Source organism: Acinetobacter sp. ACNIH1, from assembly GCF_002934695.1.
Lineage (GTDB): Bacteria > Pseudomonadota > Gammaproteobacteria > Pseudomonadales > Moraxellaceae > Acinetobacter > Acinetobacter variabilis.
In genome coordinates this window covers 1,038,086-1,153,428 of record NZ_CP026420.1, presented here as the reverse complement: position 1 = coordinate 1,153,428, position 115,343 = coordinate 1,038,086, and the positions used below count along the sequence as shown (strand labels likewise).

Annotated in this window: 109 protein-coding genes and 1 pseudogene (2 of these 110 running past the window's edge); 54 read left to right on the top strand and 56 right to left on the bottom strand. The window is 42.5% G+C overall.

The features are described 5' to 3' along the window. The 8 genes from C3F22_RS05700 to C3F22_RS05665 all read left to right on the top strand — a co-directional run. Positions 1-222, top strand: partial view of a YARHG domain-containing protein gene (locus C3F22_RS05700; RefSeq protein ID WP_104426034.1) — the 3' portion only. It extends 45 nt beyond the left edge of the window; 222 of the gene's 267 nt are visible here — the last part of the coding sequence; its start codon lies beyond the left edge, outside the window; its stop codon occupies positions 220-222. A 31-nt stretch (positions 223-253) separates the two neighbouring features. Further along, positions 254-667 carry an HIT family protein gene (locus C3F22_RS05695; protein ID WP_034171073.1) on the top strand — a complete coding sequence of 138 codons (414 nt, stop codon included), beginning with the start codon at positions 254-256 and terminating at the stop codon, positions 665-667. Between the two features lie 344 nt (positions 668-1,011). Then, entirely contained in the window at positions 1,012-2,064 is a 1,053-nt protein-coding gene (locus C3F22_RS05690; protein ID WP_104426033.1) for a porin, read from the top strand. Positions 2,065-2,493: 429 nt separating this feature from the next. Further along, positions 2,494-2,685: a cytochrome oxidase putative small subunit CydP gene (gene cydP / locus C3F22_RS05685; protein WP_004783737.1), complete on the top strand. Its 192-nt coding sequence runs from the start codon at positions 2,494-2,496 to the stop codon at positions 2,683-2,685. Then, complete coding sequence (locus C3F22_RS05680) at positions 2,685-4,304, top strand: cytochrome ubiquinol oxidase subunit I (protein ID WP_104426032.1); 1,620 nt, start codon at positions 2,685-2,687, stop codon at positions 4,302-4,304. Before cydP ends, C3F22_RS05680 begins: the two co-directional genes overlap by 1 nt. Next, a complete protein-coding gene (cydB, locus tag C3F22_RS05675) occupies positions 4,301-5,446 on the top strand; it encodes a cytochrome d ubiquinol oxidase subunit II (protein ID WP_104426031.1) in 1,146 nt (381 codons plus the stop codon). The genes C3F22_RS05680 and cydB overlap by 4 nt, the downstream gene beginning before the upstream one ends. A gap of 24 nt (positions 5,447-5,470) precedes the next feature. Then, complete coding sequence (cydX, locus tag C3F22_RS05670) at positions 5,471-5,572, top strand: cytochrome bd-I oxidase subunit CydX (RefSeq protein WP_004783742.1); 102 nt, start codon at positions 5,471-5,473, stop codon at positions 5,570-5,572. A gap of 3 nt (positions 5,573-5,575) precedes the next feature. Beyond that, positions 5,576-5,878, top strand: coding sequence for a cyd operon YbgE family protein (locus C3F22_RS05665; RefSeq protein WP_104426030.1), 303 nt, complete (start codon positions 5,576-5,578; stop codon positions 5,876-5,878). A 42-nt stretch (positions 5,879-5,920) separates the two neighbouring features. On the opposite strand, the gene C3F22_RS05660 is transcribed toward C3F22_RS05665, so the two are convergent. The 7 genes from C3F22_RS05660 to C3F22_RS05630 all read right to left on the bottom strand — a co-directional run bounded on the left by C3F22_RS05660 (position 5,921) and on the right by C3F22_RS05630 (position 12,870). Further along, positions 5,921-6,586 carry a DUF6988 family protein gene (locus C3F22_RS05660; protein WP_104426029.1) on the bottom strand — a complete coding sequence of 222 codons (666 nt, stop codon included), beginning with the start codon at positions 6,584-6,586 and terminating at the stop codon, positions 5,921-5,923. Between the two features lie 81 nt (positions 6,587-6,667). Further along, complete coding sequence (gene rodA / locus C3F22_RS05655) at positions 6,668-7,807, bottom strand: rod shape-determining protein RodA (RefSeq protein WP_104426028.1); 1,140 nt, start codon at positions 7,805-7,807, stop codon at positions 6,668-6,670. Positions 7,808-7,907: 100 nt separating this feature from the next. After that, a complete protein-coding gene (gene ispD / locus C3F22_RS05650; RefSeq protein WP_104426027.1) occupies positions 7,908-8,621 on the bottom strand; it encodes a 2-C-methyl-D-erythritol 4-phosphate cytidylyltransferase in 714 nt (237 codons plus the stop codon). After that, the gene (locus C3F22_RS05645) at positions 8,590-8,979 is read right to left on the bottom strand and encodes a septum formation initiator family protein (protein ID WP_004783752.1); all 390 of its coding nucleotides are present in this window, start codon (positions 8,977-8,979) and stop codon (positions 8,590-8,592) included. Before C3F22_RS05645 ends, ispD begins: the two co-directional genes overlap by 32 nt. 7 nt (positions 8,980-8,986) lie before the next feature. Next, positions 8,987-10,276, bottom strand: a complete 1,290-nt coding sequence (eno, locus tag C3F22_RS05640; RefSeq protein WP_034171067.1) for a phosphopyruvate hydratase — start codon at positions 10,274-10,276, stop codon at positions 8,987-8,989. 64 nt (positions 10,277-10,340) lie between these two features. Next, complete coding sequence (kdsA, locus tag C3F22_RS05635; RefSeq protein WP_004783756.1) at positions 10,341-11,198, bottom strand: 3-deoxy-8-phosphooctulonate synthase; 858 nt, start codon at positions 11,196-11,198, stop codon at positions 10,341-10,343. A 31-nt stretch (positions 11,199-11,229) separates the two neighbouring features. Further along, a complete protein-coding gene (locus C3F22_RS05630; RefSeq protein ID WP_104426986.1) occupies positions 11,230-12,870 on the bottom strand; it encodes a CTP synthase in 1,641 nt (546 codons plus the stop codon). 228 nt (positions 12,871-13,098) lie between these two features. Here C3F22_RS05630 and C3F22_RS05625 point away from each other — a divergent pair, with 228 nt between their 5' ends. After that, positions 13,099-13,554 (top strand): hypothetical protein, encoded by a 456-nt coding sequence (locus C3F22_RS05625; protein ID WP_373684945.1) that lies wholly within the window; start codon positions 13,099-13,101, stop codon positions 13,552-13,554. Positions 13,555-13,615: 61 nt separating this feature from the next. Here C3F22_RS05625 and C3F22_RS05620 read toward each other — a convergent pair whose 3' ends face one another. From C3F22_RS05620 to C3F22_RS05605, 4 genes are all read right to left on the bottom strand, one after another. After that, positions 13,616-14,722, bottom strand: a complete 1,107-nt coding sequence (locus tag C3F22_RS05620) for a YheT family hydrolase (protein WP_004783762.1) — start codon at positions 14,720-14,722, stop codon at positions 13,616-13,618. Positions 14,723-14,791: 69 nt separating this feature from the next. Further along, entirely contained in the window at positions 14,792-15,202 is a 411-nt protein-coding gene (locus C3F22_RS05615) for a nuclear transport factor 2 family protein (protein ID WP_104426025.1), read from the bottom strand. 167 nt (positions 15,203-15,369) lie between these two features. Continuing rightward, positions 15,370-16,521 carry an IS4-like element ISAbe18 family transposase gene (locus C3F22_RS05610; RefSeq protein WP_104425765.1) on the bottom strand — a complete coding sequence of 384 codons (1,152 nt, stop codon included), beginning with the start codon at positions 16,519-16,521 and terminating at the stop codon, positions 15,370-15,372. Positions 16,522-16,653: 132 nt separating this feature from the next. Then, positions 16,654-18,678: an NADPH-dependent 2,4-dienoyl-CoA reductase gene (locus C3F22_RS05605; RefSeq protein WP_104426024.1), complete on the bottom strand. Its 2,025-nt coding sequence runs from the start codon at positions 18,676-18,678 to the stop codon at positions 16,654-16,656. 166 nt (positions 18,679-18,844) lie between these two features. Here C3F22_RS05605 and C3F22_RS05600 point away from each other — a divergent pair, with 166 nt between their 5' ends. The 4 genes from C3F22_RS05600 to C3F22_RS05585 all read left to right on the top strand — a co-directional run bounded on the left by C3F22_RS05600 (position 18,845) and on the right by C3F22_RS05585 (position 22,051). Continuing rightward, positions 18,845-19,393, top strand: coding sequence for a PadR family transcriptional regulator (locus C3F22_RS05600; RefSeq protein ID WP_004783769.1), 549 nt, complete (start codon positions 18,845-18,847; stop codon positions 19,391-19,393). Between the two features lie 14 nt (positions 19,394-19,407). Next, positions 19,408-20,340 (top strand): alpha/beta fold hydrolase, encoded by a 933-nt coding sequence (locus C3F22_RS05595; RefSeq protein ID WP_104426023.1) that lies wholly within the window; start codon positions 19,408-19,410, stop codon positions 20,338-20,340. Between the two features lie 19 nt (positions 20,341-20,359). Continuing rightward, complete coding sequence (locus C3F22_RS05590; RefSeq protein ID WP_104426022.1) at positions 20,360-21,064, top strand: SIR2 family NAD-dependent protein deacylase; 705 nt, start codon at positions 20,360-20,362, stop codon at positions 21,062-21,064. Between the two features lie 87 nt (positions 21,065-21,151). Then, positions 21,152-22,051 carry a LysR substrate-binding domain-containing protein gene (locus C3F22_RS05585; RefSeq protein WP_104426021.1) on the top strand — a complete coding sequence of 300 codons (900 nt, stop codon included), beginning with the start codon at positions 21,152-21,154 and terminating at the stop codon, positions 22,049-22,051. Between the two features lie 294 nt (positions 22,052-22,345). On the opposite strand, the gene map is transcribed toward C3F22_RS05585, so the two are convergent. Further along, entirely contained in the window at positions 22,346-23,140 is a 795-nt protein-coding gene (map, locus tag C3F22_RS05580; protein ID WP_104426020.1) for a type I methionyl aminopeptidase, read from the bottom strand. Positions 23,141-23,492: 352 nt separating this feature from the next. On the opposite strand from map, the gene brnQ reads away from it, so the two are divergent. Together brnQ and C3F22_RS05570 are read left to right on the top strand one after the other, a co-directional pair. Next, the gene (brnQ, locus tag C3F22_RS05575) at positions 23,493-24,779 is read left to right on the top strand and encodes a branched-chain amino acid transport system II carrier protein (RefSeq protein ID WP_004783780.1); all 1,287 of its coding nucleotides are present in this window, start codon (positions 23,493-23,495) and stop codon (positions 24,777-24,779) included. A 591-nt stretch (positions 24,780-25,370) separates the two neighbouring features. Then, positions 25,371-25,586, top strand: a complete 216-nt coding sequence (locus C3F22_RS05570) for a hypothetical protein (protein WP_004783783.1) — start codon at positions 25,371-25,373, stop codon at positions 25,584-25,586. 107 nt (positions 25,587-25,693) lie between these two features. On the opposite strand, the gene C3F22_RS05565 is transcribed toward C3F22_RS05570, so the two are convergent. Further along, positions 25,694-26,152, bottom strand: coding sequence for a hypothetical protein (locus tag C3F22_RS05565; RefSeq protein WP_104426019.1), 459 nt, complete (start codon positions 26,150-26,152; stop codon positions 25,694-25,696). Between the two features lie 116 nt (positions 26,153-26,268). Here C3F22_RS05565 and C3F22_RS05560 point away from each other — a divergent pair, with 116 nt between their 5' ends. Next, positions 26,269-27,135, top strand: a complete 867-nt coding sequence (locus C3F22_RS05560; RefSeq protein WP_104426018.1) for an alpha/beta fold hydrolase — start codon at positions 26,269-26,271, stop codon at positions 27,133-27,135. Positions 27,136-27,287: 152 nt separating this feature from the next. On the opposite strand, the gene gltS is transcribed toward C3F22_RS05560, so the two are convergent. The 3 genes from gltS to C3F22_RS05545 form a co-directional block, all read right to left on the bottom strand. Next, complete coding sequence (gene gltS / locus C3F22_RS05555; protein WP_104426017.1) at positions 27,288-28,511, bottom strand: sodium/glutamate symporter; 1,224 nt, start codon at positions 28,509-28,511, stop codon at positions 27,288-27,290. A gap of 124 nt (positions 28,512-28,635) precedes the next feature. Further along, on the bottom strand, positions 28,636-28,857 hold the full coding sequence (locus C3F22_RS05550; RefSeq protein WP_104426985.1) for a hypothetical protein: 222 nt from the start codon (positions 28,855-28,857) through the stop codon (positions 28,636-28,638). 84 nt (positions 28,858-28,941) lie between these two features. Further along, positions 28,942-29,874 (bottom strand): IS5 family transposase, encoded by a 933-nt coding sequence (locus C3F22_RS05545; protein ID WP_104426016.1) that lies wholly within the window; start codon positions 29,872-29,874, stop codon positions 28,942-28,944. Between the two features lie 113 nt (positions 29,875-29,987). Here C3F22_RS05545 and C3F22_RS05540 point away from each other — a divergent pair, with 113 nt between their 5' ends. Continuing rightward, positions 29,988-30,734 carry a hypothetical protein gene (locus C3F22_RS05540; RefSeq protein ID WP_104426015.1) on the top strand — a complete coding sequence of 249 codons (747 nt, stop codon included), beginning with the start codon at positions 29,988-29,990 and terminating at the stop codon, positions 30,732-30,734. Between the two features lie 88 nt (positions 30,735-30,822). Here the strand turns inward: C3F22_RS05540 and C3F22_RS05535 are convergent, their stop codons facing one another. The 4 genes from C3F22_RS05535 to C3F22_RS05520 form a co-directional block, all read right to left on the bottom strand. Continuing rightward, complete coding sequence (locus tag C3F22_RS05535) at positions 30,823-33,462, bottom strand: bifunctional aconitate hydratase 2/2-methylisocitrate dehydratase (RefSeq protein ID WP_034171052.1); 2,640 nt, start codon at positions 33,460-33,462, stop codon at positions 30,823-30,825. A gap of 297 nt (positions 33,463-33,759) precedes the next feature. Then, positions 33,760-34,029, bottom strand: coding sequence for a hypothetical protein (locus tag C3F22_RS05530; RefSeq protein ID WP_005235947.1), 270 nt, complete (start codon positions 34,027-34,029; stop codon positions 33,760-33,762). A gap of 214 nt (positions 34,030-34,243) precedes the next feature. Next, positions 34,244-34,603 carry a hypothetical protein gene (locus tag C3F22_RS05525; RefSeq protein WP_004783806.1) on the bottom strand — a complete coding sequence of 120 codons (360 nt, stop codon included), beginning with the start codon at positions 34,601-34,603 and terminating at the stop codon, positions 34,244-34,246. A gap of 112 nt (positions 34,604-34,715) precedes the next feature. Then, a complete protein-coding gene (locus C3F22_RS05520) occupies positions 34,716-35,162 on the bottom strand; it encodes an I78 family peptidase inhibitor (protein ID WP_104426014.1) in 447 nt (148 codons plus the stop codon). 454 nt (positions 35,163-35,616) lie between these two features. On the opposite strand from C3F22_RS05520, the gene xseA reads away from it, so the two are divergent. Then, complete coding sequence (gene xseA / locus C3F22_RS05515) at positions 35,617-36,888, top strand: exodeoxyribonuclease VII large subunit (protein ID WP_104426013.1); 1,272 nt, start codon at positions 35,617-35,619, stop codon at positions 36,886-36,888. Beyond that, on the top strand, positions 36,878-37,072 hold the full coding sequence (xseB, locus tag C3F22_RS05510) for an exodeoxyribonuclease VII small subunit (protein WP_005235956.1): 195 nt from the start codon (positions 36,878-36,880) through the stop codon (positions 37,070-37,072). The genes xseA and xseB overlap by 11 nt, the downstream gene beginning before the upstream one ends. 107 nt (positions 37,073-37,179) lie before the next feature. Here the strand turns inward: xseB and C3F22_RS05505 are convergent, their stop codons facing one another. Both C3F22_RS05505 and C3F22_RS05500 read right to left on the bottom strand, forming a co-directional pair. Further along, a complete protein-coding gene (locus C3F22_RS05505) occupies positions 37,180-41,703 on the bottom strand; it encodes a translocation/assembly module TamB domain-containing protein (protein WP_104426012.1) in 4,524 nt (1,507 codons plus the stop codon). A 38-nt stretch (positions 41,704-41,741) separates the two neighbouring features. Then, the gene (locus C3F22_RS05500; protein WP_104426011.1) at positions 41,742-44,498 is read right to left on the bottom strand and encodes an autotransporter assembly complex protein TamA; all 2,757 of its coding nucleotides are present in this window, start codon (positions 44,496-44,498) and stop codon (positions 41,742-41,744) included. A gap of 174 nt (positions 44,499-44,672) precedes the next feature. On the opposite strand from C3F22_RS05500, the gene C3F22_RS05495 reads away from it, so the two are divergent. The 3 genes from C3F22_RS05495 (at position 44,673) to C3F22_RS05485 (ending at position 48,124) form a co-directional block, all read left to right on the top strand. After that, complete coding sequence (locus C3F22_RS05495; RefSeq protein ID WP_104426010.1) at positions 44,673-45,992, top strand: MFS transporter; 1,320 nt, start codon at positions 44,673-44,675, stop codon at positions 45,990-45,992. Positions 45,993-45,995: 3 nt separating this feature from the next. Beyond that, the gene (gene coq7, locus C3F22_RS05490) at positions 45,996-46,631 is read left to right on the top strand and encodes a 2-polyprenyl-3-methyl-6-methoxy-1,4-benzoquinone monooxygenase (RefSeq protein WP_004783823.1); all 636 of its coding nucleotides are present in this window, start codon (positions 45,996-45,998) and stop codon (positions 46,629-46,631) included. A gap of 434 nt (positions 46,632-47,065) precedes the next feature. Next, positions 47,066-48,124: a KGG domain-containing protein gene (locus tag C3F22_RS05485; protein ID WP_104426009.1), complete on the top strand. Its 1,059-nt coding sequence runs from the start codon at positions 47,066-47,068 to the stop codon at positions 48,122-48,124. A 476-nt stretch (positions 48,125-48,600) separates the two neighbouring features. On the opposite strand, the gene C3F22_RS05480 is transcribed toward C3F22_RS05485, so the two are convergent. The 5 genes from C3F22_RS05480 to C3F22_RS05460 all read right to left on the bottom strand — a co-directional run bounded on the left by C3F22_RS05480 (position 48,601) and on the right by C3F22_RS05460 (position 51,860). Next, positions 48,601-49,035, bottom strand: coding sequence for a 2-amino-4-hydroxy-6-hydroxymethyldihydropteridine diphosphokinase (locus C3F22_RS05480; protein ID WP_034171634.1), 435 nt, complete (start codon positions 49,033-49,035; stop codon positions 48,601-48,603). After that, on the bottom strand, positions 48,992-49,372 hold the full coding sequence (gene folB, locus C3F22_RS05475; protein ID WP_034171633.1) for a dihydroneopterin aldolase: 381 nt from the start codon (positions 49,370-49,372) through the stop codon (positions 48,992-48,994). Before folB ends, C3F22_RS05480 begins: the two co-directional genes overlap by 44 nt. A gap of 132 nt (positions 49,373-49,504) precedes the next feature. Beyond that, positions 49,505-50,803 carry an ABC1 kinase family protein gene (locus C3F22_RS05470; RefSeq protein ID WP_104426008.1) on the bottom strand — a complete coding sequence of 433 codons (1,299 nt, stop codon included), beginning with the start codon at positions 50,801-50,803 and terminating at the stop codon, positions 49,505-49,507. Between the two features lie 58 nt (positions 50,804-50,861). Continuing rightward, complete coding sequence (locus C3F22_RS05465; protein WP_104426007.1) at positions 50,862-51,632, bottom strand: HesA/MoeB/ThiF family protein; 771 nt, start codon at positions 51,630-51,632, stop codon at positions 50,862-50,864. A 39-nt stretch (positions 51,633-51,671) separates the two neighbouring features. Further along, positions 51,672-51,860 carry a hypothetical protein gene (locus C3F22_RS05460; protein WP_104426006.1) on the bottom strand — a complete coding sequence of 63 codons (189 nt, stop codon included), beginning with the start codon at positions 51,858-51,860 and terminating at the stop codon, positions 51,672-51,674. A gap of 259 nt (positions 51,861-52,119) precedes the next feature. On the opposite strand from C3F22_RS05460, the gene C3F22_RS05455 reads away from it, so the two are divergent. Further along, positions 52,120-52,629, top strand: a complete 510-nt coding sequence (locus C3F22_RS05455; protein WP_034704527.1) for a pyridoxamine 5'-phosphate oxidase family protein — start codon at positions 52,120-52,122, stop codon at positions 52,627-52,629. Between the two features lie 189 nt (positions 52,630-52,818). Here C3F22_RS05455 and C3F22_RS05450 read toward each other — a convergent pair whose 3' ends face one another. The 3 genes and pseudogenes from C3F22_RS05450 to C3F22_RS05440 all read right to left on the bottom strand — a co-directional run bounded on the left by C3F22_RS05450 (position 52,819) and on the right by C3F22_RS05440 (position 56,723). Beyond that, a complete protein-coding gene (locus C3F22_RS05450) occupies positions 52,819-54,465 on the bottom strand; it encodes an AMP-binding protein (protein WP_104426005.1) in 1,647 nt (548 codons plus the stop codon). Positions 54,466-54,719: 254 nt separating this feature from the next. Next, a pseudogene (locus tag C3F22_RS05445) lies at positions 54,720-55,860 on the bottom strand (acyl-CoA dehydrogenase family protein). Positions 55,861-55,952: 92 nt separating this feature from the next. Further along, positions 55,953-56,723 carry a 3-hydroxyacyl-CoA dehydrogenase gene (locus tag C3F22_RS05440; RefSeq protein WP_104426004.1) on the bottom strand — a complete coding sequence of 257 codons (771 nt, stop codon included), beginning with the start codon at positions 56,721-56,723 and terminating at the stop codon, positions 55,953-55,955. A gap of 138 nt (positions 56,724-56,861) precedes the next feature. Here C3F22_RS05440 and C3F22_RS05435 point away from each other — a divergent pair, with 138 nt between their 5' ends. From C3F22_RS05435 to C3F22_RS05420, 4 genes are all read left to right on the top strand, one after another. Beyond that, positions 56,862-57,884, top strand: coding sequence for an AraC family transcriptional regulator (locus C3F22_RS05435; protein ID WP_104426003.1), 1,023 nt, complete (start codon positions 56,862-56,864; stop codon positions 57,882-57,884). A gap of 227 nt (positions 57,885-58,111) precedes the next feature. After that, entirely contained in the window at positions 58,112-58,465 is a 354-nt protein-coding gene (locus C3F22_RS05430) for a hypothetical protein (protein ID WP_104426002.1), read from the top strand. A gap of 351 nt (positions 58,466-58,816) precedes the next feature. Continuing rightward, positions 58,817-59,761 (top strand): aliphatic sulfonate ABC transporter substrate-binding protein, encoded by a 945-nt coding sequence (locus C3F22_RS05425; RefSeq protein ID WP_104426001.1) that lies wholly within the window; start codon positions 58,817-58,819, stop codon positions 59,759-59,761. Further along, positions 59,761-60,588, top strand: coding sequence for an ABC transporter permease (locus C3F22_RS05420; protein WP_104426000.1), 828 nt, complete (start codon positions 59,761-59,763; stop codon positions 60,586-60,588). Before C3F22_RS05425 ends, C3F22_RS05420 begins: the two co-directional genes overlap by 1 nt. 69 nt (positions 60,589-60,657) lie before the next feature. Here C3F22_RS05420 and prmC read toward each other — a convergent pair whose 3' ends face one another. Then, positions 60,658-61,476, bottom strand: coding sequence for a peptide chain release factor N(5)-glutamine methyltransferase (gene prmC, locus C3F22_RS05415; RefSeq protein ID WP_005236005.1), 819 nt, complete (start codon positions 61,474-61,476; stop codon positions 60,658-60,660). Then, a complete protein-coding gene (gene prfA / locus C3F22_RS05410; protein WP_034704545.1) occupies positions 61,476-62,564 on the bottom strand; it encodes a peptide chain release factor 1 in 1,089 nt (362 codons plus the stop codon). The genes prmC and prfA overlap by 1 nt, the downstream gene beginning before the upstream one ends. A gap of 354 nt (positions 62,565-62,918) precedes the next feature. Here prfA and C3F22_RS05405 point away from each other — a divergent pair, with 354 nt between their 5' ends. From C3F22_RS05405 to C3F22_RS05395, 3 genes are all read left to right on the top strand, one after another. Continuing rightward, a complete protein-coding gene (locus C3F22_RS05405; RefSeq protein WP_034171622.1) occupies positions 62,919-63,347 on the top strand; it encodes a glycine zipper domain-containing protein in 429 nt (142 codons plus the stop codon). A gap of 249 nt (positions 63,348-63,596) precedes the next feature. Then, positions 63,597-63,989: a hypothetical protein gene (locus C3F22_RS05400; RefSeq protein ID WP_104425999.1), complete on the top strand. Its 393-nt coding sequence runs from the start codon at positions 63,597-63,599 to the stop codon at positions 63,987-63,989. 155 nt (positions 63,990-64,144) lie between these two features. Further along, the gene (locus C3F22_RS05395) at positions 64,145-65,167 is read left to right on the top strand and encodes an LLM class flavin-dependent oxidoreductase (RefSeq protein ID WP_104425998.1); all 1,023 of its coding nucleotides are present in this window, start codon (positions 64,145-64,147) and stop codon (positions 65,165-65,167) included. Here the strand turns inward: C3F22_RS05395 and C3F22_RS05390 are convergent. The 4 genes from C3F22_RS05390 to C3F22_RS05375 form a co-directional block, all read right to left on the bottom strand. Continuing rightward, a complete protein-coding gene (locus C3F22_RS05390; protein ID WP_005080957.1) occupies positions 65,164-66,747 on the bottom strand; it encodes an IS66-like element ISAba25 family transposase in 1,584 nt (527 codons plus the stop codon). The two genes, C3F22_RS05395 and C3F22_RS05390, sit on opposite strands and share 4 nt — an antisense overlap. 74 nt (positions 66,748-66,821) lie before the next feature. Beyond that, a complete protein-coding gene (gene tnpB / locus C3F22_RS05385; protein ID WP_000618091.1) occupies positions 66,822-67,157 on the bottom strand; it encodes an IS66 family insertion sequence element accessory protein TnpB in 336 nt (111 codons plus the stop codon). After that, a complete protein-coding gene (locus C3F22_RS05380; protein ID WP_001055585.1) occupies positions 67,154-67,537 on the bottom strand; it encodes a transposase in 384 nt (127 codons plus the stop codon). Before C3F22_RS05380 ends, tnpB begins: the two co-directional genes overlap by 4 nt. Positions 67,538-67,831: 294 nt before the next feature. Next, positions 67,832-68,860, bottom strand: coding sequence for a transposase (locus C3F22_RS05375; RefSeq protein ID WP_104425909.1), 1,029 nt, complete (start codon positions 68,858-68,860; stop codon positions 67,832-67,834). Positions 68,861-69,034: 174 nt separating this feature from the next. On the opposite strand from C3F22_RS05375, the gene C3F22_RS05370 reads away from it, so the two are divergent. Continuing rightward, on the top strand, positions 69,035-69,586 hold the full coding sequence (locus tag C3F22_RS05370; protein WP_104425997.1) for a flavoprotein: 552 nt from the start codon (positions 69,035-69,037) through the stop codon (positions 69,584-69,586). A 256-nt stretch (positions 69,587-69,842) separates the two neighbouring features. Here the strand turns inward: C3F22_RS05370 and C3F22_RS05365 are convergent, their stop codons facing one another. After that, positions 69,843-70,679, bottom strand: coding sequence for a pyruvate, water dikinase regulatory protein (locus C3F22_RS05365; protein WP_004783863.1), 837 nt, complete (start codon positions 70,677-70,679; stop codon positions 69,843-69,845). Between the two features lie 154 nt (positions 70,680-70,833). Here C3F22_RS05365 and ppsA point away from each other — a divergent pair, with 154 nt between their 5' ends. From ppsA to alr, 12 genes are all read left to right on the top strand, one after another. Continuing rightward, on the top strand, positions 70,834-73,212 hold the full coding sequence (gene ppsA / locus C3F22_RS05360) for a phosphoenolpyruvate synthase (protein WP_034706293.1): 2,379 nt from the start codon (positions 70,834-70,836) through the stop codon (positions 73,210-73,212). Between the two features lie 441 nt (positions 73,213-73,653). Further along, positions 73,654-74,460: an RDD family protein gene (locus C3F22_RS05355; RefSeq protein WP_104425996.1), complete on the top strand. Its 807-nt coding sequence runs from the start codon at positions 73,654-73,656 to the stop codon at positions 74,458-74,460. 301 nt (positions 74,461-74,761) lie between these two features. Then, a complete protein-coding gene (gene cyoA / locus C3F22_RS05350; RefSeq protein ID WP_004783870.1) occupies positions 74,762-75,838 on the top strand; it encodes a ubiquinol oxidase subunit II in 1,077 nt (358 codons plus the stop codon). Between the two features lie 3 nt (positions 75,839-75,841). After that, a complete protein-coding gene (gene cyoB, locus C3F22_RS05345; protein WP_104425995.1) occupies positions 75,842-77,830 on the top strand; it encodes a cytochrome o ubiquinol oxidase subunit I in 1,989 nt (662 codons plus the stop codon). Between the two features lie 4 nt (positions 77,831-77,834). Continuing rightward, positions 77,835-78,455: a cytochrome o ubiquinol oxidase subunit III gene (gene cyoC / locus C3F22_RS05340; protein WP_004783873.1), complete on the top strand. Its 621-nt coding sequence runs from the start codon at positions 77,835-77,837 to the stop codon at positions 78,453-78,455. Further along, positions 78,452-78,781: a cytochrome o ubiquinol oxidase subunit IV gene (locus C3F22_RS05335; RefSeq protein ID WP_171064814.1), complete on the top strand. Its 330-nt coding sequence runs from the start codon at positions 78,452-78,454 to the stop codon at positions 78,779-78,781. The genes cyoC and C3F22_RS05335 overlap by 4 nt, the downstream gene beginning before the upstream one ends. Positions 78,782-78,791: 10 nt before the next feature. Continuing rightward, positions 78,792-79,670: a heme o synthase gene (cyoE, locus tag C3F22_RS05330; RefSeq protein ID WP_104425994.1), complete on the top strand. Its 879-nt coding sequence runs from the start codon at positions 78,792-78,794 to the stop codon at positions 79,668-79,670. A gap of 284 nt (positions 79,671-79,954) precedes the next feature. Continuing rightward, entirely contained in the window at positions 79,955-80,341 is a 387-nt protein-coding gene (gene rpsF, locus C3F22_RS05320) for a 30S ribosomal protein S6 (protein ID WP_004696436.1), read from the top strand. A gap of 12 nt (positions 80,342-80,353) precedes the next feature. Further along, positions 80,354-80,581 carry a 30S ribosomal protein S18 gene (rpsR, locus tag C3F22_RS05315; RefSeq protein ID WP_004278792.1) on the top strand — a complete coding sequence of 76 codons (228 nt, stop codon included), beginning with the start codon at positions 80,354-80,356 and terminating at the stop codon, positions 80,579-80,581. 9 nt (positions 80,582-80,590) lie between these two features. Continuing rightward, positions 80,591-81,037: a 50S ribosomal protein L9 gene (gene rplI, locus C3F22_RS05310; protein WP_004783880.1), complete on the top strand. Its 447-nt coding sequence runs from the start codon at positions 80,591-80,593 to the stop codon at positions 81,035-81,037. A gap of 216 nt (positions 81,038-81,253) precedes the next feature. Then, positions 81,254-82,693 (top strand): replicative DNA helicase, encoded by a 1,440-nt coding sequence (gene dnaB, locus C3F22_RS05305; RefSeq protein WP_004783882.1) that lies wholly within the window; start codon positions 81,254-81,256, stop codon positions 82,691-82,693. Between the two features lie 231 nt (positions 82,694-82,924). After that, complete coding sequence (alr, locus tag C3F22_RS05300) at positions 82,925-83,995, top strand: alanine racemase (RefSeq protein ID WP_104425992.1); 1,071 nt, start codon at positions 82,925-82,927, stop codon at positions 83,993-83,995. A gap of 62 nt (positions 83,996-84,057) precedes the next feature. Here the strand turns inward: alr and C3F22_RS05295 are convergent, their stop codons facing one another. From C3F22_RS05295 to C3F22_RS05275, 5 genes are all read right to left on the bottom strand, one after another. Next, positions 84,058-84,489: a BLUF domain-containing protein gene (locus C3F22_RS05295; RefSeq protein ID WP_104425991.1), complete on the bottom strand. Its 432-nt coding sequence runs from the start codon at positions 84,487-84,489 to the stop codon at positions 84,058-84,060. Between the two features lie 114 nt (positions 84,490-84,603). Next, positions 84,604-85,338, bottom strand: a complete 735-nt coding sequence (locus tag C3F22_RS05290) for a proteasome-type protease (protein WP_005236031.1) — start codon at positions 85,336-85,338, stop codon at positions 84,604-84,606. Positions 85,339-85,358: 20 nt separating this feature from the next. Then, positions 85,359-86,138 (bottom strand): transglutaminase family protein, encoded by a 780-nt coding sequence (locus tag C3F22_RS05285; RefSeq protein ID WP_104425990.1) that lies wholly within the window; start codon positions 86,136-86,138, stop codon positions 85,359-85,361. After that, on the bottom strand, positions 86,135-86,737 hold the full coding sequence (locus tag C3F22_RS05280) for an alpha-E domain-containing protein (protein ID WP_104425989.1): 603 nt from the start codon (positions 86,735-86,737) through the stop codon (positions 86,135-86,137). The genes C3F22_RS05285 and C3F22_RS05280 overlap by 4 nt, the downstream gene beginning before the upstream one ends. A 22-nt stretch (positions 86,738-86,759) precedes the next feature. Then, complete coding sequence (locus tag C3F22_RS05275; protein WP_104425988.1) at positions 86,760-88,319, bottom strand: circularly permuted type 2 ATP-grasp protein; 1,560 nt, start codon at positions 88,317-88,319, stop codon at positions 86,760-86,762. Positions 88,320-88,560: 241 nt separating this feature from the next. Between C3F22_RS05275 and C3F22_RS05270 the strand changes: the two genes are divergently transcribed. Together C3F22_RS05270 and C3F22_RS05265 are read left to right on the top strand one after the other, a co-directional pair. After that, positions 88,561-89,583, top strand: coding sequence for a helix-turn-helix transcriptional regulator (locus tag C3F22_RS05270; RefSeq protein ID WP_104425987.1), 1,023 nt, complete (start codon positions 88,561-88,563; stop codon positions 89,581-89,583). A gap of 460 nt (positions 89,584-90,043) precedes the next feature. Continuing rightward, positions 90,044-91,714, top strand: coding sequence for an FMN-binding glutamate synthase family protein (locus tag C3F22_RS05265; protein ID WP_004783900.1), 1,671 nt, complete (start codon positions 90,044-90,046; stop codon positions 91,712-91,714). An 84-nt stretch (positions 91,715-91,798) separates the two neighbouring features. On the opposite strand, the gene C3F22_RS05260 is transcribed toward C3F22_RS05265, so the two are convergent. From C3F22_RS05260 to C3F22_RS05245, 4 genes are read right to left on the bottom strand one after another with little or no spacing between them, the layout of a single operon-like run. Next, entirely contained in the window at positions 91,799-92,842 is a 1,044-nt protein-coding gene (locus tag C3F22_RS05260; protein ID WP_104425986.1) for an alpha/beta hydrolase, read from the bottom strand. Further along, the gene (locus tag C3F22_RS05255; protein ID WP_104425985.1) at positions 92,842-93,981 is read right to left on the bottom strand and encodes a YdcF family protein; all 1,140 of its coding nucleotides are present in this window, start codon (positions 93,979-93,981) and stop codon (positions 92,842-92,844) included. Before C3F22_RS05255 ends, C3F22_RS05260 begins: the two co-directional genes overlap by 1 nt. 5 nt (positions 93,982-93,986) lie before the next feature. Then, a complete protein-coding gene (gene murB / locus C3F22_RS05250; RefSeq protein WP_104425984.1) occupies positions 93,987-95,024 on the bottom strand; it encodes a UDP-N-acetylmuramate dehydrogenase in 1,038 nt (345 codons plus the stop codon). A gap of 3 nt (positions 95,025-95,027) precedes the next feature. Next, complete coding sequence (locus C3F22_RS05245; RefSeq protein WP_104425983.1) at positions 95,028-95,537, bottom strand: low molecular weight protein-tyrosine-phosphatase; 510 nt, start codon at positions 95,535-95,537, stop codon at positions 95,028-95,030. A gap of 118 nt (positions 95,538-95,655) precedes the next feature. Here C3F22_RS05245 and C3F22_RS05240 point away from each other — a divergent pair, with 118 nt between their 5' ends. Together C3F22_RS05240 and C3F22_RS05235 are read left to right on the top strand one after the other, a co-directional pair. Further along, the gene (locus C3F22_RS05240; RefSeq protein ID WP_104425982.1) at positions 95,656-96,813 is read left to right on the top strand and encodes an iron-containing alcohol dehydrogenase; all 1,158 of its coding nucleotides are present in this window, start codon (positions 95,656-95,658) and stop codon (positions 96,811-96,813) included. 54 nt (positions 96,814-96,867) lie between these two features. Continuing rightward, positions 96,868-97,302: an acyl-CoA thioesterase gene (locus C3F22_RS05235; protein WP_104425981.1), complete on the top strand. Its 435-nt coding sequence runs from the start codon at positions 96,868-96,870 to the stop codon at positions 97,300-97,302. 7 nt (positions 97,303-97,309) lie between these two features. Here the strand turns inward: C3F22_RS05235 and dnaX are convergent, their stop codons facing one another. The 5 genes from dnaX to C3F22_RS05210 all read right to left on the bottom strand — a co-directional run bounded on the left by dnaX (position 97,310) and on the right by C3F22_RS05210 (position 103,966). Next, complete coding sequence (dnaX, locus tag C3F22_RS05230) at positions 97,310-99,400, bottom strand: DNA polymerase III subunit gamma/tau (RefSeq protein WP_104425980.1); 2,091 nt, start codon at positions 99,398-99,400, stop codon at positions 97,310-97,312. A 275-nt stretch (positions 99,401-99,675) separates the two neighbouring features. Next, a complete protein-coding gene (locus tag C3F22_RS05225; protein ID WP_104425979.1) occupies positions 99,676-100,119 on the bottom strand; it encodes a copper resistance protein NlpE N-terminal domain-containing protein in 444 nt (147 codons plus the stop codon). A gap of 83 nt (positions 100,120-100,202) precedes the next feature. Next, positions 100,203-101,453 (bottom strand): serine hydrolase domain-containing protein, encoded by a 1,251-nt coding sequence (locus tag C3F22_RS05220; RefSeq protein WP_228203574.1) that lies wholly within the window; start codon positions 101,451-101,453, stop codon positions 100,203-100,205. A gap of 71 nt (positions 101,454-101,524) precedes the next feature. After that, complete coding sequence (locus tag C3F22_RS05215) at positions 101,525-102,379, bottom strand: MaoC family dehydratase (protein ID WP_005236063.1); 855 nt, start codon at positions 102,377-102,379, stop codon at positions 101,525-101,527. A 195-nt stretch (positions 102,380-102,574) separates the two neighbouring features. After that, positions 102,575-103,966, bottom strand: coding sequence for a 3-oxoacyl-ACP reductase (locus C3F22_RS05210; protein WP_104425977.1), 1,392 nt, complete (start codon positions 103,964-103,966; stop codon positions 102,575-102,577). 240 nt (positions 103,967-104,206) lie between these two features. Here C3F22_RS05210 and C3F22_RS05205 point away from each other — a divergent pair, with 240 nt between their 5' ends. After that, on the top strand, positions 104,207-105,724 hold the full coding sequence (locus tag C3F22_RS05205) for an acetyl-CoA C-acetyltransferase (RefSeq protein WP_104425976.1): 1,518 nt from the start codon (positions 104,207-104,209) through the stop codon (positions 105,722-105,724). 94 nt (positions 105,725-105,818) lie between these two features. Here C3F22_RS05205 and aceI read toward each other — a convergent pair whose 3' ends face one another. Next, positions 105,819-106,250, bottom strand: coding sequence for a chlorhexidine efflux PACE transporter AceI (gene aceI / locus C3F22_RS05200; RefSeq protein ID WP_005236068.1), 432 nt, complete (start codon positions 106,248-106,250; stop codon positions 105,819-105,821). A gap of 94 nt (positions 106,251-106,344) precedes the next feature. Between aceI and C3F22_RS05195 the strand changes: the two genes are divergently transcribed. The 4 genes from C3F22_RS05195 to C3F22_RS05180 all read left to right on the top strand — a co-directional run bounded on the left by C3F22_RS05195 (position 106,345) and on the right by C3F22_RS05180 (position 110,324). Then, positions 106,345-107,235 carry a LysR family transcriptional regulator gene (locus tag C3F22_RS05195; protein WP_104425975.1) on the top strand — a complete coding sequence of 297 codons (891 nt, stop codon included), beginning with the start codon at positions 106,345-106,347 and terminating at the stop codon, positions 107,233-107,235. 89 nt (positions 107,236-107,324) lie between these two features. Continuing rightward, a complete protein-coding gene (gene tal, locus C3F22_RS05190; protein WP_104425974.1) occupies positions 107,325-108,296 on the top strand; it encodes a transaldolase in 972 nt (323 codons plus the stop codon). A gap of 82 nt (positions 108,297-108,378) precedes the next feature. After that, a complete protein-coding gene (leuE, locus tag C3F22_RS05185) occupies positions 108,379-109,038 on the top strand; it encodes a leucine efflux protein LeuE (RefSeq protein ID WP_104425973.1) in 660 nt (219 codons plus the stop codon). 110 nt (positions 109,039-109,148) lie between these two features. Further along, a complete protein-coding gene (locus tag C3F22_RS05180; protein WP_104425972.1) occupies positions 109,149-110,324 on the top strand; it encodes a benzoate/H(+) symporter BenE family transporter in 1,176 nt (391 codons plus the stop codon). A 36-nt stretch (positions 110,325-110,360) separates the two neighbouring features. Here C3F22_RS05180 and C3F22_RS05175 read toward each other — a convergent pair whose 3' ends face one another. Both C3F22_RS05175 and C3F22_RS05170 read right to left on the bottom strand, forming a co-directional pair. Beyond that, positions 110,361-110,705: an SMR family transporter gene (locus C3F22_RS05175; RefSeq protein WP_034170601.1), complete on the bottom strand. Its 345-nt coding sequence runs from the start codon at positions 110,703-110,705 to the stop codon at positions 110,361-110,363. A 67-nt stretch (positions 110,706-110,772) separates the two neighbouring features. Then, positions 110,773-111,777, bottom strand: coding sequence for an alpha/beta hydrolase (locus tag C3F22_RS05170; protein ID WP_104425971.1), 1,005 nt, complete (start codon positions 111,775-111,777; stop codon positions 110,773-110,775). Positions 111,778-112,052: 275 nt separating this feature from the next. On the opposite strand from C3F22_RS05170, the gene C3F22_RS05165 reads away from it, so the two are divergent. After that, positions 112,053-112,496 carry a universal stress protein gene (locus C3F22_RS05165; RefSeq protein WP_005236076.1) on the top strand — a complete coding sequence of 148 codons (444 nt, stop codon included), beginning with the start codon at positions 112,053-112,055 and terminating at the stop codon, positions 112,494-112,496. Between the two features lie 125 nt (positions 112,497-112,621). Next, positions 112,622-113,068 carry a universal stress protein gene (locus C3F22_RS05160; RefSeq protein ID WP_104425970.1) on the top strand — a complete coding sequence of 149 codons (447 nt, stop codon included), beginning with the start codon at positions 112,622-112,624 and terminating at the stop codon, positions 113,066-113,068. 41 nt (positions 113,069-113,109) lie between these two features. Here C3F22_RS05160 and C3F22_RS05155 read toward each other — a convergent pair whose 3' ends face one another. Both C3F22_RS05155 and pepN read right to left on the bottom strand, forming a co-directional pair. Next, positions 113,110-113,319: a hypothetical protein gene (locus C3F22_RS05155; protein ID WP_004783945.1), complete on the bottom strand. Its 210-nt coding sequence runs from the start codon at positions 113,317-113,319 to the stop codon at positions 113,110-113,112. 209 nt (positions 113,320-113,528) lie between these two features. After that, positions 113,529-115,343 carry the 3' portion of an aminopeptidase N gene (pepN, locus tag C3F22_RS05150; protein ID WP_104425969.1) on the bottom strand. The gene runs 795 nt beyond the window's last position, so only the last 1,815 of its 2,610 coding nucleotides appear in the window; its start codon lies off the right edge, out of view — the gene reads right to left on this strand; it ends in the stop codon at positions 113,529-113,531.

Sequence of the window (115,343 nt, the reverse complement as noted above, 5' to 3'; positions counted from 1 at the left end):
TTTGGGGCTTCAACATCGGTTCTTGCATCTGAACAGGAATGCAAAAAATTGAAAAATGACCATGATGTCATTTATGCATCAAAAGGTTTCTGTTTCAAGGATCCTGAAGCAAAAGCAAAGTTTAATGACAATTGCTACACAACCAAGCCAAAATTTTCAGAAAAAGAGCAGCAACGTCTTGACGCGATCAAAGAACGTCAGAAAGAATTGAATTGTAAATAATACAATTCAATTCTGCTCAAGGAATGCACTTATGACTTACGATGACCAAAATATTTTTGCACGAATTCTGCGTGGTGAACTTCCAGCAATTAAAGTGTATGAAGATGACCAAGTTCTTGCATTTATGGACATCATGCCACAGGCCGATGGTCATACTCTGGTCATTCCTAAAACACCCGCAATTACCTTGCTTGACCTGGATCCTGAAATTGCAGCCTATACCATTCAGGTGGTGCAAAAAATTGCCAAAGCGATTGAAAAAGGTTTAGGTGTAGATGGCATTGTACTGATGCAGCTCTCTGGCGCTGCGGCGGGTCAGACTGTTCCGCATGTCCATTTCCATCTGGTACCTACTTCTTTGCACAACCTTGGCAAACATGCTGCACAAATGGGCGATCAGGAAAAAATCAAGCAACTGGCAGAGAAAATTAAAGCTGCCCTGTAAGCTATTCTTAATATTTAAAAATGGAGCTTCGGCTCCATTTTTTATGTCTGATGTATTTCACCTTGAATTAAGCCACTAAAATATCAATAAAAGTCACCTAGCCTATTTTTAGGTTTTACAGCAAACACCGAGCCTAGTTGTATTTGTATCAATCCTGCTTATCCCACTCACAATTCTATAAAAAATAAGACAATGATTGTCTTTAATATTTCTGAAATATTTCCTTAATCATATTGACTTATTTGTAATGAATACTTGGCACCAATAGAGCAGTAGATGTTTCAAAACAATACTGAAACTTGTTTTTAAGACGATGAATAAAAAAGTCTTTATTGGAGCAACACATGAAAAAAACGTTATCTGCATTAGCAATCGGGGCAACAATTTTAACACCAGTAATGGCAGCTGCTGCTGATGTTAAAGTGTATGGTCGTGCACACGTTTCTTTAGATTATCTGGATGATGGCCAGGATTATAACGAAGTAGGTCTTTCTTCAAACTCTTCACGCCTAGGCTTTAAAGCTGAACAAAAACTAGAAAATGGTATGACCGTATTTGGTCAAATCGAACAGGAAATTAACTTTGCAAGTGGTTCTGCAAACGATGATGTTGAATTTGCAACTCGTGATACTTTTGTTGGTTTAAAAGGTGATTTCGGTCAAGCGCGTATCGGCCGTTTTGACAGCCCATTCAAAGTAGCACGTGGCCCGGTCAACTTCTTTGGTGATATGGTTGGTGACGTTCGTAACGTCACGCGTGTAGGCAACCTGCGTTTTGATGAACGTAATGCCAATACAATTGAATATAAATCACCAAAATTCGGCAACGGATTTAATGTTCTGGGTGCACTTTCCCTACATGAAGCCAACAGCCCGGATGCATCTAAGGATGGTGAAAAAGATAAAGATAAGGCTTATGACCTCGCTTTAACCTATAAAGAAGGTAAAGTTGATTTCGCCGCTGCATATGAACACTATGAAGAAGAAGCTGCCCGTGGTGAGCGCGATGGTTTCCGTATCGCAGGTGCTTACAAAATCACACCTGAATTCAACTTGGGGGGTTTATACCAATTCCTTCAACACGATAATTCTGAAGCAAACCCAGATGCACAAGTATTTGGTATAGCCGGTGAGTATAAATTTGCACCAAAAACCTCATTCCGTGGTGAAGTATTCCACCGCGATGTCGATGCGGACGATGCGAATGCAACTTTACTGGCAATCGGACTTGAGCACCGTTTAGATCCAACAGTTCGCGTTTATGGCAACATAGCAACTGTATTAAATGATGAAAACTCAAACCTTACCCCTTGGGCACAAGCTCGTACCAATGCTGTAGGTGGCGTACGCGGTGAAGACAGCCTAGGTCTTTCTCTAGGTATGCGTTACGACTTCTAAAACCTCCCCAATTTCATATTAGAAGAGAGCCTGCCTGATGCGGGTTCTTTTTTATTTTTTAATTAATCCTGACTATTTTAATTAGAATAAAAACCGAATAAAAACCCCAGCAAAATAGTCAGATTTAATAAGATTAAAAAATAAATCCTAACCATTTTAATCAGATTAATTTTATCTATTTAATAATTAAACCAAGCAAATTAATCCACTTTAAAAATATAAATATAAGCATTTTAGTCAGATTTAAATAATCTGTTTTTTACACAAAATAATCACAAATATTTAGAATAATTATCAAACTTTTAATAGTATATTATTAATATTTTCAATAACTTATAAATATATGTTTATTTAAACTATTTAGTCTATTTATTTTTTAGTTACAATCGATTAATAATATATAACAAACCACATAATAGGCTTGTTCACATGAGCTTAGTTTCTAAAAACTTAAACCAAAAAACAGTAAGAGAGATTACTGCGATTTTAATTATCAAGATCATTCTACTTCTGGTAATTAAAAATATTTGGTTTGATGCGCCTACTATTCCAAAAGATTTTGACACTCAAGTCGCCGAGCGTATCGCCGGCAATCCTTCCCAAATCAAGGAGACACGTTGATGATTTCTGAAAGCGTGGTCGATCTTTCGCGGTTCCAGTTCGCTATGACTGCGATGTATCACTTTATTTTTGTTCCACTGACCTTAGGCCTGGCATTTCTGCTTGCCATCATGGAAACCACCTATGTGATTTCCGGCAAAGAAATTTACAAGGACATGACTAAGTTTTGGGGAAAACTGTTCGGGATTAACTTTGCCTTAGGGGTAACCACAGGCTTGACCATGGAGTTCCAGTTCGGAACCAACTGGGCATATTATTCGCATTATGTGGGTGATATTTTCGGTGCACCATTGGCTATTGAAGGTTTGATGGCCTTCTTCCTTGAATCTACTTTCATTGGTTTATTTTTCTTCGGTTGGGACCGTCTATCCAAAGTACAGCATCTGGGCGTGACCTGGTTAGTAGCATTGGGATCTAACATGTCTGCACTGTGGATTCTGGTTGCCAATGGCTGGATGCAAAACCCGGTCGGTTCAGCATTCAACTATGAAACCATGCGTATGGAAATGGTGGACTTTGCAGCACTGATCTTTAACCCTGTTGCACAGGTTAAATTCGTACATACTGTTTCTGCAGGTTATGTGACTGGTGCCATTTTCGTACTGGCAATTTCAAGTTACTACATGCTGAAAAAACGTGACCTGCCATTTGCACGCCGTTCATTTGCGATTGCTGCCATTTTCGGTTTAGCGTCTACTCTTTCAGTGATCCTGCTGGGCGATGAGTCTGGTTATGAAATTGGTGATGTACAGAAAACCAAACTGGCTGCGATTGAAGCAGAATGGGAAACTGAACCAGCGCCTGCAGCATTTACTTTATTTGGCTTCCCAAATAAAGAAACCATGTCTACCGATTATGCTGTGAAAATTCCTTATGTCATGGGCATCATCGCTACACGTTCTGTAGATACCCCTGTTACCGGCATTAAAGACCTGCTGGTTGAACATGAAGGTCGTATCCGAAACGGTATGGTAGCTTATGAACAACTGGAAAAACTACGTGCTGGCGATCAGTCTCCTGAGCTGAAAGCTGCATTTGCAGAAACTCAAAAAGATTTAGGCTACGGTCTGCTTCTGAAAAAATATACTGCAAATGTTGTAGATGCTTCTGACGAGCAAATTAAGGCAGCAGCAAAAGATACTATTCCACATGTACCAAGCCTGTTCTGGGCATTCCGTGCCATGGTCGCTTCTGGCTTCCTGATGCTGGTTCTGTTTGTATTAGCAACTTTTGCGGTGGCTAAACGCAATGCAGAAAACAAACCTTGGTTATTAAAATTTGCATTATTTGCATTACCACTTCCATGGATTGCGGCACAAACTGGCTGGTTTGTTGCTGAAGTAGGTCGTCAACCTTGGACTATTGGTGAGGTTCTGCCTACACATCTGTCGACTTCAAGCTTAAGCACAGGCGATGTATGGGGTTCAATCATTGCATTAGCAGCGTTCTACACTGTCTTGCTGATTATTGAAATGTACCTGATGATTAAATTCTCACGTCTGGGTCCAAGTTCATTACATACCGGTAAATACCACTTCGAAAAATCTAATTCTCAAGCAGCAGCCGATCAAGAAGATGCAGCTCTTCCAGAAGGCGTAACTGGCGAGGTTCAATCATGATTGAATACGAACTCCTCAAAATAATCTGGTGGGTACTGGTTGGCGTCTTGCTGATTGGTTTCGCCCTGACTGATGGCTTTGATATGGGCTCCATGGCGATCATGCCATTCGTGGGTCAGAATGATGAAGAACGTCGTGCGGCAATCAATACGATTGCCCCGCATTGGGATGGTAACCAAGTCTGGTTTATTACTGCGGGTGGTGCCCTGTTTGCTGCTTGGCCAATGGTTTATGCAACTGCCTTTTCTGGTATGTACTGGGCACTTCTGCTTGTTCTGTTTGCCTTATTCCTGCGTCCAGTAGGATTCGACTATCGCTCCAAACTGGAAAATACCAAATGGCGTAATGCCTGGGATTGGGGCCTAGCAGTTGGTGGTGCTGTGCCTGCACTGGTTTTCGGTGTTGCATTCGGCAATATGTTCCTGGGTGTTCCATTTACATTAGACGAAACAGTTCGTTCGACTTATTCCGGCAGCTTCTTTGCCCTGCTCAATCCATTTGCACTGGTATGTGGTGTTGTCAGCTTATCTATGCTGTGTGCACACGGTGGTGCATGGTTGATGCTACGTACAGATGGCGATTTACGTGAACGTTCTGCCAAAGCAACCAAAATCATGGGGATTGTTTATCTGGTAGCTTTCCTGGTAGTCGGTGCATGGTTATATTTCGGTGGTATCCAGGGTTATACCCTAGTGACTCCTTACGAAACTAACGGTATCGCTAATCCACTAGCAAAAGAAGTACTGACCAATGCCAACCCAGGCTGGATGAACAACTACAGCAATTATCCAATTACGATACTGGCACCAGTTTCAGGTATTTTGGGCGGTATCATTGTGGTATTGGCTGCATCTAAAGCCAAAGCAGGTTTGAGCTTCCTGGGTTCATCTTTAGCGGTGATCGGTGCGATTTTGACTGCCGGTTTTGCCCTATTCCCATTCCTGATGCCATCTAGCATCAACCCAGTTGCAAGCTTAACCATGTGGGATGCGGTATCCAGCCAAAATACCTTAACTGTGATGACTGTAGCTGCATGCATCTTCGTTCCACTGATCCTGTGCTACACCACTTGGTGTTACTACAAGATGTGGGGCGTGATTACCAAAAAACATATTCAAGAGAATTCACACAGCCTGTACTAAGGCTGTGTCTTAGGAGATAAAATTATGTGGTATTTCGCATGGATTCTCGGCATTTTGATGGCCTGTTTCGCTGGTGTACTCAGTGCACTATATATTGAAAATCATCAAGACCTGGATGAGAAATAAGAGATGACAGACGCTGCAGTTGAACAAGTAAAGATAGAAAAAAAATCTAACCCTTTTGCAATGGTGATTTCTTGCCTATTGGCTTTTCCAATCGCAGCGGTGTTGCTGGTTCATCCTGCTGCAATGCTGGATGCCAACGGGGAATATAGCCACCGCGCCATGATGTTTATCATGATCGGCATTTCAGGCGGTTTTATTCACGGGGTTGGCTTTATCCCTCAGCACTGGTTCTGGAAATGGCTATTTAGTCCGTTTCTGGCTTGGCCGTTAATGCTATGGGGTTATTACACTTGGTTTCTTAATTAGGTATTAAACAGCCAAAAACAAAGCCCTCATTTGAGGGCTTTTTTATTGATATTTTGCAAATTTACTATCAATTCTTTGCTTTTCCTCAGCAGAAATATCCTCTTGCATCTGAAAGCAACTTCCATATTTACCATGAATATAATGCAGATACTTTTCCTTTCCAGCATGTCTTAGCAAAATTTGTGCAGCCATGGTAATAAATCCATTAACTTGCCTAATCAAAGTAATTCTAAATTCATCCGATAATCCAGCACGCTTTTGAATTAAAGAATTCCTACCCGTATGTACGACGGAATGTAAATGCTTTAAAGAGTAAAACTTAAACTCCTTAAACATTTCAACAATATGTTCTATTTCCTTTACTCCTTCGAGCTTAGTGATCATTTCTGTGACAGAAAGTATTTTTATATTTTGGAAAAGCTGAGCTTCATTTTTTACTTCGAATTTTTGCACTTCATTATTTGTTGCTACCATAAGAAGCCAATAAGCCCTAACGACAGCCTCAAATTGCATCCTGAATAGTGCTATCGCTGAAATGTCTCTTTCTAATTCTAATAGATGTTGTATAGCAACCCCATGTTCAATAGCTATATCACAACATTCGTGCACCAATTCCAGCCTTAAACCTGCCTCTAAATACACTGAGCTAATTAACTCATCATCCAACTCTTCAAGCATTTGTTCAGACAATCGAAAAATATTATCCATATGAAAAACCACTATAGTATTATTAATTTTTTATGGGCTTAAAATTAAAAAAGCGAGATAAAAATCTCGCTTTTAAACTTTCTATCGATGAGTATGGATTGACATCACAATACCCATCCCTGCCAACATGGAAATCACGGCTGTCCCCCCATAACTCATCAATGGCAAAGGGTCACCCGTCACAGGCAAGATCCCACTGACCATGCCTGAGTTTAAAAATACAAAGAAGAAAAAAGTTAGTCCGATCGCACCGGCGTATAAACGGCCAAAGTTATGAAAGCTATTCATGCCAATAATCAGACAGCGAATAATAATGGCCGTAAACAGGCTGAATAGAAGAAACACCCCGATAAAACCAAATTCTTCCGCATAAGTCGACATAATAAAGTCGGTATGATGTTCAGGCAGATAACCTAGATGAGACTGAGTACCTTGCGAATAGCCTTTCCCCATAATCCCGCCCGAACCGATGGCAATTTTGGACTGGATAATATTCCAGCCTGCGCCCAAGGCATCTGATTCTGGATCGAATAAAGTCAGAATCCGTTTCTTTTGATACTCCTGAAAAAAGAACATCCACAGCAATGGCACTGCAATAGCTAAAGCAGCAAAGGCTCCAGCAATTAAACGCCATGACATGCCGCTTAGGAACAGTACAAAAATCCCGGGAATCACCAGACCGATATTTAGATCGGGTTGCAGTGCTACCAGTACAAATGGCACGCCTAAAATCACCAAAGCACCGACAATGTCCAGAAACTTCGGTGGGAAAGGTTTACGGGCAAAGTACCAGGCCATCATCAGTGGCATGGCAAACTTCATTACCTCACTCGGCTGCATACTCCCTACACCCGGCAACGTAATCCAGCGGGTTGCCCCAAGACGCTTCTCACCAATCACAAAGACCAGCAGTAGCATAAAGATACCGAACATATAAAAATATGGACTGGCAGCTTGATAAACCTTAGGTGGTACTTGGGCACAGATAAACATCACCACAAAGCCCACACCAAAACTGATCGCCTGACGGATCACCATCCCGGAATCTTCAGAGGTGGCACTGTAAACCACCATCAGACCCAGGATCGCATTTAAAATCAGGAAACAAAGCAGCCATGGATCAAGGTGCAACTTGGTCCATCGGGAGGCATTTTGGGGATTAATACTACGTCCATCGCGTGCGGACTGCCGCAAAAAACGATACTGCTGTGAAGGGATCATTGGCCCACGGGTAGAAAATTCATGATGGCAAAATTATAAGTTAAAGTACTCCGGAATAAATCGTCATTGACTGATTTATTCCATTTTTATTGCAATATATTTAGCGCTGTGCAGCCAGAATCAGCTTGGCCAGTTCCAGATCATCTGGATAGGTAATTTTAATATTGTCAGAGCGACCTTGTACTACTTGAACTGGTTCGTCTATATGTTCCAGTGCACTGGCTTCATCGGTAATAGTAACACCATCTGCGAGTGCCTGCTGAATTGCACGTTTTAAGGTTCCGAGTTTCGCCATTTGTGGTGTTTGCGCCTGCCACAAAGTTGAACGATCTACCGTCGTTTCAATATCATGACTCTTTACGACACGCTTTAAGGTATCCCGTACCGGAATACCCAGAATCGCCGCCTGATCGGTTTGAATTGCTGTATTGACCAGATCAATCAAGGAGCTTTGACTCACACAAGGACGGGCTGCATCATGCACTAAAACCCAGTCTTCTTCTGAAGCTATCTCAGATAAATATTCCAAGGCATTTAGTACAGAGTTGACGCGTTCTGCACCGCCCAAGCAAAAATGCGCTTTATCCAGACGAGAAAATGGCAGAGTCTTGGCAACATCATCCTGTGCACCGATTGCAAGGACATAACCTGCTAATGGCAATTGATTCAGGCGCGAAACCGTATGTTCAAGAACGGTCTGTTCCTGAATCATCTGATATTGTTTAAGTTCGGTTTTGGAAAATCGGCTACCGGAACCTGCAGCTGGTAAAATGACCCACAATTTATGGTGTTGTTGGAACATCAGCTGATTCATTGGTTCTCAGGTCTACTTTATTCGGATTAAGATAAATCGGTTTATATTGAGTACTAATAGTGCTCATTTGTACAAAGGTTTCATGCGGCTTGATCAAACCTAAATCGAGACGAGCATGTTCTTCGATGGCTTCAATACCATTCTTCAAATCATAAACTTCTGCAGCCAGAACGCGATTACGTTCTTTTAACTCTTCATTCAATTCTACTTGTTGCTGGATTTTCTGGGTCAATGCCTGATGGTCATTATAACCACCCTCACCAAACCAGTATAAATATTGAAACCCTGCGATCAGAACGATCGCAAGGCCCAACAGTACTTTACTCATCAAGGAGTCGAATACATTTAACATTGACATAAGTCGCTTAGTTCAAACCTTTGAACTCAGCTTTACCGCGATATGCAGCTTGAGTCAATTCTTCGATACGAAGTAATTGGTTATATTTCGCTACACGGTCAGAACGGCAAAGTGAACCAGTCTTGATTTGACCTGCTGCTGTACCCACTGCAAGATCTGCAATAGTAGAATCTTCAGTTTCACCTGAACGGTGAGAGATTACAGTAGAGTAACCGTTTGCTTTCGCAAGGTAGATGGCATCCAGAGTTTCAGTCAATGTACCGATCTGGTTGTACTTGATCAGGATTGAGTTGCCTACTTTCTCGTTGATACCACGTTGAAGAATCTTAGGATTCGTAACAAACAGGTCATCACCAACCAACTGGATCTTGTCGCCCAGAATCGAAGTCAGGTAAGACCAGCCTTCCCAGTCAGATTCGTCCAGACCATCTTCAATGGAGATAATTGGGTATTGGTTTACTAGACCTGCAAGGTAGTCAGCAAACTGGTTGCTTGTGAACGATTTGTTGCCTTCACCAGCCAGGATATATTGACCATCTTTGTAGAATTCTGAAGATGCACAGTCAAGCGCAAGCATAATGTCAGAACCAGCCTTGTAACCAGTTTGCTCGATTGCAGACAGGATCACAGTAATAGCTTCTTCGTTAGAACGAAGGTTTGGCGCAAAACCACCTTCATCACCAACTGCAGTGTTCAAACCTTGTTTCTTCAAAACTGATTTTAAAGAATGGAAGATTTCAGCACCCGCACGTAACGCTTCAGAAAATGAAGTGAAACCTACAGGCTCAATCATGAATTCCTGAATATCAACAGTGTTGTCTGCGTGAGCACCACCGTTCAGGATGTTCATCATTGGAACAGGCATGGTCAAAATCTTTTGACCACGAAGATCTGCGATATATTGGTAAAGCGGAGTTTTCTTTTCTTCAGCAGCAGCACGCGCAGCAGCAAGAGATACTGCCAAAGTTGCGTTTGCACCTAATTTTTCTTTGTTTTCAGTACCGTCTAAAGCGATCATCGTATTGTCGATGTCTTTCTGTTCGAATACTGATTTACCCACTAACGCATCACGAATCAGAGTGTTTACGTTGTTAACCGCAGTTTTAACCCCTTTACCTAGGTAACGTGCTTTATCGCCATCACGAAGTTCTAGAGCTTCACGAGAACCAGTTGAAGCACCAGATGGTGCACATGCACGGCCAACTACGCCAGATGCTAAGATAACGTCTGCTTCGATGGTTGGATTACCACGAGAGTCCAAAATTTCACGTGCACGAATGTCAACGATTTGACTCATGAACTATTCCTCAGTTGATTAATAAAAATGATGCGTCAAAAAAGACGCATCAATGTATATTGAATTAATGTGTATCTAATTTTTCAAATCCTTTCACTAGAGTATCCAGCTCTTTTAATTGAGCCAGGAATGGTTCTAGTTGAGATAAACGCAAGGCACAAGGACCATCACATTTTGCCACATCTGGATTTGGATGAGCTTCCAGGAATAAACCTGCAAGACCTGTTGCCATACCGGCACGCGCCAGTGTAGTAATCTGCGCACGACGACCACCGGCAGAGTCAGCACGACCGCCCGGAGTTTGTAATGCATGCGTTACATCAAAGAATACTGGCACGTTCATTTCTTTCATGATGTCGAAGCCCAGCATGTCTACAACCAGATTGTTGTAACCAAAGGCTGAACCACGCTCACAAAGAATCAGCTTGTCATTCCCTGCTTCCAGACATTTATGCAAAATGTGGCGCATTTCATGCGGAGCAAGGAACTGGGCTTTTTTGATGTTGATGATGGCATCAGTTTTTGCCATCGCTTCAACCAGGTCAGTCTGACGACTTAAGAATGCAGGTAGCTGAATAATGTCAGCAACTTCTGCCACAGGAGCAGCCTGATACGGCTCATGTACATCAGTGATAATTGGTACATTAAAATGTTTTTTAATGTCGGCTAACCACTCGATTCCTTTTTCGAGGCCAGGCCCACGGAATGAGTTCAGGCTTGAACGGTTGGCTTTGTCAAAACTTGCTTTAAAGACATATGGAATATCTAAACGCTTGCAGATATCAACATAAGTCTCTGCAATTTCAAAAGCTAAGTCTTTCGACTCAAGTACGTTCATGCCGCCGAATAGTACAAATGGCAAGTGGTTTGCCATTTGTATATCGCCTAAACGTACAATTTCTTGTGGTTTTAATTGTGACATTTAAACTTCCTAGTTGTGTCTTAAACTCGCATTATTTGGTTTTTTGGTACTGTTTTTTTGCAGCATCAATGAAACCGGCAAATAATGGATGTCCATCACGTGGCGAGCTGGTAAATTCCGGGTGGAATTGTACTGCAATAAACCAAGGATGTGCAGGAATTTCAACAGTTTCTACCAGATGTTGTACCGGAGAATAACCAGAAATCTTCATGCCTTTTTCTTCCAGCACTGGGATATAACGGTTGTTCATCTCGTAACGGTGACGATGACGTTCGATAATTTCATCCGAACCATACACTTCAGCAGTCTTGGTACCCGGTACCAGTTCAGACTTCTGTGCACCTAGACGCATGGTACCGCCAAGGTCTGAATCTACTGAACGCTGTTGAACTTCACCGCGCTCATCTAACCATTCAGTGATCAGACCAATCAATGGAGATTTGGTTGAGCGGTTGAATTCTGTTGAAGTCGCATCAGTGATACCCGCCACGTTACGTGCATATTCGATCACTGCAAGCTGCATACCCAAGCAGATGCCCAGGAATGGCACACCGTTTTCACGTGCAAAACGAATCGCTTTCATTTTGCCTTCAGTACCACGCTCACCGAAACCACCCGGAACCAGAATCGCATCCGCATCTTTCAATACTTCATTGACATCTTGGCTTTCAAGTTCTTCAGCATTGACATAGTCGATCTGAACTTTCACTCGGTTTTGAATGCCCGCATGTAAAAGTGCTTCGTTCACAGACTTGTAGGCATCTGGAAGTTCAACATATTTACCCACCATTGCAACACGTACAGTGTATTCAGGGTTCAGTAAAGCTTCTACCACATTATCCCAGTCAGACAGGTCTGCTTCTGGAAGATTGTCATAGCCAAAACGTTCACAGATGAGATCATCAACGTTCTGTTCATAGAAAGTACGTGGAATCTGGTAGATCGTACGTGCATCTTTACACACGACTACTGCACGCGCTTCTACGTTAGTGAACAAGGCAATTTTACGCGTCGTATCTGCATCAACATCATGTTCAGTACGGCAGATCAAAATGTCTGGTTGAATACCAATAGACAGAAGTTCTTTTACTGAGTGTTGAGTTGGTTTAGTTTTTAATTCTGCTGCAGACTTAATGTATGGGAGTAACGTTAAGTGCATCAGCATCGTACGTTTATGACCAAGTTCAACCATTAACTGACGTACAGATTCCATGAATGGGAGAGATTCAATGTCACCTACAGTACCGCCGATCTCAACGATCGCAACGTCATAACCTTCGCCAGCGCGAAGTACACGTTCTTTGATGTTGTCAGTAATGTGTGGAATAACTTGTACAGTACCACCCAGGTAGTCACCACGGCGTTCTTTATTCAGAACATCCTGATAAACACGGCCTGATGTAAAGTTATTCAGTTTGGTCATTTTCGCACGACGCAAGAAACGTTCGTAGTAACCCAAGTCTAAGTCTGTTTCAGCACCGTCTTCTGTAACAAAAACTTCACCGTGCTGGAATGGGCTCATAGTCCCTGGATCGACATTAATGTATGGATCCATTTTTACCATGGTCACTTTTAAACCACGGGCTTCTAAAAGTGCAGCAACAGAAGCAGCTGAAATACCTTTACCTAGTGATGAAACAACACCACCAGTCACGAAAATAAAATGGGTCATTGGGTTTCTCGTACAATCGAGCCTAAATCGGCCTGCAATGTTGCGCAATTTTACTTTACCTTGTACCAATAAAGCAAAGTCAATCCGCATCAAATCAAAGAACAATAAACAATTGACTATTCTAACAGCAATTCCTTAAAAAAATTACAGTAAGTTCATATGATTTATATATTGCATTTTGCTGCTATAATAGGAGCATTCACACCCTACACTATTCTGTTTGATGCAATGATGATGAAGAAACTTTTAATCTGTACCCTGATCCTGACTGGCCTTACACTGACTGGTTGTGTAAAAAAAGAAGCTCCAAAAGAAGAAGAACAAACCGAAGTTACTCCAGCATCTGAAGTGGTTGCTCCGGAACCTGTACAACTTGAGCCTGTTGAACCATTAGAATCAACACCAGTTGAACCGGTTGAAGAAGCACCAGCAGCACCGACTGTTGAAATCCAGCGCGAACAAACTGCGAATACTACGACTGAAATTCGCCGTGAAGTTAAAAAACCAGAACCTGCTCAATCAGAGCCTGCGCCTGCAGCTGAAACAAATTCAAGTACTGAGCAGCCTGCAAAACCTGCAGCAACACCAGCCGCTCCTAAAAACAATTCATCTTCTGCAAACAAGTCTGAAGATGATGCAGTTGCAGATGCGATTGCTGCTGCTATGCCAGCACTTGAAAACTAATATAATCCTTCATCAAAAAAACCCAGCTTATGCTGGGTTTTTTATGGTTTAAAAATCTCTTTCAAGCTGCCGTTGGAGTATCGGAAAGTTGCAGTAAATACTCTGCCATCAGACGAGTGGCCCATGATTCTGTCTGCATTAAACCCTGATAAAAGCCACAGTGGCTGCCTTTTTTAGTGGTGACGACTACAATATTCGGCATAGCTCGAATGGCATCCTTATACGGTTCCAGATTCTTGATATGACAGACCGGGTCATCTTCCGAGTTCAAAATCATCAATGGAATTTTGACATTTTCAAAGACATAAATCGGGTTGGTGGCCTTGGTATAGCTTTCATAATCTGAAAAACCTGCCAGCTCATAGTAGTGCTGTTCAAATTCAGACAAGTCTTTCACCTCAAGCAATTGCTTCCATGAAGGATAAATCTGCCAGGTTTCCTGATAAGGGTGGATAAAACGTTTGATCAGTTTTTTAGCCATGACTTTGCTATAAAACGGATGCACATAAGCAAAACCGGTTTCGGTATTATAACCTGGGCATAAGGCAAAGGCTGCTTTGAGCGGGGTTTGCTCGCCCTCCTCACCCAAGTAGCGAACTAACAGTCCTGTACCCGCAGAAGAACCTACACCATAGAGATCGGATTGAGGAAATTTGTCCTGAATATAGAGCAGCTGTTCACGCAAGTCCTGAGTGGAGCCAAACAGGTTCATTTTTGGCACAGGCATTGGCAGGTCAGCATGACCACGGCGCAAACACAGGGCAACACGCCAGCCTGTATATTTATGCAGGTCACGTACCAGCTCCCGCATGGATTCCGGAGAACCGGTAATGGTATGTAATAACACAATAGTAGGTGTACTTGGCGGTAAATCTAAACCATACCAGGCAATGCCAGTAATGCCGCCATCGGACATATTCAGCTGCTCAAGCACATCATATTGCAGCTTAATCGTGCGTTTTTTTATCAAGTCCAGATATAAAATGTGCGCATGCGCATTTGATAACCACGGTGTTGGACGATATTTCTGTTTTAAAAGTGGTAAACGTTCAATCACACCAGAAAATAAACCATTCGGATTATAATAAAGTGTTGGAAGATCCGCTCCGCTAAAGCGGTCCAGATATTCACTTGAAAGTTGACTCATTTTTTTAAGCCACATTTTCATCTGTATTCCCCTCTAGTTTTCTATCAGTGATGTACAAACTTCATGCCGACTTGAATCAATTTTAGGAAATTAAGTATTAGCCTGATAAGCCTGAATCCGCTGGCCCATTTCTACAGCTAAGGCTTCAAGTCCAGATTTTGGTCGGATCATTACTTCAAAATCAATGATCTGACCTTCATCATTGAACTGAATCATGTCGATTCCCTTAAGTTTCTTATCGCTGACATTGGCGGAAAACTCAAGTACAACATTGTTACCATCTTCACTAAGAAATTCACGGTGATAAGTAAAGTTTTCAAAGACCTGAATCACATTGGTCAAGATAAAAAATACAACCTGTTTCCCGGGATAAGGCTGAAAAGCCACGGGCGAGCGGAATACGACATTATCCGCGAGGAGTTCATTCAATATGGACATATCACGTGTTTCCAACATTTCATGCCAGCGTGTAATAGCCTGTTTTGTTATTTCAAGTGTCATTTTAGATTCCTTTTATTTTTAGAGTTCTATCTATACGCTTTCTTCGTTTTAATAATGAAATTTCCCCCTTTAATAAAGGGGGTTAGGGGGATTCTCTTTATATTTAAATCCCTCCCAACCTACCTTTTATAAAGGGAGGAGTTATCTCATTGCTGTCCCACAATTTTTCACAAGAGGAAGCTCATTTGAGCTTCCTCTTGTTTTATGGGTATTTTATCGGGTGAAAATAAAGCTTTTAAAGTTCTTCTTTCAAACAAATTCACTTGAATTATTCTGAGTAAACGTTGAACTGTCCAACCTGTTTTTCCTAAATGTTGAGCGAAACTCACCAATAAATAGGCGATCATCGCAATCCAGATTTGTGTCTGAATTGCGTTCCTGCTGCGGCCTAGAAACGCTTTTAATTTGAGATTCTGCTTAATCGCCTTAAAGAACAGCTCAACTTTCCAACGATCTTTATAAATCGCCGCAATGGTGGAGGCGGCTAAATGAAAGTTATTGCTGAGAAAGCTAAAATGCTTGCCACTTTGCTGATCTCTATATTCAATTCTTCTTAACACTGGGGCTTTTCTTTTTAGGGCATGTGCGCTATTCAGCTGAATGGTTTCATCTTTTAGAATACCTTTGGATTCAAGCACTGGATGTTGCTGGATCACCTGATACACAGATTTAGGCCTAAAACGTGTGACAAATCCAATGTTTTGAGCAGTCAGATTTGCATACCATTGGTAATCGACATAGCCTTTATCAAAAACTACAATGCTGCCAGCAGGAAACTGGAATTTGCGGCCTTGTACCATGTCATTTTCTTTGCCATTTTCAACTGCAACAAACTCAGGAATATCATTGCTGTGATTCAATCCTATACTGAGTTTCATGCTGGCTTTTGAGTCGTGAACTTTGGCCCATTCACATAAGGAAAGCGACAGGTCAATATGACTGGCATCCAAGGAATACAAGGGATTCTTAAAGCGAAATTTATGAGCGACTTTTGAGTGGTCATAGTATTTAAGCAACTTGTAAAATAGCTGTTGATACAAGGCAGCAGGCTGCTGCTCATTGATTCGTGCCAGCGTGCTTCGGGGAATAGACTTTGCTCCGAGATGACTTAGCTTTTCCTGTTGGCACTCCAAATTGGATTGAATATCTCTCAGACTTTGCCTACAAGAGAATTGAGACATCAATATGGCAATAAACTGATCCCACCGGGAAGCCGCTCTAAATTTCTGTCCAACATGGTGTACTTTAGCAAGTTGTTCAAAATCCTGTCGCACAACAGGTTTAATTAGCTCATGAAATACGGTATTCTGATGTGACAAAACCTGAATCCTGGTCGTTAAAGTGTTTGTTTGCACTCATATTTTAACTGTTAGGACTCAGGTTTTTTTATTTAAAGCAAACTATGGGACAGCAGTGGGAGTTATCTTCCTTTTAAATAAAGCTATAGAGAATTAAATTACCGCAGCCAATTCAGCACCCTGCCGGATCGCACGTTTCGCATCCAGCTCACCTGCTTCTTTCGCACCACCAATGAGATGTACGTTTTTACCGGCAGCTTTCAGTTCATCAAACATGGCGGTATAAGATTCCTGACCAGCACAGATAATGACATTATCTACGTCTAATACTGCAGGTTGATCATTCACTATAACGTGCAAGCCCTGATCATCGATTTTTTCATAGCTTGCACCGGCAATCATTTTGACATTACGATGTTTTAAGCCAGTACGGTGAATCCAGCCTGTGGTTTTACCCAGACTTGAACCGACAGAAGCTGCTTTACGCTGCAATAAATAAATTTCACGTTCAGGTTGTTCTAGATTGGCTGTCTTAAGTCCACCAACATTTTCATAGTTAGTGTCGATCCCCCATTCATCATAGAATTTTTCCGGATTGACACTGCCACTTTCGGTCCCATGACTGAGCAGCTCGGCTGTATCAAAGCCAATACCACCTGCACCAATAATCGCTACACGCTGGCCGACTGGTTTACGCTCTCTTAGTACATCCAGATAAGACAATACTTTAGGATGATCAATTCCAGGAATATCAAGCTGACGCGGTGTCACCCCAGTGGCAACCACAATGTCATCAAATTCGGCTGAAATCAGCTGATCAAAGGTCGCGGTGCAATTTAATTTCAATTGAATACGTGGTTGCAATTCAATCTGACGTTTAAAATAGCGCAAGGTTTCATAAAACTCTTCCTTACCTGGAATGGTCTTCGCAATATTAAATTGCCCACCAATCTGTGCTGAAGCTTCAAATACAGTGACATGATGGCCACGACCTGCTGCATAGATGGCAAAGCTTAAACCTGCCGGCCCCGCACCAATCACTGCAATATTTTTCGCTACATTGGTTTCTTTAAAGATCAGTTCGGTTTCATAACAAGCACGTGGATTCACCAGACAGGTGGCAATTTTCATCGAGAAAATATGATCCAGACAGGCTTGGTTACAACCGATACAGGTATTGATTTCATCACTACGGCCCTGTTCTGCTTTTAAGACAAACTCAGAGTCTGCCAGCATTGGACGTGCCATTGACACCATATCGGCATCACCTGTAGCCAGGACATATTCTGCCATTTCCGGGGTATTAATACGGTTAGAGGTAATAAGAGGAATATTCACCTGACCTTTTAGCTTACGCGTAACCCAGGTAAAGGCCGCACGTGGCACTTTAGTAGCAATGGTCGGAATACGCGCTTCATGCCAGCCAATACCGGTATTAATAATCGTCGCGCCCGCTTTCTCGATGGCTTTGGCGAGTTGGATTACTTCTTCTAGAGTTGAACCGCCTTCAACCAGATCCAGCATCGAAAGACGATAAATAATAATAAAGTTCTCACCGACCATTTCACGGGTACGGCGTACAATTTCAATCGGGAAACGGATACGGTTTTCATAGCTGCCACCCCATTCATCATCACGATGATTGGTACGTGCTGCGATGAACTCATTGATCAGGTAACCTTCTGAGCCCATGATTTCGACACCATCATAACCTGCATACTGAGCCAGTCTGGCACAGTTGGCAAAATCATCGATGGTCTGCTGCACTTCAGCCGAGCTTAAGGCATGCGGTTTGACTGGATTAATCGGTGCCTGAATTGAAGACGGCGCAACATTTTCCGCCTGATAAGAATAACGGCCGGTATGCAGGATCTGCATGGCAATTTTCCCGCCAGCTTCATGTACAGCTTGGGTAATCACTTTATGCTTTTCAGCTTCTTCAATCGTATCGAGCTTGGAACCACCCTGAAAAGTGACGCCATGATCATTCGGCGAAATACCACCTGTGACAATTAAGGCTACACCACCCTTGGCACGTTCTGCATAAAAGGCAGCCATCCGATTATAACCGCCCGGTGCTTCTTCTAAGCCCACATGCATGGAGCCCATCAAAACACGGTTTTTAAGCGTGGTAAAACCCAGATCCAGTGGGGCAAGTAAATTCGGATATTTAGACATTTCAACTCCTTAGCGTGCAGATGTGCTGGCTATTTTTATTCAGGCTGACTGATTTACTTCCATCAAGCAACAGTCTTATGCAACTTGTTGCACTAATTTATAGTGCAGAATTGATTTTTATGCAACATGTTGCATAATAATCCCGAGTCATTTTCTTGAGACGTTTATGTCTTTATCACATGTTTTACTCACCAGCCTGATTGAGAAACCGAGCACTGGCATTGAACTGGCACGCCGTTTTGACCGCTCCATGGGCTTCTTCTGGAATGCCACCCATCAGCAGATCTATCGTGAACTGAATGCCATGCTGCAAAAAGGCTGGATTTCGACGATAGAAGAGGAAGATTCTCATAGCCGTAAAAAGACCTATCAGGTAGAGCGACTCGGCCGGGAAGAACTGGCTAACTGGATGCTGGAGCATAGTTCTCCTGCACAGCTTCGTGAAGAATTGATGGTTCGTCTACGTGCAGAAGCCCAGCTGGGCGGCAACAGCACCTTACCTGAACTGGAACGCCATCTAGAAATACATAAAGAGAAGCTTAAAACCTATCAGCAGATTTTCGCCAAAGACTTTGCTCAAGCTGACGAAAATGACCGAACCCTGTATATTCATAAAATGATTCTGCAACTGGGTATTGACCAGGAACTGGGCTGGATTGCCTGGCTGGAACAGGTTATTCCCAAACTTAAACAATTCGATGTAGAAAAATTATAAATACGGAGATATGCATGCCCTTCTATAGCATGCCAGATGGCGAACAGTTATTTGTACGTGAATACGGTCAGGGTCAACCGGTCTTGGTCCTATCAGGTCTGGGCATGTTGAGCTGGCAATGGGCAGCTTTTCACTATCCACATCAGAAAAATTTCCGCTTTATTATTCCCGAGTGGCGTGGGTTTGGGGCATCTAGTCACTGCAAAATTCCGCAAGACCTGGATGCGATTTCCAGTCACTGGCTTGATGTTCAGTCGGTGATCCAACAGCTCAATTTAGATCAATTTATTGTAATTGCTTACTCGATGGGCGCAACCACCACCATGCATGGCTTGTGCTACGGGGATTTTGCCAAACACATAGCAGCTTATTTGCATATTGACCAAACACCGAAGATTCCGGTTGATGATGCTTGGACATTTGGACTTTTTGGTTCACGCCATCAGGAATTTATTGAAATTTTGCAGCAGCTTTCAACATTACTTGCAGAACATCAGCAGATTGAACTCATTCGGAATCTGGATACTGCAGTACGTCAGCAAATTACAGCATTATGGCTGCGCTTCATGCAGCTACAAAATGATCGTCCAGCCAGTTTAAAAGTGTTTAAGTTCATCCTGAACCGACCTCGTCTGCAAAGCCTGCTCCTGCCTTCCAGTCGGGTAGATTATATGACGTGGTACATCAATAATTATTTATATCATCATGAAGATTATCGTGAAGCTCTGGCGAAGCTTACTTGTCCGGTGACTTTCTTTAGCGGTGTGCAGTCCAAACTTTATCCTGTGGAAGGCCAGCGCCTGATTGCTCAAAGCCTGCCTCAAGCTAAACATGTGCTTTTCAACAAATCTGGTCATACCCCTTTACTGACCGAACCACTCAAATTTGCCAAGGAGCTCGGCATCTTTCTGAAAGAAAATTTACAGTCCAGCTCTTCAGCGGCTTAAAGATTAAGGAGAAGAAATCATGAAAAAACTGGTGGTGTTTTCAGGTGCTGGCATGAGTGCTGAAAGTGGGATTAACACCTTTCGTGACAGTGATGGGCTTTGGGAACAGTATCGTATAGAAGAAGTGGCCACACCGGAAGCTTGGGCTAAAAATCCGGAACTCGTGCAACGCTTTTATAATGCCCGACGTAAAAATATTCTGGAAGCACAGCCAAATGCAGCTCATCAACTCATTGCTGAACTTGAAGATGATTTTGATGTCCATGTGATTACCCAAAATATTGATGATCTGCATGAACGTGCCGGAAGTTCTAAGGTTATTCACCTGCATGGCAATATCTGCCTAGCCAAAACCTCAGGCCCAAATTGTCAGTACACCACCGAGTTTTATCCGATTGAAGGGACTGAATTAGATTTAACTAAACACTTCTGTAAGGATGGCTATCCACTACGTCCACATGTGGTCTGGTTTGGCGAAGCTGTACCAGCTTATGAAGAAGCACAAGATTGTGTACAGGACGCTGATATTTTTGTGGTCATTGGAACTAGCCTGCAAGTATATCCTGTTGCTGGTTTAATCCATGAGATTCCAACTCACTGCACAGCTTATTATATTGATCCCAAAGCAGATCAACAGCATTTACCCGTTCAGTTTCACAAGATTTCCCAGACGGCCACAGAAGGCATGAAAACCTTACTTAAATTACTTGAGTCCGAGATCTAGTCATCATTCAAAATTCGTATTCTATAGTTGACAGTATGCAACAATCATTTTTTAATCAGCCTATTGTTGCAGGAATGGAATTAAACGATGCTGACTGATCTGGATGATTTTTACTGTTTTGCGCAGGTCGTCGAACATGGCGGCTTTAGTGCAGCCGAACGTGCTACCGATATTCCCAAATCCAAGCTCAGCCGCCGCGTTTATAATCTGGAAGAACGTCTTGGCGTCCGTCTGATTCAGCGTAGTTCCCGTCATTTTGCAGTCACTGATATTGGCATGAATATCTATCGCCATGCACAAGTGATGCTCAGTGCAGCACAGGCTGCATACGACCTGGTAGATCATCTCAGTACTGAACCGCGTGGCACTATTAAAGTCAGCCTGCCCGTCTCCATTGCCCAGAATGAAATGGCAAAAATCCTGCCGGATTTCCTGAAAAAATATCCTGAAATTAAAGTCCAGATGATGATCACCAATCGACGCGTGGACATCATTAACGAAGGCTTTGATCTGGCCCTACGGGTACGGACCAGCCTGGATGATGATCCGAATCTGGTGATTCGTCAGTTTGAAAAAATTGAACAGCATCTGTTTGCCAGTCAGGGCTATCTGAATGAATTTGGCGATCTGAAAACGCCTGAACAGCTCTCTGAACATAAAATTTTAAGCATGGCTGAGGAACATACTGAACAGTTCCTGATATTGCAGAATGAGCAGCAGCAACAGAAAAAAATCCGGATCAACCCGACCGTAATGGGATCAGACCTGAATATGCTGGCACAACTGGCGGCTTCAAGCTGCGGCATTACCTTATTGCCCGATAATGTCGTGCAGCAATATGTAGAACGTGGCGAACTGGTTCGGGTACTTTCAGACTGGAAAACCGCACATGGCATTTTTCATCTGGTTTATCCTTCCCGTCGTGGCCTGTTACCGGCTGTGCGGGTATTTATTGATTATCTGGTTGAGCACCTGCATCTTGTATAAATAGAAATATTTCAGGCAAAAAAAATAGCTCATTCTTGGGGAAAAATGAGCTAATAAAAACAATTCACTACAGCATGAAGTGAACGAAAGGAAACTACTACCGCTAAGCCAAATCTAATACACAGTAATCAGACATCTAATAGAACAATCATGAACTAACTATAAATAGATTAAGAGAATTTGGCTGGTTAAACCACTTCTTCATGTAGTGTTTTGTAGGCTTTCGTCACCAATAGCAAGCAAGCTGTAATTTATGTAAGCTACTGTATTTCAATGCATAACGTGAAAAATAATTTAAATTTCTGGATACTCGCCTGTACCTTCTGGCCACGGCGATAACAGCTCAAAACCTGTGTCGGTCACGACTACCATGTGCTCCCATTGAGCTGACCAGGATTTATCCGCAGTCACGACTGTCCAGCCGTCCTTTAACTCTTTAACACGTGCTTTGCCCATATTGACCATAGGTTCAATGGTAAAGACCATACCGGGTACCAGTTTGATGCCCTGACCTGGTTGCCCGTAATGCATAATGTTTGGCTGTTCGTGATAAATTTTACCAATCCCATGACCACAATATTCACGCACAATGGTGTAGCCTTCACGCTGTGCAGCAGACTGGATTGCATAACCAATATCGCCTAGGGTTGCGCCCGGTTTAACGGCATGAATCCCGGCAACCATAGCTTCATAAGTGGTTTCGACCAGACGTTTGGCTTCAGGAGATGGTGTACCAACATAATACATCCGGCTGGTATCGCCAAAATAACCGTCTTTAATAATCGCAACGTCAATATTAATAATATCGCCGTCTTGCAAGACAGTATTCGGAGATGGAATACCATGACAAACCACTTCATTCGGTGAAATACAGGTGGTTTTGGTATAACCATAATAGCCAATATTGGCAGGCGTCACTTTTAGCGTATTGACGATAAAATCATGACAGATGTCATCCAGATATTCAGTCGTGACACCCGGCTTGACATGCTCCCCGATCATTTCCAAGACCTGTGCAGCTAAACGCCCAGATATACGTAATTTTTCGATATCTTGTTCGGTTTTCAGAGTAATCGCTGGAGCTCGCATGGATCTATCCTCAAGGTGAATCGGGAAATTATAGTCCTTTTTTAGCCAAGATGCGCATTTGTTCGGTCTGCATGACAATTCTTAAAACTTGCTATAGAGAATCTCAATGCTGCTTATTTATACAAATAATAAGCCGAATATAATGAAATGAAGTCTAAATGATTTATTTATTTAAAAATAAATTATATTTTTTTCAACTGAATATCAAAGATATATTTCTACCAAGCTTTTAAAGTTCACTTTATCCGATCATCAAGATCAGTAAAATCAAGGCTTTCGGCATTAAATTAAACTCCAAAAATCATCATATATACACTAAAATCGCTTTCTTTTATTTATTTGTTCTCTCTCTATGACAAGTCTCCGTACAAGAGATATTGTGGCCTTAGGTTTTATGACCTTTGCACTGTTCATTGGTGCGGGCAACATTATCTTTCCACCGATTGTGGCTCAACAAGCCGGTGAGCATGTATGGTTAGCTGCCCTAGGTTTCCTGATTACGGCAGTTGGCCTACCTGTCATCACCATCGTGGCATTGTCACGTGTTGAAGGTTCAATCCAGATCTTAAGTTCTCCTTTAGGTAAAGCAGCCAGTCTTTTACTGACTGTGGTCTGTTATCTGACGGTTGGACCTTTATTTGCGACACCACGTACTGCAACCGTTTCTTATGAAATCGGCTTCTCTTCATACTTTGGCAATGCACCTAGCAATCTGCTGATCTATAGTGTGATCTATTTTGCTGTAGTGACTCTGGTTTCCCTTTATCCAAATAAGATTCTGGATACGGTTGGATACTTCCTGTCCCCAGTAAAAATTATCGCATTGATCATTTTAGGCGGTGCTGCAGTGTTGATTCCTGCCGGCAAACCACCTGCTGCAGTGGGTAACTATGTTACAAGTCCGGTAACTGAAGGCATCGTTAATGGTTATCTGACCATGGATACCTTAGGCGCATTGGTCTTTGGTATTGTGATCGTGCGTGCGATTACTTCTCGTGGCGTAACGGATCGCAAGCTGATTACCAAATATGCAGTCAATGCAGCGATTATTTCTGGTATCGGTTTGACGCTGGTGTATCTCAGCCTGTTTAAACTAGGCCTAGGTAGTCACGATGTTGCCCCTAATGCTGCCAATGGTGCGATTATTCTGCATGCCTATGTACAACATGCTTTTGGTGATATGGGTGCTTATTTCCTTGCCACCATGATCTTTGTTGCCTGCATGGTGACTGCGATTGGTTTGACCTGCGCATGTGCTGAATATTTCTCATCTATTACCAAACTGCCTTATAAAGCCTTTGTCTTTGTACTGGTCGGCTTCTCGCTAGTGATTTCAAATCTTGGTTTGACCAAACTGATTGCCGTGTCTGTGCCTGTATTGAGCGCGATTTATCCGCCTGCGATTGCAGTGATCCTGCTAAGCTTCTGCGGTCATTTCTTTAAAAAGCCTGCTCAAGTTGTTGCACCGGCCACACTGGTTGCATTTATTTTCGGTATTTTTGATGGCCTTAAAGTTGCTGGCCTTGAATTACCTGAATTGCTACAGAACTTACCGCTTTCTGAACAAAATATGGCATGGTTGATTCCATCTCTTATTGTTCTTGTCATTGCCGCTGTGATTGACCGTATCAGAAATTAATCTTTCTAAGAGGTCATAAAAATCGTATTTTTACCCAAAATCCGGTTTTAGCGTGATCAATATCTGTCAGGTTTTACCCAAACCGGCATTTATTGTTTACACCCTCACCTTCTCATCATAGCCAAATTGTATTTTAGAAAGCTTTATAGACTTTTAATCAATTATTTTAATTAGCTTCTTTCTTACTTCTATTTTCATTCTTTAGCAGAAGATCAACACCACTCTGTATTTTACTGTTTTTTAAACATATTGTTTCCTGATTAAACCAACTCACCTTCATCATTCTACATAGACTTACATTCTCTGGATTATCTCTACAAATCTTTGGCGTAGAATTTGCTTTTCCCAATGGTAGCAATGAATGATTGCTTGAAACTTCAGTCGGACTGCACTCGCTGAAATGTTTAAGATGATGATTCAGATGCAATCATTGATTAGTGCGGTAATACGACTAAAGGAGGCCTTTTTAACTGTTAAAGTTCACTTAAATAGTTGCAAAGGTTGAAATTAAGAAGTACAACTGTATATTCAATTCAGACTAAATCAATAAGATTTACTCTTCAATTATACAAATAAACAGGAGGGATGGAGATGTTATCAGTACATTTCAAAAAGCAAGTCTTCATTGACGCTCTTAAAGCAAATACCAATCTGGTGACTTTCCTAAGCACCACGGTTGCGCTTATGCTGACCTTGATTGTGCATTGTTTAATTCAAGGCAATTTAAAATTTGAGTACGTAGGTTATGCCTTGATTGTTTCGGCAGCCTTTTTCTTATGGGCTGTGATTGACCAGAAATACCGATAATTTATTAATAAATTTATACCCCAGTGGATGATCTGGCCAGTCATCCATCTGGCAGAAAAGAAATAAATTAAGCTTAAAGCTCGAAAAATAAAATCAACCATTAAAAATTAGAATAATCCGATCGCCGCCCCATAAAGAAGCATGCCCGTCCCTCCCAATTCCGCAATAATCAAACTGACCATTGCCAAAGTCATAAGCACGCCCGGCAACTGAAATTTACCCAGTTGATGCGGTCGCTTAAACTGATTCGTCGTATCTTTCAAAAACCCATGCAAGATATACGCACTAATCGAGAAACTGAAAAAGAGAACATTGATCAATACACAGATCAAATTAATCTGCGAAGATAATGCTGAATAATAAGCCAATACTGCCAGAATCAATGTCGCAGGGGCATAAAGCAGACTGCTGCGATGAGCAATATCCACATAATAATGCGCCCGTGAATTGACAGACTGACGGATTTGCCAATATTTCCATACCCCGGTTAACATCCCCACCCATAAGAATATTCCACTAAAAATAATCGCGATCTTTACTGCCAGATCAAGTTCGATTCCCTGCATATTTTCATTCCGTTTTTATCATCGTAATGACTTTTTAGTCATTGTTTTAATAAGTTTCTTTGAAGAAGTCAGGTAAATTTAAGCATTCATTCTGATTCAAAAATATAGTGTAGCCCATGTCTGAATTCGAAACATTGACTCTAAAGTGCCAGGATGGCTATCAATTAAGTGCACGTTTTTATCCAGCTACTGATGCTGAATGCAAGAAATCTCCTATATTAATCTGCCCTGCGACTGGCATTACCAAACAGTTTTATCATAGTTTTAGCTGTTGGCTGCAAGCTCAGAGTTATGCAGTGTTGGTATTTGATTTTCGGGGTATTGGCGAATCCTTAAAAGGTCCGGTTAAGCATTCTAAAGCCAGTATTGTGCAATGGGGACAACTGGACATTCCGGCTGCAATTGATGCGCTATTAGCTAAGACTCAGACAGAAAAGGTCATCTTACTTGGGCATAGTGCTGGTGGACAGCTGCTGGGTATTGTCCCAAACTATGCTAAAGTGGAAAAAGTCGTGGCAATTGCTGGATCGACGGGTCATGTTAAAGGTTTAAAGGGTCGCACCAGATTACTAGCACCAGTGATGTTCAATATCATTTTCCCATTGGCACGTATCACCAAAGGCTATGGTCCAACTCAAGCGATTGGTATGGGTGAAAACCTGCCAAAAGATGTGGCGCGTGAATGGGCAGAATTTTGTAGTAAACCAGGTTATATAATTAATGCGATTGGTAAAAAGATCGCACCAGCACATGACTATCATGCTCAGATCACCTGCCCGATCACATCAATCTGGGCTTCGGATGATGAAATCGCCACTCAAGCGAATGTCAAAGACTTGCTGCGCTTATATCCAAAAGCAGCCACAGAAATGATTGAGCTAAAACCCCAAGAATATGGTCATAAAGGGATTGGCCACATGCTGATGTTCAAGAAGTCACATCAAAACTTATGGCCAGTCATTGAGCAACAGTTATCTGCCTAAAGATGATTTAAATGGCTATTGATAGGTTAATGTGCTTTAATACGCTCAGTATGAGATGAGCCTCTTACAGTATGTGCCTCAGATGTGCATACGACTAGCCCCTAACCATGGGGCTTTTTAATGTCTATATGATTTTGAAGTCGTATTAAAATTTAACCGAAAAATGCAATGATGCTCTGAATCACCACAGCATTCACAATATCAATAAAAAATGCACCACATAGCGGTACGATCAAAAATGCTTTATGTGATGGACCATAGCTATTGGTGACCGCCTGAATATTTGCAATCGCAGTTGGAGTTGCTCCCATACCAAAACCACAATGCCCCGCCACCAATACGGCTGCATCGTAATTTTTTCCCATGATTCTAAAGGTCACAATTGCGGTAAATAAAATCAGTACCGCTGTCTGCGCAAACAAAATAGTAATGAGCGGGCCTGCCAAATCGGCCAGCAACCAGAGTTGCAGCGACAGTAAAGCCATTGATAAATACAGAGACAATGACGCATTTCCGAATACATCAATAGCACGGTCGAAAATATCGACTTTTAGCACATGCTCCAGGAAGTTACGTACAATCACCCCTGTCCCTAAGGCCCAGACAAAGGTCGGCAGTTCAAACCATCTTCCCTGACTAATCTCTGTCATTTCATTCGCAACAAAAATACATAATGCAAACATCCCCAAAGTCGACACTGCATTACTGGCTGTAATCAACCGGGTTTTCTTTGGATATTCGAAGGGTGCGGTGTTGATACTAGTATCGAGTTGTTGTTCATTGGTCTCTTGCGCTACTGTCTCTGCCAACTGATTTCGTTTAATCAAAAATTTGGCAACCGGACCACCCACAAGTCCACCAATAATCAAACCAAAAGTAGCACTTGCCATTCCGAGGACAATTGCCCCCTGGATCCCATGTTGAGTTTCCAGAACCTCCCCCCAAGCACCGGCAGTACCATGACCTCCTGTCAAAGTAATCGAACCAACAATCAAGCCAATTAACGGATCAAGTCCAAGTGCTGTTGCTAAACTCATGCCAACCGCATTTTGTACAACTACAAATAAAATGACACAGACCAGAAAGATCAGAAGTGATTTCCCGCCTTCTTTGAGCTTCAAAAAGTCTGCACTTAAACCAACAGAGGTAAAGAACATCAGCATCAGGATGGTTTGAATCTCTGAATTAAATGTGGCGCTGATATTAAAAAATTTATAGAGAATAAAAGCCGCAATCGCTGCGACTAAACCGCCGATTACGGGTTCAGGTAAATTATAGTTTCTAAAGAAGCCAATTTTACTAACCAGATACCGCCCAATAAAAAGAAAAAATACTGCAATCACCAAGGTGCCAAAGGCATCGATTTCATAATTCATAACATTCCCTATTGGCTTTATTTTTATACAGTTTTAAGAAAAAAGTATGAAAAATCAATTTTAGAAATGTTATGCAAGTTATTGTTTCTAGTAATTGTTTAATTTATAGCTCGAACAGGTGTAATTAATACAATGGAATATCATAGACCCATTTTTTGGCTTGTTGGTCTGTGATACTTTCACAGACATAGTAGTCATGATCCCAAGCATCTTGATGGAAGATTTCCTTTTTATGGTAAGTCATCTGTTTAGCATTTTCGACGCAGACAAAGCTATCGCCTTGGTCTTTAACCTGAGTTCCGTTCAGGAAGCCACCGATACAGAGGAATCGGGATTGTTTTGGCATAGAAATGAAAGATTTGAAAAATAGATTAAATTGGCTTTGTTGCACAAAGATTTGAAATGCAAAGCGCCCCTAATTGAGCCAAATTTAAGGCGTAACTTGGGTAAGTGGTCGACCTAATTCCGTAAATCTGTTAAGGACTGCCACACGTGCATGGATCTCATTGACTTGGCTATCAAAACTCCTTGCACTGAGTTTATCTCCTAATAATTTGATGCAATGCATCTTAGTTTCAACCAAACTTCGCCGATGATAGCCTGACCATTTTTTCCATAGTGTCCTGCCTAAACGTTTAATTGCTCGAAGTAATTCATTTCGCTCTAGCGAGCTACTCTTTGTATCTTTCCATGGTTTCGCATTTTTTCTAGGTGGAATCACCGCATGTGCTTGCCGATCTGCAATGACCTGACGGCATTGCTTGGTGTCATAAGCTCCATCGGTATAAACAGAGTCAATCTGCTCATCTTGTGGAATCTGATTAAGTAAATCACCAAGCACCTGTGAATCACAGACATTATTGGTTGTGAGCTGAATAGCGCGTATTTGTAGGGTTTTGGCATCTATACCAATATGTAGTTTACGCCATTGGCGACGATATTCAGGTCCATGTTTCTTGCGTTTCCATTCGCCCTCACCTAGAAACTTCATGCCTGTAGAGTCCATGAGTAGATGCAGCCCATCGCTACTTTTTTGGTAGCTGATTACAATATCAATATGCTTTTGTCTTCTACAAAGCGTGGTGTAATCTGGAGCTATCCAATTTAATCCGCAAAGTTTAATCAGACTTTGCACAAAGCCAGTGACCATACGTAAAGACAGACGGAATAAGGATTTAATCATTAAGCAGCATTGGATGGCTGCGTCGGAGTAGGTTTGATTTCGCCCTTGTTTGCCTTTTGATGGCGCATACCATTGCGTAGCAGGATCAAACCAAATGGCAATATTTCCGCGATTAATGAGTGCTCGGTTATATGCGGGCCAATTGGTTGTGCGGTAGATTTTGTGTGCAGGCTTCTTCATTTGAAAATTATATCGCTGAAAAACCCTTTACAGATAGGTTTGTGCAACAAAGCCGATTAAATTATAAAACTTATTTATCCTAATAAGAAATTAACAAGTTTAAATTAATATTAATGCAAAATAGTCGTTTATGTTGGATATGCCAAACAAATATTGCTGATACATCTGAACATGCATTAAAAAAAACAGATATTATTCGTGTTTATGGTAAAGGCTCATATCATAAGTTAAGGGAAAAACAACCTATTCATTTTAAAAATGGAAAGCAAACCAAACTTCAAGGTGCTAACTCTGATGTAATTAAAAATCCTAAGGATTTATGTAAGGTATGTAATAACACCTTAACTCAACCTTATGATCGTGCTTACGATAGATTTATTGAATATATAATAAATCATAATGATTTGATTTTAGAACGGCGCTTCATAGATTTTGAAGAAATCTATGGAAAAGACTTCCCAACTCAACAAACTAATTTATTTAAATATTTTATAAAATCTTTTGGTTGTAGAATCTATGCAAACCCTGATTTTAAAGTACCTACTGATATTATTGAAATAATTAGGAGTGATTTGGCTTACTTCACAACTGGCTTACAAATCACAATGAGTGTGAATAAAGAAATAATAAATCAATGTGGCAGAGATATTTTAAATTCTCCAATTGGAAAAACCGAGATGACATATTCCAATTTGCCAGGCATAAAAAATCAGTTTGGTTTTAACTTTAGTGAACATTTTGGGTGGTTTTTTATCAACTATTTTTATCTTACAAACGTCAATGAGCGAAGTGGTACACAATGGGTTGCCGACAAAAAAGTTCTTTTTATAGGTGAATTAGAAGAGTTCAACTTCTTTTAATCATAAAAGATAATTATTTAGTCTTTTAAAGTTAAAAAATAAGGGCTGATAGATCAGCCCTTATTTTAAACTACTTTCTAATCAACTATTAAGCTAATTGAGCAGCAGCAATTTTTTTGGTATCGATGTCTTTAGCAGCATCTGTATACTCGCTCATCTTGTCGAAGTTCAAGTATTGATAGATATCAGCAGACATGCTGTCAATTTGAGCTGCATATTGTTGATATTCTTCTGGAGATGGTAATTTACCAAGTACAGCAGCAACAGATGCAAGTTCAGCAGATGCCAGGTAAACGTTCGCACCTTGACCTAGACGGTTCGGGAAGTTACGAGTAGAAGTCGATACACAAGTAGTGTTTGGAGCTACACGTGCTTGGTTACCCATACATAATGAACAGCCTGGCATTTCAGTACGAGCGCCAGCTTTGCCATAAGTATTGTAGAAACCTTCTTCCATCAATTGGTGTTCGTCCATACGAGTTGGAGGAGCCAACCATAGACGAGTAGATAAAGAACCACCAGGTACTTTGTCTAGAAGTTTACCAGCTGCACGGAAGTGACCGATATTCGTCATACAAGAACCGATGAATACTTCATCAATTTTAACGCCTTGAACGTCAGAAAGAAGTTTTGCATCATCTGGGTCGTTCGGGCAGCAAAGAACTGGTTCTGTGATTGTAGAAAGGTCGATTTCATACACTTTAGTGTATTCAGCGTCAGCATCAGCTTTAAGAAGTGATGGGTTAGCCAACCATTTTTCCATGTTCTCAACACGGCGCGCCATAGTACGAGCATCGCCATAGCCTTGTGAAATCATCCACTTCAGCATAGTGATATTAGAACGTAGGTATTCAGCAACTTTCTCTTCAGAAAGCGTGATCGCACAACCAGCCGCAGAACGTTCAGCAGAAGCATCAGAAAGTTCGAATGCTTGCTCAACAGTCAGGTCAGTTTCCATTTCTGTCAGGTCGATCTCAAGGATACGGCCAGAGAAGATGTTTTTCTTACCTTTCTTCTCAACAGTCAGGTCACCTTCTTGGATTGCTACGTAAGGAATTGCATGTACTAGGTCACGTAAAGTGATACCAGGCTGCATTTTACCTTTGAACTTCACAAGAACAGACTCTGGCATATCAAGTGGCATAACACCAGTTGCTGCAGCGAATGCTACAAGACCAGAACCCGCTGGGAATGAAATACCGATTGGGAAACGAGTATGCGAGTCACCACCAGTACCAACAGTATCTGGAAGAAGCATACGGTTTAACCAAGAGTGGATAATACCGTCACCTGGACGTAGAGAAACACCACCACGGTTCATGATGAAATCAGGAAGCGTGTGCTGCATTTGAACGTCAACTGGTTTTGGATACGCAGCTGTGTGACAGAAAGATTGCATTACCAGGTCAGCAGAGAAGCCTAGGCAAGCAAGATCTTTAAGTTCGTCACGAGTCATAGGACCAGTTGTATCTTGAGAACCAACAGTAGTCATACGTGGTTCACAGTAAGTACCTGGACGGATACCTTGACCTTCAGGAAGACCACAAGCGCGACCAACCATCTTCTGAGCAAGGGTGAAGCCTTTGCCAGTGTCAGCAGGTTGTACTGGAGTACGGAACAGAGTTGAAGGCTCAAGACCAAGCTCTTCACGTGCTTTAGTTGTCAAACCACGACCGATGATCAGGTTAATACGACCACCCGCACGAACTTCGTCTAGAAGTACTGGAGTTTTAAGGTCAGCTTCAGCGATTTGAGCGCCGTCTTTGAACGCAGTTACTTTAGCAGCAGCTTTGTCGATTTTAAGAGTGATTTCATCACCCATGTTCATGTTTGCTACGTCAATTTCAACTGGTAACGCACCAGCGTCTTCCATAGTGTTGAAGAAAATCGGAGCAATTTTAGAACCTAAGCAGTAACCGCCTTCTTTCTTGTTAGGAATGTGCGGAATTTCGTCACCGAAGAACCAAAGTACAGAGTTAGTTGCAGATTTACGAGAAGAACCTGTACCAACAACGTCACCTACGTAAGCAACTTTGTTGCCTTTCGCGATGAGGTCTTTAATTTGGTTTAATGGACCAACTTCACCAGGAACTTCTGGGTTGATGCCATCACGTTCGTTTTTCAGCATTGCATTTGCATGCAATGGAATGTCTGGACGGCTCCAAGCGTCTTGTGCTGGAGACAAGTCATCAGTGTTAGTTTCGCCAGTTACTTTGAAAACTGTCAGTTTGATTTCTTCTGGAACATCTGCACGGTTTGTGAACCATTCAGCATCAGCCCATGATTGAAGAACAGCTTTTGCATTTGCATTACCTGCACGTGCTTTATCAGCTACGTCATGGAACGCATCAAATACAAGAAGCGTCTTTTTCAAAGCTTCAGCAGCAAGACCACCAAGCTCTGCGTCTTCTAGAAGTTCAACTAAAGGAGCAACGTTATAACCACCAAGCATAGTGCCCAGTAAGTAAACCGCACGTTCTTTAGAAACTAGTGGAGAAGTCGCTTCGCCTTTTGCCAATGCAGCTAAGAACGCAGCTTTTACGTATGCAGCTTGGTCAACACCCGCTGGAACACGGTTTTCAAGCAAGTCAACTAAGTATGCTTCTTCACCAGCTGGGGGATTTTTTAATAATTCAACTAATGCAGCAGTTTGAGCATCATCAAGTGGCTTCGGTGGGACTCCGAGTGCGGCACGTTCTTCAACGTGTTGGCGGTAAGCTTCTAGCACGGTGTTATTCCTCTTTTTTAAAAAATTACCTGTGAATTCCTGCTTTATAAGAGCTTCACAAATAATATGGACTCTAAAATTTTACTAAAATTCCAGTTAAAAGTTAATGCAAGTACAGTGTTTCTTTGTGATGCTCATTATTTTATAACTAAATGATGCTTATAAAGATCATTCAATAATCAAATCATCATCGCCTTGCATAATTTAAGTACAGATATGGCAACTTTTAACCAAATTCGACGCATAAAAAAGGCAACATCGATGTTGCCTAATTTACTTAGAAAAAGATACTCCACCTTAGTGGACTGTCGTCGAGTTCAAATATTGCTGAAAAGCGTCCCGACAACCCTCAAATTTTAATTCACATTGATCTTCATAGGTCTGACTGTGATTGTTGCTGGCAAAGGAAATCTCGACCAAACAGCGTTTTTTGTCCTGCACCAAGATCTGCTTAATCACGACCTTGTCTCCTACACTCAGAACATAGCGTCCGCTACCGATAATCGCCAATCCTTTTTCATCTTCTAACAGCAGATCTGAGTGATATAAATATTTCACGACGTCCATATTATTGTTCTCCTAAAGGCTTTGGAGTTAAATTCATTATTCAATATAAAGATAAGCATTTCTATATTTTAGATTTAGCAATTGTCACAAATTATATTTAATATTGCTTAGGCTATTTTTATTATTAGAAGAATATTCTTATATCTATAAACCACTATTTAATTTGAATGAAGATTCCTTAGTTTGCTTCATTCAAATATAAAAAAACCGTTCCTTAGAACGGTTTGTAATCTGGCATTTTATCATGCGGTGTGGCGATACATTTTTCAGTAAATTCAGCGCGGACTTTCTCACGGGCTGCATCTACATCGGTCTTAATTTCCTGTTCCGGAAGTGCATAGACTTCATCGATAATATTCAGGATAAAACCGCGAGTGATGTCATCATCGATCTTGTTGGCATGCTCAACAGCCTTTTCTTTCTCGATCGCATTCTGACGATCCAGCATAATGGTCCGTGCAGCATTCCCCACACTACGACAATAGCCATGCCACTGCTCTTCAGGGGTTAAAGGTTTTTTCTCTGCACAGCCGACCAGAGCAACCATCAGCGATAAAGCAAATAACTTTTTCATGAATTTCTCCTTCCGAGAAGCACTATAAGAGATCAGCACAGATTTGTCATTTAAAATGAAATTTCTGTCTATTCTTATTGATACTGCCTGCTCGAAAGTAGCATTTCATATCTTAACCACAGCTGGCCTGAACTACTTTCTTAGTGGCTGGATCTACAGTGACCGTCACGCGCTCTTCACGATAATCCATAGTGACAGGCTGGCCAGGTGCAACCATGCGTACCATTTGAGCTTTGGTTTTCTCTTTGATTTTTGCTTCAGTTAAATTGGATTGGCCAACCAGCGCAGCTGCCTGATCAGCGATACATTTAGGCTGGTTTGCTCGGAAATATTCCCATTCTTCGACCACTTGCCCATTTTTTAAATGACAATAGCCCACTTGCCCATTAGTTTCATTACGGATTTCCAGCTTTCCACCCTGATTAATACAATAGGCACTCGCTGGATTCGCTGTTCCCAATGACGCTGAGTTTGAGTCAGTCGACTGGGTCGTACTACAGCCAGCAAGGAGGATGGATGCAAATAATCCGGGCAAACCAGATAAAATTATTTTTTTCATGAGCGGTATTCTTCTAAAGGAATTCGCCTTTAATGTAGCATATTCCACTTATAGCGTCAGATCTGAAAAGGCTTGAGTGTTTGTAATTCTGTAAAAAGCGACAGGATCATTTCTTAATATCATTAGGTTTAATCCCATTTAAGTTCTCACTATTTCCTATGATTTACTTTAACCAATAATCAACCTTCAAAAGTGGTTTCTTTTTTCAAATAGCCAAAATTTAGTTTTAGTTAACTATTGGAATGGCTTAAAGATGACAATGTCATTACATTATTATACAAAGTGTTTATTACCCTTCATCAACCAAGTGTTATTCTAATATTTTGTTTTTAGATTATTAAATTAATTATTGCCCAGCTTCTTTGTCCTTGCCTTTTTTATGCACGAAGCTTGATGTTTGTACTAGCGGCCATATTGCTTTAATATTTGATTGAATTTTAAACTTTATCTCAGCATGCAAGACGATCTCCAGCTTTCTTTAAAAGAATACCTTTCTACGGTTCATGAAGTGGTAAAAATCACTTTCGATACACCGGTGTGGGTCAAAGCCGAGATTCGTAATTTAAATATTAAAGCTGGCCATTATTATCTAGAACTGGCAGAAAAAGATCCTGACAATGATCAGGTCATTGCCAGTTGCCGGGCCACAATCTGGAAGTTTGCTGCGCAGAAAATTGTGACGCAATTTGAACGTGAAAGTGGTATTGAACTAAGCCGGGATCTTAAAGTTTTAATCAAAGTCAAAGCCAGCTTTGATCCGCAATATGGATTTTCCCTAAATATTGTAGAGATTGATTCTGGATATACCTTGGGAGATATAGCCCGACGTTATCAGCAGATTGTAGAAAGACTGACAACCGAAGGTCTGATTAATCGCAATAAAAATCTCCCTACACCTTTTGACCTAAACCGGATTCTGGTGATTGCTCCAGAAAAGGCTGCCGGTCTGGGCGATTTCAAGAAAGATGCTGATGCTTTACAAAAAGCTCAGGTATGCGAATTTATCTATCACAGTGCTACCTTTCAGGGAAATACGGCACCGCAAAGCATCATGCAAAGCTTGGCACAAGCTTTAAAGCAGTGGGCACAAACGTATCATCACGCGCCTGATCTGATCGTGATCATTCGTGGCGGTGGCGCAGTCAATGATCTGGCGTATTTGAATGACTATGCGCTGGCTGCCCTGCTCTGCAAACGTTCAGTTCCCGTCTGGGTTGGTATTGGTCATGAAAAAGATCGGACGATTCTGGATGAAATCGCTCATCGTTCTTTCGACACACCGAGCAAGGTGATTGCTGGAATTCGCAATCATGTCGTCGAGCTGACGCAAGAAGTTATAAATAACCTGCAAAGCATCCAGCGACTTTCTCAACAGCAAATTCAGGCTTATCAAAACCAGAATGAGCAATATTTAAAACTAATCCAAAATCTGGCCAATCACCAGATTGTGAATGCCTTGCAAAGTTTAGAGCAGCTCAAGTCCAATACTTCTAACCTTGCCCAGCAACAGACCCAACTAATTAATCAGCAGCTAGATGCCCTGATGCGGGAAACACTACTGCAAAATCCCAAACATGTTTTGTCCAAAGGCTATGCCATTGTGCGCCAGCAAGAACACGTGGTTCGTTCAATTCATCAAATTGATGTGCAACAACCCGTTCAGGTTGAATTACACGATGGCCTATTTTCAGCACAACTTACGCAGGTAACTCCCCATGAGTCATGATACTTTGAGCTTTCAGGAAGGCTATGACATCTTGAAAAAGAATGCTGAATTACTTGAATCTCAGCAAGAACCAGATATTGATAATTTGATGAAAATCGTTGAAGAGTCTATGCAGGCGTATAAAGCCTGTAAATCCCGAGTGGAAGCCGTTCAGAATGCACTGAACGAGACCTTTAAGGATTAATTTTATTGAATACCTTAAATCAGTATAGCTTGATGATTTAAATGCTTAGGCTATTTTAAAATCTCTTGCCTATAAAAAAGCCCTCATTTAGAGGGCTTTTTATTAGCTTAGAACCGCCAGTTATAGAATAAGTCAATTGCACGCTCTAAAGACTGACTGGCTTCCAGATATAAACGCTGATTCATTTGATAACGTAAAGTCAACTTGTTTACTGGGGTAAATACGCCAACCCCATAACGGATATATAAGTCTGGCGTAATATAACCGGTTACAGACACCTGAGTATCATCCCCGGTTCCCTGTGCATCCAGTGCCAGACCGCTCAAGCCAAAGCTACGGCCAATCTGGTTGGTCAAGGCACGCGTACCGCCTAAGCCCAGACTGATCCCTGCGGCTGCAATGGTGTTATTTACATCAGATCTGAAACCTTCTGCCTGACTCAAGCCTGAAGCCCCTTCATTAATACGACCAGTAATCAGGGCATTCAACGCTTCCTGTTCAGACAGGCCAGCATCATTATAAATTTGAATGGCAGGACTTGAGGCTGTACCAGTGACACGTACACCCACCGTGCTACCTTGAATGGATTTATTGGCATCAATATCCAGGGTTGGATTCGACAACGGGCCATTGAAACGTGCAATTGCACGGTTCAGATCCAGACTTTGTCCATAAGCTTCAATTTTCACCCGTTGTGATACCCCGATCGCACCATTGGCACGCATCGCAGATTCCAGACCACGTTGTGTCAGATTGACACGACCTAAGAGTGGAATACGGCTGTCAAAGCCCTGGAAGATCACCTGATTTCCTAACGACACTGCAACATCTGCGCGAATATCCCATGGACGTGCCGCTTTCAGAATGGCGAGCTGGTCATCTCCCTCACGTACTACGCGTACGTCAGAAGACAAGCCCACAACAGGTTCAGACGCTTCAGGCATAGAAATCAATGCACGAGGAACATCGACCTTACCACTCAAGCTCAATTTTTTATTGAACGGATACATATCCAGGGTCAGATCAGGCGTAACCACCGCAGTAATCAGCGGTGCCTGGCGAATCAGCAGATTTTCACCCTGAAGTTTGAGCTGTACGCGAGGATCACCTTTCCAGTCTACAGAACCAGTTAATTTACCAGCACCACGACCACTATTAAATGCACCATTAATAGTCGCGGTATTTTGACGGACTGATGAATAGAGCTGCACATTGGTTAGATTGACTGGTAATGAAATCATGCTGATCGCCCCGTCCTTAACCCGAATTTCACCTTCAAGTAATGGATCGGTTAACGTTCCGCTAATTTTACCTGCATACGACAGGGTACCATCCAGATTACGCACATCCTGAATGAATGGCTTAAAGACCTTCAGCTGAACCTGGTTAAAGGCAATCTCGCCCCGCATTGGTTTATTGTCACGATATGGATCAATAATTACATTGGCATAGCCTGTACCAATATCCGGCGTTTTCACATCCAGACGAATCTGTAATCCAGCGGCCACGCTTTTTGCGACCAGCCCCACTTCATCATATTTTAAAGTCGAGCCTAAATATTCCGGATCATCAGAAGATAAGCCGATCACCCCATTGCGGGTTACCAGACGAGCATCAATTTTCGGTTTAGCACCTTGTGCCCAAGCTGCCTTGGCATAACCATTCACTTTACCGGTTAATGCTATGCCTTCTGGCAGGAAGGCACTAAAGTCAGCCAGATCCAGGTTACGGGTAATAAATGAAGCACTACCTCGAGTTTTATTGACTCGAATTGGCTGGTCAAAGCAAAGTTGACTTTGCTGACTCATCCAGCAATGAGCGCCAACAAACAGATCCGACTGTGCAGTGTTATAAATTACAGCTGCATTTTGACGCTGCACCAGATGAGTACGCAGTGAGTCGAAATCACCGCGCTGGATCTGGCCTAACCAGTTATTTTGTGCATTAAAACCACCTGCGAGCTGAACAAAGAATTTAGACAGCTTATTTTCAGCCTGAACTTGCAGCACATGCGCGGCGCGCGTTCCAGCAAGTGACACTTCACCGCGTACAATCTGTCTATTGCCACTACGCAACTGATCCATGGTCGCAGTCAATAAAGTCGGTGTGGTTTGTGAAGTCGGTAACTGGCCACGTACCCGAATCTTGTCTACGCTAAACAGGTTCTTGAAAGCAAAATTATCTACTGCCAGATTCGCAGTTGCTTGCAAACGCGGTTGTGCTTGCATATTGATGTAGCCTTGTACCCGGCCTCTTAATCCCGGATAAAGCTCATATAATGCCGGCGCATTCACTTTAAGTTGCAGATTTTGTGCATTACCTGTGGCCTGTATCTGGTTACTGGCATAAGACAGGAACAGGTTATTGGCTTCAAACTGCTGCGGTACAAAACCACGCTGCTTGGAATCAATCAATACAGCCAGATTACCCTTACCGCGTACCGGTTTATTATTCAACATACCGGCCAGATTTAAGCGTTGAATCTGGACACGCTTCACTGCATCCGACCAGACACCTTGGGTTTGCAGATTGCCAGACAATTCACCTTTAAGCTTGGCATTAAAATACTGAGGTTTGAAACGCACCAAAGAAGCATTTACATTCCAGCCAATACCATTTGCCAAGTTCACCTGACCATTGGCATTAATTTTTCCAGCGACTCCATCATGGCGCAGTTCCTTGATATTCAGCATATCAGGCGTACCTGACAAGCGCAGTTTCAACAATCCCTGACTGGCCTTAATCTGGCTGGCACTTAATGCACCATCATAATTGACCGCATAACTTTTGAATCCGCCACCTACTTTTTCATCATGGAACAACAAGGCAATATTACTATTACCTGTCAGATGAACGGTTTCATTTTGCGCAGCCAGTCGTCCGGTCAGATCTACACCGCTGAGGTTAATAATCTGCTGATTCGGGCGTGCATAACCACTGGCTTTTACTCGACCATTCAAGCGGTCAATTGGTGAAGCTGCAGCCAGAGTCTGGGTATTCAGGTTCTGGGCATTTAATACTGCGGACCATTTGAGCTGACGTTTTTCTTCTGGCAGTTCAACCCGTGCATTACCTGTTAGACTGCCGGCCTGTCCATTTCCACTATATTTAAAACTTGGAACATTCAGGATGTTATTTTTCAAGTTCAATTGTGCCTGATACATTCCTGTCGGCAACAACCCTTCTTCATGCTGAGCAACCTGAGTAGCGACATGGATATTCTGCTGGCCTTCGACCAGTACCAGATCAACATCGCCTGATTCACTTTTTAACCAGCCGATATAAGGCACAGCACGATCAATATTTTTCCAGGCCACATCCAGTAAAATCGGTTGAGCTTTATTGTCTTTAACCGGCTTCTGATCCAGCTTGATATTCCAGGTTTCATAGCGGTCAAAATCCACCAGTCCTGTTAAATGCAGGCCATTTTCCAGGTTACCGGTAGAGGCAATATTACCGTCCAGACTTGGTGGTAGAAAATCTTGCACCACCTGTGGAATTCGCTGATGTTTTGGATCAATCCCATTCATGCGGCCTGTCAGATCCCAATCCACCTGATCAGCCCAGCCTACAGTACCTGCCAGGCTTACCGAACCTTTCATCAGCTGACCATTTAGATCAGTAATATTGAGCTGATTGACCAGATCGGTGTACATCACTGCGGTATATTGCCCATCCGGGATATTTTCACCTTCAATATCAGTGCGAACATTCAGATCCAGGCGCTTGGTATTCCCATTAAACTCAGCCACACCATCTTTCGTAAACAGTTTTTGCTCTGTCAGGATTGGCCAGTGATATTGCTTGAACTGGAGTTCACCACGCATGGGTACATTAGGACGCATCGGGTGCAGAATTGCCCAGCCTGTCAGCAAATCTGGCGTGTTGGTCGCGACCCCGGCCTGAATGGTATCCAGTGTGCCTCTAGCACGTACTTGAATATCATGAATATTCAAGCTTTCTCTGAGTGAAGGCAGATTTAGAATACCGCGTGCATCTAGTGGATATTTACCTTCAAACTGCATTTTCCCAGTAGCTTCACGTACCGACAGATAGCCCATGTCCATGCGGGAATCTTCGAAATTCAGCTCGGTACCTGACCATAATGCTTCATTCAGTTCAATATTATAAAAATCAACTGCATTGGTCTGAGTCTTAATCACCAAGTGATCGAGAAGTAAATGATCAACCCGCAATACAAACGGTAAACGAATTGCATTGAACTTGAATGGCTCATCACTTGACGGATTTTTATTAATAATCTGTAGATTCAGTACATCTGCTTCAGTCAGATGAATTTCTTTTTTGATAATCGCCCGCCAACCCAGCTTGACATCAGCACGGTCAATTTTGACATCGACCGGTTTCAGGGTAACCAGAACATTTTTCAGGATAATCCCGCGCCACAGGTTCCCACCTTCATATTCATAATGAATGATTTCCTGGCGCTGCATCACCTGATCGAGCAGGAATTTACTGCCTTTATCGGTAGAAAACAGGATCGCCAGTACAGACAGCAGAAAAATAAGAGAAAAAAGGACCGACAATAGAATACTTCTAAATATACGGCGCTTTTTCGGCACAACTTCAGGTTGTTGCTCTTGTTCTGGCTGTGGTTGGTTTTCGACCATGATCTACCCAAATAACTATTTTTTAATTAATAAATGTTTTATAACTGCGAGCCAATAAAGAAATGCAAACGAATCGGATAATTGTCATCCGACAGTCCGGTCGCCACATCTAAACGAATTGGGCCAATCGGTGAAGCCCAACGAATCCCCAGCCCCGCACCATATTCTGTCGGATTACTAAAATCCTCATTATAGGCATTTCCGGCATCCGCAAATACTGCAGCGCGCCAGCCCTCCCTGAACTGATAATTATACTCCAGTGAAGCCACACCCAAAGCCTGTCCGCCCACTTTAAAGCCTTCAATTTCCGGAGAAAGACTCTTATAGTCAAAACCACGGATACTTTGATCACCGCCACTAAAATAGCGCAGGTTATAAGGTACTTTGGCAAAATCTTCAGTAAAGATATAACCCAGATCCGCACGTCCAACAAACTGGTGATTGGCATTTTCACCCAGTGAATAGATAAAACGCCAGCCTGCATTCACAATCGCCATATCGGCATCAGACAATAAAGCTTCACTGCCCAATTCGACTTTATAGGTTTGCTTAAAGCCCTTGGTCGGGTTCACGCGGCGATCACTATCAGTACGGGAAACTTCATAACCCACCAATAAAGACTGCTGTTCATCTTCAGTATTGAATCTGAATGCTTCCGGAATCTGGCTAAAATCAACCGAACCATCCTGCGTCAGACGATCCAGACGGTAACGTAGACCGTAGGTTTGTTGCCAATTAGCACGCGGATTTTTAATAATCCGGTCAGCACCAAGTACCGCGGATTCAATTAACAGGCCATCACCTTGGGCCACACCATCACGTTCTTCACGCTCATAACCACCCACGATACTGATATAGTCATTAAGTGGATGGTTGTATGGAATATTATAACGGCCATCAATTGACTGACGGATTTGTGACAATTCAAGGTTGGCATCAAATGAGTGACCACGCTTGTTTACGATCGCGCGGCGATATTGTCCACGTAAGCGTGTTCCGGTATCCGTACCATAACCCAGACCGACTTCGGCACTGTTAAGACGGTCTGCATTCAGTGTCACAATGACCGGAATTTTTTTCTCTTCACGAGCCTGAGCCTTTAAACGTTCTTCTTCGTCTTCTTTGGTCTGCTGCTGAACCCGCAAAGTTCTTAAGTTTGGATTTTCTGCATCACGACTACCGGCGAACTGATCTTCATCCACCACATCCTGTGTAACTTCCTGATCGGATACTGGTGCAGCTTTCTTGGCCACACCTATTTCATCTTCTGAAAACTTCTGTTCTTCTATCAGACTCTGAATATCCGGTGCCAGTTCCAGCTCTCGATCAATAGGATCAGGACGAATTGTATCCACCAGCGTATAGTTAAAATAACGTGAGTTCGTCAGGTTGTTGGCCAAGCTATTCACACGCCAGAAGGTGTAGTCAGCACCATCTTCCCAGGTGACCAGACTTTCCAGTACATCACGATTCAATGGAAATTCTTTTTCAGGATCACTCATCCTGAACTCTACATTACCCAGTTTATAACGCTCACCTGTTTCAAAGCGCAGATTCACATCGGCTGTATTTTCGGGTTGGGCAATGCGCACATCATGCAAGCGCCAGTAAGCATCAAAATAACCATTGTCGCTGGCTGCGGTATTAATCCGGTCCTTGGTTTTTTCATAATCCCCATGGTTAAAGATATCACCTTCTTCCTGTTCAGGTAGAAGACTAATAACCTGGAACTGCGGCTGTTCACCACCTGGCCCACTAAACTCAATATTATGGGTATTGATAATGACCGGCTCATTCGGGGTTACATAAACTCTGACCCGGCTATCTGATAATTTTTCAAATCTGAACTGGGCATTGTAATAACCTACAGCTTGGGCAGCCTGATTGGACAGATTACGGAGTTGCGGTAATGCAGATGAAAAATCTTCAAAGGATTCCTGGGTAAAGCTAGAAAGTTTAGCTTTTACATTATTTCTAAGATTCGTATAACCTTCTGACTGGGCTTTACGATTCAATCCGCCATTGCTTTGTGTAGTGCCATTTCCATTCACAATGACCACATCTGCACTGATCCGAGGCAAACTGGCGGTCATAATCTGGCGAGGTGGACGTATTTTATAAAACAGTCGCTTGAAAATATTAGGGCGTTTATCATTTTCAGGCGTCGTTGGTGCAGGCAACTCGGATAAGGTCGCACCCGACTCATTTCTTTGGACAATAATCTGGCTATCGGCCTGAATGGACTGCATAAGCTGATCAACATTCACAGGTGCCTGATTGATTTCAACCAGTTCCTGCTGACTCATATCATTGACTACTGTTTTAGTTTGCACGGTCTGGCGATAGGCTTGCGCCTCGCGTTTCGCTTCTTGCGCAACCTGATAAATCTCGTTTGCCATGCTCTGGTCAATCGTTTGTACCGGCAGGCTTTCTAAATCATCAAACTCAATTGGCTGAAATTCACCCAGAGACGTTCCCATAGCCTGCTGTTCTTGCAGCATTTGCATACTATCTACAGTGGAAGTTTCAGGTTCTAAAGCTTCTTCAACTTTTTCTGTTGCTTCAGCCTCGGTCGTAGCTACCCCTTGTCGAACAGCTTCTTGGGATAACTCTTCGATCATTTCTGCCTGAGATAGTGCTACCGGAGTTTCGGTCTGCTCGGTTTGTGCCATGCCCTGATGCGATAACATCATGAAAAATATACTCATACATAGCCTGGCTCGGCCATGATACGGTACGAGAGACCCCATACTACGATTTAGCATCGTTTGTTTAAATTTTCTCTTTGCGAGCATAGCAAACTCTAAACGAATACATTCTTTAATTGATTAATTGACCGAAAAAGATAAGCTAAAGAACTTAAATTATTGGGTTTTGCCTTTACATGGACGAAAGTATCTTACATGATTTTTCTCAATGTTTACGTATATCTCACATTTCTTAATAAATCTTAATGTAGCACGTCTTATATGAACAACAATGAACATTTGTTAGCGAGCCGCCGCTTTTTACCCATGTTCCTGACCCAGTTTTTTGGTGCACTGAATGATAATGTTTTTAAACAGGCATTATTATTGGTGATTACCTATGGCTGGATTCAGCAACAATCAGCCAGTATTAGCACCTTAAATAACTTTGCTGCACTATTGTTCATTTTGCCTTATTTTATTTTCTCTGCGACGGCAGGCCAGATTGCAGATAAATATGAACGTTCCCAGCTGATTCGCTATTTAAAGATTTTTGAAATTGTGATCATGATTCTGGGCACCATTGGCTTCCTGCTCGGTCATTTATGGATTCTTCTGTTTGCCCTGTTTTTAATGGGCACTCAATCCACTTTTTTCGGCCCGATTAAATATGCCATTTTGCCTGAAGTATTAAAACCGGATGAATTGATGTCAGGTAACGCACTATTCCAGTCAGGTACATCACTGGCTATTCTGTTTGGTATGATCTTAGGCGGTGCAGTCATTGCGGCTTCTACAGGCAATCTGATCTGGATCAGCCTAACGGTGTTAAGTATTGCCGTGGTTGGCTATTTCTCCAGTCGTTATATTTTAAAGCAGAGCATTCCAGCACCCGAAATCAATATTGACTGGAATTTTTTCCGGACCAGCTTTCAGACCATTAAATATACCAAAAGCTTACCGCTAGTTTTTTTAATTCTGCTGGGTAACTCCTGGTACTGGTTTTATGGGGCAACTTATTTGACCCAGATTCCACAGCTTACCTTACAAAACCTGCATGCTTCTGAAAATGTTGCCAGTCTGCTTTTAACCTTTTTCTCTGTCGGAATCGGCTTAGGTTCTTATTTATGCCGCAGATTAGGCGGTACTGAGGTCAATATTAAAATGGTACCGATTGGCGCTATTGGTCTCGTGGTTTTTGCATTATATCTAGCCGCAAGTCTTGCCTTTGTTCCGGAACGTACCGGTACGTTACTCGGCTTGGCAGATGTATTCCAGCAAGGCTGGAGCTATTATCATGTGATGCTGGCGGTAACTTTACTGGGCATCAGTGGCGGTTTTTATATCGTGCCGCTGTATGCCATGATGCAAGCGCATTCTCCCCGCTCACATCGTGCACGTGTGGTTGCAGCAAATAACATCCTGAATGCCGTTTTCATGGTATCTTCTGCTATATTCTCGATTATTATTTTAAGCGTTCTAGAGTTTGATCTTAAAATACTTTTCTGTATTACTGCAATGTTGAGTGGCCTGTTTACTTTATGGCTGCTCTATAGATTGAAACCGATGATCAAAACCGCAAAAGCCCCTTTGGAGGATTAATTCATGCGTCAATATACAGGTGTCGATAAGCTTATTCATTCTTTTGACCAGGCATTACGCAGTCTTGTTCCAGGAACGACTTCCTCACAACGGGAAAATCCAGCCAAACCGGTCGAAACCCAGCTTACTGTGAGTGATGCCCGTCATGTAGCTGGGTTAATGCGCGTAAATCATAGTGGTGAGGTTTGTGCCCAAGCGCTTTATCATGGACAGGCATTAACTGCGAAGCTGCCAAATGTACGTCGGGAAATGGAACAGGCGGCAATTGAAGAACAGGATCATCTGGCCTGGTGTGAAGACCGCTTACAAGAACTGGATAGCCATACCAGTTTACTCAATCCGGTCTGGTACGGCCTTTCCTTTGGTATGGGTGCAATTGCCGGCATTGCGGGTGACAAATATAGTCTGGGTTTTGTTGCAGAAACCGAGCGTCAGGTGAGTATGCATTTACAGCATCATATTAATCAGCTGCCAGCACAGGATGAACGCTCACGTCGTATTCTAGAACAGATGAATGAAGATGAACTGCATCACCGTGATACAGCTTTGGCTGCAGGCGGTGTAGATTTACCGCTTCCCGTCAAGATTGCCATGACCGGCATTTCCAAGTTAATGACCAAAACCAGTTATTATATTTAAGTATCAAATAAAGCCCTCATTTTTGAGGGCTTTATTGTGATCAAAATAATTAAGGAAAAAATATTTTAAGAACTCTTTTTTTAAATTTTTTATTTATCATTATTTTATCTGCTATTTTTATTTAATTTATATTAAAAAAATTATTACTATTTTTTAATAAGAAATTTTAAGTCAACTTTTGATTAATTAAATCTCTAGTTTATCAGCTCTCATTTTAAAATTTATCGTTCATATAACTTTCTGTTTCTTTATGTTTATATAGAAAACAGATTTACATAATTAAAAGATTACATTTACTTCATAAGCAATTAGTTAGATTAAATTTGATATTTACAGTCATAATAATCCATCAACAATGTAAATTCACTATTTGCTTTATATCTATGCATTCGTTAACTCAGTCAACTTCCCCGGAATTTTAAAGGACGGTTAAAATGGCTAATCAAGATAATGAAAAAGATACCGATAATTCAAATCGTGGTTTCGCAGGCATGGAAGCGGAGAAACAACGCGAGATTGCAAGCCAAGGCGGGAGAGCTGCTCATGCAAGTGGTAATGCCCATGAATTTACTTCAGAAGAAGCTCGCGAAGCTGGTTCACGCAGCCACATAAATGACCGTGGTCGCAGCCGTGATGACGACGATGATGATGATCGTCGCGGTGGACGTGGCAGAGGTCGTGGCCGAAGCCGTGATGATGACGACGATGATGATGACGATCGTCGTGGTGGTCGAGGTCGTGGCCGCAGCCGTGATGATGACGACGATGATGACGACGATGATGACGATCGTCGTGGTGGACGCGGTCGAGGTCGTAGCCGAAGCCGTGATGATGATGATCGTCGCGGTGGACGCGGTCGAGGTCGTGGCCGCAGCCGTGATGATGACGACGATGATGATGACGATCGTCGCGGTGGACGTGGCAGAGGTCGTGGTCGAAGCCGTGATGATGACGATGATGATGACGATCGTCGCGGTGGACGCGGCAGAGGTCGTGGCCGCAGCCGTGATGATGACGACGATGATGATGACGATCGTCGCGGTGGACGCGGTCGAGGTCGTAGCCGAAGCCGTGATGATGACGACGATGATGATGATGACGATCGTCGCGGTGGACGTGGCAGAGGTCGTGGCCGAAGCCGTGATGATGACGACGATGATGATGACGATCGTCGCGGTGGACGCGGTCGAGGTCGTGGCCGCAGCCGTGATGATGACGACGATGATGACGATCGCCGCGGTGGACGCGGTCGAGGTCGTGGCCGCAGCCGTGATGATGACGACGATGATGACGATCGTCGTGGCGGACGTGGCAGAGGTCGTGGCCGCAGCCGTGATGATGACGATGATGATGACGATCGTCGTGGTGGACGCGGTCGAGGTCGTGGCCACAGCCGTGATGATGACGATGATGATGATCGTCGCGGACGTTCCAGTAATGGAGGACGAAGAAGTCCACCACGTGATGACCGAGGAAGATTTACTTCTTGTTAATTCATTGCAATATAATTAGCTTTATAAACATAAAACGTGGATTTAGGTCCACGTTTTATTTAATACTTTCATTCTACTTTATCGATAAAGAAAAATAGAAATTATTTAAATCAATCCTGTAGATTTTTATTTTTTATCATCCTTATTTTTTGATATATTTAGATGACTATATTATTTAATATTTTTTATAAAAATTAAATTTTATTTAAAACCAAGTCAAAATATAATTACCTTCATGGTAAATTAATTAAAATTTAAAATATATTTATTGTTCTCTATTTTTTAAAATTGGTAGTAAAAATGATTATTTAGAGGTAATTTATGGAAACAGGTATTATTCTTGGCATTCTATTCGCAATTATTGTGTTGTTAGTTATTTTTTATAAAAAGAAAAAGTAAATAACAGTTTTTTGGCAAATACAGATCCCCTACTTACATAAAACTGAAAAATTCATTAGCTTAATTTCGAATCCAGATTAAATTTTGACTTGTGGATATTGAAGACGGCGATCATATTCAAATGCAGGATGAGACCAGATGTCATGCATCGGAATTTTAACATCCAGTGCAAGCGGTAATTTTTTAGGATTAAATTCCATCTGGTTTAAATCATTTCCCCATGCAATCAGGTCGACATCCAGGCTGATCTGATGAGATGGCCGAACCCGCCCCGAATCCGTTTCCATTTGCTTTAATAAATTAGTCATATCTTGAACAGGAACTTCACTGTATAGGAGGCAGGCCGCATTCCAGTAATCTGCCCCGATACTATCCCGACATGGAATGAGGTAAATTGGAGAAAACCAAACTTTCCCCAACTCGCTGATCCGCTGCTGGGCAGCCTGAAAATGTTGCTGTGGATGACAATTACTCGCCAGTGCTAGGGCGAATATCGTTGCGGTGGCGTTCAAGACGTATCCCTACAGAATTAGCTTGCGCGATAATGGCAGGCTTACGGATCGTAATCATAATCGATTCTACACTTTCAAAGGTAGCAAAAAGCGCGTCTAGTACCAGTTTTGCTGCATGTTCGATCAATTTTGGCTGGGCGTCCTGAATCACCCGCGCTGAAATCTCACAGATTTCGGCATAATTCAAAGTATCTTCCAGTTCATCTGACTGTGCCGCTTGTTCTAATTTGGTACGAATAGTGAGATCCAGCATTAAAGGCTGAATGATTTGACGCTCCCAAGTAAAGCAGCCGACTACTGTATCGACCTTTAAGCCTTCAATAATAATTGCGTCCATTTTAAAACTCGGAATTTAATATTTACCAATAATCTCCCTAAATCCCTCTTTAATAAAGAGGGACTTTCATCACTTCTAATTATTTTGTAATGAAAGCCTCCCTTTATTAAAGGGAGGTCGGGAGGGATTAAATTAATGCTTTAACAGTAAATTTGGGTCCATGGTCTGGACCATCTGCAAACGCTGATCTGCATAGATGTCTGTATACGGCGCCAGAATTCGCATAAAACGGTCAAAATACAGCATTTGCTTGAACAATAAAGCAAAGTCACGTGGGAAACGAATACCATGGCGTTCACCGACTGCTACCATATCCATCATGATATCGTTAAGATCGGCTGGGCTTGAAGTCAGCAATTCCTGAGGATCAGCTAACATCACACCACTAAATAAACGTTCAAGATCAGCCGCAAGCATTTTGGTATCAATCTCAACTGCAGTCATACCCATTTTCAGCATGTTTTCTGCCATCAGGGTATAATTGGTATGCTGCAAGGCATCCATAAAGGCCATACACGCTGTCCAGACTTCTGGTTTAAGCTGGCCGACAATACCAAAATCAATAAAGCCCACACGACCATCTTCAAGCAGCATCAGATTACCCGCGTGTAAATCAGCATGGAAACTGTTACACATCATCAGGCTGCCAAACCAGGTGTTCATTGCAGTGATGAGAACCTGTGATGGGTCTTTAGCGACCTTTTTCACCACTTCAAAATCAGTCAGTGGCACGCCATATAAACGTTGCATGGTCAGTACACGACGTGTTGAATATTGATGATAAACCTTAGGAGCAGTTGCTGCTTTATTATTGGTGATATTCAGATAATTGACGAAATCATCCAGATTTTGTGCTTCCTCGATGAAATCGACTTCACGCACCATTCGGGTTTTGATTTCTTCGACAATATCGGCCAATGAGGCAAATTTTACTTTCGGCACTGCTTTTTCCAGCAGTTTGGTCGCCCAATGCAATACATTTAAATCGGTATATAGAATTGTTTCCACACCCGGCTTTTGTACTTTAATAACTACATCTTCACCAGAAACCAGCTTAGCCGCATGTACCTGTGCAATGGAAGCCGAAGCCAGTGGTGCTTCTTCAATTGAGGCAAAGATTTCATCCAGATTGCGACCAGAAAACTCTGATGCCAATACTTCCTGAATATAGCTGAATGGCAAGGTCGGTGTTTGATCCAGACAACCCTGAAACTCTTCCACATATTCACGCGGAAACAGCGACGGCGTACTGGCAATAAACTGACCGAGCTTGATATAGGTTGAGCCTAAAGACTCAAATGTTTCACGCATGAGTTTGGCATTACTTGGCTTTTCAGTGGCATATTTAATGCCGGCCTTCGCCGCAACTACCGCGGTTTCACCCATACGGGCAACCGAACGTATTCCATCTAACCAGATATTTTTTTTCATAATGTCTTAGGAAAAATTAATTACATGCAGTGTAGCAAAAAAATTAAATTTTGCAGGCCTATCTTGCCTGACAGACCGGGCAATCTGTATCTTTTTCGAAACTTAAAATGCGCTGTTTAAAACTCAGACCATCCCAAAGTAGAAGTTTCTGTCTAAGTGGCATTTTACCCAGGCCTAAATAAAGCAAAGCATGATGAGCTTGCAAACTCGCCATCACATTTGGCGTAGTCGCCAAGACACCTGAGTCTGCGCAACGCAGACTGGTACCAGCCTGATGTTCAGATGGAAACAGGCAGGCATAGCAAGCTGAATCCCCTTCCATCATGAACAGTTGTCCTTGCAAACCAATCGCAGAAGCACTGATTAAAGGTATATTCAGTTTTACACAGCTCTGATTGACCAGATAACGTGTCTCGAACTGATCACATCCATCCAGCACCAGATCTTGATGTTCAATAATACTTTCTGCATTTTCAGTCATTAAAGCTTGATTAATATATTCAATCTGAATATTCGGATTAATCTGAGCCAGCCTTTTCGCGAGTATTTCTGCCTTATAAAAGCCTAAATCATTTGGCGTAAATGCCAGTTGTCGTTGCAGATTACTCATCTCGATGGTATCAGGATCAATCAGAGTAATTTTGCCTACACCTGCTCTAGCCAGAAGTTCTGCCAAGGCACAACCAATCCCGCCACATCCCACGATACAGACATTGGAAAATTTCAATTTTTCCTGGGCTTCAATATCCCAACCGTCTAAGAGAATCTGGCGGCTATATAAATGCAATTCAGCATCGGTGAGTTCAAACTCTGGGGATATGGCATCCATAGTCGATATAGACAACGTCGTTCCTTGTTTCGAAGATTTTTAAGAAGCATGTGCCACAAAAAATGCATTTACCGAAATTTCAATATGTTGATAAATCTCAAGCAAATTAACTTCTCTGCGCATAAACAGCAAATCAATAAATGGCTTGGCAATACTAGCGCCAAATAGCATATCAGTTAAATGCTCCGTATCAAGCTGATAATGTCCTGATAAATATGTAATGGTCATATTATGAATGCACTTAACTTGATCTATATGCTACTTAATTTATTCACGTATTACATCTTCTAGCTAATCTCGTTCTTCTATTCCTTTATCACCCTGTAACTGTCTTCCGCTTGTTTAGCACTTCTGTAGCTGCTGCCTGCAATTCAGTAGGAAAATGTATCAGTTCAGTGAGACCCTCTGTATCCATTATCAAATATGATTAAGCTGCTTAAGGAATAGCAATTATCCTCGCTTTCAATAAATAGTATGGAGCATATAGATGAACGAACAAAATCAGCATAATAATCGTGAAAAATTATGGGAACTAATCAAAGATGTGCGTTACACCATGATCAGCCATGTAACCGAAAGTCAGGAAATTCATTCTCAGCCGATGACCATGCTCAATTCTGAGCAAATGAATGAAGATCAGAACTTGTATTTCATCATGCGTGATACCAATGATCTGGTGAAAGCTGCCACTACTGGTCGCACTCAGATTGGCCTGTCTTTCGCTAAACCTTCTGATGGTATTTATGTATCGATCAGCGCAAATGCACAGATCAGTACTGACCGTATTTTGATTGAAAAATTATGGAATCCATGGGCAGAAAACTGGTTTGAAGGTAAAGATGATCCTAGCGTACGTGTACTGATTGCTGAAGCTGAAAGTGCAGAATACTGGAATGTTACCGATAATAAAGTAACTCAGCTATTTAAGGCACTAAAAGGTGGCGTAACTGGCGAAGCTGGGGAACCGGATGCTGAGCACAAAAAAGTTGATCTATAAGTAAATAAGAATTCCACTTTCAATTTAGCCTCTTAATAAGAGGCTAAATTTTTGATTTATTTTATTTAAAAGATGAATAGTATTACATTGTAATGACAATTATATTCTCTCATAACTTCTAAAATAAACAAATTAACCATATAAAAAAGGCCGCAATTGCGACCTTTTCACTATATTTAAATGAATATATTAACTGACCTGTTTAATACCCTGAATCTTGACAATTTCCTGCTGTTTAAGCAGATTACGCTGAATTTTACCGCTAGAGGTTTTAGGCAAATCACTTACAAACTCGATCTCTTTCGGATAGGCATGTTTAGATAAACGGGAACGCACATAGTTTTGCAATTTCAGCATCAGTTCTTCACTAGCGGCATATTGTGCTTTAAGCACTACAAAGGCTTTCACAATTTCGGTACGTTCCGGATCTGGCTTTCCAACCACAGCGGACTCCAGCACCTCTTCACACTCCAGCAAGGTACTTTCTACATCAAAAGGTCCAACTCGATAACCCGAAGTCGTAATGACATCATCCGCACGACCAATGAAATCTATTCCACCATGCTCATTCAGTTTTACGGTATCACCCGTTAAATAGTACTGTCCCACAAAGGCTTTACGATTATTGCCGCCATAGCCTTCGAACCACATCAAAGGTGAGGCTGAGCAGTCCATAGCCAAGGTCCCAATGCCGCCTTTTTCGACTTCCTCATGCTCTTTATTTAAAACTGCAAAACGATGTCCTGGAATGGCAAAGCCAGCGGAACCGATTTTCTTGTGATGCTCCAGCGCATGATGATTGGCAATCACCATTCCCAGTTCCGTCTGTCCATACTGGTCGTAGATATTGACGTCCATTTCATGATTAAACCATTGAATGACTTCAGGCGTTAATGGCTCACCTGCACTACTGACCACACGTAAACACGAGCTAATCTCAGCATCAAATTTTTCCTTAAAGCCATAGAACATCCGGAATGCGGTTGGAGAACCGGTCAGGTTATTTACCCGATATTTTTTAATGACTTCAACAGCATTGTCTACGCTAAAAGCACGTTCATCCATAATGATGCTATGTCCCAAACTTAATGGACCTGCAATCCCATAATACAGACCATAAGCCCAACCCGGATCTGCCAGATTCCAGAAAATATCTTCGTCACGTAAATCTACGGCGTGCAGCATATAGCCTTTAAATGCCAGTAAAGCTTTAAGCGGAACAGGCACTGATTTTGCCAGTCCCGTTGTACCTGAAGTAAACATCATCAGGAAAATGTCACTAAAACGACCTTGAACCGGCTCAAATTCAGTTGGGCATTTCTTGAGCTCTGTCCAGAAATCAGCATCCTGATTGGTACTTTCAGGCGTTTGATGTACGGTTAAAATATGTGGAATATCGAGATCATCTAGTTTTGCACGCTGTTCCTGATTGGTAATAATCAGTCGGGTATGTGCGGTATTAATACGATGCTCGATTGCCTTGCTTTCAAAAGCGGTAAATAAAGGCTGATAAATTGCACCAATACGCCAGGTAGCTAGAATGGTAATTAATAATTCTGGGGTTCGTGGGAGCAAACCAGCGATACAGTCACCTGCTTCTAAACCCAGTGAGGTCATATAATGAGCCAATTGTCCTGAAGCCTCAGCCAATTGTTCAAAAGTCCAATATTGGGTCTTGCCATTTTTACCTTCCCAGATTAACGCGATCCGGTTTTGTCCCAGAAAACGTCCACAGCATTCTGTATAGGCATTGAGTGCATCTGGCGTTCCTGCCAGATGTTGTTGAACCATAGTGTCAAAATTAAATTCACGATACGCTTGTTCTAGTGTCTTCATCACGACAACCTCTATTCCATTTATAAACAGACTTTATGTCTGTGTCCGTTGTATTTGTTGTTCTGTCTACCGCCTGCGAATTCCATTGCAATGCCGGTTTTATATAACATGCCCTATTGCTAGGACATGTTAGGTGTCACTCTGCTGAGTCACTTTTCGCTTAATCAATAATTGACCATGTTTTATAGACCATCACAATTCCCATATCCCTCAAATGAGCTGCAAGATTTGAACAGTCGGCTATTTCATGACTTTTAAACTTTGCTCACTTCCCGGGCAATGACCAGACGCTGAATATCAGATGCACCTTCATAAATCTGGCTCACTCTGACATCACGGTAAATACGTTCAACCGGGAAATCTGAGACATAACCATAACCGCCATGAATCTGAATCGCATCCGAGCAGACTCGCTCTGCAATCGTCGAAGCAAACAGTTTAGCCATGGACGCTTCTTTTAAGCATGGTAATCCTGCATCTTTAAGCGTTGCTGCATGTAAGACCAGTTGTCTTGCTGCCTCAATCTGGGTGGCCATATCTGCGAGACGGAACGCCACTGCCTGATGCTGTACCAGTTCGACGCCAAAGGATTTACGTTCATTGGCATATTCCACGGCAGCATCCAGTGCAGCTCGTGCCATACCCACAGATTGTGCTGCAATCCCGATCCGGCCAGATTCCAGATTAGACAAGGCAATCTTGTAGCGTTCACCTTCTTGACCTAACAGGTTCTCAGCCGGAATCCGGCATTGATCAAAAATAATGGTCGCGGTATCGGAACAATGCTGCCCCATTTTTTCTTCCAGATTCGAGACGATATATCCTGGACGGACTATCGGTAGGTACCAAGAAACATGAGATTCCTTTTTTGCCTGCAGATTTATCTGTCACTGCAAATACCAGTGCAATCTGGGCATGCTTACCGGTGGTGATAAACTGCTTGGTGCCATTTAATACCCATTCATCACCATCTCGTTCTGCCTTACATTCCAGTGCGCTGGCATCGGAACCGGCTTGAGGTTCAGTCAGGCAGAAACACCCTAACCATTCACCGGTCGCCAGTTTAGTCAGGTATTTCTGCTTTTGTTCCTCTGTACCATAACGCTGGGTAATCCCGCAAGGTAGTGAATTCTGCACACTGACAATGGTCGAGATGGCTCCATCTCCAGCCGCGATTTCCTCAAGGGCCAGTACCAACGACACATAGTCCAAACCTGCTCCACCCCATTGTTCAGACACGGTCATGCCAAGTGCACCGAGTTCACCGAGTTCTTTCAATTCCTGTGCTGGAAATTGTGCAGTTTTATCCCTTAAACCAGCGGTGGGTTTCAGTTTTTGTTGCGAATAGTTTCGCATCATTCCCTGAATCATTTTCTGTTCGTCATTTAAAAGCACTGCGTATATCCCTTACTTATCTTTTAATTTTCTATATAGAGTGAATAAACCTATCTACTCTGACTTTTGTATTTCGCTTCGTTGGCTCGAACTTATTTTGGAGCCATACGGATGGCACCATCTAGACGAATCACTTCACCGTTTAGATAGCTATTTTCAAAAATATGACCCACTAACTGGGCAAATTCCTGAGGTTTGGCCAGACGCGGTGGAAATGGAACCATCTGTCCCAGAGCATCCTGTACCTTTTGCGGCATGCCTTTCAGCATTGGGGTTTCCATAATGCCGGGGGCAATGGTCATGACACGAATCGCTTCACGCGCCAGCTCACGTGCTAGTGGCAGCGTCATCGCAACGACCGCACCTTTAGACGCAGAATAAGCTGTCTGACCAATCTGACCATCAAAGGCTGCAACTGAAGCCGTATTCACAATCACGCCACGCTCTTCTTCATCGGTTTGCAGCTCATACTTAGCGATTAAAGCCGCCGCAAAACGCAGCATATTAAATGTACCACTTACATTGATATTCAACACTTTCTGGAACATTGCCAGTTCATGAATTCCATTACGGCCCAATACCTTGGCAGAAGGTGCAATACCAGCACAGTTCACCAAGCCATTGAGTTGGCCATACTTGTTTTCAACATGATTAAAGAAAGCTTCAACCGCCTGCTCATCCGTTACATCCAGTTGAACAAATTCAGCCTGCTCACCCAGTTGCTGTTGTAAAGCATTGCCCTGTTCCTGGTTCATATCGACCAGAATCACTTTTGCACCCTGTTCTACCAGATGAGTCGCTGTGGCTGCACCCAGACCTGATGCACCACCAGTTACCACAATCACTTTTCCCTGAATTTTCATGTTAATGTCCTGTTCCTATTTTTATGACAAGCTACGACTTAATAGGCAGAGTAAACAGAGATTTTATTCTGTACAATTTCCAAATGTTGCATCTTGATTGAGGCATTTGGACAATAAAAAAGGGATATCTGACTGGCTATGCAATTACCAGCCTTGGAATATAGTAAGGGAACCATCTCGATTGATCTGGTTCATGAAGCACTGCTGAATGCCAAAGCACAGCATTATGATATTGCTGCGATTCTAACTAAGGCTGCCATTCCTTTAGAGATTCTTCACTCTGCTAAAGCACGGGTTTCAGTGGCGCAATATGCCGCGCTATGGACTGCACTTGCCGATAATATGAATGACGAATTTTTTGGCATGGACAGCCATCCAATGCGCCGTGGCAGTTTCAAATTACTATCTAAAATGCTGTTACAGACCGATACGCTGGAAAAAGCTCTGCAGCAAATCCTGCAATTTTTTAATCTGATTCTGGATGATCTGCACAGCACTCTTATGGTTGAGGAAAACTTTGCCTATATCGTGATCTATGACCAAAAGCAGACTAAGCGCATGTTTAGTTATGCAACCTATCTAATGCTGATCCATACCCTGCTATGCTGGTTAAGCGGACAACGGATTTTACTCAATCAAATTCAACTGAAATGTGCCGCGCCACTCGATGATTTCGATTATAAAGTCCGTTTTTGTGAACAGATTGAATATCAGGCCAGTGAAAATTATATCCAGTTTGATGCCGCCTATTTACAGCTCCCGGTAAAACAGGATCAGACCTCCTGGTATCAGTTTATTCAGCAGACTCCACATAATCTGCTGGTTCGTTTTAAAAATCCTTATGCGCTAAGTACACAGATCCGCAAACAGCTTTTGAAAGTACCTCCGGTTGAATGGCTGGAACTAAATGAGCTTGCTTTGAAAATGAATATGTCTGAAGCCACCATGCAACGGCGTCTTAAAAATGAAGGTGTAACTTATCAACAGCTCAAAAATGAAATTCGTCGTGATACAGCCATTGAACTGTTAACCCGTACGGATCAAAGTTTGCAGGACATCAGTGATCAGCTTAACTTTCAGGAAGTCAGTGCTTTTCATCGCGCCTTTAAAAAATGGACAGGGGTTAGTCCAGGTGCCTATAGACAAAATACTACTAGATAATTTATATTTAATAAGACTTAAAAACGATTAAAATTCAGCGTATAAATTTAAATCCATATTTTCTCAACAGTTATATTTTTCAAGGCTTACAGCCCAAAAATAGAGGACTGAACGGTCATCCATAATGCTTTGCATTTCCTATTAATATAGTTTATTTTTCAATCAATCTTTAGTGTTTCACTTTTGGCTGTACTCCCTTTCCCTCTTTCCTTGTTGAAGGTATTCCCATGTTAAAGATGACTGATGTTCTTGGAAAAAATTTTGTTCAAAACTTCGCCCAGGCTTTAGTTTCTTCGACCGATCTTAATGCAGAGCAATTGAATCAAGGCATCTTGAATGCGTCTGATTCTGCCCTCAAAGATGCTATTGTGCACTTCTTTAACCAGATTGATGCCATTGAAGCTGCGAAATCGCTTGAAATTCCGGCTGAGCGCATCGTTGCATTACAACAAGGTATTGCACTGAAAGATGAACAATATCTTGCTGATACCGCCAAAGTCGTGGCTCTTTGCCTGGCAATGGAAACTGGTAGCCTAGATCAAGTCGAAGTTTATGACTGTCTGCAAGACTACCCAATGTAAGCTATCCATATTGATAAAATAGTGACTCAAAAAGCGATGCGGATGCATCGCTTTTTTATGGCACTCGTTATTTATAAAATCTCATACTGCAAGGACGAATAATTAAAAAAAACAGCTTATCAATTTATGCCATACTATTTTTAAAATTTTATCTAAGCAAAACCCTTCTATTTTTTATTAAAAAAATTTAATTAAAAACAACCACCTATATTTAAAACTATTAATTATTTCATTTTTTGATTTGATTATCTCTTTTTCTTTTTTGTGTGCTTATCGATTTACCGCTATGAATTTCAAAAATTTAATTCAAGATTGAGATATTCATGAAAAAAAACATTAAGAACTTCGAGTCTGACTTTACTCGGCCTATCTATTTCTCTCTTTACCGGCTTGGCTAACGCAGCAATTCCATCTGAATTAAAATTGGACTATGCCTATTACGCACCGACCAGTCTGGTGGTCAAAGAACAGAAACTGCTAGAAAAAGCTTTACCAAAAACCAAGATTAAATGGGTATTTAGCCAAGGCAGTAACCGCTCACTCGAATATCTAAATAGCGGTAGCACAGATTTTGCTTCTACTGCAGGTTTAGCGGCAGTGCTTAGCCGTGCCAATGGTAGCCCGATTAAAACAGTTTATATCCAGAGCCAGCCTGAATGGACAGCACTGGTCGTCAATAAAGATTCGAATATCAAATCACTGAAAGATCTGAAAGGTAAAAAGATTGCTGCCACAAAAGGTACAGATCCTTTCTTATTTACCCTACAAGCCTTAGATACGATTGGTTTGGGCAAGCGCGATGTGGAGTTCGTTCATTTACAGCATCCGGATGGTAAGACTGCTTTGGAGCGTAAACAGGTCGATGCCTGGGCAGGCCTTGATCCTTTAATGGCATCTGCGCAGGCGCAGTCAGGTGCCAAATTGCTGTATCGCAATGTCAGTTTTAATTCTTATAGCGTACTCAGCGTAAAAGACCAGTTTGCCAAATCCAGTCCGGAAGCGATTGAAGCGGTGATTAAAGCTTATGAACAGGCACGTAAATGGGCTAAAACCAATCCAGTCAAACTGGCTGAACTTCTGGCACGTGAAGCCAAGCTTCCGATTGAAGTCGCTAAACTTCAACTCAGCCGTACCAATCTAGATCAGAATATTCCAACCACCAAACATACGGGTGCATTACAAAAAGCCAGTCGTATCCTGACTGAAGAAGAACTGGTTCGTAAAGGAACCAATGTCAATCAGGTCGTAACTCAATTATTTGATGCCTGCTATGCAAAAAAGGTTGTAACTAAGTAATGGCTATACCGAAAAGCATCTCGGAACAGTTGAGCGTGGAAGAACAGCCAAAATCCTCTGTGCTACCACGCAGCATTTCGCTAATCAAGCCCCTAACCCTGCCTGTTATTTTTATCGTATTGGTAGAAATACTGGTCCGTAATGGCGTGATCGAACCTTATTTATTGCCTGCACCAAGTAGCCTGTTTCAGTCATTTACTGAACTGGCTGAGGGCGATTTATGGCAACATATTTGGGCCAGTAGCTGGCGAGTTTTCTTAGGCTTTGGAATTGGTAGTGGATTAGGACTGATCTTTGCGATCCTGGTGGGATTAAACAGACATGCAGAAGATTTTCTGGAACCAACCTTTTCTGCGATTAAATCTATTCCAAGTCTAGCCTGGATTCCTTTACTCCTGCTTTGGTTAGGGATTGATGAATCTTCAAAAATCACCTTGATCGCAATTGGTGGCTTCTTCCCGACCTATACCAATACTGTGGCTGCAATTCAGGGTGTGGATCGTAAACTGATTGAAGTCGCAAAAGTCTATCGCCTGAAATACTGGCAACAGGTTCAGCAGATTGTATTGCCTGCTGCCTCACCAGGAATATTGACTGGCTTAAGGAATAGTCTGAGTTTGTCCTGGATGTTTATGATTGCGGCTGAATTGATTGCTGCCACTCAAGGGATTGGCTATCTGCTCAGTGATGGTCGTGAAACTTCACGTCCGGATATTGTGATTATTGCGATTATCCTGTTAGCAGTCCTAGGCAAAATCACCGATAGCATTATGAAGTTGTTTGAAAATCGCTTACTGCGTTGGCGGGATGTGATTAAAAAGTCATAATTTATTTAATAAAAGCATTAGAAAAGCGACCTATCTAGGCCGCTTTTTTATTAAATCAAGCTTTAAAAATTAATGCGGCCACTGACCTAAAGTTACCCGATCATTGCCGCCATAGTCTTTCACTGTACGGACCTGTTTATAACCAGCTTGAGTAAACAGATGACGAACCGCATCGCCCTGATCATAGCCGTGCTCAAGCACAACCCAGCCATTTACGGTCAGATGTTTTTTGGCTTGCTGAATAATCATCTCAATATCAGCCAGACCATTTTTGTCTGAAACCAGCGCACGTTCCGGCTCAGTTGCCAGATCTGGCATATGCTCATCGTCTGCATCAATATACGGTGGATTAGATACAATCGCATCAAAGAACTGCCGACCAAATGGTTTAAGCCATGAACCAAGGATAAATTGCACCTGATCCAAATCATGCTGTTCTGCATTATATTTGGCAACTTCCAGTGTAGGTTCATAAATATCCGAAGCTGTTACAGACCAGTTCGGGCGCTCAGACGCCAGTGACAAGGCAATGGCGCCTGTACCAGTCCCCAAGTCAACAATTCGCGCATCTTCCGGCAAGTCTAATTTCAGGACTGTTTCGACCAGCACTTCGGTATCCGGGCGTGGCACTAAAGTATCTTTGGTGACTTTAAGATCCAGTGTCCAGAATGGTTGTGAGCCTGTGACATAGGCCAATGGCTCACCGGCAGCAATCCTTGCCAGGCTTTCGACATAGGCCTGTTCCTGTTCAGGCGTTAACTGCTGGTCTTTTTTCATTACCAGATCAAAAGCATCGATCTTGGTAATGTGTTCCAACAACCAGGCATTTTCCTGACGTTCATAACTTTCAGGTTCACCACGTAAAGCCAGTGCTTCTTGAATGTTCATTAGCCACCATTCTGCTGTGCAAGCATGGCCAGCTGATCAGCCTGATATTCACGATGCAGACTGTCTAATAGCTCAGTCAGATCACCTTCCATCACAGCATCCAGCTTATATAAAGTCAGGTTAATACGGTGATCAGTCATACGGCCTTGTGGATAGTTATAGGTACGAATACGTTCTGAACGGTCACCCGAACCGACTAGGTCACGGCGCATTTCAGAAGTCGCTGCATCTGCTGCGGCACGTTTGGCATTTTCCAGACGTGAAACCAACAAGGCCATCGCTTTGGCTTTGTTTTTATGCTGTGAACGTTCATCCTGACATTCCACCACCGTACCGGTTGGAATGTGCGTAATACGCACCGCAGAGTCAGTTTTGTTAATGTGCTGACCACCGGCACCTGATGCGCGGTAAGTGTCGATACGCAAGTCAGCCGGATTAATGTCGACTGATGTATCTACATCCACTTCTGGAAGAATCGCTACCGTACAAGCTGAGGTATGTACACGACCTTGCGACTCTGTCGCAGGTACACGTTGTACACGATGCGCCCCACTTTCAAATTTCAGGCGACCATAAACGCCTTCACCATTCACCAGGCAGATGACTTCTTTATAGCCACCATGCTCACCTTCATTTTCAGACAGGATTTCAATACGCCAGCCTTGAGATTCCGCATACTTGCTATACATACGGAATAAATCACCTGAGAAGATTGCCGCTTCATCACCACCAGTTCCGGCACGGATTTCCAAATAAGCAGAGTTGGCATCATTCGGATCTTTTGGAATCATCAGGATATTTAGTTCAGCTTCAAGCTGTTCGATCAGAGCTTTATTTTCCTTAATCTCTTCCTGCGCCATTTCCTTAAAGTCAGGATCAGACAGCATGGCTTGCGCGGTTTCAATATCTTCTTCAGCCTGTTTGTACTTGGTCCAAACGCTGGTAATCTCGGTTAAATCATTATGCTCACGTGATAACTGGCGAAAACGCTTGTTGTCCGAAATCACTTCGACATCTGCCAATAACGCAGTCAATTCTTCATGACGGTCAGAGAGTTGGTCTAATCGTAAACGTAACGATTCTTTCATTTTCTAAAAAATCTCAAACATAAGGCTGTGACTAAACAGTGATTTAGCACAGCGAAATCAAAAAATTGCGCCTAGTTTAACGATTCTCTGGGTCAATGAACATCATTATTCAGTAAGTCAGTGCTTAGATGCAGCGATGTCACCGCCATTTGTTAACAAATATAAATAAAATCTTCAGTTTTGGATTTTTTCTGCTCAATTCGATCCTTATTTATTTCTCATTTTACAAATTGGCAAATAAACACATTAAATATGGAGGTAGATCTTCACATTCTTTTGGGCATAATTTGTTACATTTTCTGCGTCGAAACACACTAACATATGAAAGTCCTATCAGGGACACGGAGTTACAACATGAAACTCAATGCAATTTTACTGAGCGCTGCAATGGCTGCAGGCTCAATGATGACAGTGAGTGCGCATGCAGACAGTACTGCACGTGTGGCAGCAGCAAGTGCTTTAGGTAGCGTTGCTGGTACTGCACTGGGCAAAAACATGGGGGGCAACACCGGCGCAACAATTGGTGCCGCTTTAGGTGGTGCAGGTGGTGCTGCTGTTGCAAGTAACAAGAAAAACCGTACCTCATCTGCAATTGGTGGTGCTTTAGGTGGCGGTGCTGGTTATACCGTAGGTAAAAACATGGGCGGTTCTAATGGCGGCTATATCGGTTCAGCACTTGGTGCTGCGGGTGGTGCAGCATTAGGTAATAAAATTTCTAAAGATAAAGCAGCCGATCGTGCCAAAGCGAATCGTGCTAAACACTGGAAAAAACGTCACCGTTAATTTCCTGGCCTCAAGCTCTTTAAATTCGACGCTATATTTAACATTAAAAGCACCTGTTTGGGTGCTTTTTTTATTGTACATTCAACACATCCAAATTCATGTAATACATCAACTTATTCGAACAAGATCATGAATAAATTAAGGAGACAAAAATCACAATTCGCCAACACTGCCTCCATGCTATTTGACGGTTGCTAGATTAAATTTATCTCATCAACAAATACAGCTAGATATATAAAAGGTGTACTCATGAATTACAAATCTCTAATGATCGCTGTCGTAGCAACCTCAGCCATGGGTATGACAGCCGCCAATGCCGGAAATACAACGAATACGGCTTTAGCTTCTGCTTTGGGTGGTGTCGTTGGTGCCGCAGTGGGCAATAAAATGGGTGGTACAACTGGCGCAACAATCGGTTCTGCGATTATCGGTGGTGCTTTAGGTGGTGGTGCCGGTTATGCCGTAGGTAAAAATATGGCGGGTTCTAATGGCGGCTTAATTGGTGCTGCATTAGGTTCTGCAGGTGGTTCTGCCCTTGGTAAAAAAGTCAGCGAAGACCGTCGTTATGATGACCGTTATGACCGTCGCTATAGTTCAAAAAACTATCGTACTAGCAATTACCGTTATAACCACCGTCGCTAAGATTTCCTCTAATTACTTTTCCTCCTTGAATAAGCATCTTCGGATGCTTATTTTTTTGCCTGTTATTTCGATTTACATATATATCGATTTTTTTCGATATACAAATACAATGCAAAGTCGTATGCTCTTAGTCATGTTTATTCAAGAGTAATATTATGCGTACGCTTACCGATACCCAGTTCTCTATTCTCGAACTGGTTCCAGTTCGTGACGATAAGACCATTCAATTCTCCCTGCAACATGCGCTGGAACTGGCTCAGACTGCAGAACGTCTAGGTTATAGCCGGATGTGGCTGGCCGAGCATCATAATATGGATGGTATTGCCAGCTCAGCGACCGCCGTTCTGTTAGGCTATTTACTGGCAAATACCAATAGCATCAAACTTGGCTCTGGTGGCATTATGCTGCCAAACCATGCGCCCCTTGTAGTAGCAGAGCAATTCGGTACATTAGCGACTTTATATCCAGATCGTATTGAACTGGGGTTGGGCCGTGCTCCGGGTACCGATCAAGTGACCATGCGTGCTTTACGTCGTGGCCGGCAGGAAACTGAAGATCAGTTCCCGCAGGATGTTTTAGAAATTCTGCAATACTTTAAAGATCCGATTCCAGGCCAACGCATTGTGGCAACTCCAGGCCAAAGCACACACGTACCTGTGTGGTTATTAGGTTCGAGCCTGTTTAGCGCACAACTGGCAGCAAAACTTGGTCTACCTTATTCTTTTGCCTCTCACTTTGCTCCGCGTATGCTTGGTCAAGCGATTCAGCTGTATCGGGACAATTTCGAACCGTCTGAATATCTGGATCGTCCTTATGTTTCTATGGGCGTACCAACTTGTGTGGCAGATACAGATGAAGAAGCTGAATATCTGGCAACAAGTGCTTACCAGCGTGTCCTTGCCCTGATTCGCGGTCAAAGCCTGAAATTGAAAGCGCCAATTGATTCTATGGAAGGACTCTGGTCACCACCTGAAAAAATGTCTGTCGACAATTTCTTTGCCATGGCGCAAGTGGGTTCTAAAGAAACTGTTAAGGCTGGTCTGGAAGTACTCCTAGCAAAATATGATGTAGATGAATTTATCTTCACCTGTGACATCTATGACACAGAGAAACGTCTGCATAATTTTGAATTGCTGATGCAAAGTAAGCGTCCGCTGAATCCCATACCTATTTTTTAATTCGATTTAGGTTTCCAGCAGTGCGGCAGCAATTCTTCAATTTGGGTCACTTTGTGTGTCGGTAACCTTTTCAGCACATCACTTAAATAGGCATACGGATCCAAGCCATTCAGCTTTGCTGACTGGATTAAAGTCATGATGTTTGCCGCTCGCTGACCACTGCGCAGCGAACCTGCAAACAGCCAGTTCTTGCGTCCCAACGCCCAGGGACGCATCTGATTCTCTACCCAATTGTTGCATATCGGTAGATTGCCATCATCCAGATAGCGGCTTAAGGCTGGCCAACGCTTCAGAGTGTAATTGATAGCCTTGGCGGTGGGAGAACTCGATGGCACTGTCAGATGATGTTGGTTGAGCCATTCATATAGTTGTTGCATCACTGGTTGACTATGCTGTTGTCGGTATTCGCGGCGGTCTTCCGCTGTACCATCGGTCTTTTTCCTGAGTTCTGCTTCTATCGCATACAGTTTCTGAATCAGCACTAAGGCCTGTTCAGCAACCTGACTTTTCCCAGTTACATGCAGTTCATGGAATTTACGACGTGCATGGGCCATGCACCCCACCTCAATCACCTGGCCTGATTTAAAACGTGCTTTATAACCACTGTAATCATCACAGACTAGATAGCCCTGCCAGCCTTTCAAGAACTCTTCAGCATGCTGGCCTGAACGACTATCCTGAAAGTCATAGATCACCGCCTGAACTGGATTATACTGTGTGGTGGCATAGGCCCAGACATAACCTTTCTTCGGTTTTTTATTATTCTCACCCATCCGCATGATGGTGACCGGTGTTTCATCTGCATGCAGCACCCGCTGTTGCAGCACCACCTCTTTTAAGGCATTGGCCAGAGGTTCCAGTTCTACACCGCAGCGACCTATCCAGTCAGATAAAGTGGATCTGGACAGATCAATGCCAGCCCGCTGATAGATCAGGCGCTGACGGTACAGCGGCAAATGATCGGCATACTTCGATACCAGCACATGGCTGAGCAATTCAGGTGAAGCAATGCCTTTATCAATCACATAGGCGGGCATCGCTTGCTGAGTTAGAGTGTCACACTGATCACAGACCCATTTACCACGCACATGCTGTTCCTTATAGAACTGTGCCGGTCTGAAATGCAGTTTTTCACTGACATCTTCGCCGATACGACGGAGTTGGCAGCCACAAGCACATTGGGTTGATGCAGGTTCATGCTCAATACGGATGGTGTGTAGATGATCTGGCAGTGGTCGACGTTTAGGTTTATTGGTTTTGGCTTTCTGTGTCGCTGCATTGGTTTTATCTGCATTTAGCCGTTCCAGTTCTAGATCAACCGCGGCAATATCTTCTTCAACCGCTTCATCCCAGAGATGGATTTGTTTTGCCGTTAAGTGTTCATTCTTTTGGGCGAATTTGTGCTTTTTAAACAGCGCCAGTTCATGCTCGTATTTTTGATTGAGAATAGAAAGATGTTGAACTTTGGCATCCAATTGTTGGTTTGATTGTGCTAGAGACTGATGCTGCAGCGCCAACTGCCTGGTGAATTCCAGCAGTTGTTCATGGGTCAGTTGGCTTAAGTCAGGCAGCGTATTCATGACCGCAGTATGCCTGAGGTCATGAGAAGAATGAAATAGAACGTTTGGAGAATAGCAGAATGGTCGAGCCTGGTTTAAAGCATCGTCACCACCTGCTGTCGTCCAATGCGCTGCCAGGGCAAACCTTGGATCAGTGCCTGTAACTGTTCCGGGCTGAGGGCCACGGTTTCACCTTGGTGAACTTGAGCCCAGTGAAATTTGCCCTGTTCCAGCCGCCGGGCACACAGCCAGATGCCCAATCCATCATGTACCAGCACTTTCATGCGATGGCCACGTTTATTACAGAACAGGTAAGCACAATGCGGTTTGATGTAGCCAAAGGCTCTCACCACCTGAGCCATGGTCGTATCCATACCTGCACGCATGTCCATGGGCTGAGTAGACAACCAGATTTCATCAATGCGGATCATGTTGCAAGTGCCTTGAGTAATTCTGCCAAGGCAGGTATTTCTGATGTCTGCCATTTTAGCTGAATATCATTATTCGTATGAGGCACGGTGATACACAACGTGATCCTCTCATCAATAGGTTGGCTGATTGCAGCAGTGTAAGGCAAAGCAATAAATGCTGGATTCACATGAGTAGGATCCTGCACGGCACCCTCATGATGGCTGAAGATCCTGATCCAACGACTGACAAGGTTGGCATTAATACTATGTTGCAGTGCGACCGAAGCGATCGAGGTATTAGGATTTTTGCAGGCATTGACAATACTGAGTTTGAATTCTTTGCTGTATTTTCGGCGTTTTTTAGCAACAGGAGGTGTTGCTGAATATATATCCATGTTCATGGATTAAGTCCCCACTTGTTTTTAGGTGGGAACTAAATTAAGGCTTATAGGATCGCTTGGTAAGGCTGTGTTAGCCGGATGCTTACGATGCAAATCAAAAACGGGCAATAATGCTGTCTTGCTTTGCCTAATTTATTCTTATCTATATACCCATTCTTAGGAATGGGTATATTTTTTTAAATTGTGTTTGAAGATTTTAACTTTCTAACTGGATAAATTCATATCTAAGATAGATCTCCTGCTCTTTACTACATCTATCTCCCATTAAAAATACAATATAGGACTTACGCACTATTATTTATAGATTCTCTGTGGTAGCAGATGATTTTTATCGAGAATAAAGTCATCAATGAAGTTTTTGATAACTGGTCTAAATAATTTCTTCTGCCAACGATATATATTTTCAAAGATCCGCTCAAACTGGTTCTTTTGTATCTCAACATAGGCCATCAAGGCTGAGAAAATATGATTCAAAATCAGTTTAGATCGTCTTACTTGAAACTTTTCAATATGACAAACCTGTTTAATCACCCGGTGATATTGCTCTATTTTCCAATGACTTGAATGTAATTCATGAAAACCCTCAAAGGACAATAAATCATCTTCATCTTGATGCACAATATAAAACCTCTGCTGTTCTTTTAACTGAGTCTTAAATAATTGTACAAAGCCAAAATCTTTGAGCCAGACCACTTGACCCTGATGGAAATCTGGCAATAAACGCAGTTGAAACCATTGTCCTTTTTCTGGGGAAACCTTACGGTTACAGTCGATACCAAACATAAATCGAATACCATATTTTCTTATGGTTTTTAGATTTCCAGTCGATGAATACCAACTATCACCTGTAATAAATTGAATCTTTGCACCCCAACTGAGTACTTCACTTAACATATCCATAAAGTAATCATTCTTGGTTTTACTTTCAGATTTGTCATAAATTCGGAAATTAATTGGAATATTTTGACCATTTTGATCTGTCGCATACAAGGTAATGAGATTAATACCCTTGACGGATCGGTGGTGTTTGCCTGACCAAAAATAGCTAACCAAGTCCATATGTTGACTATATGGTTTATCTAAAACAGTATCATCAATACTGACTATAAGTTTATTATTATCAATATGTTGAATTGATTCTTGATATAGGTCGTGAGGTGTGTAGTCTTCACGCTCTAGAAAGCGATTTACACTATCATGCGAGATATTATAAGTCTCGGCAAGTTGTGTGCAGCTAATAGAGTTCGGTTCTGTCATGAGAAAGCCCATATAAATGGGTAATGTACAAGTTGCTGTAGAAGCATGTTTAATTCGTCTAATCACAGATACTTTATAAAGTATTTTAATACTTTTTTGAATCCGTCAATGCGTAAGTCCTACAATAGAAAAAAGAATGACTGTCTAAGTTAAATTTTGAACTTTACCGCTCTAGGGCTTTTGTTAATATCTATAACAAAGCAAATAAGACCAATTATTAAATAATTTTAAGGAAAAACAATGTCCACCAAGCAGGATGCACACGCGGGTATATTTGAGAATCGTCCCGAGAATTTCCAGCATTTTACTGGCATTAAAGTGCCCTCTTCCCAGCTCGCTGAACTTGACTGTGCCGGAAAAGATATTGCGATTATCGGTACAGATCAATTTACCGTAAGCCAACTCAACAAGATTAGCCAGCAAGCTCGCTCAGTAAAAGTTTTTCAGATTAATCCACAATTTGTATTGCCAGGTACTGAACGTGGTTTGCAGCGGTTATTAAATCACCCCTTAATCATTAAAAATCGACGCCTGTTTAATAACCGGATTAAAAGCATTTTGTCATTACGTTATCTGGAAAATCAGGTACAGAATTTATGGCTCAGACGCCAGCTTATGCCAAATCTTGCGGCCACATCCAAAGTTTATCTTAAATCAGACCACTATTATGCTGCTCTGCAACGTGAAAATTGCCAGCTGATTACCTGGCCTATTGCAAAAATTTCCGAAAATAGTATTCATTGTATTAATGGAGATGAACATCAGGTTGAGCTAATTGTGTATGCTTTTTAATCAGCAAGTTAATGTGTTTTTAGCTCATGAGATTAGAAATTCGGAGTGTATTTAGGAAAATTTAGTTCTATAAGATTGAATTTCTGAGTTCATTGAAGAGCAAATAAGCTTAAAAACCAACCACTACATTTTTGATTAAAATATCGAATATTTCAACAACTTATAATATTCATATTTTATTTCTATGAAAGTAGTATTTTTTATTAATCTTTATCTATAAATCAGAGCCAAACTGAAGTCTGGCTCTGAATTCTTTTTAGCCAATTCGACGTTTTAGTCCTGTCATTTGTAAGACACGAGTTGAAATTTCCTCAATTGACATTTCCGAGACATTCAGGTACTTGATCCCTTCCGAAATATAGATACCTTCAATTGCACGCAGTTCCATCTGGCACTGGCTAAAGCTGGCATAACGGCTGTTGGCCTTACGTTCCGTACGGATTGCAACCAGACGCTCTGCATCAATCATCAGACCAAAAAGCTTGTTTTTATGCGGTCTTAGCACTGCTGGCAGGCGGTTATCGTCCAGATCTTCTTCAGTTAGCGGATAGTTCGCTACACGAATTCCAAATTGCAAAGATAAATAAATTGAGGTCGGAGTTTTACCGGAACGCGATACGCCAATCAGGATCAGATCAGCCTTATCATAGTGACGCGTACGCGCACCATCATCATTGTCGAGCGCAAAATGTACGGCATCAATACGCGCCTTATAGGACTCGGAATCGGTCACCGCATGGGTCTGACCGACTAAAGTCGTAGGTTCAGTACCAAGCTCTTCTGATAATTTGCTTATAAGCCCTTCAAAAACATCAAGATTCACTGCATTTGCAGTATTAATAATGTCTCGTACATAGGGATCCACCAACGTATCGAAAACCAAAGGTTTTTGACCATCTTTTTGGGCACGTTCATTGATCTCTGTGACCACATTCATGGCCGCCTCTTCAGAGCTAATATAAGGGATAATATGAATGTCAAAATCCACATGCGGAAACTGCGCTAACAGCGAGTGGCCAAGGGTTTCAGCAGTAATGGCAGTACCATCGGAAATAAAAAACACACTCCGCTGAATTTGTTTACCTTCTGACATTAAAATTCTCCTCAAACATTTGTCTTAGTACTATATAATCTTTATAGTAAACCGATCTTACATGACTGTCGCTTAGTAAAATCAAAAACCTAGAAGATTTGCTATACTCTCATGCCAAGATAGTGATTAATACTGCAAAAGTGGAGTAACAACTTTGGAAGCGCGCGTAATTGGTCTAGAAAAATTAGGGAAGCACGATGTTGAGCTTGTAGGTGGGAAAAACTCATCTCTGGGCGAAATGATCAGCCACTTATCTAATGCTGGTGTATCAGTACCAGGTGGCTTCGCAACAACAGCTGCTGCTTATCGTGAATTTCTCGAGCAAAGTGGCCTAAACGCTAAAATCAATGCAGAGCTTGCTGCACTTAACGTTGATGACGTCAATGCACTTGCTGAAACTGGTGCAAAGATTCGTCAATGGATTGTGGAAACTCCACTTACTGCTGAACTGGAAAAGGAAATTCGTGCAGCTTTTGCAGAACTTTCAAACGGCAACCCTGATATCGCGGTTGCCGTTCGTTCATCTGCGACTGCAGAAGACTTACCTGATGCTTCTTTCGCAGGTCAGCAAGAAACCTTCCTGAATATTCGTGGTATCGACAACGTTCTGATCGCGATCAAAGAAGTGTTTGCATCTTTGTACAACGACCGCGCGATCTCTTACCGTGTACACCAAAACTTTGCGCATGACGTGGTTGCTCTTTCTGCTGGCGTACAACGTATGGTTCGCTCAGAAACTGGTGCTGCTGGTGTAATGTTCACTTTAGATACTGAATCAGGCTTCCGTGATGCAGTATTCATTACAGCTTCTTATGGCTTGGGTGAAATGGTGGTTCAAGGTGCAGTAAACCCGGATGAATTCTATATTTCAAAACCGCTTCTAAACGCAGGCAAACATGCTGTACTGCGCCGCAACTTAGGTTCTAAACACCAGAAAATGATTTATGGTGAAGAAGCAGCTGCAGGTAAATCAGTTGTTGTGGTGGATGTAGAGAAAGCAGATCGTCAACAATTTGCATTGAACGATCATGAACTGCAAGAATTGGCTAAACAAGCACTGATCATTGAAAACCACTACGGTTCTCCAATGGACATCGAGTGGGCTAAAGACGGTGATGACGGTAAAATCTACATCGTTCAGGCGCGCCCTGAAACTGTGAAGAGCCGTGAAAATGTTGGCACGATGGAACGCTACCTGTTAAAACAACGTGGTACTGTAATCTGTGAAGGTCGTTCAATCGGTCAACGTATCGGTTCTGGTAAAGTCCGCATCGTAACTTCAATTAAAGAAATGGACAAAGTACAAGACGGTGATGTACTTGTATCTGACATGACTGACCCGGATTGGGAACCAGTGATGAAACGTGCTGCTGCGATTGTAACTAACCGTGGTGGTCGTACTTGTCACGCTGCGATCATCGCACGTGAACTTGGGGTTCCAGCTATCGTAGGTTGTGGTAATGCAACCGAAGTCCTGGTTGACGGTCAGGAAGTGACTGTATCTTGTGCTGAAGGTGATACTGGTTTCATCTACGAAGGTGCGCTTGATTTCGAAATCCAAACCAACTCTATCGAATCTATGCCAAAACTTCCGTTCAAAATCATGATGAACGTAGGTAACCCGGATCGTGCATTTGACTTCGCGCAAATTCCGAACGAAGGTATTGGTCTTGCTCGTCTAGAGTTCATCATCAACCGTATGATCGGTGTGCATCCTAAAGCATTATTGAACATCGATAGTCTGCCACGTGAAACTCGTGCTGCTGTACTTGCTCGTACTGCAGGTTATACATCTCCAATCGAATTCTATGTAGAAAAACTGGTTGAAGGTATCTCTACTCTTGCTGCTGCGTTCGCTGACAAACCAGTGATCGTACGTATGTCTGACTTCAAGTCAAACGAATACGCTAACCTGATCGGCGGTAAACTGTACGAACCTGAAGAAGAAAACCCAATGTTGGGCTTCCGTGGTGCAAGCCGTTATGTATCTGACAACTTCCGTGACTGCTTCGAACTTGAATGCCGTGCACTGAAAAAAGTTCGTGACGAAATGGGTCTGACTAACGTTCAAATCATGATCCCGTTCGTACGTACTGTTGCTGAAGCTAAACGTGTTATTGAGCTATTAGGTCAAAACGGTCTGAAACGTGGTGAAAATGGTCTTAAAGTGATCATGATGTGTGAATTGCCAACTAACGCTTTGTTAGCTGAACAGTTCCTTGAACACTTCGATGGTTTCTCTATCGGTTCAAATGACTTGACTCAGTTAACGCTTGGTCTTGACCGTGACTCTGGTATTGTTTCTCACCTATTTGATGAACGTGATCCAGCAGTAAAAGCGCTTCTTTCTATGGCTATCCATGCTTGCCGTAAAGCCGGTAAATATGTAGGTATCTGTGGCCAAGGTCCTTCTGACCACCCAGATCTTGCACAATGGCTGATGGAACAAGGTATTGAATCTGTATCTCTTAACCCAGACTCAGTATTGGATACCTGGTTCTTCCTGTCTGAAGAGAAAGCTCAAAAAGCTTAATTAACTCTTTAAAAAAAGACCCTTTCATAGGGTCTTTTTTTATGTTCTCAATATTACCTAGATATTATCTTAATTATATTTCTAGATATTATCTTAATTATATTTATAGTTAAGTAATTAATCATATGTTTTTTGATTTAACAGAAATCAAATTATTTATATAAGCATAAGCTTCTTAGTGTAATGACAAACAAATACCAACAAACAGCATGAGAAAAAATTGCATAATTAAATTTAAGTGAATTTTCACATCTTGATAGCAAAATCATCAATCCTTGCTACACTGTCTCAATTATGGAGGAATTTGGTGATGAACATTCTTGAAAATCCTAAACTTATCCATATATTACATTTATATTCTTTTATTTGTTTTCAACCTGAAAATACTTAAACTCCTAGTTCAATTTTTGTCTAAATTTATATTTTTGAGATTCAGTTTATATGCAGATTTACTTGGCACGAAATAATCAACAAGCTGGCCCATATACGCTCGAGCAATTAAATCAGATGCTTGCCAACCAACAGGTACTTCTGACTGATTTGGCTTGGCATCAAGGTATGACCGAATGGAAAGCTTTAGGTGAACTCACCCAAGGGAAACTGATCTATCAGCCTGAAGGCTATGTAGCACCAGAAATGCTAGCGACACCTGCCTATCAGGCTCCACAGAACGCAAATGAGTCAAGTACAGACTATCTTCGTGCCCGCAGCTCTCAAAATGTTGCAGCAAAAAAAGAACTGGCGAGTATTCCAAGCCGTATTTTAGCCAAGATTGTGGATCTGCTTTTATGGCTGCCTGCGACGTTTATTTTGACCGCATTTTTTACTCCTGAACAGGAAACTCAGTTCGCACAACTGAATCAGGAGTTCATGAATGTGATGTTAAGTAGTGATGCTGATCCTGCCTTGGCACAGCAACTACAGACTCAGATGTTTGACATGTTTTCACAGCAGGCTTGGATTGCGACTGCAATTTACCTTGTGATCATGCTCGCTATTCAGGCCTTTTTAATTGCCAAATCAGGTCAAAGTATCGGTAAAAAACTGACTAAAATTAAGATCGTAGATGCCAAGACTGGTGAAAAAACCAGCTTGATGCGTGCTTTCACTATTCGCAGTGTATTCTTTATTTTCCTGAATATTATCTTCATGCCACTCAGCACAATCATTGACTGGGCGTTCGGTTTAGGGAAAAAACGTCAAACCGTGCACGATAAACTGGCAAAAACCCAAGTCGTTAAACAATAATCAGTCCTGCCATAAAATGGGATGTTTTGGCATCTCATTTTCCTACATAACTTTGAAATTACAATAAAATTCCTATAAATATTCTTGAAATCCGACCGACAAAATCGGTTTTTATTACAGTCATTTAAAGCACCTTTATATATAGCTTAGTTTGGCAATATCAGGCATAATGCCCTACAACGTAGCGGTGTATTATGATTAGAAGGGTGTTTTGTAAAAAAACGGCCTCTTTTATCATGCGACACTTTAATCGCTATCCCATATTAAATTAGGGAATGGGACTCTTCACCGAGGTTGTAAAATGAGACAAACGATTTTAGCTGTATTGTCTTTATCAACGATGGCTGCACTTTTAACAGGGTGTGGTGGTGATCTAGTACTTCTGAACTCTAAAGGTCCAGTTGCTGAAGGCCAAAGTAGCCTGATGGTGACTGCGATTTACTTAATGCTATTGGTGGTAATTCCATCAATTATCATGGCATTATGGTTCGGTTGGAAATATCGCGCATCGAATAAAGACGCAGACTATAAACCTACATGGGCACACTCTACTGCGATTGAAATTGTAGTTTGGGGTATCCCTGTCATTATTATTGGTATTTTAGCTTGGTTAACTTGGTGGGGTTCCCACAAGTACGACCCATACCGCCCACTTGAGGCAGATAAAGCACCATTAACAGTTCAGGTTATTGCTGAACAGTTCAAATGGATCTTCATCTACCCAGAACAAAACATTGCGACTGTAAACGAAATTCGCTTCCCAGAGAAAACTCCGGTAAGTCTTCGTTTGACTTCTAACTTCACGATGAACTCATTCTTCATCCCTGCGTTAAGTGGTCAGATCTATGCAATGGCGGGTATGCAAACTCACCTGAACTTAATGGCAGACGAAACTAGCCCAGCTGAAGGCTACCGCGGTTTCTCTTCTAACTATTCAGGCTATGGCTTCTCACAAATGCGCTTCCGTGCACATGCTGTGACTGATGCTCAGTTTGCTGAATGGGTAGCTGCAGTTAAAGCTGGTAACGGTACTTCAGTAAATCCAGAAGCAGTTCAAAAAACTGTTTTAGACCAAGCTGAATTTGCAAGCTTGCGTGACGGTAACCGTGGTAAACACCAAATCGAAGCGATTATTGCAAAAGCTACGACTCCTGAAGAGAAGGCTGCTGCTGAAGCAATGAAGCCTTACCCAACTAAGCCACATCCAGTGACTTACTACTCTTCTGTTGAGCAAGGTTTGTTTGAATCTGTGATCAATAACTACATGAGTAACTATCACGGTGCTGATCACTCAGCGTCTTCTGTTGCTCACCAGGAAGCAGCTGCTTCTGAAGCACATGTAGATGTTGAACATGCGACTGCTTCTCAAGGAGAATAATTCATGAGCTTCTTAGGTAAGTTAGGTCCAGATGCAATTCCGTACGATCCAATCGTACTGGTAACTGTTGCAATGATGATCTTAGGTGGTATCGCAGTTGTTGCGGGTATTACCTACTTCAAAAAATGGGGCTACCTGTGGAACGAATGGTTCACATCTGTAGACCATAAAAAAATTGGTATCATGTATATCTTTGTATCAGTGGTCATGCTGGTACGTGGTTTCGCCGATGCGATCATGATGCGTCTTCAGCAGTTCCTTGCAAAAGGTGGCGGCGAAGGCTACTTGCACCCAGAACACTATGACCAGATCTTCACCGCACACGGTGTGATCATGATCTTCTTCGTGGCAATGGGTCTTGTTGTTGGTTTAATGAACATCTCTGTACCGCTTCAAATCGGTGCACGTGACGTTGCATTCCCATTATTGAACTCTTTAAGCTTCTGGCTGTTCGCTGGTGCTGCGGGTCTGATGATGGCTTCACTTGCGATTGGTGAATTCGCTGCGACTGGTTGGATGGCTTATCCTCCACTATCAGGCATTGAATACTCTCCTGGCGTCGGTGTGGATTACTACATCTGGGCACTGCAGATTTCAGGTCTGGGTACGCTATTAACGGGTGTTAACTTCTTCGTTACCATCATCAAAATGCGTGCGCCTGGCATGAAACTGATGGAAATGCCAATCTTTACCTGGACATCTTTATGTACAGCAGTATTGATTATCGCAGCATTCCCAGTGTTGACTGCTACTATTGCAATGCTGTCTCTTGACCGTTACTTCGGCTTCCACTTCTTCACAAACGAGCTAGGCGGTAGCCCAATGCTTTATGTGAACTTGATTTGGACTTGGGGTCACCCAGAAGTATACATTCTGGTATTACCAGCATTTGGTATTTACTCTGAAGTTGTATCGACTTTTGCTCGTAAAGCATTGTTCGGTTATAAATCAATGGTGTATGCAACAGTTGCAATTACAGTATTGTCATTCGTTGTATGGGTTCACCACTTCTTTACCATGGGTGCAGGTGCCAACGTTAACGCGTTCTTCGGTATCATGACCATGATTATTGCGATTCCTACTGGTGTGAAAATCTTCTCTTGGTTGTTCACCATGTACAAGGGTCGTATCGTTTACACTACCCCAATGCTATGGACACTTGGCTTCCTTGTGACTTTTGGTATCGGTGGTTTAACAGGTGTATTGATGGCAGTTCCACCAGCGGACTTCCTGGTACATAACTCTTTATTCCTGATCGCTCACTTCCATAACGTAATTATTGGTGGTGTAGTATTCGCGATGTTCGCGGGTATCATCTTCTACTGGCCGAAAATGTTTGGTTGGAGACTGAATGAGACTTGGGGTAAAGCAGCATTCTGGTTCTGGTTCTTCGGTTTCTACTTTGCATTCATGCCACTTTATATCCTTGGTTTCATGGGTATGACTCGTCGTCTGAATACATTTGATAACCCAGACTGGGATCCGTATGTAAACATCGCAATGTTCGGTGCTGTTCTAGTTGCACTTGGTATTGTATGTTTCATCATGCAAATCGTTGTTGGTTTCCTACAACGCGATCAACGTCTAGATTTGACTGGCGATCCATGGGATGGTCGTACGCTTGAATGGTCTACATCTTCTCCTGCTCCGTTCTATAACTTTGCTCATCTTCCAAAGATCAATGGTATTGATACTTTCTGGATCGAGAAAGAAAACGGTGTTGCTTATGCAAAACCTACGAAGTATGAAGATATCCATATGCCGACTAACCGTGCTGCTGGTTTCATTATCGCAATGTTCATCACTGTTATGGGCTTCGCGTTAATCTGGCACATCTGGTGGTTAGTAGCGGTTACTTTCGTAGCAGCTATCATCAGCTTCATCGTGTCTTCTTTCACCAAGAAAGTGGATTACTATGTTCCTGCTGCTGAAGTTGAGCGTATTGAAGGTGAACGTTATGCGATCCTTGAAAAACACTTGAAGAAGGACTAAGACCATGGCTGAAGTACTTCATCACGATAACCACGGACACGATGAGCATCATCATCACGATGATACCGACATCACTGTCTTTGGTTTCTGGACTTACTTGATGAGTGACCTTATCCTTTTCGGTACACTCTTCATTGCATTCGCTGTTTTAAGTAGCCACGTTCCACTAGGCACTCCAAGCGCGCGTGATCTGTTTGGTGATTCATTAGGTTTCGTTTTAACTGAAACGTTTGCCCTCTTGATCTCTTCCGTAACTTTTGGTTTTGCCGTTCTAGCTGCCTACAAGAAAAACGTTGGTCAGGTTCTTACCTGGTTAGCGATCACTTGGTTATTCGGTGCTGCCTTCATCGGTATGGAACTTTATGAGTTCAATCATTTAGTTCATGCTGGTCATGGCCCTAGCACTTCTGCGTTCCTGTCTTCGTTCTTTACGCTGGTAGGTACGCACGGTATCCACGTGACTTCAGGTTTGGTATGGATGATCGTGTTAATGATTCAAATCAAGAAATATGGTTTGACTCTACCTAACACTCGTCGTCTTGCGTGCCTAAGCTTGTTCTGGCACTTCCTTGACATCGTATGGATCTGTGTATTCAGCGTAGTTTACTTGATGGGAGTTCTATAATGAGTCATGATCATAACGCTGCTGGCGAATCACACGGTAACATGAAGCAATATACTGTTGGCTTCATCCTGTCTGTTGTCCTTACTGTAATTCCATTCGGTATGGTCATGGCAGGTGGTTTTAGCCGCGGTATCTTGATTACTGCTATTGCAATTACTGCAGTCGCTCAGATTCTTGTGCAATTAATTTACTTCTTGCACATGAACTCTTCTTCAGAGCAACGCTGGAACGTAATTGCATTTGTGTATACCATCTTAACCATTGCTATTCTTTTAGTGGGTTCTGTATGGATCATGAACTACCTACATTACAACATGATGATCTAAACTGGTTGTCATGCTGAAAAAGTATTTATTCCTGACTAAGCCAGGAATTCTCTTCGGTAACTTTGTTACCACTTTGGGTGGCTACTTCGTAGCCACTCAAGGTTCTGTAGATTTCCTTCTCCTGCTTCTTACTCTTATTGGTACTACTCTCGTAGTAGCATCAGGATGCGTGGTCAATAACGTTATTGATCAGGACATCGACCAAAAAATGCAGCGCACGCAAAATCGCGCACTTGTCAAAAAAACCATTTCTGTACCTGTTGCTCTCGCCTTTGCTTTTGTACTGGGTGTGATCGGTTTTGGCATTTTATGGTTCTGGGTAAATGCATACGCTTTCCTATTCGCAGTTATTGGTTTTGTCGTATACGTTGGTTTTTACAGCTTATGGACAAAACGAACAACTATTCACCAAACACTGGTAGGCAGTATTTCTGGCGCAGCACCGCCTGTGATCGGTTATACCGCAGTTGCAAGTCAGTTTGACTTAGGTGCCTTTTTAATTTTTCTAGGGTATGCACTCTGGCAAATGCCTCATTCATGGGGAATTGCAGTTTACCGTTTTGAAGATTACAAAAATGCAGGCATTCCAATTCTGCCTGTCGCCCGTTCAATTCGACGTACCAAGATCGAATCTTTGATCTACGTGATATTGTTCGGAATCACCATGAATGCTCTATTTGTTTATGGTTATGCAAACTGGATTTATCTGGTGGTATTGAATCTGATGACGCTTTACTGGATCTATCTCAGTATTCAGGGCTTTAAAGCTGAAGATGATCAGGCATGGGCAAAACAGTATTTCATGTTCTCGGTCAAACTGATTACCGTGATCAGTATTATTTTCAGTTTTACTTCTACTGCCCCGCAGAATCCAATCATATTCTTTTAAGAAGATAGAGTTTTACTCTATCTTTTTTATTTCTATTATTAAAAACATAATTTCTTTCAAGCTTACTTAAAGTAACTTTGTTTCCTTTAGAAATTTCCTTCTTGTAAATTTTTTCATTAACTTCCTTATCTCTTAAACATTCATCATCTGGCAAGATTTGCTTGTATTTCAGCCCTAAAACCACTAAACTTCACGCTTCGCATATTATGCGACACAACCAAGGTTGTGACTCCTTGCTTCAATTTCACTTAAATTGGGGCTGTTTAAACCGTAAGGAGCTGACAATGCGTCACTACGAAATCGTACTATTGGTACATCCAGACCAAAGCGATCAAGTTGTGGGTATGGTAGAACGTTACCTGACTCACATCAAAGAAGCTGAAGGTCAAATCCACCGTCTTGAAGACTGGGGCCGTCGTCAATTGGCTTACCCAATCAACAAGATCCACAAAGCTCACTACATTCTTATGAATGTTGAGTGTGGTCAAACTACTCTTGATGAGCTAGAAGAATTGTTCCGTTATAACGATGCAATCATTCGTAGCCTTATCATCCGTCGTGAAAACGCTATCACTGAAGAGTCACTATTGGCTAAGAGTGCTGAAGAAAAACGTGCGCGTAAAGCTCAACGTGAAGAAGCACAACAAGCTCAAGACTCTGCTGAAGCATAAGGAGAACCTAACATGGCACGTTTTTACCGTCGTCGCAAGTTCTGCCGCTTTACAGCTGAGAACGTTACGTACATCGACTACAAAGATATCGACACTTTAAAACAGTACATCACTGAAAACGGCAAGATTGTTCCTAGCCGTATTACAGGTACTAAAGCTCGTTACCAACGTCAGCTAGCACTTGCTATCAAACAAGCTCGCTACTTGTCTTTGATCCCTTACACTGACAATCATAAGTGAGGTTGAGCTGTGGATATTATCTTATTACAACGCATTAAAAACCTTGGTAAACTTGGTGATAAAGTTTCAGTTAAAGCTGGTTACGGCCGTAACTACTTGATCCCTCAAGGTAAAGCAGTTGCAGCTACTGAAGCTAACACTGCTGCTTTTGAAGCTCGTCGTGCTGAACTTGAGAAACAAGAAGCTGAAGTATTAGCTGCTGCTCAAGCACGTGCTGACCAATTGAACGAAGTTAACATCGTAATCACTGCGAAAGCTGGTGATGAAGGTAAACTGTTCGGTTCAATCGGTACTCGTGACATCGCTGACGCGTTAACAAATGCTGGTCTTACAGTTGACCGTGCTGAAGTTCGTCTTCCAAATGGCGCGCTTCGCAACACTGGTGAATTCAACATCGCAATCCAATTGCACCATGATGTTGCTGCAGAAGTTCTGGTTACTATCGTAGCTGAGTAATTTCTCACCGAAAAAAGGGCATGCTTTGGCATGCTCTTTTTTTATCTCTAAAAAATATAATCTGCTCAACAGTAAAAAATTCAATTTATTCTTCGCGTTCACAAAAAATTGCACTTCGCATTTTGGATCAGACCGCGTATCATTTCATCTCGTAGTGAATAAACCTTATTCATCTCCGACAATATTTAACCATTGTATTTAAAATCAGGGATTTATATGTCACAGGCGAATGCCAGCAAAAAGGCACCTACCGCTAAACCAGAAATTGTTGCTGATACCCAACTTAAGGAGTTCCGTACTCCCCCGCACAATTTAGCGATTGAACAGGCTGTACTTGCTGCCCTTATGACTGTGGCTGAATCTTTTGAACAAGTCGGCGATGTGCTGACTGAAAATGATTTTTATGCGACCCGGCATAAATATATCTTCCGTGCCATTGAACAGCTTTCTAAGGAAAATTCGCCTTATGATGCAGTACTGGTTCATGACTGGCTGATCAAGCAGAACTTACTCGATGCTGTCGGTGGTGAAGAATATTTAATGCAACTAATGGCTGACTCGCCTTCAAGTTTCTACAACCTGGAAACCTATGCCGGCAAAATTAAAGAGTTCTCTACTTTACGTAGCATGATCAAGGTCAGCTCTGAAATTTTACAGAATGCCTATGACACTAAAGGTCGCCCGGTCAGTGAAATTCTGGATTTGGCTGAAACTAATATTTTTTCGATTGCCGAACAACATAATAACAATGCCAAGGCTCAAGGCCCGAAAGCAATTAATACCGTGGTAGCTGACGTATTCGACAAGTTAAATGAACTGTCTCAATTAGAAGGTTCAATTACCGGTCTGACCACCGGTTTCGTGGAACTGGACAATAAAACTTCCGGTATGCAGGCCGGTGATTTGATTATTGTCGCAGCCCGTCCTTCTATGGGTAAAACCACCTTTGCCATGAATTTGGTCGAAAGTGTGCTGTTTAACAACAACCTCCCTGCGCTGGTCTATTCGATGGAAATGCCAGCGGATTCGATTGCGATGCGTTTGATTTCATCTTTCGGCCGCGTGCATCAAGGGCATTTACGTGCCGGTAAAATGGACAGTGATGAATGGTCTAAGGTAACCAGTACCATTGTACATTTACAGGAAAAGCATCTTTATATCGATGACTCCTCTGCACTACCACCGACTGAGGTTCGTGCGCGTGCGCGTCGTATTGCTAAAATGCATGGTGGTAAACTCGGTTGTATCATGGTCGATTATCTTCAGTTGATGAAAGTGCCGGGTATGGGTGATAACCGTGTAGGCGAGATCTCGGAGATTTCTCGCAGCTTAAAAGCTTTGGCTAAAGAAATGCAATGTCCTGTGATCGCCTTATCACAGTTGAACCGTTCTCTGGAGAACCGTCCAAATAAACGCCCGGTAATGTCTGACCTTCGTGAATCTGGTGCGATCGAGCAGGATGCCGATTTGATCATGTTTATTTACCGTGACGAGGTTTATAACAAGGAATCCAAAGAAGCTGGTACTGCCGAGATTATTATTGGAAAACAGCGTAATGGTCCAATTGGTACAGTTCGTCTGGCATTTGAAGGTCAATATACCCGTTTCAGTAACCTCTCTCCTGAATTCTATGCCCAATATGATGATGAAGAATAAGCACTCAAGGTTAACCTGATTCCAAAAAAGAGGCCGAAATAGCCTCTTTTTTATTTAGAATGCTTGCTTTGCATGAAATTATATAAATGAGCATGTCCATTTATGGTAGATAGGTCTACAATATTCGCAATTCTGAAATGACCGCTTTTGTTTTCACAATCCTGTTATTTCTCTCCCTCTTTTGTGTGTTCCACACGATATTATTTTTGTCATCCCGCAGGAGTATCTAGGGTGCGCCAAGCTACAGTTTATATTGACAGTGAAGCACTGCAATATAATTTAAACCGTGTCAAACAACTTGCCCCAACCGCTAAAATCGTCAGCATGGTCAAAGCCAATGCTTACGGACATGGAGTTAAAGACTGCTTAGCAGCCTTAAAAGATAGTGATGCCTTTGGTGTCGCCTGTCTGGAAGAAGCGCTGGAAATTCGTGAACTCGGCTACCTGCGACCCATTACGCTGATTGAAGGCATTTTCTCTGCAGATGAAATGCAGGTTGTGATCGATCACAATATTGAAGTCATTGTGCATCATCAGCCACAACTGGACTGGTTACTGGCAAATAAAGAAGCCTATATTGCGAAAGGCTTAAAAGTTTGGGTAAAACTCAACAGCGGTATGAACCGTCTTGGTTTTAAAATTGATGTGATTAAAGATGTGATCAATCAACTAAAAGCAGAAGGTTTTACCTGCGTGCTGGCGATGCACTTTGCCAATGCTGATGCGGAACATCCACTCAATGAACAGCAAATCCAGCAGTTCCTTGAAGTGAAAAATGACTGCGCACCTTTAATAGGTTCTTGCTGTAACTCAGCTGCAATCTATAAATATCCAGAATTGCATTTTGACTTTGTCCGTCCAGGCATCATGCTCTACGGCGCGACTCCATTTGCAGACAAAACTGTACATGATTTAGATCTGAAACCAGTCATGACTTTTACTGCCGAAGTGATTGCACTGAACAATATCAAAGCGGGTGAACATGTCGGCTATGGTTCTACTTTCACTGCTGATCAAGATATGACTTTAGCCATTGTTTCTATCGGTTATGGTGATGGTTATCCACGTGCTTTCCCGAAACAGAACTATGTAGCGATTAATGGTCAGCAAACCCGTGTGATTGGCCGTGTGGCAATGGACATGATTGCCATTGATGCAACTGGTCTCAATCTGGAATTAGGTACTGAAGTCGAACTATGGGGCAAATCCCGTCTGGTTGATGATGTGGCTGAAGCCAATGGCACCATTGGTTATGAATTACTTTGCCGTATGTCTGACCGCCCGGTACGCAAACTGGTTTAAAGAAATACTAGCCAAAAATAATGAAGCCCAATATAAATTGGGCTTTTTTATACGGTCAGTATTTAAGCTAATTTTTGCTCTTCATTTTCGATTAATGACAGTTCAAGTAATAAAGCATCTACTTGTTCCTGGTTAAAATCATTAGGCGTAAAAAATTCAAACCCCATCTCTTGGCAGAATTGTTGAATGGAACCGCGTTTAGAAATATATTTCATCGACCAGTCGCCAAAAGTACGTTGCTCAATCTCTTTGGTTTCAAATAGTTTAATATTTTTATGGCGTGGATCTTTAGACAGTCTCTCTGTCAGTAAAGCTTTTAAAACTAGACATTCACCTTCCAAGCACTGGAAAAAATGTCCATCAGCAAAATGAAGCACCCCTGTTATTTGATTAGGATGATTAAAATCACGTGCTTCTTTAAGGATATCCGTTAAATCTTGAAGTAAGTCGGCTTTGGACGAGGTACTTTCACTGGCGTAACAAAATTGGTACATGCGGCTAACCTCTATTCTTATCTATGCAATATCGTATAGAAGTTAGCACTGTACACTAAGCAGTCAATTTTTACTATTTTTTATAAGAAAAACTTATTTTTATTTCTATAAATATTATAAGAAATAATCATTCGATGGTGTAGGCAGCTCTGCCAAACCTTTCTTTAAAGTTTCTGACCATTGCCGACTGATATCCGTAAAATATTCATCGTCTTCAGCAATACGTTTACCTTTCGGCATCATCAAGCTGTCTTTTTTATAGACAAGTACATCCAGCGGCATACCGACAGATACATTTGAACGTAAGGTAGAAGCAAAAGAAATTAGAGAACAGCGTAATGCCTCATCGAGTGGCATATCATAGGTCAGAGCACGATCCAGAATCGGCTTACCATATTTACTTTCACCAATCTGGAAATATGGCGTATCCCGTGTCGCGCAAATAAAATTGCCTTGCGGATAAATATGATAGAGCTGCATTTCCTGATTTTTAATCTGGCCGCCGACCAGGAAATTACAATAGTAAGTACTTTGTTCTAAACTATCATCAGTCACATTGGCAATTACTTTTTTGAGCGTATTGCCCACCAGTTCCGCAACATCAAACATGGTGGGTAAACTCAGGATATTCGGTTCCTGCCTGAGTTCCAGCTGATTTCTGATATGTCCGATCACTGCCTGTGTTGTTGCCAGGTTTCCGGAGGCCTGGAGTACGATAACGCGCTCCCCATCTGCCCCAAAGGTATATAATTTTCGGAATACCGAAATGTGATCCACACCAGCATTGGTGCGTGTATCACTGATAAATAGCATACCTTGCTCTAAACGAAGGGCACAACAATACGTCATTTTTTGTCCTTATTAATGAATTAACATCCTAGCACCTGGACGATGGAATACATGGATTCCACACCGCCTTCTTCTCTTACACCACGTACTGGTGCAACATCCCAATAGTCGCGTCCCACCGCAACATAGACATGCGCACTTGGCGTAAATAACAGATTACTCACATCAAAACAGTACCATGCCTGTTCAACAAATACCTCAGCCCAAGCGTGACTCGCCAGATGTGAGGCATTTTGTGCATAAAGATAACCTGATATATAACGTGATGGTAAACCTAAATGTTTACACATGGCGATAAAAATATGACTGTGGTCCTGACAGACGCCCTGACGTACTTCAAAGGCATCAATCGCAGAACCCTGTACCGTAGTACTATTTGATATATAAGGAACGTATTCAAGTACGGCTTGAGCCAAGCCGATTAAATGTTTACGAGTTAATGCTGGAACATGCCGCTCTGCAAAATCCTTCATCTCTGCATTACATTTTGTAGCTTCAGTCGGCTGTAAAAACAGATATGGATTTAATGAATCATTTAAGCCCTGCTCATGCGCGAGTTTTAGCTCAACGATGCCTTGTGCCATGATCATCAGGCTATGATAGGATTCACGCTGTGTACTGGTCATCCAGAGATTTTTAAAGGCATCATGCCGAATCACTTTCTGCCCCGGTACACTGACATCCCAATAATGCACTTTCTGATGCTCATTGGTGGAAGGCATCATTTTGATATACTGAATACTGTTCCTCACCTCGGCTGTGTACGTATATTGCGTTTGGTGATTCACCATCAATTTCATACATCAGCCTCGAATAAGCGATGAATATGATCACTAAACTGATAAAAATGCTTCAGATCAGGTGCAGCACGTAATTGTGTCCAGTATTGCTTTACACTGCCCCAGCCAATTTCACAGAGTGTATCCACGATATAATCGATTTTACACAAGGTACGGGTCGTATCTTCACCGAGACGTAATTGCTGATCAAGCTGTTCCAGACATTGTCCCAGACTGAAAAACAGAAATACATCTGATGATTCTGCTTCCAGAATTTCGGCACAATCTGTCACGACATCGCAGATATAACCGGCATTCTGATCCGCAGTTTTAATCAGTTTCAGTAGTTCGGAATAGGCTTTGCCTGACAATACACCGCGCAATTCCTGAATATTGTCTTTTGCCACTTGAAACTGTTGAGTAAATGAAGTCGGCTGGGTGCTATCTAGAACCAGCTCATTTAAGGAACTGGCATCAAACGCAGGCAAACAGAAAGCATGTGCATAAGCCACAGCGGCTTCATCATCTAAAAATGGAAAATGCGAACATAAAAACTGGGTACGAGATAAATAACGGCCTAACCAAAAAATATGTTGCGCATTGGTATTTAACAAAACCATGACGTTATCCTTCTTTGGAATGTTATGAATGTAAGTTGTCGACTACCCAGGTATCTTTGATCCCGCCACCTTGCGATGAGTTGACCACCAGTGAGCCTGCCTGCATGGCTACCCGGGTCAGACCACCGGGCACAATTTCAGTGCGGTAAGGTGAGCTCAAGACAAAAGGACGCAGATCAATATGTCGTTCAGCAATACCAAAATTGCTTAAAGTCGGACTGACCGACAAATCCAAAGTTGGCTGCGCAATATATAAATGCGGCGCAGCTAAAATCTTATCTCTGAAAATATCAATATGCTGTTGAGAGGCTTGTGGCCCAATCAGCATGCCGTAACCGCCAGAACCTTGTGCTTCCTTGACGACCAGCTGATCCAAATTTGCCAACACATAGTCCAGATCTTCCGGATTACGGCATTGGTAGGTTGGAACATTATTTAAAATCGGTTTTTCACCTAAATAAAAATGAATCATTTTATTGACATAAGGATAAATCGATTTATCATCTGCCACACCTGTACCCGGTGCATTTGTGATTACAACATTATGTTGTAAATATGCGGACATTAAGCCCGGAACACCCAAAGTACTATCTGGTTTAAAGCACAGTGGATCAAGATAGGCGTCGTCGACCCTTCTATAAATAACATCAACCTGTTGACGCCCACGTATCGTTTTTACATAAACCTTAGAGTTCTCAACAAAAAGATCACGTGATGTCACTAAAGGCACATCCATGTCCCTTGCAAGGCAAGCATGTTCATAGTAAGCACTATTGAAACGACCCGGAGTCAAAACCACAATGAATGGATTATCGGTATAGGCATTTTCCGCCAGAATTTCTCTTAAGAGTTTTGGATATTGCTCAATACCGGCAATATTGGATTGCTCAAACACTTTTGGCATTAACTTCTGGCTGATCTTGCGGCATTCCAGCATATAGGACACACCAGACGGCGTTCTCAGGTTATCTTCCAGTACATAAAATTCGCCTTTGGAATCCCGGATAATATCAATCCCGCTAATCTGGCTATAGATACTGCCTTTCAAATGATGCTGATACATATGCGGCTGATACGCTTCATGGGTCAGTACCTGAAGTTCAGGAACAATATTGGCTTTGAGAATATCCTGCTGATGATAAATATCATGCAGAAACAGGTTTAAGGCACGAACACGCTGTGCTGAACCGAGTGCCACCATATTCCACTGTTTACGGGCAATCACCCGTGGGATTACATCAAACGGAATAGTCCGCTCAGTGCCTTGCTCATCGCCGTATACGGTAAACGTAATACCATCATAAAGAAAATGTTCTTTTGCTACTTCATTTAGCTGATTCAGTTCATCCAGTGTATGCTGTGACAGCCATTCTTCAAGTCGTTGACCTGCCTGACTGTTCATCACCTGATGATCACGCATTTCATTGAAAAATTTCGAAGAAACCTCTTGGTATAAAAAATGCGGACTATGTTTGATTGAAATATTGAGTGCTGTAGTATCTGTAAAATTTTTACTTAAATCTGCCGCAGTATGATTTTCTACTGTTGTAATAGTATTTGTATCCTGGCTTTCTTTTAGCATACAAACCTCTTCATTGTAATCTATTATAATAAAATCAGAGCAATATCCATGCCATGACATCCGTTTCGAAGTCTGTATTAACCCAGTAAAGTGCCTATTCACTCAATATCATTTTTCGCCAAGGTGTTTACGGATTGTAGGACAATTGTTGCGCAGAATAACTTGCGAAAAAAATCCAGATTTCTTATTGTGGTAAGCTCATATTTAATTTGTTTCCACTGATTGCCAGTAAAAATACATTATGTCAGCACAAGAAAAAGAAACCTCCAATAGCCTTTACCGCCAATGGCAAATCTTGTCGCGTCTTTCTACCGGCAAATGGATGGGAACCCGTGAACTCCAGGAAATCTTGAATCGTGAAGGGATCGAGATCAGTTTGCGTACCATTCAGCGTGACCTGAACCAGATTGCCCAGCGTTTTCCGATTGAGAGCAGTAAAACCACGCCACAAGGCTGGCGCTGGCGTTCAGATGCGCCCATTCAAAGCTTGCCGCATATGACCAGTTCACAGGCGGTGACTTTTATGATGGTGGAAGAACATCTCAAACACCTACTGCCACCTAGTCTGATTGAAGAAATGAACCCCTGGTTTGATCTGGCTCGACGCAGCCTGTCATCACAAAATAATGTACGGCAATGGATTAACCGGGTCAGAATCGTGCCCGCCACTCAGCCACTTATTCCGCCTGTAGTCGATAAAACGGCCCAACAGGCGATTTACGAAGGCCTGTTACAGGACAAACAGCTGGAATGTGTTTATCAGGGTCGTGGTCATAATGGCGAAGAGAAAACCTATATTTTAAATCCGCTGGCATTAGTACAAAAAGGTTCAATTATCTATCTGGTCTGTACCCGTCATGATAAATCGGATATTCAAACCTTTGCCCTGCACCGTTTTAAATCAGCGGTGGTGCTGAATTCTCGTGCCCTGCATCCGGTAAATTTTGATATTGATGAATACATCGAATCTGGTGCTTTAGGATTCGGGGTCGATTTTAACCAGCCAACAGAAAATGTATTGCTTCAACTGAGCATGCCTGAATCTGATGCGCACTATTTTGAGGAAAGTCAGCTCAGCAAAGATCAAAACATTGAAAAAATTGAAAATGGCATGGCTCTGATTAGTGCGACTGTGCCTTTTACCTCGCAACTGGTCTGGTGGTTACGCAGTTTTGGTAATAAAATCAAAAACATCGAACCAAAAATAGTGGCAGATGCTGTTTACCAAGTGAATGAAACTGATTCAGTCTCTTCCAAAGAATAAAAAAGTCCCCATTTTGGGGACCTGATCAATTTATCATTTTATTTTTATTATTGCTCTGGTGATCTGTTACTGAGCCGGTCTGCTTTCCTCTTGCCCCAGAAAACAGACCGGATGTGTCACATTAGAAATTAAAGAGTCTGATAACATAAGCAAGCCAGCTCTGCATTATTAAAACGGATCGATTTTTTTGTCATAATTTACACTCCTGCTGTGGGGATAAAAATCACTATAGAGCGCTTAAGCCTGTTTTTGAAATAAAAAGAATGCATGCCTTTTGCACAATTTTTCCATAGAAGATTATTTGGAAAATTTATTATCTATCTAGAAGATAAGTATGGCGGCCATTAAAAGACTTTCAGCAAGTTTATAAAATTAAAAAACAATTCTATGCTTGTATAAGCCAGGCAGCTCTGCACATTATTAAACGCTATCGTAGTGGAAATAGGAATTTAATTTCATAATGGCTAACCCTGCGCAATTAGTACGACACAAATTACTTAATACTTTCTTTTCACGGCACTCGGTCTGGTTTGCCTGCATCACCATCGCCGTTATTTTTACGATTTTTCATATCGGTTATGAACCGCGCTATATCTATTATTTTATGCCGGCAACTTTGGTGAATACCTTATGGATCGTCAGTATTCTGCTGAGCCTGCTAGGCCTATATGATGTCTTGCAGAACAGACATTCAATCTTAAAAAATTACCCGATTATGGGTCATTTCCGCTTTATCTTTGAAGAATTCCGTCCTGAAATTCGTCAGTATTTTATTGAAGCGGATCGGGATGCCCTGCCATTTTCACGTATGCAGCGCAGTCTGGTGTATCAACGGGCTAAAAATGAAAATTCAGATAAGCCCTTCGGCTCGATCATGAATGTCTATGAAGAAAATTATAAGTTTATTAGCCATTCCCTTACCCCTTGCAGACCTGCCGATCCAGAAACCTTTCGTATTCTAATCGGCAATGAGCAATGTACCCAGCCTTATTCTGCTTCCATTTTGAATATCTCGGCTATGAGTTTCGGAAGTTTAAGTGCCAATGCGGTTCGGGCTTTGAATCTTGGTGCGCAAAAAGGCAAATTCTTTCATGATACCGGGGAAGGTAGTATCAGCCCTTATCATCTGGAACATGGCGGTGACATTGTCTGGGAAATTGGTAGCGGATATTTTGGTTGTCGGACCTTAGAGGGTCAGTTTGATCCGGTGAAATTTGCAGAAAAAGCCAAGCTACCTCAAGTAAAGATGATTGAAATCAAGCTTTCACAAGGCGCAAAGCCTGGACATGGCGGGATTTTACCTAAAGCCAAGATTTCAGAAGAAATTGCTCAGATTCGCGGGATTAGCCGTGAACATGACTGTGTCTCACCTTCTGGACATCCGGCGTTTAAAACCCCGATTGAAATGATGAATTTCATTCAACAACTACGTGAGCTTTCTGAAGGTAAGCCAGTCGGATTCAAGCTTTGTCTGGGTCAACCTTGGCAATTTATGAGTATGGTGAAAGCCATGCTACATACCAAAATTTATCCTGATTTTATTGTGGTAGATGGATCTGAGGGCGGTACCGGTGCTGCACCAATTGAATTGATTGACTATATGGGTACTCCTTTAAGAGAAGGTCTTTTGTTTGTGCACAATACCTTGGTCGGTGCAGGATTGAGAGACAAGATTAAAATTGGTGCAAGCGGGAAAATTATCAGTGCCTTTGATATCGCTAGTACCATGGCACTTGGAGCTGACTGGGTTAATTCAGCGCGCGGATTCATGTTTGCAGTCGGATGTATTCAGGCTCAAAGTTGTCATACCAATCAATGCCCTGTGGGAGTCACTACTCAGGATAAAGAGCGTCAAAAAGCCCTGCATGTCCCGACTAAGGCCGAGCGAGTATTTTATTTCCATAAAAATACAATGCATGCCCTGTCTGAGCTAATCGCTTCAGCAGGTTTAAAACATCCTTCTGCTATTAAACCGCATCATCTGGCACAGCGAATCAGCAATCATGAAATCAAGAACTTTGCCCAGATTCATTTCTGGCTTAAAGAAGGTGAATTATTACATTGCGAAAATAAAGATGAGGAAAATTTCTATTTCCGTATGTGGAATATGGCCAAATTGGAAAGTTTTTAGACTTAGAATAAGTGAAATTTAATCGAGTTAGACAAGAAAAAGGCGTTTACTAAAACGCCTTTTTTTAATTGAGAGTGTCACACTCTAATAATAGGTCTTACTGCCATGCGCATGTAAAAAGGCTGGAATTAAACCTGTTAATGCTGCACGGATATCCGCGCGTTCATTAATCAATTGATGTGAACCTTCTTCCAGCATTAACAAAGTTTGCAGGCGGAACTTGCGCCGGATAAATTCAATATTGTAACGCCAGTCCACTGTCTGATCCTGAGCACCTTGAGCTAACCAGACAGGGATACGACAGGCTGGACGTGCTTCCATTTCCTGCATCCAGCGTGACATCGCCAGAATCCAGTCCATGCCCATCATGCGGGGTTGCAAAGGATCTTTGAGGCGGATAAAACGCAGAAATTCAGGATTATGGTTATTACGACGGAAATGACGTGGTACTTCACGCTTGATTCGGCTGATAATGCCGAGTCCGAGCGGATTATGCCACCAGGCAGTTTTAGCCGGACGAATCAACGGTGACAATAACAGCACGCGATCTACAAACGGATTTTCGCGTCGTTCTGCAAATTCGAGCAAATGATGCATCCAGATCGCACCACCGGTACTTTGTCCAATGCCAACCCAAGGTTTAGGTAACTGCTCGGCATGCTTCACATAACGATATACCGCATGCAAAACCTGCTGGTAATGATCAAAATTCTGGATACTGGCAGATGAACCATCGCTGAGACCATGCCCCGGCAGATCATAGGTCAGGACGCTAAAACCCTGTTCCAGTAACTCACGTACGATCGGCTGATAAATTCCGCTATGTTCCAGATATCCATGTAATAGAAACGCCGTTCCCTGAATCTTGTCAAAACGGGTATTTTCCAGATTTGGCATAAATACTTGCACATGCAGTTTAAACAGCGGCATCTGTACATAGCCTTGCCAATGCTTGCAATCCAGTAAATCAAAACCATACAGTCTGCGATAAGACAGCAGATCAATAGTGGGCTGGTCATCCCTGTTCAGGTTTAAGGGCTGTAAAAGCTGTGGCGTTGTTTCCCTGCTTGGCACAGGTAAATCCAGCTGTTTCAGGATGGTCGGGTTTAAAAACGGAATATCAGACATTAAGGCACCTCCCGACAGTCACTGGAGCCAAACCACATATCGCGGATAGTGGCCAGCATTTCATAATTGGCACGGCGACTATGATCATAATTTTGTCGACTTGGACGCCAACGGGTCAAGGACTTCGGCATCGGTGCTTCCACTGGAATCGTTTGAATGCCATTTAATGCAAACAGACGACGGGTACGTGGCATATGATAACGGTCGGTAATCAGAATCACAGTCGGTGCTCCACCTTTTTTTTGCAATAATAATGAGCTGAAACGGGTATTTTCACAGGTATTCATGCTACGGTCTTCAAGCAATTTGGCATCGACATTGTAATTTTGTAACCAGCGCTGCATATACGGCGCTTCCACACCACTCAATACGATCGGTAACTGATACTGTTTTTCAACTGCGAGTGTGGTTTCCAGACGCAAACGGGTATAGTCATTGACCACAATATCCTTACCATTTTCATGCAAGGTTAAACCACCACCTAAGACCACAATGGCATAAGGTTTAGATTGATTGACCGGTTTTTGTTGCTGCTGTTCTTGCAGTAAAGCCAGATCTTCTTTAATTTCCTCTTTCGCTGTGACCTGAACGGCACTCGCTTCTTCATCTTCTAAAGGATGAGTTGTCAAGAATTCAATATATTGCTCAACGCGTTCTTTGTTTTCATTACTGTCCCATTCCAGCAGTTCGCGGACCTTCTGAGTTGGGTCAACGGCTTCAACAGGTTCTTGCTGGGACAATAAAGGCACTTGTGCAGGCTGATTCTGTTCTGCTTTTTCTTCCTGCTGTTCACGCTGATGTTCTTCAATCATCTGTTGCAGTATCTTGTAGCGTGCCTGAATCAGCATCAGATTGGCAGAATGATTTTGCTGGATATCCTGCTCCATCACACGCAAATAAGCCTGACGGGCAATCCACTGATCAGAACCCGGTTCAAGCGTATCATCTTCACTCAGGGAAGCCATTTTCTGGCTTTGTGCTGCGACTTCATTAATTTCAAAGGACACAAATCGATTGAGTCCCTTAACCACGAGCTGAGAATAAAATGGCGAATAGATCAACATCACCAAACAGCCGAAAAATACAAACAGTCCTGCGACGATTTGTACTAAACGGACCATCCAATGGGTGTTTTTCATATACGTTATTTATCCTGATGAGATCGAATTAAGCCTTTACAATCAAATAATACCGGTTCAGGTTCGAGCATAATCTTGAATTTGTCCCAGACAGCCTGCTGTACTGCGCTATAGGTTTGACGGACATCCGTCAGAGAAGCATGACCATAGTTCACCAGAACCAGTGCCTGTTTATGGAACATGCCAACTAGCCCAAGCTGTTTCCCCTTCCAGCCTGCCTGATCAATCAGCCAGCCTGCCGCCATTTTAACCTGATCATTGGCCTGCGGATAATGGGGCAAATTAGGAAAATGCACAGCAATTTGGTCAAAAACCTGTTGATTTACTATAGGATTTTTAAAGAAACTTCCCACGTTTGGAAATTCTTTAGGATCAGGCAGTTTGCTCTGACGAATCCGGATCACCTGCTGCTGTAAGTTTTCTGCTGTGAGATTATCACCCACCGCTGCTTTAAGATCACCATAATTCAGTTTCAGATTTGCCTGTTTTAGTAATTTAAAAGTAACGTGTGTAATCACATAACGTGTTGGATCATCTTTAAAAATACTATGACGATAGGAAAAATGACAGTCTGAAGCAGGAATGGAATCAAATTTTTTCAGCTTACGGTCATAGACCTCTACCGCATGAATAAATTCGCCGACTTCGACACCATATGCCCCAATATTCTGCACTGGAGATGCGCCGACCAGTCCGGGAATCAGGGCCAGATTCTGCAGACCATAGAATTTCTGTTCTGTCGTCCAGAGTACGAAGTCATGCCAAACTTGGCCCCCACCTACCCGCAGACATTGATGCTGCTCATTTCCTTCCAGCATTTCAATGCCCTGGATATCCATATGCAGGACGAGTGCATCAATCTGTTCCGGCAATAACATATTGCTACCGCCAGAAAGAATCAGTACGTTCAGTTGTTGCTGTTCAGCAAACTCCAGTGCAGCAATCAGATCATCAGTTGATTGGATCAGGCTATAGTAAGCGGCAATCGCTTCAAGATTTAGCGTATTAAAAGGTTTAAGTTGAACCTGAGTCTGAATCTGCATGACTTAAACCTTTTCTGTTTGATGTTCTTTAAAAATTTCTACCCAGGCCCGACTGCTGGACTCACATTGGTTCAGGACACGTTCAAAACCATCTGCCCCGCCATAATATGGATCTGGCAAAGCCTGTTTTGGATAAAGCTGATCATGTTCACTCATTAAAGCAACCTGGGCACGCAGGCGTCCGAATTCTGCTTCTGCCTGATGCTGGAGCGCCTGAATATCTGCCAGATTTTCCAGATCCATCGCTAGAATCAGATCATAATCAATAAAATCATGGGTTTTGAGTTGACGCGCACGCAGGCCAGAAAGATCATAACCCCGTTTTAAGGCATGTTGCTGGCTACGCAAATCAGGTGCTTTCCCCGGATGGTAATTACTGGTTCCTGCTGAGTCGACCACAATATCGAGTTTCTGTTCATCACAATAATGTCTGAGTACCACTTCTGCCGTGGGAGAACGACAAATATTTCCCAAACAAACACATAACACCTTATATGGCGTTCTGGATGACATAAACAACCTCAGAGTTAATCATTTTCAAGATACTTATGTTAAGTTATTTACCTGATGAATCCTATATCACTGCCCCATAATAATTTTGTATTTGCGATAAAAATTAAAGGATAAAGACATGAATCGATTTCAGTTTCAAACCATTCCCAACATCATCGCCGGCCTCGGCACGATTCAGGAATTATCCTCTATTCTCAAACAGGGCCGTTATCAGCGTGTTTTACTGGTCACTGATCCAGGCATGCTACAGCATCAATTACACCTGCCTATTCTGGAAATTATTGAAGATGCGGGACTGGATTATGCAATTTATTCCGATGTACAGGCCGATCCACCTGAGCATGTAGTGCTTGAAGCAGCAGATTTTGCCAAACAGGAAAATGTCGATATCGTGATTGGCTTTGGTGGTGGCAGCTCTATGGATGTCGCCAAGCTGATTGCAATCTTGAGTCATCCGTCACAGCACCAATCTTTGTCTGATCTGTATGGCGTAAATCAGGCTACTGGCCCCCGTTTGCCCTTGATTTTGGTTCCTACCACTGCAGGTACAGGATCTGAAGTTACTCCGATTTCAATTGTCACTACAGGTGAAACTACCAAAACCGGAATTGTGGCACCGATCCTGTTTGCAGATACTGCTATTCTGGATGCAACATTTACCCAAAATCTGCCGCCCTTAATTACTGCTGCGACTGGCATTGATGCTATGGTTCATGCTATTGAGGCTTATACCTCTAAAATCAAAAAAAATCCTTATTCCGATATGCTGGCCAAGCATGCTTTGAAACTGTTAAATGCCAATCTGCAACGTGTGCTGGACGATGGGCAGGATCTGGACGCACGTCAAAACATGCTGGTTGGTTCTATGCTGGCAGGTCAGGCCTTTGCCAATGCACCGGTTGGGGCTGTGCATGCACTGGCTTATCCATTAGGTGGGCATTTCCATATTTCACATGGACATAGTAATGCACTGGTATTAACTGAGGTGATGAAATTTAATACGCCGGATGCCAAAGCCCTCTATGCCGAACTGATGTGCTGGTTAGATCCACAAAGCAAAGGCTGCCATGATGGCCTGACTGACCTGTTTATCGATCATTTTAATAATCATCTGGTGAAAAGTGGCTTAACCCTGAAACTTAAACAGTTAGGAATTCCTGAACATATGCTAATGATCATGGCCGAAGATGCCATGAAACAGAGCCGCCTGTTACAGAACAATCCACGTGAACTTACTCTGGAAGATGCTTACAACATTTATCAGGCGATCTATTAGATTTAGGATTATTTTCGACTCAGCAGATCTAGCCACTACAAGTTATTTAAAAATATGAAAGCAGCTCTTAAACAACGCGAACATTATTCATTTTTTCTGCCGATACAGACTCGTTGGGCGGACAATGATCTGTATGGCCATGTGAATAATGTCACTTATTATAGCTATTTTGATACGGCCGCGAATGCCCTTTTGATTCAGGAAGCCGCATTTGATCCCAAATATTCTCCAATGATTGGACTGGTGGTCAGCTCGCAATGCCAGTTCAATCAGGAGCTGTCTTATCCGGAAATTATTGAGGTAGGTGTCGCCATAGAAAAAATGGGGAATAGTTCTCTCAGCTATGATCTGGCAATCTTTAAAATGAATTCTGATACGGCAGCAGCTCAAGGCAGTTTTGTGCATGTGTTTGTCGATCGCTACACACGAAAAAGCACCCCGATTCCAGCTGAAATGCGGGATGCTTTAGCGCGTTTTGTCTCAGCCTAAAATTATTTTATTTCAGCTGAATATTGTGCAATTCACCATCAAACTGTTCCAGCAAGTCACGTATAGCCGGTTCAGCATGCAGCAGCTCTTCTGCACGTTTAAAAGCGCGTACTTTACGTTCTTGCTGCATGGTATATGGCGTTAACTGCTCTACATCTTCAAACTTCACCTGGAAAATGGTCTGCGGCCATTGTTCCCGCAAAGCTGCTTCCAGATGATGTTGTAGCTGCGACAAAAGCGGCTGATAACGCTCTGGAATATGGAAGACCGATGCTGCATTAATCTGGCCGGTCATGATGCCATACTGAGCCAATTCCTGAACTGCCGGAGATAACTGGCTGTTACGGAACCAGAATTCCCATTTTTCTACCGTCCATTCACCCTGCATATCCTGTACCGGAATTTGCAGAATATCCTGCGGCATCAGATTACGGTCTGTAGAAAAATTCGTATTTGCGATCTGAGTTGATGCAACCTCAGTCTGATTAGAAATTTCTGACTGACTTTCATCTGCTTTATGAACCACTTGTTCTGATTCAGGAGTCGAGGCATCCAGATTAAACTCCGGTTCTTGTTCTACTGGTGCAGCAGTATCATTTTCAGGAATGAATTCTTCTAAGAGGAAATCATCACTGCTGGCTTCAGGGCTGGATGGAACAGGTTCTGCAGGAACATCGTCAAAACCAAACAGACCATCTTCCAGGTTTGGATCAAATACAATTTGTTCAGACTCAGATTGTTCTACTCTAGTTGATTCAGCTTGTATAACTTGAGGCTCAGAATTGGTTTCTGGCTCGTCTTCATCCAGAAAGTCATCCGAAGATAGTTCAGACTGTGCAGTGACTGGATTATCATCCTGATCGTCTTCATAGTCATCATCTAAGGAAAAATCTTCTACAGCAGCTTGAGCAACCGGAGCACTTTCCTGCTGCGTTATCTGATTTTGTTGTGGAGCTGAAGCAGCAGGTACAGCTTGTTGTATCTGAGCTGTATTAGTTGGAATTTCATTGGGCTGTAGCGGACGGAAGGCTAGCAAACGCAGCACCGTCATCTCAAAGCCTTGCTCCTGCGTAACCGCAAGCTGTAGGTCAGCCCGGCCTTTACAGGCGATCTGATAATACAGCTGCAAAGCTTGTGCTGAAATTAAAGCCGATAACTGCATGATCTTTTGATTGATCTCGGCACTGTATTTCAGGCTTAAATCTGGCAGGTATTGTAATAAAGCCAGTTCATGCAAGGTAGAAATCAACTGATCTAATACCAGTGATACATCTAGCGCCTGCTGACGGAATTGCAATAATAATTCGCTAACACGTGCTTTCTGGTTCTGATGAATCGCCAGAATCAGATCATAAATAATTGTTCGGTCGATCAAGCCCAGCATGTCTTTGACATCCTGATGCTGGATCGCCCCCTGACCATAGGCAATCGCCTGATCGGTTAAGGATAAGGCATCACGAAGCGAGCCCTGAGCAGATTCAGCAATCTGCCAGATCGCATCCTGATCAGCCTGAATGCTTTCTTTCGTCAGGATATTGCCCAGATGTTCGGTAATTTCATCAACAGCCAATGGACGCAAAGTAAATTGCAGGCAGCGAGAAATAACGGTAATCGGCAGCTTTTGTGGATCTGTGGTAGCGAACAGGAATTTGACATGCTCCGGTGGTTCTTCCAGTGTCTTTAATAGAGCATTGAAAGAATGCGTGGACAGCATATGTACTTCATCGATCAGATAAACCTTGAAACGACCCTGAGTTGGCGCATAAGGGACATTATCCAGCAGCTCACGGGTATCTTCAACTTTGGTACGTGATGCCGCATCGATCTCGATCAGGTCAATAAAACGGCCTTCATTGACGGCGGTACAGGTCGGACACACCTCACAAGGAGTTGATGTAATACCGGTTTCACAGTTCAAGCACTTCGCCAAAATACGTGCAATCGTGGTTTTACCAACACCACGCGTTCCCGTAAACAAATAGGCATGGTGCAAACGGCCACGCTCCAGTGCGCTTGTTAAGGCACGTGAAACATGGTTTTGACCGACCAATTCGTTGAAATTGCGGGGACGGTATTTTCGCGCAAGTACTTGATACATGTATGCTCCTTTTTACAGGTCTAAGCATACTGTTTTTTTATAAAATAGTGAATGAATTAATCAGTTATGATCTGGAGAGATAGGCCTATCAATCTGATTTAAATCAAATATCTCGAAGCTGTTTGCTCCATTTTTATGCCTGAGTGAAATATCAGAATAGTTTTTGTATATTTGAAAGATAAAATATCTATTGATCTTCCATCTATTTGAGTAGATGAATACAATCTTAAAAATAAAAATTTCTGATCGAAGGTAAAGAATTGAGTTGAATCTGCTTAAGCGAATCGCCCTAAAATAAAATCACTCTGCATCTGGTAACGTTTACCGCTTTTGTCTTCACGGATTTCCAGCACATGCTCTTCCAGATCAACATACAGTAAATTACGAGTTGCTACATTCACCAGCTCAATTTTCTGATAAGAATCATCCTGAAAACGAATCGGACCACTAAAGGTTTCCACCCCATTATGACCACTCAGGCTTTCACGCTGCAAAATATAAGTCTGATCTTCATACAGAGTTAGCATGACAGCCATACCTGGGCAATCATCACAGCGCGACAAGCAGCCCATACAAGGAGTTGTACCCTGATACTCTCCCGCCCATGCTGGAATCTGCGCCTTGGCTTCAACAATAGTATTTTTAGCTGACTGGGTTTGATCCTGACAACCGAATAAAGCACCGGTTGCCACTAAGGGAATCAGTATTACTTTTTTCATGATTTCATTTCGTAGCGCTGGAATTTGCCACAAAATAGCATATTTTAAATGACTGACTAAACTCCCAAATCAAGGATATTCAGTTATCGCCAGCCTTTTCTTCCCGTCAATACCGCATCAGCACAGCGCAAAGTTTCCTGCGTCAGCCCCCAAAGACGGTAATCTCCAGTCAATGAACCTGTTGGGAAATTATGGGTATAGGCAAAGCTTAAACCGCGTTCCGGATCGCACCAGGCACCAGAACCGTTAAAGCCCATATGACCAAAACCTGTAGAGGCTTTACCCAAGGTCAATATACGGTGATAACCCAGTCGCCAGTGCATTGGCACAGGCATCACCCGATCACGACGGATATATTGAACCTTACTCAGTCGCTGGAATACTGGAGGTGAAATCAGTTGCTGGCCTTGCCAGGCACCATGATTGGCCAACATCGCATAGATTTTTGCCAGACTGTCTGCAGTAAAGACGCCATTAGCCGAAGGAATAATCGCTTGTAAACCTTCATCACTAAAGAAGCTAAAATTCTTCATGCCTTTAGGAATCATGCCATCCTGAAAATCTTGGGGACTCTGACCACTCCAGACCAGGGCGCGCTCCATTAAACTAGGTTTGCGTGCAGCTATTTTTTTGGCTTTAGAAGATTGAGATGTAGATTTTGCTTTAAAGATCGGTCGCGCAACTCGAGGCAGTTCATCCAGCGGCACACTAAAATAGGCACCATTTAATTGCAGAGGCTGAACCAGATATTCCTGCATTAATTGGTTTAATGATTTACCGGTTGCCTTTTCCAGTACTCCACCCACTTGCCATCCAAAAGTCAAAGGTTGATAAGCGACATCTGTCGTGGTCTGAAAACGTGGTTCAGCTGCCGCGATCCGCTCCAGCATGTGTGACCAGTCAGCCATTTCAGTGGCATCATCAATGATATTACGGATATCAAACAAGCCACTTTGATGGCTCAGCATATGTGCCAAAGTAATCGACCGTTTACCTTTCTGGGCAAATTCAGGCCAGTATTCTGCAACTGATCTGTCATAGTCCAGATAACCTTTACTCACCAGAATATGCGCTAGGGTTGCTAGTACACCTTTGCCAGTGGAATAGCATAGTGACATGGTATCAGGCTGCCAGTTTTCTGTGGCAGACTTCTTTCCGGTATAAATATCGACAACTTTTTGTCGCTGAAAATATACGACAAGTGCTGCACCACCCTGTTCAGCACGTGCATCCTGTAGGCGGCTAAACTGATGAGCAAGGTCGCGAAAACGCGCATCTACATTGCCCTGATAATTATGCTGATCAGCAAACAGATAATCTTTAATTGGCTGCATCATTCTATCCATAGAATTTTGATCCCTTAAAATGAAAAAGCCTAAATCGAGTTTAGGCTTTTAATTCAGATTTAAATTGCTTTTACATGGCCGGTCACATGCGGCTTCTGGTTCTTGCTGTTTCGGATCAGGAAATCTGTATCATTCGCTGCTTGAGCAGTCAGGAACTCAACTTTAGAGGGTAAATACATCGGCAGCTTGAACCAGACATCGGCTTCATAGGCATCCGGCAAGGATAGATTAGCCAGTGCTTTGGCTTTGCTCCACATACCATGTGCAATCGCCTGTTTAAAACCAAAAGCCTTCGCTGTAACAGCATGAATATGAATCAGGTTAAAATCCCCTGAGGTCATGGCATAACGGCGGCCGGTATTTTCTGAAATTTTCCATTCAGTATTCAGCTTATAGTCCGGCGCTTTACTTTCTGCCGATTTTGCAGCAGCTTTAGCATCAGTCTTTTGACGTGAAAGATAAGTCGTTAATGCCTCAACGACAACTTCATTGCCTACTTTCACTGTGGTAATAAAATCAAACTGAACCCCTTTGTCATGTGGATGTAATTCACCAAACTTGCATGACAAGGTTAAAGTCTCATTTACACCGACTTTACGGTATTGCTTGACCTGATTACGGATATGTACCAGTCCTAAAATCGGGAACGGAAATGCTTCCGAGGTCATCATGTGCATTTGCAGGCTTTGAGACAGCACGGTCAAATAAATAGCTGGAATATAACCATTATTTTTAAAGCCACATACTTCATTATAAGCTTTTAAATGTTTCTGATCGACCTTGAATGAATCTACCACATATTCAACTTGCGGTAGAACTTTTTCAGCTTTCGGCTTTTTAAAAATCAAGCCTTGAATCACTTTTGGATAGGCTAAATAAGGTTTTGGAAGTTGACTAAAATGGCGCGTATTCATACTGAACCTTTGGAAATATTATCTTTATAAAGTGACCTCTCCTGAGCATACTTCAATCATTGTATGAATGTGAAGTACTGGAGAGGTTTTGAAAATTCTTGGAATTTTCTATTTAGAATTTTAAGCCCTCTGAATCCCCCTTTATCAAAGGGGGGAATTCTCCTCTCTCTTATAAAGAGAGATCGGTGGGATCTATTAAGCCCCTAACAGGCTTTGACCACAGACACGAACCACGTTGCCATTTAAACCAGTTGAAGCCGTAGAAGCAAACATTGCAATCGTTTCTGCAACATCTACAGGTAGACCACCTTGGCTCATTGAGTTCATACGGCGGCCTGCTTCACGGATTGCAAATGGAATCGCAGCCGTCATTTGTGTTTCAATAAAGCCCGGTGCAACGGCATTAATCGTTATACCATTTTTTAAGGTTGGTGCTGTGAATTTTACCACACCAATCACACCTGCTTTAGACGCTGCATAGTTGGTTTGACCCAGGTTACCTGCAATGCCTGAAATTGAGGATACACAGATAATACGGCCATTAGCATTTAGACCATCGTTGGAGATTAAATAGTCATTTACACGTTCAATGGCAGACAGGTTGATGTTAATCACCAGATCCCATAGCTCAGGTTTCATATTAGCCAAAGTCTTGTCACGGGTAATACCAGCATTATGCACAATAATGTCCAGACCACCCTGCTCAGCTGCTGCTGCTTTGATTTTTTCGCCTGCATCTGCAGCAGTAATATCGATGGCTAAAGTTGAACCCCCAATTTCACCAGCTACACGGTCAAGGTCCGCTTGCTGCTGTGGAACATCCAGACAGATGACATGTGCGCCATCACGTGCCAATACATGAGCAATCGCTTCACCAATACCACGGCTCGCACCAGTCACTACAGCGGTTTTTCCTGCTAATGGTTTAGTCCAGTCCACATCCACTTTTTCAGCATGTGAAACACGGATCACCTGACCAGAAACATAGGCAGAACGTGGAGAAACTGCAAAACGTAAAGCAGACTCAAGATTTGCTTCAGCACCGGCATCTACATAGATCAGGTTCGCTGCAATACCCTTTTTAAACTCTTTACCCACAGATTTTACAAAACCTTCCAGTGCGCGTTGAGCAATTGACTGACTGACTGATTTAGCAGTTTCAGGCGTAGTCCCCACAATCACGATACGGCCAGAACTTTGAATTTGACGTGCAATCGGGTTAAAGAAATCATAAAGTGATTTTAATTGTTCTGAATTTTCGATTCCTGAAGCATCAAAAATGACAACTTTGAATTTTGATTCTTTATCGCCCGGATTAAACGCACCCAGATTCAGTCCAGCTGATGCAGCAGCCTGTTGCAGTTCAGCATTGTTACCTGCATAGCTATTCGCATGAATATTTGCCAGAACCTGAGCAATAGCACCAGTCAAGGTACTTGCCGGTGCTGCTCCAAACAATACCGCGCCTTTAACTACAGGTGTAGCAGACTCAAAACGGTCTAAAGAAGTTGGGGATGGCAGACCCAAATTTTTAATGACAAATTTACCAATAGGAGATTTTGCAAAAGTTTGGTACTGATCAGTCATGTTTATTATCTCTCATACAAATTAATTTTTGGTTGATCTAAAGTTATCCTTAAACTTCAGTATGATGCCAGACATTTATATTTCAATAGATCTACCAGATTCCGCCCAATCATACTTGAGATAACAGGCAGATGACTTGACCTAAGCGCAGTCTGTAATGTCATTGTAGTCAATACAGCCTATCTTCTTCTATGCTAATGTAACAACCAAGAAGACGATCTATTTGCCTGGTAAAGCCTTATGAGCAAAACAACTCAAGATAATCCAGCAGTCGAGAACTCTGCTACAGAAACTGTGTCAAAACCATCAACGCGTAGCAAGCGTAGCACTAAAAATCCTGATACAGCCAATGCCGCAGAAAAAAGTCCGGCTAAAACCACACGTACACGCAGTACATCTGCACGTACCAAAAAAACGACTTCAAGCCAACAAGATTCAACATCTATAACACAGACTTCTGTTCAACAGGAACCAAACATGAGCCAAAATACAGTTCGCCGCGTTGCTATTATCGGTGGTAACCGCATTCCATTTGCACGTTCTAACGGTGCTTACTTTACGGCATCCAATACTGATATGTTCACAGCAGCCCTGAATGGTCTGGTTGAACGTTTTAACCTTCAAGGTCAACGCTTAGGTGAAGTGGTTGCAGGTGCTGTACTGAAACATAGCCGCGACTTCAACATGACTCGCGAATGTGTACTGAATACTGCTCTTGCACCGGAAACCCCTGCTTATGACATCCAGCAAGCATGTGGTACTGGCCTTCAAGCGGCATTCCTAGTCGCAAACAAGATTGCTCTAGGTCAGATAGAAGTGGGAATTGCAGGTGGTGTAGATACGACTTCTGATGCACCAATCGCTTTTGGTGATGGCTTACGTAAAGCATTACTTGAGCTGAATATTGCGAAAACGGCGAAAGACCGTTTAAAAGCACTGACTAAAATCAATGTGAAAGACCTGATGGATGCACCAAAAAATGGTGAGCCACGTACTGGCCTGTCTATGGGGGACCATCAGGCGATTACTACACTGGAATGGGGTATTTCTCGTGAAGCGCAAGATGAGTTAGCCGCTTCTTCACACCAGAAAATGGCAGCAGCCTATGAAGAAGGTTTCTTTGATGACCTGGTGACTCCATTCCTGGGTCTTGAACGTGACAACAACTTGCGTCCTGATTCTTCAGTTGAAAAACTGGCGAAACTAAAACCTGCTTTTGGTAAAGGTGATGCACGTACCATGACTGCGGGTAACTCTACTCCACTGACCGATGGTGCTTCTTGTGTGCTACTGGCTTCTGAAGAATGGGCTAAAGCAAATGGCCATGAAGTACTGGCTTACCTGACTTTCCAGGAAACTGCTGCCGTTGATTTCGTAGAGAAGAAAGAAGGCCTGTTGATGGCACCTGCTTATGCAGTCCCTCGTATGCTGGAACGTGCTGGTCTGAAACTGCAAGATTTTGACTACTATGAAATTCACGAAGCATTTGCATCGCAAGTACTTTCAACATTGAAAGCTTGGGAAGATCCAAAATTCTGTAAAGGGCGTTTAGGTCTGGATGCTCCACTAGGTTCAATTGACCGTGCCAAACTGAACGTAAAAGGTTCTTCTCTTGCTGCAGGTCACCCATTTGCAGCGACTGGCGGTCGTATTATCGCGACTGCGGCAAAACTGATTAACCAGAAAGGTTCAGGTCGTGTGCTTGTTTCGATCTGTGCAGCTGGTGGTCAAGGCGTAACAGCAATTATTGAAAAATAATCCAAGCCTCATATAAAAAACCGCTCATAAAGAGCGGTTTTTTATTGCAGTAATTTTCATAAATCACTGAAGATTACTCTAGTAAAGACTCAAGTTAAGCTTTTCGGTAGTCTGGTTCCAGACCCATTTTGGCCTCAAGCTGGTCATAGCACCACTGGAAAATAAAAGTATACACCAGAATACATAATGTCATCGCCAGGTCCAAAAGAAAAGCCTGCGCCAGACTGATCTGTAATGCATAAGCTACCATCGGAATCGTCGCCAGCATCAAACCACCCTCAAATCCAATCGCATGAGCAATCCGCACTTTGATGGTTCTTTTCAGACGATGTTTGGCTTCAAACTTTTCAAAATAATGATTAAACAGCATATTCCAGAACATTGAAGTCACAGCCATCGCAATTCCGAGAGCGCCTGTGACCTCAAGCGGCATATGCATGAGCGTACTCAGTAATATGGCAATCACCACCAATAAAATGCCTTCATATAAGGTGGCATGAATCAGTCTTCTTTTCGAAATTAACATTTCAGTTCATCAAGTCAGGAGATAAAAGAATTTTATTTCTTTAAATTTGATTATTCGAGTTAGAATCTATCAATAAAAATGAAAGATAGAATTCATGAATATTAATCAAGAACAGCTGCTGATGTTTAAACTGGTCATGGAAACCGGCTCCTTCTCTGCTGCTGCACGTAAACTTGGTAAAGTTCCTTCTGCAGTGAGCATGTCCATTGCCAATCTGGAAATTGATCTTAATCTGGTGCTATTTGAACGCATTGGCCGTGAACCGAAACCCACCGCGCAGGCGAAAGTGCTATATGAAAAAACTGAACAGCTTTTGGTTGAAATCAACCAATGGAAGCAACATGCGCTTGCGCTCAGTTCAGGCCTGGAATCTGAATTAAATATTGTGGTGGTGTCTGAATTACTCCATACCCGCTGGACCGATTATATCGTTTTGCTGGAACGGGAATTTCCAGCGCTGCAAGTTAATGTATTTAGCGCACCCCAAGAGGATGCTCATCGCATGCTGTTTGAAGGTTCAGCGCAGTTAGCGCTGATGTTTGAACGAGAACAGCTGGAAACCCGTGAACAGTTTATAGAATTAAAGCGTGAGGTACTGGTCGCCGTTGCGGCCAAACAGCATCTATTAAGTCAATTTCATCAGGTCAGTTATGAGCAGATTTTACAAAATCGACAGATTGTTGTTGCCAGTCGTGATCGTAGCATTAAGCCAGAACTGCTCTTTTCCCGAAATTACTGGCGCACTGACAATCATCAATCTGCCTGTAACATGATCCTGCAAGGTTTAGGCTGGGGGGTACTTCCTTTGGAAATGATCAATGAACAGCCACACTTGCAGGAGCAATTACAGATCTTGCAGCTGCTCGATTTCACCCCAAAATTTGAATATTTTGTTGATCTGGTCTGGAGTCGGGAAACTCGACTGGGTACAGCTGCTCATTTTTTGATTAATCACTTGCGTCAGCAGCGAAAAACCGACCATTAATCACAGAAATTCAACGACAGTCTACTTGGTAAGAGGATGATTTATGATATATAAGAATGCATAAGCAATAACCATAGAACTAGATCGTAATGACATTAACTGCATTAAACCAATTAAAAAACTTGACGACCATTGTGGCAGATAGCAGTGATTTAAGCGCAATAGAGAAATTTTGCCCTCTGGATGCAACCACAAATCCATCTCTGATTACTGCTGCAGCGAAACAGCCTGAAAATCAGGCATTGATTGAAGCTGCTTTTCAACAAGCCCAGCAAGAAGGCTATGTGAATAATGCCCTGATAGAACGCACCATTGATATTTTGACCGTCAAATTCGGTGTTGAAATTTTAAAACTGATTGAAGGTCGTGTTTCGACTGAGGTGGATGCCTCCCTGTCTTTTGATACTGAAGCGACCATCGCCAAGGCTAAAGAATTACTCGCGCTGTATGATCAATATGGGATTAATTCTGACCGCATCCTGATTAAGATCGCATCGACTTGGGAAGGCATTCAGGCAGCAAAAGCATTGGAAGAAGAAGGTCTCCATACCAACCTGACCTTATTGTTTGGCCAGCATCAGGCCCATGCCTGCGCTGATGCCAAAGCGACTTTAATCTCACCTTTTGTCGGCCGCATTCTAGACTGGTACAAAAAAGCGGAAGGTGTTGAGTCGTATCCGATCGAAAAAGATCCGGGCGTACTCTCAGTGAAGCGCATTTATGAGTTCTATAAAATGCATGGGATTAAAACTGAAATCATGGGTGCAAGCTTCCGTAGTATTGAGCAGGTTCTGGGCCTCAGCGGTTGTGATCTGCTCACTGTCGCACCAAACTTGCTGGAACAACTGGAAAATGATCAGCGTGAAGTTCAGGCTCAACTTTCAGCCAAAGATATTCAATCTCAAGGTGAACTGAGTCCAATCAGTCATGCCGATTTTGATGCGCAACTGAAACGGGACCAGATGGCTAGTGAATTACTGCAAGGTGGTATCGATGGCTTTATCAAGGCACGTGAACAACTGGCGGCTTTATTAAAGGAAAGTTTTTTGAGCACCACCTAATTTCACAGCGAATTTATAGAATTTCTGCAGGCCGATGTTGCTATAATGCCACATCGGCTTTTTTCATTTTTGCGAGTTCTTCGTGTTTGGTATCACAGATCTAACGACCTTTATCATTGGGACAACGTTAATTGTGTTACTGCCGGGGCCGAATTCCCTCTATGTCATGTCGATTGCCTCCCGCTTTGGTATCAAGACCGGTTATATGGGCGCCTTAGGGGTTTATACCGGCGACCTGATTCTGATTCTATGTACGGCGTTAGGCGCAGCCTCTCTACTTCATGCATTTCCCGTGCTATTTATTGCCCTGAAAATTATTGGTGCTGTCTATCTCAGTTATCTTGGGATCAAACTGATCATTGCCGCCTATCAGACTTTTTTTCCGAAACAGTCGTCACAACGTGTTCAGATTAAAAAGGCTACTTCTGAAACTGTCGAGTCGATTCAGCCCTTTCGCACAGCATTGACGATCAGTGTTTTAAATCCTAAGGCAATTCTATTTTACTTGTCTTTTTTTGTGCAGTTTGTCGATCCTGTTTACCCTTCTCCGGCACTGACTTTTGCACTCTTGGCTTTAATCCTGCAACTGATCAGCATGACCTACCTTTCAATCCTGATCTTTTCCGGGGTCAAACTCTCGAGCTATTTCAACCAGAATTATAAATTGACCGCTGGCGGAGTTGCTTCAGTAGGAATTCTATTCTGCGGGTTCGGAATCAAACTGGCGACTTCAACCTTCTAAAAACTAGTAGATTTATGCCAAGAGCAGCTCTTTCTAAAATTGTTAAAAACATTGTGTTTATATATGAAAAGCGTATGATTTAAACGCATTTAAAAATAGTGTCATGGATGATGCCTAAACTTTTACAAGATCTCTCCTTTCCTGCCATCATGGCGGGTTTTATTACCTGCATGATTGGGATCAGCGTATCCGCGGTACTGGTCATTGAAGCAGCGCAAAGCCTGGGTGCAAATGCAGCGCAAATCAGTTCCTGGTTATGGGCACTCGGTATAGGTATTGGGGTTTCCGGCTTGCTGCTTTCCTGGAAATATCGCTATCCGATTTCCACCGCCTGGTCGACAGCCGGTCTGGCATTAATTATTGCCTCCGCAGGCCATTACAGTCTGGCCGAAGCGATTGGCGCTTTTCTGATTTGTGGCATCCTGATTGCCTGTTTGGGATTTTTCGGAATATTTGACCGGATTTTTCAGTTTATTCCGCAAAGTCTGACCAGCGCCATGCTGGCTGGTGTCTTGCTGAAATTTGGGATTTCGGTATTTAGCAGCCTACAACAATCCTGGGGCTTTGTGCTTACCGTACTGGCGATTTACCTCATTTCTAAAAAGCTCAGTACCCGTTATAGCATTGTCATTACCGTACTGCTTGCAATTGCACTCTGTCCGTTCTTTATCGATTTTACGCTCCCAAGTTTGGACTGGAGCATCGCCCAGCCTGTATGGACCACACCAGAATTTAGCCTGCAAGCTATTTTAGGACTGGCTCTTCCGCTGATGGTGATTAATCTGGCATCGCAATATTTACCAGGCCTGGCTGTAATTAAAAGTTATGGCTATCCACCCAAGGTAAATTCGATATTAGGCTGGACGGGCCTCACTCAGGCACTACTCGCTCCCTTTGGCTGTTTCAGTGTTAATCTTGCTGCAATTAGTGCAGCAGTCAGTCTGGATGCACAGGCACATCCTGATCCAGCTAAGCGTTATATCGCAGGTATGAGCTGTGGTCTGTTTTATATTCTGATGGGTTTCTTCGCTGCGACCCTGACCAGCTTATTGATGGCTTTTCCGGGTATTCTGATTACGGTTCTGGCTGGCATTGCCCTGTTTGGCACCATTGGCCACAACATTGCACTGGCTTTTCAGGACAGTCATGACCGCGAGGCCGCACTGATGACCTTTCTGTTCAGTGCATCCAATATCCAGTTTTTCGGCATTGGTTCTGCTTTCTGGGGCCTACTGCTTGGCTTGATGGTTTATTTACTATTTAAGCTTAAACCTCAGCTGGCTTAAATTCATGAAAATAGAGATAACTTATGTCTATCTCTTTTAATGTCCTGATGCTTGAGAAAACAAATTAATGACCACTACACCGGAAATAATCAGGGCAATACCGATAAAAGCAGGAAGATCCAGCGCCTGCTTAAATACAATATAACCAACAATGGCCGTGAGAATGATCCCCACACCGGCCCAGATCGCATAAGCAATGCCTAAAGGAATCACCTTAATCACCTGAGACAGCAAATAAAAGGCGATACAAAATAAAACGACCACCGCTAAAGAAGGCCACAAACGGGTAAAGCCTTCAGATTTCACCAGAAATGTAGATCCAGTGACTTCGGCAATAATGGCCAAACCCAACAAAAGATATGCCCAAGTCGCAGGGTTCATTTTTTCCATTCTCCAAATCTATCTTTCCTAAAACAAAGCTTAGTTATGCTCTTAAGAAATAAATTTTTTATAAGTTTATGTTGAGGGGCGAAAGCTGATGCAAAAAATCCAGCGTCTTGATAAAAGTCTGCTGACTTTCTTTCTTGCCCATAAAGAACTGATATTCATGAATCAGCCAGGCTTTAGATTCGGGATAAAAAACTTCTGTCACTGGAACCTGTTGCGCTTTTAAAGCTTTGATAAAAGGCAAGGATTGGGTATTAGTCAGAAAGTCCTTGTTGCCCCCGCTAATGAATACTGGCGGGTACGACGGCGTAATATACTGGATTGGAGAAATACGTTTGAGAAACTCGGCATCATTTTTACGATCCCCTGTATAGGCCTGAATCAGGCTATATACGCCCCACTCTACGATCTTCATTTCATCAGGTGCAGTACTGGCAAATGACTCCAGGTCATAAATACCACAGTGCAGAATCAGACCTTTAAGCTGAGAGGGTTGCAGATAAGGCTGAAAATCAGATTGTTTGGCGAAGTCAGGATTTGTTAGAAGCGCAGCATAATGGCTGGCCATATTCGCCCCGGCAGAATCTCCGGCCAGATATAAATTCTGGGCATCAATCTGGTATTCGGCTGCATGTTGAGTAATAAACTCCAAGGCCTGATCAATCTGATGTAACTGACTTGGATAAATCGCTTGAGGTGCAAACTGATATTGGACCGATACCACGTTATAACCTTGCGCAGCCAGAAGTTTAAAATAACCTCGGGCATGCTCTTTAGAACCAGAAATCCAGCCACCACCATGAATCCACACAATAGTTGGTTGAGGGCCGATATTTTCGATATTTTGTGGTTGATATAAATCCAGAGAGAGCTTTTTCTGCGGTGAATAGACCATATTCTGATGCACGATGACCGAACCGGGTGCATAGCGATCCATCACCTTTTGCTGCATCCCTGTGGTCAAATTAAAAGCACCGGCAATGACCCGGCTATTTTGTACAGTATTTTGACAGCCTGCCAGAATAATTGAACAGAGCAGCAATAAATGAATGGCAAAAAACCTCAAAACCTTCCTCATAGATCAGCCCAAAAATAAGCCTAGGCAGTTTAAACCATCCCCAGAAAAACAGCGTCATTTATTCTGTTATTTTTGATCAACAAACCTGAATTCCTAGTTTTTTGCTCTGTTTTTTCTTTAATCAAATCTCTGCTTTCATGTGAAAAATATCTGTAATTTAAAGATTTTTTGCCATTTTTCAGCTTTTTGCAATTGCACCCTTGGTTGCACTGTGCTATCAATAAATCAGAGCGTAAAAGACACACAACATGCGGAGAAAAATCATGGCTTACCAACATATTTTAGTCCCAGTAGACGGTTCAGATATTTCCTTTTCTGCAGTTCGACATGCAGCCAAAATTGCCAAGGCATTTGGCAGTAAACTTTCCCTGATCAGCCTGATTGCAGAAGACCCTTTTACCGAAGCTGACTTCTACTACAGTTCAACCATCATGAAAGAGTATTTTGCTCAGGCTCATGCCAATGCAAAAAATGCCCTAAAAGAAGCCACTGCAATTGCAGACAGTGAAGGTATAGAAGCAGATTCCCGCATTGTGACTGGTCTGGTGAATGCCGAACATATTGCTGAGACTGCAGAGGAAACCCAGGCCGATCTGATCGTCATGGGTTCACACGGCCGTAAAGGCTTCCAGAAAATGATTCTGGGCAGCTTTGCACAAGATGTTTTGGGCGCCAGTCAAATTCCGGTATTAATCGTTAAAAAATGATCTGATTTGCGCATCTTCAAGGTGCGCAATTTTTTCAGGCAGTGTTTCTGTCTAAACCCTTCTACAGTGAACCTCCATTTTCTAAATGACCATTTCACTGCATATCCTAAAAATGAGGAGGCACTATGCAAAACTATGAACATATTCTTGTCGCACTCGATGAATCCTCGATGTCCTATGCTGCAGCTGAACATGCCCGTGAGCTGGCCAAAGCTTTTAATAGTAAGGTGACATTGGTCAGTATTATTGCTGTAGACCCATTTAAAGGCGTGGATTTTTATAAGGTTGCTCCCGCAGTCACTGACTATTTCATGCAGGCAGAACAACATGCACTGGATCTTTTAAATGAGATTAAGGCAAATTTCGTGCATGATGGTACACAAGTCACGACCAAGATCATTCATGGTATGGCACCTTCTGAAGGAATTCTTCAGGCAGCGCAGGAAGTTCCGACCGATCTGATTATCATGGGATCACATGGCCGTAAAGGTCTGCAAAAACTGATGCTGGGCAGCGTGGCACAGAATGTCCTTTCCCAGTCCGAGATTCCGGTATTGATTGTGAGACCTTAACGTAACCCAGACAACAAAAAAGCCTGCGATGCAGGCTTTTTTTAGCGAACTTTTTGATTCAGTTCGTTCAGGAAGAGTTCAGCATCCAGCTGGCTATTAAATACTTTTTTGTATTCTCCAGCTTGCTGAATAGAATGCGGTGTATATTGAAGGGAGATTTCAAACAGACCAGTCGCAGCATTTCTGCTGACATGAACCGCAATAATATGCCGAGTATTTAAATAAAAACCATCTTCGATTTTCACTAACATCTTGAATAAGACCTCTAGTATATCAATTTGAAGATTTCTTCATGTTTAATAGAAAAGTATAGTTTTACTTTCCTGTCTAGCCTCTTACTGTAAACCTTTTATGTGACTGATTTCACATTACAGTGTTTTAAATGCGCTTAAATTCACCATTTAAAATAAGTAAATAATAAAAAGCCGGATCAGATGATCCGGCTTTTTACATAATGATCTTATACGCTTAACATGCTGTTCAATGTCTCAGAGACATTTTTCGATTTCACCTGTGGTTTTAAAGCTTCAAGTTGTGCTTTGACTTCACTGCGTTGTGGTTCAATCAGTGTATACCAGCGTGAAAGCACCTGAAGCAGACGTGAACCGACAATCGGGTTTTTCTGATCCAGATATTTCGCCAGCTCGATATAATGCTGTACACCAAAGCTCCAGGTATTGACCGGATTGGCATTCAAACCGCCACTCACCGCACGGATACGGTTTGGTACTTTCAAGTCATAATCCGCATGCTCAGTGAGTGCTTTAATTGTTTCTGCAGTCGCTTTTGGATGAGCTGCTTGCAGCATGAACCATTGATCCAGTGCCAGTGCTTCATCTTTAAAGCGGTTATAGAAATCATCCAGGAATGCTTTGGCTTGAGGCGCATCATTCCATACCAGAACACGCAAGGCACCCAAACGTTCAGACATATTGCCTGTGTTTTGGTATTGCTGCCCTGCCAGTTCAAATGCACTTTCATCACCTTGACGTGCAATCAGCATTAGCATGATATTTTTCAGTGCACGCACACCCATCGCCTGAGAAAAATCTGACTGCAGTTCAGGATCCAGACTCAGATAGATTTCTTTAGCTGTTGCTCCAAAAGCACGTGCCAATTTATGCAGCAAGGCATCACGTTTTTCTTGGATCATGGCCGGATTGTAGTCTGTATCAATCCGGCTACCCAGGTAACCTTCAGCCGGTACATCAAACAGACGGGAAGCCAATAGCGGATCTTTCTGAATCAGATCAGGCAAGGTATTCAGCATCGCCTCGATATAGATTTCAGAAGGTTGATCATCCAGCAGAATGCGTTCTAATAAAGTCTGGGTCGCTTGCCACTGGTTAAAACCATTGGTTTCATATTGCAACAGGAACGCCAGTTCTTGTTCAGAGTAATCAAAATGAAGATCAACGGGTGCAGAGAAGTTACGCAGTAAAGAAACAATCGGCTTGCTGGTTATACCGCTAAACTCGATGGTCGCTTCATCTTGATCAAACAGATATACCCCATCTTTGACGCCATTTTCAAATAAGGCATCAGAGTTCAGGCTCAGCTGCTCACCGGTATTCGCATCAAACAAGGCCAAAGCCACTGGAATCGGAACAGCTTTCAGATTCGGATATTTCGGATGAGCTTTCAGGCTTTGCTTAAAGCTAAGACGATAAGTTTGTGCATCTGCATCATACTCACCTTTTGCGACCAGTTTCGGTGTACCTGGCTGGTTATACCAAGTCAGGAAGTTCGATAAATCTACCCCTGAACCGGCAGTCAAGGCAGCCACCCAGTCTTCAACCGTTACGGCCTGACCATCATGACGGCGGAAATACTCATCTGTACCTTGACGGAATTTTTCTTTACCGAGCAAAGTCGCCATCATACGGTTAATTTCTGCACCTTTTTCATACACGGTCGCCGTATAGAAGTTATTAATTTCTACAAAATGATCCGGACGCGGTGGATGCGATAAAGGGCCAGAATCTTCCGGGAACTGATGCGCTTTCAGGACTGCAACATCATCAATACGCTGTACGGCAGCAGATTGTAGATCTTCCGAGAAAGACTGATCACGGAATACGGTCAAACCTTCTTTCAGACACAGCTGGAACCAGTCACGGCAGGTAATCCGGTTACCCGTCCAGTTATGGAAATATTCATGGGCAATCACTGATTGCACACGCATGATGGCAGCATCAGTTGTATATTCTTCATCAGCCAATACACATGAGGTATTGAAGATATTCAGACCTTTGTTTTCCATCGCACCCATGTT

Bases quoted from the DNA above. Each gene is read 5' to 3' on its own strand.
- C3F22_RS05695 (WP_034171073.1), top strand. From the start codon at position 254: ATGACTTACGATGACCAAAATATTTTTGCACGAATTCTGCGTGGTGAA.
- C3F22_RS05690 (WP_104426033.1), top strand. From the start codon at position 1,012: ATGAAAAAAACGTTATCTGCATTAGCAATCGGGGCAACAATTTTAACA.
- cydP (WP_004783737.1), top strand. From the start codon at position 2,494: ATGAGCTTAGTTTCTAAAAACTTAAACCAAAAAACAGTAAGAGAGATT.
- C3F22_RS05680 (WP_104426032.1), top strand. From the start codon at position 2,685: ATGATTTCTGAAAGCGTGGTCGATCTTTCGCGGTTCCAGTTCGCTATG.
- cydB (WP_104426031.1), top strand. From the start codon at position 4,301: ATGATTGAATACGAACTCCTCAAAATAATCTGGTGGGTACTGGTTGGC.
- cydX (WP_004783742.1), top strand. From the start codon at position 5,471: ATGTGGTATTTCGCATGGATTCTCGGCATTTTGATGGCCTGTTTCGCT.
- C3F22_RS05665 (WP_104426030.1), top strand. From the start codon at position 5,576: ATGACAGACGCTGCAGTTGAACAAGTAAAGATAGAAAAAAAATCTAAC.
- C3F22_RS05660 (WP_104426029.1), bottom strand. From the start codon at position 6,586: ATGGATAATATTTTTCGATTGTCTGAACAAATGCTTGAAGAGTTGGAT.
- rodA (WP_104426028.1), bottom strand. From the start codon at position 7,807: ATGATCCCTTCACAGCAGTATCGTTTTTTGCGGCAGTCCGCACGCGAT.
- ispD (WP_104426027.1), bottom strand. From the start codon at position 8,621: ATGAATCAGCTGATGTTCCAACAACACCATAAATTGTGGGTCATTTTA.
- C3F22_RS05645 (WP_004783752.1), bottom strand. From the start codon at position 8,979: ATGTCAATGTTAAATGTATTCGACTCCTTGATGAGTAAAGTACTGTTG.
- eno (WP_034171067.1), bottom strand. From the start codon at position 10,276: ATGAGTCAAATCGTTGACATTCGTGCACGTGAAATTTTGGACTCTCGT.
- kdsA (WP_004783756.1), bottom strand. From the start codon at position 11,198: ATGTCACAATTAAAACCACAAGAAATTGTACGTTTAGGCGATATACAA.
- C3F22_RS05630 (WP_104426986.1), bottom strand. From the start codon at position 12,870: ATGACCCATTTTATTTTCGTGACTGGTGGTGTTGTTTCATCACTAGGT.
- C3F22_RS05625 (WP_373684945.1), top strand. From the start codon at position 13,099: ATGATGATGAAGAAACTTTTAATCTGTACCCTGATCCTGACTGGCCTT.
- C3F22_RS05620 (WP_004783762.1), bottom strand. From the start codon at position 14,722: ATGAAAATGTGGCTTAAAAAAATGAGTCAACTTTCAAGTGAATATCTG.
- C3F22_RS05615 (WP_104426025.1), bottom strand. From the start codon at position 15,202: ATGACACTTGAAATAACAAAACAGGCTATTACACGCTGGCATGAAATG.
- C3F22_RS05605 (WP_104426024.1), bottom strand. From the start codon at position 18,678: ATGTCTAAATATCCGAATTTACTTGCCCCACTGGATCTGGGTTTTACC.
- C3F22_RS05600 (WP_004783769.1), top strand. From the start codon at position 18,845: ATGTCTTTATCACATGTTTTACTCACCAGCCTGATTGAGAAACCGAGC.
- C3F22_RS05595 (WP_104426023.1), top strand. From the start codon at position 19,408: ATGCCCTTCTATAGCATGCCAGATGGCGAACAGTTATTTGTACGTGAA.
- C3F22_RS05590 (WP_104426022.1), top strand. From the start codon at position 20,360: ATGAAAAAACTGGTGGTGTTTTCAGGTGCTGGCATGAGTGCTGAAAGT.
- C3F22_RS05585 (WP_104426021.1), top strand. From the start codon at position 21,152: ATGCTGACTGATCTGGATGATTTTTACTGTTTTGCGCAGGTCGTCGAA.
- map (WP_104426020.1), bottom strand. From the start codon at position 23,140: ATGCGAGCTCCAGCGATTACTCTGAAAACCGAACAAGATATCGAAAAA.
- brnQ (WP_004783780.1), top strand. From the start codon at position 23,493: ATGACAAGTCTCCGTACAAGAGATATTGTGGCCTTAGGTTTTATGACC.
- C3F22_RS05570 (WP_004783783.1), top strand. From the start codon at position 25,371: ATGTTATCAGTACATTTCAAAAAGCAAGTCTTCATTGACGCTCTTAAA.
- C3F22_RS05565 (WP_104426019.1), bottom strand. From the start codon at position 26,152: ATGCAGGGAATCGAACTTGATCTGGCAGTAAAGATCGCGATTATTTTT.
- C3F22_RS05560 (WP_104426018.1), top strand. From the start codon at position 26,269: ATGTCTGAATTCGAAACATTGACTCTAAAGTGCCAGGATGGCTATCAA.
- gltS (WP_104426017.1), bottom strand. From the start codon at position 28,511: ATGAATTATGAAATCGATGCCTTTGGCACCTTGGTGATTGCAGTATTT.
- C3F22_RS05550 (WP_104426985.1), bottom strand. From the start codon at position 28,857: ATGCCAAAACAATCCCGATTCCTCTGTATCGGTGGCTTCCTGAACGGA.
- C3F22_RS05545 (WP_104426016.1), bottom strand. From the start codon at position 29,874: ATGAAGAAGCCTGCACACAAAATCTACCGCACAACCAATTGGCCCGCA.
- C3F22_RS05540 (WP_104426015.1), top strand. From the start codon at position 29,988: ATGCAAAATAGTCGTTTATGTTGGATATGCCAAACAAATATTGCTGAT.
- C3F22_RS05530 (WP_005235947.1), bottom strand. From the start codon at position 34,029: ATGGACGTCGTGAAATATTTATATCACTCAGATCTGCTGTTAGAAGAT.
- C3F22_RS05525 (WP_004783806.1), bottom strand. From the start codon at position 34,603: ATGAAAAAGTTATTTGCTTTATCGCTGATGGTTGCTCTGGTCGGCTGT.
- C3F22_RS05520 (WP_104426014.1), bottom strand. From the start codon at position 35,162: ATGAAAAAAATAATTTTATCTGGTTTGCCCGGATTATTTGCATCCATC.
- xseA (WP_104426013.1), top strand. From the start codon at position 35,617: ATGCAAGACGATCTCCAGCTTTCTTTAAAAGAATACCTTTCTACGGTT.
- xseB (WP_005235956.1), top strand. From the start codon at position 36,878: ATGAGTCATGATACTTTGAGCTTTCAGGAAGGCTATGACATCTTGAAA.
- C3F22_RS05505 (WP_104426012.1), bottom strand. From the start codon at position 41,703: ATGGTCGAAAACCAACCACAGCCAGAACAAGAGCAACAACCTGAAGTT.
- C3F22_RS05500 (WP_104426011.1), bottom strand. From the start codon at position 44,498: ATGCTCGCAAAGAGAAAATTTAAACAAACGATGCTAAATCGTAGTATG.
- C3F22_RS05495 (WP_104426010.1), top strand. From the start codon at position 44,673: ATGAACAACAATGAACATTTGTTAGCGAGCCGCCGCTTTTTACCCATG.
- coq7 (WP_004783823.1), top strand. From the start codon at position 45,996: ATGCGTCAATATACAGGTGTCGATAAGCTTATTCATTCTTTTGACCAG.
- C3F22_RS05485 (WP_104426009.1), top strand. From the start codon at position 47,066: ATGGCTAATCAAGATAATGAAAAAGATACCGATAATTCAAATCGTGGT.
- folB (WP_034171633.1), bottom strand. From the start codon at position 49,372: ATGGACGCAATTATTATTGAAGGCTTAAAGGTCGATACAGTAGTCGGC.
- C3F22_RS05470 (WP_104426008.1), bottom strand. From the start codon at position 50,803: ATGAAAAAAAATATCTGGTTAGATGGAATACGTTCGGTTGCCCGTATG.
- C3F22_RS05465 (WP_104426007.1), bottom strand. From the start codon at position 51,632: ATGGATGCCATATCCCCAGAGTTTGAACTCACCGATGCTGAATTGCAT.
- C3F22_RS05460 (WP_104426006.1), bottom strand. From the start codon at position 51,860: ATGACCATTACATATTTATCAGGACATTATCAGCTTGATACGGAGCAT.
- C3F22_RS05455 (WP_034704527.1), top strand. From the start codon at position 52,120: ATGAACGAACAAAATCAGCATAATAATCGTGAAAAATTATGGGAACTA.
- C3F22_RS05450 (WP_104426005.1), bottom strand. From the start codon at position 54,465: ATGAAGACACTAGAACAAGCGTATCGTGAATTTAATTTTGACACTATG.
- C3F22_RS05440 (WP_104426004.1), bottom strand. From the start codon at position 56,723: ATGAAAATTCAGGGAAAAGTGATTGTGGTAACTGGTGGTGCATCAGGT.
- C3F22_RS05435 (WP_104426003.1), top strand. From the start codon at position 56,862: ATGCAATTACCAGCCTTGGAATATAGTAAGGGAACCATCTCGATTGAT.
- C3F22_RS05430 (WP_104426002.1), top strand. From the start codon at position 58,112: ATGTTAAAGATGACTGATGTTCTTGGAAAAAATTTTGTTCAAAACTTC.
- C3F22_RS05420 (WP_104426000.1), top strand. From the start codon at position 59,761: ATGGCTATACCGAAAAGCATCTCGGAACAGTTGAGCGTGGAAGAACAG.
- prmC (WP_005236005.1), bottom strand. From the start codon at position 61,476: ATGAACATTCAAGAAGCACTGGCTTTACGTGGTGAACCTGAAAGTTAT.
- prfA (WP_034704545.1), bottom strand. From the start codon at position 62,564: ATGAAAGAATCGTTACGTTTACGATTAGACCAACTCTCTGACCGTCAT.
- C3F22_RS05405 (WP_034171622.1), top strand. From the start codon at position 62,919: ATGAAACTCAATGCAATTTTACTGAGCGCTGCAATGGCTGCAGGCTCA.
- C3F22_RS05400 (WP_104425999.1), top strand. From the start codon at position 63,597: ATGAATTACAAATCTCTAATGATCGCTGTCGTAGCAACCTCAGCCATG.
- C3F22_RS05395 (WP_104425998.1), top strand. From the start codon at position 64,145: ATGCGTACGCTTACCGATACCCAGTTCTCTATTCTCGAACTGGTTCCA.
- C3F22_RS05390 (WP_005080957.1), bottom strand. From the start codon at position 66,747: ATGAATACGCTGCCTGACTTAAGCCAACTGACCCATGAACAACTGCTG.
- tnpB (WP_000618091.1), bottom strand. From the start codon at position 67,157: ATGATCCGCATTGATGAAATCTGGTTGTCTACTCAGCCCATGGACATG.
- C3F22_RS05380 (WP_001055585.1), bottom strand. From the start codon at position 67,537: ATGAACATGGATATATATTCAGCAACACCTCCTGTTGCTAAAAAACGC.
- C3F22_RS05370 (WP_104425997.1), top strand. From the start codon at position 69,035: ATGTCCACCAAGCAGGATGCACACGCGGGTATATTTGAGAATCGTCCC.
- C3F22_RS05365 (WP_004783863.1), bottom strand. From the start codon at position 70,679: ATGTCAGAAGGTAAACAAATTCAGCGGAGTGTGTTTTTTATTTCCGAT.
- C3F22_RS05355 (WP_104425996.1), top strand. From the start codon at position 73,654: ATGCAGATTTACTTGGCACGAAATAATCAACAAGCTGGCCCATATACG.
- cyoA (WP_004783870.1), top strand. From the start codon at position 74,762: ATGAGACAAACGATTTTAGCTGTATTGTCTTTATCAACGATGGCTGCA.
- cyoB (WP_104425995.1), top strand. From the start codon at position 75,842: ATGAGCTTCTTAGGTAAGTTAGGTCCAGATGCAATTCCGTACGATCCA.
- cyoC (WP_004783873.1), top strand. From the start codon at position 77,835: ATGGCTGAAGTACTTCATCACGATAACCACGGACACGATGAGCATCAT.
- cyoE (WP_104425994.1), top strand. From the start codon at position 78,792: ATGCTGAAAAAGTATTTATTCCTGACTAAGCCAGGAATTCTCTTCGGT.
- rpsF (WP_004696436.1), top strand. From the start codon at position 79,955: ATGCGTCACTACGAAATCGTACTATTGGTACATCCAGACCAAAGCGAT.
- rpsR (WP_004278792.1), top strand. From the start codon at position 80,354: ATGGCACGTTTTTACCGTCGTCGCAAGTTCTGCCGCTTTACAGCTGAG.
- dnaB (WP_004783882.1), top strand. From the start codon at position 81,254: ATGTCACAGGCGAATGCCAGCAAAAAGGCACCTACCGCTAAACCAGAA.
- C3F22_RS05295 (WP_104425991.1), bottom strand. From the start codon at position 84,489: ATGTACCAATTTTGTTACGCCAGTGAAAGTACCTCGTCCAAAGCCGAC.
- C3F22_RS05290 (WP_005236031.1), bottom strand. From the start codon at position 85,338: ATGACGTATTGTTGTGCCCTTCGTTTAGAGCAAGGTATGCTATTTATC.
- C3F22_RS05285 (WP_104425990.1), bottom strand. From the start codon at position 86,138: ATGAAATTGATGGTGAATCACCAAACGCAATATACGTACACAGCCGAG.
- C3F22_RS05280 (WP_104425989.1), bottom strand. From the start codon at position 86,737: ATGGTTTTGTTAAATACCAATGCGCAACATATTTTTTGGTTAGGCCGT.
- C3F22_RS05275 (WP_104425988.1), bottom strand. From the start codon at position 88,319: ATGCTAAAAGAAAGCCAGGATACAAATACTATTACAACAGTAGAAAAT.
- C3F22_RS05270 (WP_104425987.1), top strand. From the start codon at position 88,561: ATGTCAGCACAAGAAAAAGAAACCTCCAATAGCCTTTACCGCCAATGG.
- C3F22_RS05265 (WP_004783900.1), top strand. From the start codon at position 90,044: ATGGCTAACCCTGCGCAATTAGTACGACACAAATTACTTAATACTTTC.
- C3F22_RS05260 (WP_104425986.1), bottom strand. From the start codon at position 92,842: ATGTCTGATATTCCGTTTTTAAACCCGACCATCCTGAAACAGCTGGAT.
- C3F22_RS05255 (WP_104425985.1), bottom strand. From the start codon at position 93,981: ATGAAAAACACCCATTGGATGGTCCGTTTAGTACAAATCGTCGCAGGA.
- murB (WP_104425984.1), bottom strand. From the start codon at position 95,024: ATGCAGATTCAGACTCAGGTTCAACTTAAACCTTTTAATACGCTAAAT.
- C3F22_RS05245 (WP_104425983.1), bottom strand. From the start codon at position 95,537: ATGTCATCCAGAACGCCATATAAGGTGTTATGTGTTTGTTTGGGAAAT.
- C3F22_RS05240 (WP_104425982.1), top strand. From the start codon at position 95,656: ATGAATCGATTTCAGTTTCAAACCATTCCCAACATCATCGCCGGCCTC.
- C3F22_RS05235 (WP_104425981.1), top strand. From the start codon at position 96,868: ATGAAAGCAGCTCTTAAACAACGCGAACATTATTCATTTTTTCTGCCG.
- dnaX (WP_104425980.1), bottom strand. From the start codon at position 99,400: ATGTATCAAGTACTTGCGCGAAAATACCGTCCCCGCAATTTCAACGAA.
- C3F22_RS05225 (WP_104425979.1), bottom strand. From the start codon at position 100,119: ATGAAAAAAGTAATACTGATTCCCTTAGTGGCAACCGGTGCTTTATTC.
- C3F22_RS05220 (WP_228203574.1), bottom strand. From the start codon at position 101,453: ATGCAGCCAATTAAAGATTATCTGTTTGCTGATCAGCATAATTATCAG.
- C3F22_RS05215 (WP_005236063.1), bottom strand. From the start codon at position 102,379: ATGAATACGCGCCATTTTAGTCAACTTCCAAAACCTTATTTAGCCTAT.
- C3F22_RS05210 (WP_104425977.1), bottom strand. From the start codon at position 103,966: ATGACTGATCAGTACCAAACTTTTGCAAAATCTCCTATTGGTAAATTT.
- C3F22_RS05205 (WP_104425976.1), top strand. From the start codon at position 104,207: ATGAGCAAAACAACTCAAGATAATCCAGCAGTCGAGAACTCTGCTACA.
- aceI (WP_005236068.1), bottom strand. From the start codon at position 106,250: ATGTTAATTTCGAAAAGAAGACTGATTCATGCCACCTTATATGAAGGC.
- C3F22_RS05195 (WP_104425975.1), top strand. From the start codon at position 106,345: ATGAATATTAATCAAGAACAGCTGCTGATGTTTAAACTGGTCATGGAA.
- tal (WP_104425974.1), top strand. From the start codon at position 107,325: ATGACATTAACTGCATTAAACCAATTAAAAAACTTGACGACCATTGTG.
- C3F22_RS05180 (WP_104425972.1), top strand. From the start codon at position 109,149: ATGCCTAAACTTTTACAAGATCTCTCCTTTCCTGCCATCATGGCGGGT.
- C3F22_RS05175 (WP_034170601.1), bottom strand. From the start codon at position 110,705: ATGAACCCTGCGACTTGGGCATATCTTTTGTTGGGTTTGGCCATTATT.
- C3F22_RS05165 (WP_005236076.1), top strand. From the start codon at position 112,053: ATGGCTTACCAACATATTTTAGTCCCAGTAGACGGTTCAGATATTTCC.
- C3F22_RS05160 (WP_104425970.1), top strand. From the start codon at position 112,622: ATGCAAAACTATGAACATATTCTTGTCGCACTCGATGAATCCTCGATG.
- C3F22_RS05155 (WP_004783945.1), bottom strand. From the start codon at position 113,319: ATGTTAGTGAAAATCGAAGATGGTTTTTATTTAAATACTCGGCATATT.